General features: G+C 38.8%; 95 protein-coding genes and 1 riboswitch (2 of these 96 cut by a window edge). Of the genes, 46 read left to right on the forward strand and 49 right to left on the reverse strand.

The genetic code is table 11. The features are described from left to right. Positions 1-821 carry the 5' portion of an aldose 1-epimerase family protein gene (locus PGN18_RS10065; protein WP_335319361.1) on the reverse strand. 46 nt of this gene lie to the left of the window's left edge, so the window shows 821 of its 867 coding nt (coding positions 1-821); it begins with the start codon at positions 819-821; the stop codon falls past the left edge of the window. Positions 822-925: 104 nt separating this feature from the next. Beyond that, positions 926-2179, reverse strand: coding sequence for a peptidase T (pepT, locus tag PGN18_RS10070; protein ID WP_335319362.1), 1254 nt, complete (start codon positions 2177-2179; stop codon positions 926-928). Positions 2180-2236: 57 nt separating this feature from the next. Between pepT and PGN18_RS10075 the strand changes: the two genes are divergently transcribed. The 5 genes from PGN18_RS10075 to PGN18_RS10095 all read left to right on the forward strand — a co-directional run bounded on the left by PGN18_RS10075 (position 2237) and on the right by PGN18_RS10095 (position 7311). Further along, positions 2237-2962 (forward strand): hypothetical protein, encoded by a 726-nt coding sequence (locus PGN18_RS10075; protein ID WP_335319363.1) that lies wholly within the window; start codon positions 2237-2239, stop codon positions 2960-2962. A 19-nt stretch (positions 2963-2981) separates the two neighbouring features. Continuing rightward, the gene (locus PGN18_RS10080; protein ID WP_335319364.1) at positions 2982-4721 is read left to right on the forward strand and encodes a M14 family zinc carboxypeptidase; all 1740 of its coding nucleotides are present in this window, start codon (positions 2982-2984) and stop codon (positions 4719-4721) included. Between the two features lie 6 nt (positions 4722-4727). Continuing rightward, positions 4728-5342, forward strand: a complete 615-nt coding sequence (locus PGN18_RS10085) for a rhomboid family intramembrane serine protease (RefSeq protein WP_335319365.1) — start codon at positions 4728-4730, stop codon at positions 5340-5342. Between the two features lie 204 nt (positions 5343-5546). Then, entirely contained in the window at positions 5547-6566 is a 1020-nt protein-coding gene (locus tag PGN18_RS10090) for a pectinesterase family protein (protein WP_335319366.1), read from the forward strand. A gap of 4 nt (positions 6567-6570) precedes the next feature. Beyond that, complete coding sequence (locus PGN18_RS10095; protein WP_335319367.1) at positions 6571-7311, forward strand: rhamnogalacturonan acetylesterase; 741 nt, start codon at positions 6571-6573, stop codon at positions 7309-7311. A gap of 547 nt (positions 7312-7858) precedes the next feature. Here the strand turns inward: PGN18_RS10095 and PGN18_RS10100 are convergent. From PGN18_RS10100 to PGN18_RS10160, 13 genes are all read right to left on the reverse strand, one after another. Then, complete coding sequence (locus PGN18_RS10100; RefSeq protein WP_335319368.1) at positions 7859-9484, reverse strand: NADP-dependent glyceraldehyde-3-phosphate dehydrogenase; 1626 nt, start codon at positions 9482-9484, stop codon at positions 7859-7861. Positions 9485-9603: 119 nt separating this feature from the next. Continuing rightward, positions 9604-11049 (reverse strand): MFS transporter, encoded by a 1446-nt coding sequence (locus tag PGN18_RS10105; RefSeq protein ID WP_335319369.1) that lies wholly within the window; start codon positions 11047-11049, stop codon positions 9604-9606. A gap of 29 nt (positions 11050-11078) precedes the next feature. Continuing rightward, positions 11079-11741, reverse strand: a complete 663-nt coding sequence (locus tag PGN18_RS10110) for a bifunctional 4-hydroxy-2-oxoglutarate aldolase/2-dehydro-3-deoxy-phosphogluconate aldolase (RefSeq protein WP_335319370.1) — start codon at positions 11739-11741, stop codon at positions 11079-11081. Further along, the gene (locus tag PGN18_RS10115; protein ID WP_335319371.1) at positions 11738-12787 is read right to left on the reverse strand and encodes a sugar kinase; all 1050 of its coding nucleotides are present in this window, start codon (positions 12785-12787) and stop codon (positions 11738-11740) included. The genes PGN18_RS10110 and PGN18_RS10115 overlap by 4 nt, the downstream gene beginning before the upstream one ends. Positions 12788-12901: 114 nt before the next feature. After that, positions 12902-14302, reverse strand: a complete 1401-nt coding sequence (uxaC, locus tag PGN18_RS10120) for a glucuronate isomerase (protein WP_335319372.1) — start codon at positions 14300-14302, stop codon at positions 12902-12904. Positions 14303-14489: 187 nt separating this feature from the next. Further along, positions 14490-16136, reverse strand: a complete 1647-nt coding sequence (locus PGN18_RS10125) for a UxaA family hydrolase (protein ID WP_335319373.1) — start codon at positions 16134-16136, stop codon at positions 14490-14492. Position 16137: 1 nt separating this feature from the next. Then, on the reverse strand, positions 16138-17649 hold the full coding sequence (locus PGN18_RS10130; RefSeq protein WP_335319374.1) for a tagaturonate reductase: 1512 nt from the start codon (positions 17647-17649) through the stop codon (positions 16138-16140). Between the two features lie 43 nt (positions 17650-17692). Beyond that, entirely contained in the window at positions 17693-18724 is a 1032-nt protein-coding gene (gene pelA / locus PGN18_RS10135; protein ID WP_335319375.1) for a pectate lyase, read from the reverse strand. A 336-nt stretch (positions 18725-19060) separates the two neighbouring features. Then, positions 19061-20992, reverse strand: coding sequence for a glycoside hydrolase family 88 protein (locus PGN18_RS10140; protein ID WP_335319376.1), 1932 nt, complete (start codon positions 20990-20992; stop codon positions 19061-19063). Positions 20993-21000: 8 nt separating this feature from the next. Beyond that, entirely contained in the window at positions 21001-22674 is a 1674-nt protein-coding gene (locus PGN18_RS10145; protein ID WP_335319377.1) for a glycoside hydrolase family 28 protein, read from the reverse strand. Between the two features lie 158 nt (positions 22675-22832). After that, positions 22833-23789: a pectinesterase family protein gene (locus tag PGN18_RS10150; RefSeq protein WP_335319378.1), complete on the reverse strand. Its 957-nt coding sequence runs from the start codon at positions 23787-23789 to the stop codon at positions 22833-22835. 573 nt (positions 23790-24362) lie between these two features. Further along, entirely contained in the window at positions 24363-24614 is a 252-nt protein-coding gene (locus PGN18_RS10155; RefSeq protein WP_335319379.1) for a DUF6814 family protein, read from the reverse strand. A gap of 4 nt (positions 24615-24618) precedes the next feature. Next, the gene (locus PGN18_RS10160; protein WP_335319380.1) at positions 24619-26142 is read right to left on the reverse strand and encodes an MFS transporter; all 1524 of its coding nucleotides are present in this window, start codon (positions 26140-26142) and stop codon (positions 24619-24621) included. A 317-nt stretch (positions 26143-26459) separates the two neighbouring features. Here PGN18_RS10160 and PGN18_RS10165 point away from each other — a divergent pair, with 317 nt between their 5' ends. Beyond that, positions 26460-27185 (forward strand): bestrophin family protein, encoded by a 726-nt coding sequence (locus PGN18_RS10165; RefSeq protein ID WP_335319381.1) that lies wholly within the window; start codon positions 26460-26462, stop codon positions 27183-27185. A gap of 27 nt (positions 27186-27212) precedes the next feature. Here PGN18_RS10165 and PGN18_RS10170 read toward each other — a convergent pair whose 3' ends face one another. From PGN18_RS10170 to PGN18_RS10185, 4 genes are all read right to left on the reverse strand, one after another. Further along, on the reverse strand, positions 27213-27755 hold the full coding sequence (locus PGN18_RS10170) for a TlpA family protein disulfide reductase (RefSeq protein ID WP_335319382.1): 543 nt from the start codon (positions 27753-27755) through the stop codon (positions 27213-27215). 68 nt (positions 27756-27823) lie between these two features. Next, positions 27824-29110, reverse strand: coding sequence for a hypothetical protein (locus tag PGN18_RS10175; protein ID WP_335319383.1), 1287 nt, complete (start codon positions 29108-29110; stop codon positions 27824-27826). A gap of 154 nt (positions 29111-29264) precedes the next feature. Continuing rightward, on the reverse strand, positions 29265-29792 hold the full coding sequence (locus tag PGN18_RS10180; protein WP_335319384.1) for a hypothetical protein: 528 nt from the start codon (positions 29790-29792) through the stop codon (positions 29265-29267). After that, on the reverse strand, positions 29785-30342 hold the full coding sequence (locus tag PGN18_RS10185) for an RNA polymerase sigma factor (protein ID WP_335319385.1): 558 nt from the start codon (positions 30340-30342) through the stop codon (positions 29785-29787). Before PGN18_RS10185 ends, PGN18_RS10180 begins: the two co-directional genes overlap by 8 nt. 356 nt (positions 30343-30698) lie before the next feature. Here PGN18_RS10185 and PGN18_RS10190 point away from each other — a divergent pair, with 356 nt between their 5' ends. The 4 genes from PGN18_RS10190 (at position 30699) to aspS (ending at position 34207) form a co-directional block, all read left to right on the forward strand. After that, on the forward strand, positions 30699-31103 hold the full coding sequence (locus tag PGN18_RS10190) for a hypothetical protein (protein ID WP_335319386.1): 405 nt from the start codon (positions 30699-30701) through the stop codon (positions 31101-31103). A 369-nt stretch (positions 31104-31472) separates the two neighbouring features. Further along, positions 31473-31697 (forward strand): DUF2798 domain-containing protein, encoded by a 225-nt coding sequence (locus PGN18_RS10195; protein WP_335319387.1) that lies wholly within the window; start codon positions 31473-31475, stop codon positions 31695-31697. A gap of 31 nt (positions 31698-31728) precedes the next feature. Then, positions 31729-32298 (forward strand): Crp/Fnr family transcriptional regulator, encoded by a 570-nt coding sequence (locus tag PGN18_RS10200; protein ID WP_335319388.1) that lies wholly within the window; start codon positions 31729-31731, stop codon positions 32296-32298. A 163-nt stretch (positions 32299-32461) separates the two neighbouring features. Further along, positions 32462-34207 carry an aspartate--tRNA ligase gene (gene aspS / locus PGN18_RS10205; RefSeq protein WP_335319389.1) on the forward strand — a complete coding sequence of 582 codons (1746 nt, stop codon included), beginning with the start codon at positions 32462-32464 and terminating at the stop codon, positions 34205-34207. Between the two features lie 218 nt (positions 34208-34425). On the opposite strand, the gene PGN18_RS10210 is transcribed toward aspS, so the two are convergent. From PGN18_RS10210 to PGN18_RS10240, 7 genes are all read right to left on the reverse strand, one after another. Beyond that, the gene (locus tag PGN18_RS10210; RefSeq protein ID WP_335319390.1) at positions 34426-34863 is read right to left on the reverse strand and encodes a hypothetical protein; all 438 of its coding nucleotides are present in this window, start codon (positions 34861-34863) and stop codon (positions 34426-34428) included. Then, on the reverse strand, positions 34850-35227 hold the full coding sequence (locus PGN18_RS10215; RefSeq protein ID WP_335319391.1) for a phage holin family protein: 378 nt from the start codon (positions 35225-35227) through the stop codon (positions 34850-34852). Before PGN18_RS10215 ends, PGN18_RS10210 begins: the two co-directional genes overlap by 14 nt. 54 nt (positions 35228-35281) lie before the next feature. Beyond that, positions 35282-35548, reverse strand: coding sequence for a YtxH domain-containing protein (locus PGN18_RS10220; RefSeq protein WP_047800161.1), 267 nt, complete (start codon positions 35546-35548; stop codon positions 35282-35284). A gap of 72 nt (positions 35549-35620) precedes the next feature. After that, positions 35621-36670 (reverse strand): AI-2E family transporter, encoded by a 1050-nt coding sequence (locus tag PGN18_RS10225; protein WP_335319392.1) that lies wholly within the window; start codon positions 36668-36670, stop codon positions 35621-35623. Between the two features lie 64 nt (positions 36671-36734). Then, entirely contained in the window at positions 36735-38153 is a 1419-nt protein-coding gene (locus tag PGN18_RS10230; protein ID WP_335319393.1) for a sigma-54-dependent transcriptional regulator, read from the reverse strand. A gap of 147 nt (positions 38154-38300) precedes the next feature. After that, positions 38301-39080 carry an enoyl-CoA hydratase/isomerase family protein gene (locus PGN18_RS10235; protein WP_335319394.1) on the reverse strand — a complete coding sequence of 260 codons (780 nt, stop codon included), beginning with the start codon at positions 39078-39080 and terminating at the stop codon, positions 38301-38303. 3 nt (positions 39081-39083) lie between these two features. Next, positions 39084-39506, reverse strand: coding sequence for a cobalamin B12-binding domain-containing protein (locus tag PGN18_RS10240; protein WP_335319395.1), 423 nt, complete (start codon positions 39504-39506; stop codon positions 39084-39086). A 113-nt stretch (positions 39507-39619) separates the two neighbouring features. Here PGN18_RS10240 and PGN18_RS10245 point away from each other — a divergent pair, with 113 nt between their 5' ends. Then, complete coding sequence (locus tag PGN18_RS10245; protein ID WP_335319396.1) at positions 39620-41275, forward strand: glutamine--tRNA ligase/YqeY domain fusion protein; 1656 nt, start codon at positions 39620-39622, stop codon at positions 41273-41275. 253 nt (positions 41276-41528) lie between these two features. Here the strand turns inward: PGN18_RS10245 and PGN18_RS10250 are convergent, their stop codons facing one another. Next, positions 41529-42365, reverse strand: coding sequence for an N-acetylmuramoyl-L-alanine amidase (locus PGN18_RS10250; RefSeq protein WP_335319397.1), 837 nt, complete (start codon positions 42363-42365; stop codon positions 41529-41531). A 116-nt stretch (positions 42366-42481) separates the two neighbouring features. Between PGN18_RS10250 and PGN18_RS10255 the strand changes: the two genes are divergently transcribed. Then, positions 42482-44161 carry a dipeptidyl-peptidase 3 family protein gene (locus PGN18_RS10255; protein ID WP_335319398.1) on the forward strand — a complete coding sequence of 560 codons (1680 nt, stop codon included), beginning with the start codon at positions 42482-42484 and terminating at the stop codon, positions 44159-44161. A gap of 630 nt (positions 44162-44791) precedes the next feature. Next, the gene (locus PGN18_RS10260) at positions 44792-47233 is read left to right on the forward strand and encodes a TonB-dependent receptor (RefSeq protein WP_335319399.1); all 2442 of its coding nucleotides are present in this window, start codon (positions 44792-44794) and stop codon (positions 47231-47233) included. Positions 47234-47377: 144 nt separating this feature from the next. Here PGN18_RS10260 and PGN18_RS10265 read toward each other — a convergent pair whose 3' ends face one another. The 6 genes from PGN18_RS10265 to PGN18_RS10290 all read right to left on the reverse strand — a co-directional run bounded on the left by PGN18_RS10265 (position 47378) and on the right by PGN18_RS10290 (position 54385). Further along, positions 47378-47872, reverse strand: coding sequence for a GNAT family N-acetyltransferase (locus PGN18_RS10265; protein ID WP_335319400.1), 495 nt, complete (start codon positions 47870-47872; stop codon positions 47378-47380). After that, positions 47869-48429: a thiamine pyrophosphokinase gene (locus PGN18_RS10270; RefSeq protein ID WP_335319401.1), complete on the reverse strand. Its 561-nt coding sequence runs from the start codon at positions 48427-48429 to the stop codon at positions 47869-47871. The genes PGN18_RS10265 and PGN18_RS10270 overlap by 4 nt, the downstream gene beginning before the upstream one ends. 63 nt (positions 48430-48492) lie before the next feature. Continuing rightward, the gene (locus PGN18_RS10275; protein WP_335319402.1) at positions 48493-49785 is read right to left on the reverse strand and encodes a hypothetical protein; all 1293 of its coding nucleotides are present in this window, start codon (positions 49783-49785) and stop codon (positions 48493-48495) included. A 60-nt stretch (positions 49786-49845) separates the two neighbouring features. Beyond that, positions 49846-50490: a thiamine phosphate synthase gene (locus PGN18_RS10280; protein ID WP_335319403.1), complete on the reverse strand. Its 645-nt coding sequence runs from the start codon at positions 50488-50490 to the stop codon at positions 49846-49848. A gap of 82 nt (positions 50491-50572) precedes the next feature. Further along, on the reverse strand, positions 50573-53017 hold the full coding sequence (locus PGN18_RS10285) for a TonB-dependent receptor (protein ID WP_335319404.1): 2445 nt from the start codon (positions 53015-53017) through the stop codon (positions 50573-50575). Between the two features lie 837 nt (positions 53018-53854). After that, positions 53855-54385 carry an ATP-binding protein gene (locus PGN18_RS10290; RefSeq protein WP_335319405.1) on the reverse strand — a complete coding sequence of 177 codons (531 nt, stop codon included), beginning with the start codon at positions 54383-54385 and terminating at the stop codon, positions 53855-53857. 435 nt (positions 54386-54820) lie between these two features. Between PGN18_RS10290 and PGN18_RS10295 the strand changes: the two genes are divergently transcribed. Next, the gene (locus tag PGN18_RS10295) at positions 54821-55138 is read left to right on the forward strand and encodes a carboxypeptidase regulatory-like domain-containing protein (RefSeq protein ID WP_335319406.1); all 318 of its coding nucleotides are present in this window, start codon (positions 54821-54823) and stop codon (positions 55136-55138) included. A 206-nt stretch (positions 55139-55344) separates the two neighbouring features. Beyond that, complete coding sequence (carB, locus tag PGN18_RS10300) at positions 55345-58182, forward strand: carbamoyl-phosphate synthase large subunit (RefSeq protein WP_335319407.1); 2838 nt, start codon at positions 55345-55347, stop codon at positions 58180-58182. A gap of 234 nt (positions 58183-58416) precedes the next feature. On the opposite strand, the gene PGN18_RS10305 is transcribed toward carB, so the two are convergent. Both PGN18_RS10305 and PGN18_RS10310 read right to left on the reverse strand, forming a co-directional pair. After that, a complete protein-coding gene (locus PGN18_RS10305; protein ID WP_335319408.1) occupies positions 58417-59724 on the reverse strand; it encodes a M20/M25/M40 family metallo-hydrolase in 1308 nt (435 codons plus the stop codon). Positions 59725-59876: 152 nt separating this feature from the next. Further along, positions 59877-61001 carry a DUF4407 domain-containing protein gene (locus PGN18_RS10310; RefSeq protein WP_335319409.1) on the reverse strand — a complete coding sequence of 375 codons (1125 nt, stop codon included), beginning with the start codon at positions 60999-61001 and terminating at the stop codon, positions 59877-59879. 127 nt (positions 61002-61128) lie between these two features. On the opposite strand from PGN18_RS10310, the gene PGN18_RS10315 reads away from it, so the two are divergent. Beyond that, on the forward strand, positions 61129-61446 hold the full coding sequence (locus tag PGN18_RS10315; protein ID WP_215165554.1) for a rhodanese-like domain-containing protein: 318 nt from the start codon (positions 61129-61131) through the stop codon (positions 61444-61446). 228 nt (positions 61447-61674) lie between these two features. Next, entirely contained in the window at positions 61675-61872 is a 198-nt protein-coding gene (locus PGN18_RS10320) for a DUF6358 family protein (protein ID WP_090981088.1), read from the forward strand. Positions 61873-61998: 126 nt separating this feature from the next. Here the strand turns inward: PGN18_RS10320 and PGN18_RS10325 are convergent, their stop codons facing one another. Next, positions 61999-63030, reverse strand: a complete 1032-nt coding sequence (locus tag PGN18_RS10325) for a dipeptide epimerase (RefSeq protein WP_335319410.1) — start codon at positions 63028-63030, stop codon at positions 61999-62001. Between the two features lie 62 nt (positions 63031-63092). Between PGN18_RS10325 and PGN18_RS10330 the strand changes: the two genes are divergently transcribed. After that, positions 63093-64229, forward strand: a complete 1137-nt coding sequence (locus PGN18_RS10330) for a hypothetical protein (protein WP_335319411.1) — start codon at positions 63093-63095, stop codon at positions 64227-64229. A 162-nt stretch (positions 64230-64391) separates the two neighbouring features. Continuing rightward, positions 64392-65375 (forward strand): hypothetical protein, encoded by a 984-nt coding sequence (locus PGN18_RS10335; protein ID WP_335319412.1) that lies wholly within the window; start codon positions 64392-64394, stop codon positions 65373-65375. A gap of 244 nt (positions 65376-65619) precedes the next feature. On the opposite strand, the gene PGN18_RS10340 is transcribed toward PGN18_RS10335, so the two are convergent. From PGN18_RS10340 to PGN18_RS10350, 3 genes are read right to left on the reverse strand one after another with little or no spacing between them, the layout of a single operon-like run. After that, a complete protein-coding gene (locus PGN18_RS10340; protein WP_335319413.1) occupies positions 65620-67185 on the reverse strand; it encodes a DUF4957 domain-containing protein in 1566 nt (521 codons plus the stop codon). Between the two features lie 10 nt (positions 67186-67195). Continuing rightward, positions 67196-68992: a RagB/SusD family nutrient uptake outer membrane protein gene (locus tag PGN18_RS10345; RefSeq protein ID WP_335319414.1), complete on the reverse strand. Its 1797-nt coding sequence runs from the start codon at positions 68990-68992 to the stop codon at positions 67196-67198. A gap of 22 nt (positions 68993-69014) precedes the next feature. Beyond that, on the reverse strand, positions 69015-72197 hold the full coding sequence (locus PGN18_RS10350) for a SusC/RagA family TonB-linked outer membrane protein (protein ID WP_335319415.1): 3183 nt from the start codon (positions 72195-72197) through the stop codon (positions 69015-69017). A gap of 260 nt (positions 72198-72457) precedes the next feature. Between PGN18_RS10350 and PGN18_RS10355 the strand changes: the two genes are divergently transcribed. Further along, positions 72458-73474: a LacI family DNA-binding transcriptional regulator gene (locus tag PGN18_RS10355; protein ID WP_335319416.1), complete on the forward strand. Its 1017-nt coding sequence runs from the start codon at positions 72458-72460 to the stop codon at positions 73472-73474. Positions 73475-73660: 186 nt separating this feature from the next. Continuing rightward, a complete protein-coding gene (locus PGN18_RS10360; protein WP_335319417.1) occupies positions 73661-74845 on the forward strand; it encodes a class I SAM-dependent rRNA methyltransferase in 1185 nt (394 codons plus the stop codon). A gap of 107 nt (positions 74846-74952) precedes the next feature. Here PGN18_RS10360 and PGN18_RS10365 read toward each other — a convergent pair whose 3' ends face one another. The 4 genes from PGN18_RS10365 to PGN18_RS10380 form a co-directional block, all read right to left on the reverse strand. Next, positions 74953-75387 (reverse strand): carboxymuconolactone decarboxylase family protein, encoded by a 435-nt coding sequence (locus PGN18_RS10365; RefSeq protein ID WP_335319418.1) that lies wholly within the window; start codon positions 75385-75387, stop codon positions 74953-74955. 339 nt (positions 75388-75726) lie between these two features. Next, positions 75727-76296: a Crp/Fnr family transcriptional regulator gene (locus PGN18_RS10370; RefSeq protein WP_335319419.1), complete on the reverse strand. Its 570-nt coding sequence runs from the start codon at positions 76294-76296 to the stop codon at positions 75727-75729. A gap of 102 nt (positions 76297-76398) precedes the next feature. Continuing rightward, a complete protein-coding gene (locus PGN18_RS10375) occupies positions 76399-77172 on the reverse strand; it encodes a GLPGLI family protein (protein ID WP_335319420.1) in 774 nt (257 codons plus the stop codon). A 53-nt stretch (positions 77173-77225) separates the two neighbouring features. Next, positions 77226-80036, reverse strand: a complete 2811-nt coding sequence (locus PGN18_RS10380) for an outer membrane beta-barrel family protein (RefSeq protein WP_335319421.1) — start codon at positions 80034-80036, stop codon at positions 77226-77228. Positions 80037-80325: 289 nt separating this feature from the next. On the opposite strand from PGN18_RS10380, the gene PGN18_RS10385 reads away from it, so the two are divergent. Further along, the gene (locus PGN18_RS10385) at positions 80326-80964 is read left to right on the forward strand and encodes a GIN domain-containing protein (protein WP_335319422.1); all 639 of its coding nucleotides are present in this window, start codon (positions 80326-80328) and stop codon (positions 80962-80964) included. 126 nt (positions 80965-81090) lie between these two features. Here PGN18_RS10385 and amaB read toward each other — a convergent pair whose 3' ends face one another. Further along, a complete protein-coding gene (amaB, locus tag PGN18_RS10390) occupies positions 81091-82632 on the reverse strand; it encodes an L-piperidine-6-carboxylate dehydrogenase (protein WP_335319423.1) in 1542 nt (513 codons plus the stop codon). A 106-nt stretch (positions 82633-82738) separates the two neighbouring features. Here amaB and PGN18_RS10395 point away from each other — a divergent pair, with 106 nt between their 5' ends. Next, positions 82739-83617: a TraB/GumN family protein gene (locus PGN18_RS10395; protein ID WP_335319424.1), complete on the forward strand. Its 879-nt coding sequence runs from the start codon at positions 82739-82741 to the stop codon at positions 83615-83617. 78 nt (positions 83618-83695) lie between these two features. Next, positions 83696-86203, forward strand: a complete 2508-nt coding sequence (locus tag PGN18_RS10400) for a M1 family metallopeptidase (protein ID WP_335319425.1) — start codon at positions 83696-83698, stop codon at positions 86201-86203. Between the two features lie 54 nt (positions 86204-86257). Here the strand turns inward: PGN18_RS10400 and PGN18_RS10405 are convergent, their stop codons facing one another. Continuing rightward, positions 86258-87556 carry a leucine-rich repeat-containing protein kinase family protein gene (locus PGN18_RS10405; RefSeq protein WP_335319426.1) on the reverse strand — a complete coding sequence of 433 codons (1299 nt, stop codon included), beginning with the start codon at positions 87554-87556 and terminating at the stop codon, positions 86258-86260. Between the two features lie 49 nt (positions 87557-87605). Continuing rightward, complete coding sequence (gene abc-f, locus PGN18_RS10410) at positions 87606-89192, reverse strand: ribosomal protection-like ABC-F family protein (RefSeq protein ID WP_335319427.1); 1587 nt, start codon at positions 89190-89192, stop codon at positions 87606-87608. Positions 89193-89662: 470 nt separating this feature from the next. Continuing rightward, positions 89663-89751: riboswitch (TPP riboswitch) on the forward strand. 65 nt (positions 89752-89816) lie between these two features. Between abc-f and thiS the strand changes: the two genes are divergently transcribed. The 16 genes from thiS (at position 89817) to PGN18_RS10490 (ending at position 105546) form a co-directional block, all read left to right on the forward strand. Beyond that, on the forward strand, positions 89817-90020 hold the full coding sequence (gene thiS / locus PGN18_RS10415) for a sulfur carrier protein ThiS (protein ID WP_335319428.1): 204 nt from the start codon (positions 89817-89819) through the stop codon (positions 90018-90020). 141 nt (positions 90021-90161) lie between these two features. Then, complete coding sequence (gene thiC / locus PGN18_RS10420; protein ID WP_335319429.1) at positions 90162-92045, forward strand: phosphomethylpyrimidine synthase ThiC; 1884 nt, start codon at positions 90162-90164, stop codon at positions 92043-92045. A gap of 6 nt (positions 92046-92051) precedes the next feature. Next, positions 92052-92639: a thiamine phosphate synthase gene (locus tag PGN18_RS10425; protein ID WP_335319430.1), complete on the forward strand. Its 588-nt coding sequence runs from the start codon at positions 92052-92054 to the stop codon at positions 92637-92639. Between the two features lie 22 nt (positions 92640-92661). Continuing rightward, positions 92662-93297, forward strand: coding sequence for a thiamine phosphate synthase (locus PGN18_RS10430; RefSeq protein WP_335319431.1), 636 nt, complete (start codon positions 92662-92664; stop codon positions 93295-93297). A gap of 10 nt (positions 93298-93307) precedes the next feature. Further along, entirely contained in the window at positions 93308-94078 is a 771-nt protein-coding gene (locus tag PGN18_RS10435; protein ID WP_335319432.1) for a thiazole synthase, read from the forward strand. Next, positions 94065-95183, forward strand: a complete 1119-nt coding sequence (gene thiH / locus PGN18_RS10440; RefSeq protein WP_335319433.1) for a 2-iminoacetate synthase ThiH — start codon at positions 94065-94067, stop codon at positions 95181-95183. Before PGN18_RS10435 ends, thiH begins: the two co-directional genes overlap by 14 nt. Beyond that, positions 95180-96220: a HesA/MoeB/ThiF family protein gene (locus PGN18_RS10445; RefSeq protein ID WP_335319434.1), complete on the forward strand. Its 1041-nt coding sequence runs from the start codon at positions 95180-95182 to the stop codon at positions 96218-96220. The genes thiH and PGN18_RS10445 overlap by 4 nt, the downstream gene beginning before the upstream one ends. A gap of 457 nt (positions 96221-96677) precedes the next feature. Further along, positions 96678-96830: a hypothetical protein gene (locus PGN18_RS10450; RefSeq protein WP_335319435.1), complete on the forward strand. Its 153-nt coding sequence runs from the start codon at positions 96678-96680 to the stop codon at positions 96828-96830. A gap of 21 nt (positions 96831-96851) precedes the next feature. Next, positions 96852-97031 carry a hypothetical protein gene (locus tag PGN18_RS10455; protein WP_335319436.1) on the forward strand — a complete coding sequence of 60 codons (180 nt, stop codon included), beginning with the start codon at positions 96852-96854 and terminating at the stop codon, positions 97029-97031. Between the two features lie 121 nt (positions 97032-97152). Beyond that, positions 97153-97326: a class I lanthipeptide gene (locus PGN18_RS10460; protein WP_335319437.1), complete on the forward strand. Its 174-nt coding sequence runs from the start codon at positions 97153-97155 to the stop codon at positions 97324-97326. A gap of 136 nt (positions 97327-97462) precedes the next feature. Continuing rightward, positions 97463-97684 carry a class I lanthipeptide gene (locus PGN18_RS10465; protein ID WP_335319438.1) on the forward strand — a complete coding sequence of 74 codons (222 nt, stop codon included), beginning with the start codon at positions 97463-97465 and terminating at the stop codon, positions 97682-97684. Next, positions 97681-100095, forward strand: a complete 2415-nt coding sequence (locus tag PGN18_RS10470) for an outer membrane beta-barrel protein (protein ID WP_335319439.1) — start codon at positions 97681-97683, stop codon at positions 100093-100095. The genes PGN18_RS10465 and PGN18_RS10470 overlap by 4 nt, the downstream gene beginning before the upstream one ends. Before the next feature lie 2 nt (positions 100096-100097). Then, on the forward strand, positions 100098-101306 hold the full coding sequence (locus PGN18_RS10475; protein WP_335319440.1) for a lanthionine synthetase LanC family protein: 1209 nt from the start codon (positions 100098-100100) through the stop codon (positions 101304-101306). A gap of 3 nt (positions 101307-101309) precedes the next feature. Next, positions 101310-101678 carry a LytR/AlgR family response regulator transcription factor gene (locus tag PGN18_RS10480; protein ID WP_335319441.1) on the forward strand — a complete coding sequence of 123 codons (369 nt, stop codon included), beginning with the start codon at positions 101310-101312 and terminating at the stop codon, positions 101676-101678. Positions 101679-101690: 12 nt separating this feature from the next. Then, complete coding sequence (locus PGN18_RS10485; RefSeq protein ID WP_335319442.1) at positions 101691-104852, forward strand: lantibiotic dehydratase; 3162 nt, start codon at positions 101691-101693, stop codon at positions 104850-104852. 1 nt (position 104853) lies between these two features. Next, positions 104854-105546: a hypothetical protein gene (locus PGN18_RS10490; RefSeq protein ID WP_335319443.1), complete on the forward strand. Its 693-nt coding sequence runs from the start codon at positions 104854-104856 to the stop codon at positions 105544-105546. On the opposite strand, the gene PGN18_RS10495 is transcribed toward PGN18_RS10490, so the two are convergent. Next, a complete protein-coding gene (locus PGN18_RS10495) occupies positions 105543-106253 on the reverse strand; it encodes a LytR/AlgR family response regulator transcription factor (RefSeq protein WP_335319444.1) in 711 nt (236 codons plus the stop codon). The genes PGN18_RS10490 and PGN18_RS10495 overlap by 4 nt on opposite strands. A 32-nt stretch (positions 106254-106285) precedes the next feature. Beyond that, the gene (locus tag PGN18_RS10500; protein ID WP_335319445.1) at positions 106286-107401 is read right to left on the reverse strand and encodes a sensor histidine kinase; all 1116 of its coding nucleotides are present in this window, start codon (positions 107399-107401) and stop codon (positions 106286-106288) included. Positions 107402-107515: 114 nt separating this feature from the next. Between PGN18_RS10500 and PGN18_RS10505 the strand changes: the two genes are divergently transcribed. From PGN18_RS10505 to PGN18_RS10515, 3 genes are all read left to right on the forward strand, one after another. Beyond that, positions 107516-109720 (forward strand): peptidase domain-containing ABC transporter, encoded by a 2205-nt coding sequence (locus tag PGN18_RS10505; protein WP_335319446.1) that lies wholly within the window; start codon positions 107516-107518, stop codon positions 109718-109720. Between the two features lie 10 nt (positions 109721-109730). Continuing rightward, the gene (locus PGN18_RS10510; protein ID WP_335319447.1) at positions 109731-110711 is read left to right on the forward strand and encodes a hypothetical protein; all 981 of its coding nucleotides are present in this window, start codon (positions 109731-109733) and stop codon (positions 110709-110711) included. A gap of 380 nt (positions 110712-111091) precedes the next feature. After that, positions 111092-111643, forward strand: coding sequence for a hypothetical protein (locus PGN18_RS10515; RefSeq protein WP_335319448.1), 552 nt, complete (start codon positions 111092-111094; stop codon positions 111641-111643). An 86-nt stretch (positions 111644-111729) separates the two neighbouring features. Here the strand turns inward: PGN18_RS10515 and PGN18_RS10520 are convergent, their stop codons facing one another. Continuing rightward, positions 111730-112947 carry a hypothetical protein gene (locus PGN18_RS10520; protein ID WP_335319449.1) on the reverse strand — a complete coding sequence of 406 codons (1218 nt, stop codon included), beginning with the start codon at positions 112945-112947 and terminating at the stop codon, positions 111730-111732. A 367-nt stretch (positions 112948-113314) separates the two neighbouring features. On the opposite strand from PGN18_RS10520, the gene PGN18_RS10525 reads away from it, so the two are divergent. The 3 genes from PGN18_RS10525 to PGN18_RS10535 all read left to right on the forward strand — a co-directional run. Beyond that, positions 113315-113527, forward strand: coding sequence for a hypothetical protein (locus PGN18_RS10525; protein ID WP_335319450.1), 213 nt, complete (start codon positions 113315-113317; stop codon positions 113525-113527). Between the two features lie 111 nt (positions 113528-113638). Continuing rightward, complete coding sequence (locus PGN18_RS10530) at positions 113639-115306, forward strand: ATP-binding protein (protein WP_335319451.1); 1668 nt, start codon at positions 113639-113641, stop codon at positions 115304-115306. An 11-nt stretch (positions 115307-115317) separates the two neighbouring features. Beyond that, positions 115318-115343 carry the 5' portion of a response regulator gene (locus PGN18_RS10535; protein ID WP_335319452.1) on the forward strand. It continues 640 nt past the right edge of the window, so the window shows 26 of its 666 coding nt (coding positions 1-26); the start codon lies at positions 115318-115320; its stop codon lies off the right edge, out of view.

Raw genomic sequence — 115343 nt, forward strand, 5'->3', positions numbered from 1 at the left:
TCAAGTTTTATGATACCTTCTTTACTGGATAGCTCTTGATTGTGATTAACACCATCCGCAACCCCGCACCAAGGTTCCAAACACACAAATGGTGCATCGGGGGCAGCCCAAATCCCAAAAAATGGAAATTCTTCAAAATGGAAGTGCAAGCCGTTATCATTTTTGGTATTTAGTAAACTAATACAGTTGCTTTGCAGGTTTTTGAAAACCAGCGCATCATTATAGAAAAGATCGTGTGTAAGCTTCAGCTTATGTGCATTAAGCTCAATACTTTCAGTTTCGTTAGACACCAGACCGTCTTCCAATTTCCAGAAGGTTAATTTTTCATCTACATTAAAGGCAAGGTAGTAATCTTCGTAAGTGGTATCTGGCGTATTGGGAACCGCAAATGCCGGATGCGCACCAATAGAAAATAAAAGTTCGCTGGTACCGGTATTTTCCACCTCGTAAGTTAATTTCAACTTCCTATCTATCAATTGGTAACGCAGTTTCAGTTCGAAATAGAACGGATATACCTTTAAGGTGTCTGCGTTTTGGGTTAACGAAAAAACCCCCTCGAATTCACTTATCTTTTCAAAATTAAAGACATTATCTCTGGCAAAACCATGACGGGGTAATTCATAGTGATTACCCTGGTAAATAAAACCGTTGTTTTTTAATGAGCCAACAATAGGAAATAATACAGGGCTATGTTTTGCCCAATACTTTGGACTGGCATTCCATAAATACTCAAGCTTGGTTTCTTTACTAAATAAACCTTGAAGTTCTGCGCCTTTAGCCACCAGGCTAACTTTTATATAATCGTTTTCGAGAGTTATCATTACGAGTTAAAATTAGTAAAATTTGTGCTTCGATGTTATCTTTTTGAAATAAGGGAAAATCATTGGACTGAATTGACTCCAGACTCATGACTTTTGACTTCATACTAACCACGCTCCTCCCATATACACGCAATATTAATAATGGTTTGTACAGCCTTTTCCATATCCTGTACGCTAACCCATTCCTGCTTGCTATGAAAGGCATGTTCTCCGGCAAAAATATTGGGGCATGGTAAACCCATAAAGGAAAGTCGTGAGCCATCGGTTCCACCACGGATACTCTGCTGTTTTGGTACTACACCAGCTCGTTCAATTGCCTCAATGCCATATTGTACAATTTTAGGATGCTGATCTAAAACCTGTTTCATATTGCGGTATTGTGCTTTAATATCAAGCTTATAGCTGGACTTTGGATAGTTAGTCATTACTCTTTTAATGGTTTCTTCCAGAAACTGGCCATGCGCAGCTAATTTTTCATCTGTAAAATCCCTGATGATAAACTGTGCCTCAGCCTCTTCTACCTGTCCGTTTATACTTACCGGATGGATAAATCCTTCTTTTTGGTATGTAACTTCCGGTGTAAGGGTATCTTTTGGCAGCGAATCTATAATCTGGGCGATGATCTTAATCGCACTTTCCATCTTTCCTTTTGCAAAACCCGGATGCGTACTCACGCCAGAAATTTTAAGGGTAGCCCCATCTGCAGAAAAAGTTTCATCTTCAATAGACCCCAGTGTTTCCCCGTCAATGGTATAACCAAAATCTGCTCCTAGTTTCTTTAAATTAACTTTGTCTACCCCTCTACCGATCTCTTCATCAGGAGTGAAAAGGATTTTGATGGTTCCGTGTTTCACCTCCGGATTTTTCATTAAAAAAGCCGCTGCTTCCATAATTTCAGCTAATCCCGCCTTATTATCTGCCCCTAATAAAGTTGTTCCACTTGCGGTAATAATATCATTGCCAAGCTGCTGTTTGAGGTCTTTATGTTCTGCAAGTTTGATTACAATATGATGATCATCTGGCAGAATCAAGTCTTGTCCCTGATAATTATTATGAATAATCGGTCTAACATTTTCACCGCTGCAATCAGGTGAGGTATCCATGTGTGAACAAAAGAAAATCACAGGTAATTGCTTATCTGTATTTGACGGAATAGTACCATAAACATAGCCGTTATCATCTATTTCAACATCAGAAATGCCCATTTCTAACAACTCCTCAACCAATACTTTACCTAAGTTCTTTTGTTTTAGGGTCGAAGGGCAGGCAGGAGAGTTTGGATCAGATTGGGTATCAATTTTAACATATCTTATAAACCGCTGCTCAAGCGATTTGTTAAAGTTGGTGTATGTGTTCATAATTCAAAGGTAAAAGTTATAGATATCCGATAATCATCTTATTTTTGTAAAAAAGATATGATTTTTCATCCGTTCAGAGCTATCTACATTACCCTCCTGCTTATTTTTATTGGAAGTTTTTCTTTTGCACAATCCAACTATTTTAAAATGTCGTATGGTTTTGGCGGCGGGATGAATAAATCATATACCGATGTATATCAGGGAGATTATGGGAAAATCGTTTATGGTGTTTTTGATTACCACATAACCCCTTTCGTAACAATGGGATTGGAAGGGCAATACGGAAGGATTAAAGGAGGGATTGCGGTTAAAGATCCATCGGGCCGTTGGTTTGTCAATAAATACACCTCGCTTACAGCTAACCTAAAACTGATGTTGGGGGAATTGGTTAATTATAACCAGAGCGGATTGCTTTATAATATGAGGGGGCTATATCTTGGTATCGGCTTGGGAATAATAAATAATAACCTATCTAATATAGCAAGATATCCACCGAAGACATCCGTTTCCAACAATCAACGCTTTGGCGGGGAAGATAAAAGCATTAACGTATTAGTGCCGATAAATTTAGGTTTTAACTATTACATTAAAGATTCCTTTGGTTATATGAGGTATGTAATTAATGTTAATGCGCAATCTAACTTCACTTTTGGCGAAGGCTTAGATGGTTATAATGAGTCTAGGCTAACATCCAACAATACTTACCCTGATATGTACAATTCGATTACTGTAGGCTTCAGATATATGTTCGGAAGCGTTCGTTCCTATCATAAAACGCTATAAACTCTATTTTATTAATAGCATGAGAATATTATTATTAGTTTTTATACTTTCTTTTTCATTAACTGCGACGGCACAGCAATCGCCTTTCGAATTAAGTGGAAAAACAGCAACTACAACCTACACTGAAGCCATAGCTTATTACGAAAAACTGGATAAAAGCTATCCAGAAGCTAAACTGCTAACCTACGGGCGTACCGATTTTGGAAAGCCTTTACACTTATTGGTTATGTCGCGTGATCGGATTTTCGACCCTGTGCAGATCAGGAAGCAAAATAAACGGATTTTATTGATTAATAATGGCATTCACCCAGGCGAGCCAGAGGGTATAGATGCATCGATGATGCTGTCGCGCGACCTGCTTAAAACTGGTAAACTGCCAAAAGATGTAGTCATCTGCATCATTCCACTTTACAATATTGATGGCAGTTTTAACCGTAGTGGAACATCAAGGGCTAACCAGAACGGGCCAATTGCTTATGGTTTTAGGGGCAATAGCAAAAACCTTGATCTGAACCGCGATTTCATTAAAACAGACTCGAAAAATTCAGCCACATTTCAACTTATTTTTAACACCTGGCAGCCTGAGATATTTGTAGATACTCATACCAGCAATGGGGCCGATTATCAATATGTGATGACACTTATCCCAACACAGAAAGATAAGTTAAATCACATACTTTCTGGTTATTTAACCAAAACTTTGGTGCCTGATTTATATGCCCGAATGGCAAGATTAGGTTATCCGATGATCCCCTATGTAAACTCAATAGGTGAAACCCCAGAAACCGGGATAACAGGTTTTATTGAATCGCCACGTTACTCCACGGGTTATACCACGTTGCACAATACCATTGGTTTTATGCCCGAAACCCATATGTTAAAATCGTACGATTTACGCGTAGATGCTACTTACAAGCTTTTGCAAACCTTTATCCAGGTACTAGAAAGGGATTCCAAAATTATTGGGGCAAATAAGCGAAAGGCCGACGAGACTGTGGCTGCCCAAAAAGAATTCCCTTTAGCATGGAAACTGAATAAAAGTGAGGTTAATGACATCATTTTTAAGGGGTTTGAAGCAGGGCAAAGACCCAGCACCATAAGTGGCACTGATCGTTTATACTATGATCGTAACAAGCCTTACTCCAAAACCATTAAAGAATGGAATAAATATGAACCTGCACTATCTGTCCAAAAGCCCGTTGCCTACATCATTCCAAAAGCCTGGGATCGGGTAATTACGCTGCTTAAACTAAATCAGGTTAAGCTCAAAGAATTAAAAAGCGATCAGAAAATTGTTGTTGACAGCTATTATATCGGCGATTTTAAAACGGTGACGCGTCCATACGAAGGTCATTACCTGCACTCCGGTGTAACAGTCAATACTGTTCCGCAGCGACTGCAATATTATGCCGGAGACTATGTGGTTTATGTAAACCAACCTAGTAACCGGTATATTGTAGAAACTTTAGAACCCCAGGCTACAGATTCTTATTTCAACTGGAATTTTTTCGATTCTATTTTGGATATGAAAGAACACTACTCGGCCTATGTTTTTGAAGATACGGCCGCAGAACTGCTAAAAAACAACCCTAACTTAAAAAGTAAACTGGAAGCCAAAAAGTTGGCTGACCCCGAATTTGCAAAGAATGCTGCCGCACAACTTGATTTTGTGTATAAAAATTCTGATTATTACGAAAAAACACATAACAGATACCCGGTTGCACGTTTAGTTTCAGATGTAAAACTGGATTTAAAATAAGCCAAAATGGAATACTTCAACATAGCCCCCGTGGCTTCCGTAATTTTTGTTTTTACCATTATTACCAGTCTATACGCTTTCTATGATAACTCGATTTATGGGAAGTTTATGCTACATCCCTATAGCGTTTCAAAAGGGCAGAATGTGTATACTTTAATTACCAGCGGACTTATACATGCTGATTGGATGCACCTGTTTTTTAACATGTTTACCTTTTACGCTTTTGCTTTTGCACTTGAAAGTATGATGGGGAGCTGGCGCTTTGGATTGCTTTACTTGTTGGGTTTGGTGCTGAGCGATCTTCCAACGGTGATCAAACATAAAGATAACTTTAATTACAATAGCCTCGGTGCGTCAGGAGCAATCAGTGCAGTACTCTTTAGTTACATTTTGTATAACCCAATGTCTAAAATTTATATCATGTTTATCCCGATCGGGATCCCTGCCGTAGTTTTTGGCATTATATATTTAATTTATTGTGCTTATGCTTCCCGTAACTCAAGGGATCATATTAATCATGATGCACACTTTTTTGGTGCATTAACCGGATTGATTTTTACGATTATATTCGTGCCAGGCATTCTACAAAACTTTATTGCGATATTAACGGGTGGGAGGTAGTTGAGTTCGTCAAACTCAATTAGGACTAAATGGATTTTTGGGGTATCATCTAACATATGCTTGTTAAGCCATCTGCTCTTTAATGCTTTCATAACAACATTCTATAATCTTTATCGCTGGTCTGTCATCATGAGGAATAATTTAGTTATAATACAACCTCTTTTTTTGCAAAAATTTAGCTTAAAGAATTTTTTCTGTCAATTGATGAAATCAGTACTAACCCATGTCATTGCCAACCTCTTTCTTTACATCACCATTTGTTTAAGGGTTTACGCTCAGGATCCCAAATATCCATCAAGCATAACCGTTGCTCAGGATGGGAGTGCAAATTATAAAACCATACAGGAAGCCGTAAATTCAGTACGCGATTTAGGTGAGCAGGAAGTTAAAATTTATATTAAAAACGGCATTTATAAAGAAAAGTTGGTTATTCCATCGTGGAAAATCAAAATTGCCCTTATTGGAGAAAGTGCCGAAAACACCATTATCATTAATGATGATTATTCAGGTAAACCTAATCCAGCAGGTAACGACCAGTTTGGCAATAGGAAATTCAGCACTTACACCTCATTTACCGTACTGGTCCAGGGTAACGATGTTCATCTCGAAAATCTAACTATTATTAATTCTGCAGGCAGGGTTGGCCAAGCCGTTGCCTTGCATGTAGAAAGCGACCGTTTTATAGCAAAAAACTGCAGGTTTCTGGGTAACCAGGATACCCTTTATGCTGCGGTTGAAAATAGCAGACAATACTATCTAAACTGTTATATTGAAGGCACCACAGATTTTATTTTTGGTAGGGCTACAGTCATCTTTCAAAATTGTACCATCAAAAGTTTAAGCGATTCTTACATTACCGCTGCCTCAACTTCAGCACAACAAAAATTTGGATTTGTTTTTCTTAACTGCAAACTTATTGCAGATTCAACAGTAAGCAAAGTTTATTTGGGCAGGCCATGGCGACCTTATGCAAAAACAGTATTCATCAATTGCAACCTCGGTAAACACATTTTACCAGAAGGCTGGAATCCATGGAAAGGCGATTTGATGTTTCCAAATAAGGAATTAACTGCTTTTTACGCTGAATATAAAAATAATGGTGACGGCGCCTCCCCGAAAACGAGGTTACCCTGGGCAAAACAGCTCAGCCATAAAGAGGCAAAGAGTTACACGTTAAAGAATATACTTGGCGGAACAGATCATTGGAATCCGATTAAAAATTAATAAAATGAGAACAAACTTCTTTAGGATTTTTGCAGTAGGCGCTCTATCCATTTTATGCTCCTTTGTCCTCCAGCAAAAGAAAACAAAACTGTACATCATAGGCGATTCTACCGCCGCCAATAAAAAAGAAAATGCATACCCCGAAACGGGCTGGGGCATGGAGCTGCAATCTTATTTTAAAACCGATGTTACGGTTGATAACCGGGCGTTGAACGGCAGAAGTACCAAATCGTTCAGGGCTGAAAAGCATTGGGACCCGATATTGGCACAATTAAATCCTGGCGATTATGTTTTCATCGAATTTGGACATAACGATGAAAAAGTTGACAAACCTGCAGTCGGCGTTTCGTTGGCCGATTTTAAAACAAATTTAATTAACTACGTTAAAGAAACCAGAAGCAAAAACGCCTTTCCGGTTTTACTCACGCCGATCTCCCGCAGAAGTTTTAAAAATGGAATGCTAATAAATTCTCATGGAGATTATCCGAGCATTACCCATCAGGTGGCCGATTCACTTCAGGTGCCTTTAATTGATATGCTTGCAAAAACCAGAAGTTTATTGACCCACCTGGGAGATGAGCCATCCGTCAAATTATTCAACTATGTTGATTCGGGACATGTCAATTATCCGAAGGGCAAAAAGGACGATACACATTTAAGTCCGGAAGGTGCCAAACAGGTTGCTGGTTTGGTAGTGAAAGGGATTAGGGAGTTAAAATTGACCCTAGTGAAGCGTTTAAAGTAAAATTATTTGTCGTCCTAAACTAGTGAAGGATCTTTTTTAACACCTGGTACATGTAGAAATGTACACCTGGTAAACAGAGTGGGTATAAAATCACATTAATTGTCATCCTAAAGGATAATTTATTTTATAAAAATCATTAAGATTGACAAATATCCCTCGAGAGATCGTCATTCCCAACTTGATTGGGGATCTTAATGTAAACGTTTTAAGATCCCCGCATGCGCGAGAGTGACGACCGTACTAGTGGATTCTATAAATGGAAACGCAGTGAAGGATCTTTGAGTTAAACGGACTGACCTTTCCAATAATTAATCTTAAGAATAAGTTAATCTGGGTTCTGACTTTCATCGCTTGGGGATATTTACTGCGTTCAGAATGACAACCAAGAATATAAAACTGAAAAATCGTCATTGCGAGGAGGCTTTTTCTGCCGACGAAGCCTGCCGGCAACAGGCTGGCAATCTTACAACGATCGCTATTAGCTTACGCATAAAGATTACTTCGTCGTTCCTCCTCGCAATGACAATCTATGCTAGTAAACTAGCCACTAAAAAATATACTTCGTACTTAAAAAGTTCGAATCATCTCCTTTAACAATTTCGTTCAATAACTTTTTATTATCATCTGTAAATTTGGTTGCTACCAAAGAACGGATCGAAAATGAACGTAGTGCATCTACTACAGAAAGGGTTCCTTCAGCACTATCTTTGCGCCCTGTAAAAGGGAAAACATCCGGTCCGCGTTGGCATTGGCAATTGATATTTACCCTACTTACCTGGTTAACCAAAGGATCGATCAACGACGAGATTACCGCAGCGTTGTTACTGAAAATGCTTACCTGCTGGCCGTGTGGCGAATCAATTAAATACTCGATAGGCTCTTCCAGGTCATCAAATGGAACAACCGGAACAATTGGGCCAAACTGTTCTTCCCGATAGAGTTTCATATTTCCGTTTACCGGATAAACAATTGCCGGATAAACAAAAGTTTCTAAGGTTTGTCCACCATTTTTATTGATCACTTTAGCACCATGCGCAACGGCATCATCAATACATTCCTTTAAATACTCAGGTTTGTTCAGCTCAGGCAGTGGTGTAAGGTTTACGCCCTTTTCCCAAGGCATGCCAAATTGCAGTTTTTCTACTTCGGCCGATAAACGTTTCAAAAATTCCTGCGCCAAACTGCGGTGTACATAAACGATTTTAATGGCAGTACAACGTTGTCCGTTAAAAGAAAGCGAACCCAGTGCTGTTTCAGAAACTGCCAGATCAAGATCTGCGTCTTTAGTGATAATCGCTGCATTTTTTGCATCCAAACCTAAAATCGCTCTTAAACGGTTTACTTTAGGATGCAGTTTTTTCAGTTCGTTGGCCACCTTACTTGAACCAATTAAAGTAAGTACATTAATTTTACCCGATTTCATCAGACCCGGAACGATGGTATTTCCACGACCATAAATGGTATTCACAACACCTTTAGGGAAACTTGAACGGAAAGCCTCCAGTAAAGGATAGTGCAATAACGTACCGTGCTTAGGTGGTTTGAATAAAAGCGTATTGCCCATAATCAAAGCTGGGATCAGCGTAGTAAAAGTCTCGTTTAACGGATAGTTGAATGGCCCCATACAAAGTACTACCCCTAGCGGAGAACGGCGCACCTGGGCCACGATGCCCTGCTCTATTTCAAAACGGGATGACTGTCTGTCGATATCTTTCAATGCATCAATGGTGGCGTAGATGTATTCAACCGTACGGTCAAATTCTTTAACCGAATCGGCATAAGATTTTCCAATTTCCCACATAATTAATTTGGCAACAATTTCCTTTTGCTCAATCATTTTATGTGTAAAGTTTTCTACACAGCTAATGCGATCGGCTACACTCATGGTTGGCCACTGTCCGCGACCATTGTCATACGCCGCTACTGCTGCATCTAATGCTTCGGTCGACTCTTTCTCTGTACAAACAGGGAAACTACCAATGCGCTTTCGTTTTAAACCTTCAGGGGTTTTTATGCATACTGGAGAAAATACTTCATTAAAAGGCCCATTCCATGGCTTCATTTCTCCATTAGAAAGAAACTCTTTTTGATTGATTTCTTCCTTAAGCCTAAATTCATCTGGAATCTGGCTCTCTTCAACGAAAATACTTTCGAGGTTTAGCGTTGTACTCAATTTTATTGTTGTTAGGTTAAATTAATGTTAAATCCATAGTTTAAGTATAGATTAACGTTTTAAAAAAAGCATCAAAGATTTAGGCACAATAATATTGCCTAAATCTTTTAGGGATTGAATTATTTAACTTCTATTACTTTATATTTTGGAACAAGTGTCTTCATTACCATCCAGCCAACTAGGTAAGCCACCGCACAGAAAGAGAAAACGATAAAATAACCAGCTTCTTTACCTTGGAAACCCATAAAAGTCATCTGTGTATCACCTGCATAGGTAAATAGCACACCAGAACCTTTATTGATGAAAAATGACCCTACGCCTCCTGCCATGCCGCCAATTCCGGTTACAGTGGCGATAGCCTGGCGCGGGAACATATCACTTACGGTAGTGAATATATTGGCCGACCAAGCCTGGTGTGCGGCGCCCGCAATACCAATAATAATTACCGGCAACCAGTAGGTATAGTACCCTAAAGGTTGGGCCAATAACGCTAACAAAGGGAAAAAGGCAAAAATCAACATGGATTTCATCCTGCCATCGTAAGGATTCATATTTTTCTTGCCGATAAAATAAGATGGTAACCACCCCCCAATAATCGATAACAAGGTGATTACATATAATATAAATAATGGGAAAGCACTTTCTGTACCGCTCATTTTATAAATATCTTTCAGGTAGGCTGGCGACCAAAAAAGATAAAACCACCAAACACCATCGGTCATGAATTTACCAAACGCAAAGGCCCAGGTTTGTTTAAACTTAAGGCAATCAACAAAAGATAGTTTTTTTACAGGCGATGCTGCGGTAACCGTTTCGCTAACTTGATCGAGTGCTACAATATCCTGTTGGATATAAGCTAGCTCAGCCTTACTTACCCTTGAGTGGTTTTCTGGCTTTCCATAAAGTAAGATCCAGAAAAGCATCCAGATAAAACCTAAGGCTCCAATGATAATAAACGACATTTCCCAGCCATAAGCATCGGCAATGTAAGGAATGGTAACAGGGGCTGCCAAAGCACCAACTGTTGCACCTGCATTAAAAATACTGGTAGCAAATGCACGGTCTTTTTTAGGAAAATATTCGGCTGTAGCTTTGATCGCGGCAGGAAAGTTTCCTGCCTCACCCAATGCCAGTACAAAACGGGCAAAAATAAATAGTGAAAGGCTGGTTGAAAGAATTAATGTGGTATTACCAACCGTAGAGAGTGCCTGTTTTGCATCCGCAAAACTCATGGCCCATGTGCCGGTAATGATTCCAGAAGTAGCAATACCACAAAAAGCATGGATACAAGCACCTATTGACCAGATTCCAATTGCCCAAAGGAAACCTTTTTTAGTGTCCATCCAATCAACAAAACGTCCAGCTACCAGCATTGACCCGGCATAAAAAAGTGAAAATAATGCCGTAATGGTTCCATAGTCACTATCTGTCCAATGAAATTCGGGAACAAAATAATCTTTCCATGTAAGCGAGAGTACCTGTCGATCTAAATAATTAATGGTGGTTGCAACAAATAACAGTGCACATATCGTCCATCTGTATTTGCTCATTTTGGTTTGGCTCATTTCGGTTGTGTGTGGTTAGCTATTAATGGTTATTTGGTTTGCCTGATGAGTTCGAGCGCCAGTTTGGTGTTGCCGTAAAGCTCATCATAAAGCCCTTTGCTCATTACATCTTTACTAATTAATTTGCTGCCCATCCCAACGGCACAAACCCCGGCTTTGAACCAGGTTTTTAAGTTATCGGCATTAATTTCTACACCTCCTGTTGGCATAAATAACTGCCCGGCGAAAAGATCTTTAATTGATGAAATAAATTCAGGGCCTAAAATATTTGCCGGAAAAATTTTGATCAACATGGCTTTGTGTTCTTGTGCCACGCTGATTTCGGTTGGCGTCATACAACCTGGTACCCAAAGCATGCCAATTTTATTTGCAATTTCAGCAACTTCCGGATTAACGATCGGAGCCACAATAAAATCAGTCCCGGCTTCGATAAAGGCATTGGCATCCGCAGACGTTTTAATGGTTCCTATACCCAGATAAAGATCTGGCATTTCTGCATCACGGATTTCTTTTAACTTCTTAAAGTTCGACAATGCCGACTTACCACGATTAGTATATTCGAAAACACGAACACCAGCTTTATACAAGGTACGTAATATTTCTACACTACCTGATTCGCTATCCTGATAAAAAAGTGGTAACATGCCTTGCTCTAAAATGGCATCTAAAATTTTGTGCTTGTTGCTAATCATTGTATTATTCTTTTTTCAATATCGGCTACCGTACTGGTTGTAGCGTCACTTGGAATATATAATTTATCGTATGCTGCTGCTGTTGCAAAACTTATGGTTTCTTTAGTAGATAACTGGTTATAAAAGCCATAAATCAGGCCAGCCATAAAGCAATCTCCACTACCCACTTTATCTAAAATTTCATCAGACATATATTCTTCCGAAACTGTTAATTCTTTCTCCGTGTAAATGGCGGTATAATACCGTATCCCCTTTCCATGATCGAACCTGAAAGTATTGGCAACCGCTTTACATGCCGGAAACAAACTTAATATTTCTTTAGAGGTATCAGTTGCCTGTTGCAGTAACGTTTCCTTTGCATAACCTTCTGTTGATGTTAAATCTTTATGAAGTGCAGTACCCAACATTTTATTGGCGGCCCAAACATTACCCATAATCAGGGTACAATATTGAGCCAGTTCTGGCAAAATATCAATCGGTTCCTTTCCATATTTCCAAAGCTTTGCCCTGTAGTTCAGATCAAGTGAAATGGTAATATTTTTTGCACTTGCCGCTTTTAATGCTTCCAAACAAACATCGGCAATATGCTGATTAATGGCTGGGCATATAGCGCTGAAATGAAACCAGGCTACATCTTCAAAAACTTCGTCCCAGTTTATCTGTCCAACTTTTAAATCGGCATAGGCGGAATTGGCCCGGTCATAAATTACCCCTGCATTTTTAAGGTCTTTCCCTTTAGGCAAATAGTATAAACCCAAGCGTTCACCGTGGTAAACCATAGGTGTAGTATCAATATTGCGGACATTCAGGTAATCTACAATTTCGCGGGTGACTGAATTATCGGGCACAGCCGAAAGGTAGGCCGAAGGAACATTCCACAAGGCCAAGGCAGTGGCTACATTGAGCTCGGCACCTCCCACGTAAAATGGCAATTTATTTTCTTTTAACCATGCACCATCCATATCCGGACAGATGCGTAAAAGTATTTCACCAAAGCTTAAAACTTTTTTTCCTTTTTCTGATGAAGCAAATATTTGGGTACTCATTTTTGTATCTGATCGGCATATTTCATCCTGTTTTCGGCAACCGGATGAAAATCAAAGGAAAACGATTGAAATGATTTGATTTCAATAAAATGTCCCTCTAAAGCCTGATTTTGGTTAAAATTTAAAGTAATTTTTTGCGTTAAAATACGAAATATCCTGCACAATTTTGCCCACCCATTCCAAGTCGTTAGGCAATTCGCCATTCTCTATATCTTCTCCAAACAGGTTACAAACAATCCGTCTAAAGTACTCGTGACGTGGGAAAGAAAGGAAACTGCGCGAATCGGTAAGCATACCAACCATGCGGCTTAAAAGCCCCATGTTCGACAGTGCGTTTAACTGTTTGATCATACCATCTTTTTGATCTAAAAACCACCAGGCCGAACCAAACTGTACTTTACCTGCAACGGATCCATCGTTAAAATTACCAATCATGGCGGCAATTAATTCGTTATCGGCCGGATTGAGGTTGTAAATAATGGTTTTGGCCAATTTATCCTGATTATCCAGGCGGTTTAAGAATTTAGATAGCATACGTGCCTGGCTAAAATCGCCGATCGAATCCCAGCCGGTATCAGGCCCCAGTTGTCTTAACATACGGGCATTGTTATTACGCAAAGCACCAAGGTGATATTGTTGTACCCAACCCTTTTCATGATCCCATTCTGCGAAATAAACCAACATAGCCGATTTAAATTTCAGGTTTTCTTGATACGAAATATTTTGCTTACTGCGGATCTTATCAAAGGTTGCTGCGATTTCAGCATCAGTATAGTCCTCAGCATAAATCTGCTCTAAACCATGATCAGAAACCGAACAGCCATTTGCTGCAAAGTAATCATGACGGCTTTTTAAAGCATCAATATAATCCTGAAAACTGCTGATGGTTTTATCGGCAACACTTTCCAGTTTGTCGATATATTCATTTAAACCTTTAATATCATCACTATTCATGGCCTTATCCGGACGGAAAGCAGGCAACATTTTAAGGTTAACACCTTCTCTGGCCAACTGTTGATGAAAGTTCAGGCTATCTAAAGGATCGTCTGTAGTACAAACAGCCTCAACATTCATTTTGGCCAACAAACCACGAACTGAATATTCTGGCGTTTGCAGTTTGGCTGAACATTCGTCGAAAATTTTCTGTGCCGTTTTTCCCGATAATAACTCTTCTATTCCGAAATAGCGCTGAAGCTCTAAATGTGTCCAATGATATAGTGGATTTCGTAAAGTATAGGGAACGGTTTCGGCCCATTTTTCAAATTTTTCAAAATCAGATCCTATTCCAGTGATGTATTTTTCATCCACCCCATTGGCTCGCATTGCCCTCCATTTGTAATGATCGCCCGCAAGCCAAACCTGACTGATATTGGCAAATTGCGTATTATTGGCAATCTGCTCCGGAATAAGGTGATTATGGTAATCGATAATTGGCAATGATTTTGCAAAATTGTGATACAACTTTTCAGCAGTTTTGCTTTGTAAAAGAAAATTTTCGTCTAAAAAAGATTTCATGCTATGTAATTTGAGATAAGAGGTTTGAGATAATCAAATCACTTATCTATTCCTGTTTTATTTAGCCCCCGGTCTGTGTCTCCACAGACCAGAACTCAATTTGTATTTTATCTATTTATGTTCTGTGGGGATACAGACCACGGCGATTGGGCCAAAAGACTCAAGACTTCGGACTATTGACTCTAGACTATAAACTAACCCCTCTTTTCCATGGAATAAAATCATCCTGGTTAAGCAATACGGCCTTAGGAATTACTTCGCCACTGGCTGCTCTAATGCAATATTCCAGGATATCTTCGCCCATTTGTTCGATGGTTTTTTCGCCTTCGATAACCGGACCGCAGTTGATATCGATGATATCGCTCATGCGTTTCGTTAGCGCATTGTTGGTCGATACTTTAATGGTTGGACAAACCGGGTTTCCCGTTGGCGTACCTAAACCCGTAGTAAACAAAATTAAAGTTGCGCCTGATGCAGCCTTACCCGTAGTGGCCTCTACATCATTTCCAGGCGTACAAACCAGATTTAAACCAGGTTTTGTAGCAGGTTCGGTATAATCCAAAACATCTTCAACCGGCGATGTTCCACCTTTTTTGGCTGCTCCGGTACTTTTTATGGCATCGGTAATCAAACCATCTTTAATATTACCGGGTGACGGATTCATAAAAAATCCGGAACCTACATTTTCTGCCGATTGATTGTAAGCCGTCATTAACTGGATAAACTTACGCGCGGCAGTTTCATCTTTGGTCCGGTCGATTAATTGTTGTTCTGCACCGCAAAGCTCAGGAAACTCGGCAAGGAGCACAGTACCGCCCAGGGCCACCAATAAATCTGAGGTATAGCCTACAGCAGGGTTGGCGCTGATTCCACTAAAGCCATCGCTACCACCACATTTTACACCCAACACCAATTTGCTTAAGGGCGCAGGCTGACGCTCGATTTTATTGACTTCAGTTAAACCGATAAAGGTTTTACGGATGGCTTCTTTTACCAGCTGTTCTTCGCTCTGCGATTGTTGCTGCTCAAAAACAAATAAAGGTTTATCGAAATTAGGGTTACGTTGTTTCAGGTCTTCCATAAAATCATGCACCTGCAAATTCTGGCAGCCTAAGCTTAACACGGTCACACCAGCAACATTAGGATGATCGGCATAGGCAGCTAATAACTTGCTTAATACGGCAGCATCCTGACGGGTACCACCACAACCGCCCTGATGATTTAAAAATTTAATGCCATCAACGTTTTTAAACACACGGTCAGCAGATGGATTAGCCAAACCGATAGAATCCGGATCAGCTTCACCCAAAATTTCACCGTTTTTATAAGCCTCAACCAGTTGATGTGCATATGATTTATATTTATCCGTTACTGCATAACCCAACTCGTTGTGTAAAGCCTCACGGATTACATCCAGGTTTCTGTTCTCGCAGAAAACGGTCGGAATAAACAACCAATAATTTGCAGTACCCACGCGGCCATCGCTACGGATGTAACCGTTAAAAGTCCTGCCTTCAAACTTAGCCACATCTGGTGCCTGCCACTCATAACGGTACGGACGAAATTCGAAAGGATCAGAGGCATGTTTGGTATTTTCGGTGTCCATTAATCCACCTTTAAGAATGAAGTGCTGCGCTTTTCCAACTAACACGCCATACATCATAATGTGATCGCCCGGATTCATATCCTGCATAAAAAATTTATGCTTGGCCGGGATGTCATCCTGTAAAGTATATTCCTCTCCATCGTGGATAACAGTTTCGCCTTTTGCCAGGTTTTGCAGGGCAACCAATACATTATCGTTAGGATGGATTTTTAAAATTCGAGTAACCATTTTATTTTGTTGTTTCTGAATGCAAGTTACTTAAAGTTTCTTTTGCACCCTTGTTCTGTAATAAATCAACATAAGATTTTACGGCTGAGTTAAAGCCCTGGTAATCGTTCAGGTTTTTGTCCCAAAGCCGTATATCGCCAAGCGTATGATCTACAACAGTTTCAGGATCTTTCCAATATTCATATAACACTTCCGCAAATTCATCCTGTATCGGGTAGGTTTTTCCATTTGCGATGGCCTTGTAGGTTTCGCCATCTTTATTCACATTCATGAAAAGAATATAAGCGGCTACACCTAAAGCGGTAAGCTGTGGCACCTCATTCCTCAAAGCATAATATCTCCTGATGAGTGGCATATTACGCATCTGCATTTTTGAAGTGAAATTTAACGTAATGGCTTGCCATTGGTGTTCCAAAGATGGGTTGCTAAAACGGTCAACCACGCTCTCTGCAAATGCAATTGCTTCGTTGTAGGTAATATCTTCATTCACCACAGCAGGTGCAATTTCATCTTTCATTAGTTTCAATACATTGGCCGAGAAATCTTTATTCGCCATAGCCTCTTTTACCGTATTAAAGCCTGCTAAAATGGCCAAACCGCAGCTGATCGTATGTGTACCATTAAGCAGGCGAAGTTTTAGTTCTTTAAATTTATCAATGGAAGGAACAATGAAAATGCCTTTATCTGCTTTTGCGAAAGACAATACTTCCTTCACTTTTTCGCTTGATGATTCGATTGCCCAAAGCCTGAAAGGCTCGGCCATGATCATCAGCTCATCTTCGTAACCCAGTTCGCTTTGAATGGCTTTATGTGCTGCTTTCGGAAGTTTGCCTGGCACTATCCGATCAACCAGGGTTTTACAAAAATAATTGGCTGTTTTTAACCAGTTTTCGAAATCCCAGCCCAATTTATTCTGGATAGCCAGATCGAGCAAAATTTCTTTCAGTTTATCGGCATTATCGCTGATGAGCTCTGTAGGAACGATCACCATACCGCTTTCCTCTGATCCGTTAAAGGCTTTATATCGCTCATGCAAAAAAGCAAGCAGTTTGCCTGGGTAAGATTGTGGTGGATGATCAGTAATTTTATCTTCGCTTTTTACGATGCCCACTTCTGTGGTATTTGAAATTACGACCTGCATTTCGGGCTGGTGCGCTGCTTTTAAAATTTCGGTCCAATCTTGCGAAGCCGATAAAACGCGGCTTATCGAAGCATTGATGGAGTTTTCTTCTACGCTAACACCATCTTCAATGCCTTTTACACAAAGCGTGTATAAGTTATCCTGTTTCGAAAATGCGTCAGCACCGCCATTTGCTGTAGATTTAACAACCAGCACACGACCGTTAAAAATTCCTTTCTGGTTGGCTTTATCAATAAAATAATCGGGTAAACCGCGCAGTAAAACACCAGTACCAAACTGGATTACTTTCTCTGGTAATGCTAAAATTTCGGCCGTAGGTTTTATAACCTTTTCGCCGCTAATATTTTTTAAATTTTCTTTGCTTAAAATCATTGATAATATTTTTTATAATTCTTTCGGACGATTTATAGGCTATTTATTTTCCATTTGTGCTTAACCACTTCGGGTATTCTTTTTCAATTAGTTTTTGTCCCCAGTTTCCATACCAGGCATATCCATTCCGTCTTTCAGTACTTAAGTCCTCTAATTTTGTTTTAACGGTATTATCGCGATCGCCAAAAATCGGCGTATTTTTATCAAGGTCGTAAAAGCGTGCCCAGGCAATTGCCGTAGGATCTGCAACCAAAGCCGCAGTTGTAATATTGATTTTAGGGTTTTTAGGTCTATCAAAACGGTAGCCTATAATTTTATAGCTATCGAACCATTTTACTGCTGATGTTATGGCATTTTTTTCTGCAACGGAAGGATTTTTGATCCGCATTAAAAAGCGGACAATTCCAACCGATTCGCTGGTACTCAATGAGGCTGGCTCAAAAGCCCTGGCTTTTGCGGGCAACATCGAATCTTTATCATACTGTGCAGCCCAAATGCTTAACACACCCTTTTGTTTCACCTGTGTTTTTAAAATACAATTGATGCCTTTTGCAACCGCTTTTTGTGCTTTTTCGATATAAGCAGAATTCACTACTTCAAAATTGTTTGTTTGCGTAGCAACATCCTGTAATATGTTTAGCACATTGATCATGGCATCATCGTTATAAGTAATCTCCGATCGGTAGGAAGATTGATCAGGATAATATTGTGGCCAGCCACCATTGGCATATTGTGCCGATAAAATATAATCTAAGCCTTTTTCAGCAGCAGCCAAATAAGCTTTGTTCTGCGTTTTTTTATAGGCATTTACCAGGTAAATGACTTCTCTACTGGTCGCTTTATTATCGAAAGTGGCGTGTAAATTTTTAGTTGCCTTTATTTTTGCCAACAACTCTGGCGTTATCGCTGCGCCATAGTTAACCACACTTTTATCTTCTAGTTGCTTTGGCCACCCGCCATTGCCCAATTGGTAAACCAGCATTTTATCTGCTGTAGAATCAACAGATTGTTGTGCATAACACGGTAGCAATAAAGTGCTGCACATTAGGGTTAACCATAATTTTATTCTCATCATTCTGTTTGTTTCTTGGCACGTGTTCCCACAGGCCACTATCTTATTTTTATACTATGGTAGGTATTTGCCAAGGAGACACGGATTAACACCGAAGACTTTTCTTTATTTGCCACGGTTCGCGTCTCCACGAACCATCATTATCTGTGTTCATCCATTTCATCTGTGGTTAAAAAACCCTATTCCCCCCCGCGGCACTTGCTTGATCAATCAGTTTACCAAATCATTCTACTATAGGTTGGTGTCTCCACCGACCTAAACATGTTATTCGCCATGGTTCGTGTCTCCACGAACCACTATTTATCTGTGTTCATCCACTTTATCTGTGCTTAACAAACCCTATTTATTTCCAGGCACTTGTTTAATCAACCAGTTTACCAAATCATTCGTGGCTTTAAAATTTTCAAATTCAGTAGGCAATTTTCTGCCATCAATATATTCATTATAAAACCATGGATCACCAACCGCGAAAACTGTTCCTTTGCCATATTTAGCAGTGGCAACAATCACATCACCTTTATCTGTTAAGGCAGAAACAGCCGGATTTTTAGCTACAATAGTCGATATTTCTTTGATATATACTTTTTTAGCTGTCTTGAAAATAGCATTACCATCTGGGATTTTAATTGCACCTTGTTCGAAATTCGTACCCTGAACTTTATTGCGACTATCTTCGTTAAAATGGATGCCGAAGGTTTCGGGAAGAACATTAAATTTGGAGATTTCGCAATTGCCCACATCATTTAAAAGCAGTACCAAAATGCCGCCAGCCTTTACCCAGGTTACAATTTGCTTCGCATGATCAGCATTCATGTAATTGGGATTGGTCGTTTCTTTTTCAGTATCCGGATCTACAATAATGTAAATATTACTTCCTTTTAGGTTAACTGTTGTTGGCGCAGCTTTAAGCGTATTGGTTTTTACACCAGCATCATTAAATACTTTTCCGAATAAAGAGAATCCGTTGTTATCATCTTCTTCCCATAGGTAATGGAAGGGGATTTTATCTCCGGTAGGGCCAACCATATATTCATTGTTAAAAAAATTATCAACGGTAACGGTTAAACCTTTCCCGGGTTTTGGCAGCTGATCTATTTCCATTTCAGAAGCAGCGCAGATAAATGCGCCAACACCTTTTGGATCGTTGGTGATCACCTTTTCACTGATGTAATAATCAAAGCTACCATCACGGTATTTAGGCTTTCCGCCCAAACCAGATACAGAAACAGTTTTTGTAAGGTTTACCCTTTCATCACCTGCTTTTTCAATGAACTCTTTCTTTAAACCGCCATAGCCCTTATTTGCAGCGGCCATAAAAGATGGTGCTAACCAGCCTTTACGAACTCCTTTAGCCAAGGCATATACAAACATGCTGGAAGCCGAACTTTCCAGGTAATTCCCTTTACGGGTTGGCATATCCAAAATATCAAACCAAACGCCCGATTTTGGATCCTGGTATTGTAGCACTGCCGTTGCAGTACGGTTTAAAATGGTAATTAACTCTTTTCTTTGTAGATGATTGGAGGGAAAATTATCCAGCACATCTACCAGAGCCATCATATACCAGCCCATTGCCCTGGCCCAGAAATTTGGCGAACGCCCGGTGTTTTTATCGGCCCAATGCTCTGCTCTGCTTTCATCGTAACCATGATAAATTAATCCTGTTTTAGCATCGCGGGCATTTTTCTCCATCAGGATAAATTGCTTGGCAACATCATCGAAAGCAGCATCCTTTTTCATCAGCCTGGCATACTCTGCATAAAATGGTTCGGCCATGTACAATCCATCCAGCCACATTTGGTTTGGATAAATCTTTTTATGCCAAAAACCACCTTCCCTGGTGCGCGGTTGTTTTTGCAGTTGATCGTATAACTTATTTGCTGCCAACAGGTATTTTTGCTGCCCGGTAACTTTATACAAGAGCAATAATGAGCGACCGTTTTTAATGTTATCAATATTAAAATCATCTGGCTTATACGTGGCAATATTGCCTTCTTTATCCAGATAAGCATCCATCGAACTTTGGATGTACTTAAAATATTTTCCATCGCCGGTATTGCGCCAAACGGCAGCGGCACCTTCCAACACAACCCCCATATCGTAGGTCCATTTGGGGCCTTTGGCACCTTTTAACAGCGTAGTATCCTGAAACAGCTTTTCCATCGCAGTTAAGGTTAACTGTTCAGATAATTTCTTTTGGGCAAGCCCACTTTGTGTTAAAATAGAAAAACCAATAAGTGCTATTAGGTTATGTAAGATTGATTTCTTCATTGATGCTCTTATCTTGAAATTTCCAGTGCTTTTTTATCTACTTCAGTACCTAAAACAAAAGTTGTTTTGGCTTTAGAAACAGTTGTTCCGCTAATTTTTACAGCTCTTGTTTTTTCGCCAGCAACATCAAACAGCAATTTGCTGTTGTCAGGGTATTTTAAGTTGCTGATATTAATGTTCGATCCATTCTGGATCATCACCACCGGATTGGTATTTTCTGCAATGATATTGATGTTTTTTAGAAAAATTCCGGCAGCCTCAATAATTTCGATGCCATTTTTTGCTTTGATGGTTACGTTTTCCAGGTGGATATCTTTAATGTTCATTTCTGGTAAACCTCTAAAAAATATCGCCTTTTCGGCACCATTTGCTACTACATCTTTAATATAAAAATTTTTGAACTGTGGAGTAGCTTCGGTAACTGGAACGGTAACTGTTTTAATGACCTCTCGTTTTTCGCCAGCCAAAGGAACCGGATCAACCGCCGCATAATACATATCGAACAAAATGGCCTCACCTGGAATATCGATCATGTTGATGTTGTTGATGTAAATGTTTTCGACTACGCCACCACGACCACGGGTAGTTTTAAAGCGTAAGCCAATATCAGTGCCGATAAAAGAACAATCGTACACCCAGATATTTTTTGCCCCACCACTCATTTCACTGCCGATTACGAAACCGCCATGAGCGTGGTAAACCACGTTATTTCTGACGATAACATTTTCAGTTGGTATACCCCGTTTACGGCCCGCTTCATCACGACCAGATTTGATGCAAATCCCGTCATCTCCCACATCGAAAGTGCTACCTTCAATCAATACGTTTTTACACGATTCTAAATCAACACCATCTCCATTCTGTGCAAACCAAGGATTTTTCACCTGTAAGTTTCTTAAGGTTAAATCTTCACAAAGCAAAGGATGTAAATTCCACGCTGGCGAATTTTGAAAGGTAACACCTTCTAAAAGTATTTTTTTACAGCCCGTTAAAACCAATAAATTTGGACGGAGAAAATCCTTGATATCATCATAGTCTACTGCAGTTTTGCCCGCTTCAATAACACCGGCATTTTTGATATTAGAACCTTTAACAGTTTTTTCAGATGGATACCACATTTTTCCGTCGGCTTTAACAATGCCTCCGGATGCCACGAGTTTTTTCCATTGTGTTTCGGTAAGTTTATCCTTTTTAACCACACGCCATGCACCACCATTCCCGTCGATAATCCCTGTTCCGGTAATGGCGATATTTTCGAGGTTTACACCTGAAATTGGACTCTGGTTCCGCCATGCAGGCTGACCTTCCCAATTTCCCTGTACGAGTTTGTATTGGTTAAAATCGGCCGTAAACTGTAGAATGGCATCGCGTTTAAGGTGCAGATTTACATTGCTTTTTAATTCGATAGGACCGGTTAACCATAAACCCGATGGGATTAACACAACTCCTCCGCCTTTTTGACTAACGCTAGCGATGGTTTTATTAATGCTTTCTGTATTTAAGGTAATGCCATCACCCTTTGCGCCAAAACTTACAATGTTCGTTGTATCTTTTTTAAATTTAACCTGCTGAATAATGGGTAAACTTTGCTTTTGTTGCGCCATGGCAGAACTAACTGCTGATAAAGCTAAACATGCGAGAGCTACTTTAATGTGGCATAAACGACCAGAAATATGTTTCATTATTTGCGCTGTTAAATTATACTTGGTTATTGTAATAACAAGTGTACGTTGTTTACCGCTAAAATAGAAGAGAAATCTATGCAATCGTTGCCGGAAAATCAGGAAAAATGACCACTACAAACAGGCAGTTAAACACAGTATATCAAGCATTTAAACTTTTATTTCGCTTCCGGATTCCATCCATGGAAAACGTTTTCTAAAATATAGGTCTTATATTCTTCATCTGTTAATTGATGCGACCATTTTATCCTGCTTTTAGGGTCGGCACCCTTTCCCGTACTTTTATATTCAGCATAATAAGCTGTTTTCTCATTGCTTTCTTTGCCCCAGTTATTCCAGCCTTCGGGGCGGATCAATTCGGGCAGTTCACAATTGAGATAGGCCACTTTTGCATAAGGCCTCCAGGGGCGGCCCAAATAAAAACTATTGGCTGGCGCATCACCCTTAATTTTACATTTGTTGAGAATATAACCAAATTTTGTGGTATCAGCAGTTGACGCAGCCGTAATAAAACCTGCTTTTTTGCAAAAAATGGTACAGCTTTCGAACCAGGCCGTCGAGGCTCCGAAAATGAAATCAACCGTACCTTCAATATAGCAGTTTTTATAGTACTGGCGGTTGCTTGCCCCGTAAGTATAAAGTGTATCCTGAAAGCCCAAAAATCTGCAATTGGTAAAAATTAATTTGTCGCCACCCGCCCAAACGGCTACAGCTTGTCCCACAGGGCCAGATGAATTTTGGAAAGTGATGTTCTCTGCAGAAAAGCTTTCGCCATAGATGTAAAAGCTTGATGAACCAGATGTGCCTTTTTCTTCGCCGAAAATATTCTTTTTTCGGGCGTAGTCATCATAGGTTAAAATGGTTTCATTTAAACTTTCGCCAATAAATTTTACATTTCTTTTGGAGGCGGCCAATATTAATTTTTCTTTATAAATACCTTTTTTGATCAAGATTACGGTTGTTTTGTTCCTAAAATCAGGCACCGCATGGATAGCCTCCTGTACGGTTTTAAAATTTCCGCTTCCATCTGTAGCCACAATAAAATCGGGTTTAACATCAGCGGCATTTGCAACAAACGAAAATGCGAGCAGCAAGAATAAGGTGATGGCTTTCATATCAATTCGGTTAGACTAAAACTAAAATCGGCCGCGTAAAAGGATAAACTTCATTACGCAGCCGTATTCTAAAAATATATGATGAACAATTTTAAACATTAAAATGCACCGGAAAGAAGTTTTTTAAAAATTAAACATTGCAAACGATGTCGGGAACGATTGCATAGTATCAGGCTATCAAAAGCTTATTTTTTATAATCTAATCTGATGAAATATCATCATTCCGACGGTAATTTATTGAACAAAAATCAATATGAGTAATGCTTTTTCTTTACCGCCGGTCTTGCCTCGGCTCACCGCCGCCGAAGGGCTCTTTCTTTTTGGCATCAAAAAGAAACAAAACCGAGGCATTGCCTAGTTCATTAATACAAGTAAAAACAACAGACAACCATTAATAAAATGCCGCTCAAAATTTTTCTTTCAAAGCCAGTAGTATGGCTTGTTCATTGCAGCCCGAAAAATTTGTCAGGCCGGATTGAAGTTGAACGGAGATATGGTGCTATGGCCAAGCCGGATGGTAATGCTAAGCTATTAAATTTTAATTAATGACGACCTGTGAATAAGATAAGAGAACTATAATTCTTCAGAACTTTTTGGCAAATGTTCGTACTCACCTTTCCAGGCATAAAAGCCGAATATCATCAATCCCAAACTAATTGGGAGGAAAATGAACAGGATAATTGCCCACTGCAATATGGTATTGGTACGTTCAATATCCGTATGGGTCAAGCCTACTTTATCTATCGCCTGGATAAACAAAAATGTTATTGTTAATGGTCCCAAAACCATCCAAACCAAGCCTAAAAATTTCTTTAACGTTTTCATTTTATTAGTCGTTAATTTTTTCGTCTCTTTTATTTGATAAATAAATTGTGCCAATAACCAAACTTAGCGCCGCTATCCCTATCGGATACCAAAGACCGGATAAGGGTGTTGAAACTGAAAAACTTGCAATTAATGTAGCGATAAAGGGCACAAGTCCTCCAAAAACACCATTGCCGATATGGTAGGGCAACGACATAGAAGTATACCTGATTTTGGTAGGGAATAATTCAACCAGGAAAGTAGCTATTGGCCCATAAACCATGGTGACCAACAAAATTTGGAAGAAGATCAATCCAACAAATTTCCAGAATACAGGGGTTGGCAAAACTTTATCTTTTATGACTTCCTTGCCTAAAAGAATCCCTTTCGTAGCAGAAATGGTATCTGTTTGCATCCTATTAAAGGAAGCTCCATTTTTAAGGATTATTTTAGTAGAAACTGTTCGTAAACTATCAGTTAAATTTTCCATTAAAATAGTAGTTGCCGGAAATGGTGCAGCAGATAAAATATCAGCCTGTTCAATTTTGTTATAATCGGTATCATTTAAAAAGATTTGATAGATTGGCCGGTAAAATAGAATGCCCAAAAGCATACCGCTTAACATGATCCACTTACGTCCCACTTTATCACTCCAGGCACCAAAAACCACAAAAAAAGGAGTAGCAAAAGCGATTCCCCAGAGTAAAATATACCGCGAATCATTAAAATCCAGCTTACAGGTATTCTCCAAAAAAGATTGTGCATAAAATTGTCCGGTGTACCAGATTACGCCCTGGCCCATTGTGGCGCCAAACAATGCCAAGAGTACCATTTTAAAATTAGCCTTATTGTTAAAACTCTCTTTTAGTGGATTTTTGGAGATATTTCCTTCGGCCTTCAATTTAGAAAACAGGGGCGATTCGTGCATTTTCATGCGGATATAAATCGATACCAGAACCAGCACAATCGACAACAGGAAAGGGATTCTCCAACCCCAATTACCAAATGTTTCGGCACCCAGGATATTTTTCGTAATAACGATAATCCCTAAAGAAAGGAATAAACCCAAAGTTGCAGTAGTCTGGATCCAGCTGGTAAAAAAGCCGCGTTTGTTTTTTGGTGCATGCTCTGCAACATAGGTAGCTGCACCACCATACTCACCACCTAAAGCCAAACCCTGGATTAACCTTAAGATTAAAACCAAAATTGGCGCCGCATAACCAATGCTTTTGTATGATGGGATTAAACCGATAAAAAATGTCGATCCACCCATGAGCACCAAAGTGAGTAGAAAAGTATACTTACGACCAATTAAATCACCAAGCCTGCCAAAAACCAATGCGCCAAATGGACGAACAATAAAGCCCGCTGCAAAAATAGCCAGGGTGTTGATCAAAGCTGATGCACCTGCATCTTCTGGAAATAACTGATGACCAATGATCACCGCAAGGCTACCAAAAATGTAAAAATCATACCATTCAATCAACGTACCCAGAGAGGATGCACCGATTACTTTAAAAATATTATTCTTGGGTAAATTATCGCTCATAAATGTTCAGGAATATTTGGTTTACCAAGATAAACATTTGCACTCATAAATGGCAATCTGTAATGTTTGTCGCTTAATTAGTTACATCATCAAACATTTTGGCTTTAGTTTTGTAATTTCATCCAGAACTCATTCATTTCCGTCATATTATATGCTGTTAATACAAAATATCAGATTAAGTAGAATTTTAAGAAATACATGGCACATTGATCTGATCATGATTGCCTCTTGCACCGCAGCTTATTTTATACGCGCTTACTTAATTGCGCATCACTTTTCGATTCCATCCATTATTCCAACGGTTTTGGGTACAGCTATTGCTTTTTTTTATCGGTTTTAATAATAACCAGGCTTATGATAGATGGTGGGAAGCCCGAAAAGTATGGGGAGCCCTGGTAAATGATTCACGCTCCTATGCAAGAGCTTTAATTAATTATGTTGATGAGGATGAAGAAAGCGTAAAACGAATGGTTTACAGACATATTGCCTTTTTATATGCCTTAAAAGCCAGTTTGAGGGGAGCGGTAGATGAAATCTACACCAAATATTTAAACGAAGCAGATTTACAGGAGATAAAAAAACATAACAATAAGCATAACGCCCTTTTAAGTATCCAATCAAGGGATTTGCAGAAATTATCAAAATCAAATGCCATTGATGGCTTTCGTTTTATCGAAATAAATGAAATGCTTACCAGGTTTTCGGATTCAATGGGTATGAGCGAGCGTATTAAAAACACCATTTTTCCTACTACTTATTCTTACCTGACAAAGGTATTTATCTGGTTGTTTGTGGTTACATTTACCCTGGTAATCAGTCAGGATGCAGGGCCAGCAGCCATATTTTTAGGCTGGTTAATCGGTTTCGTATTTGTATCTACCCAGATTAATGGAATGAGCCTTGTTAACCCTTTTGAAAACAATTCGGCAGGTGTTCCGCTAAATCAAATTACCAGGACGATCGAGATCAATCTGTTGCAAATGTTAGAAGAAGAAGAGATTCCAGAGCCTGTTAAACCTATAAATGATGAATACGTTCTTTAAAATTCAGGTCTTCTTACAGCATTCCTGCTAATCGTTTAACACCGCTTTTAGTTTTTCTTCAAAAAGAGTCGATTTAGCTCTAAATTGTGGATCAGAAAAGGAAATATTGGCTGTGGCATAAATAATCTTTCCATCTTTTCCAACCAATACATTCGATGGAAAACCATGATTAATATTTAGTTTTCTGATCTCATCTTTATTTAACGATACAATTTCGTACTTGTAGCCGTTCCGTTTTTGAAATCGTTTGGCCCTGGCAGGGTTGTCATGGGTAATACCAATAAACCAAACACCCCTCTTACTATATTTATCCACCAACGTGTTTAATTCGGGCATTTCGGCTAGGCAAGGAGGGCATTTTTCGAACCAGAAGTTAATTACCACCACCTGGTTTTTTAAATTGATATTGGAAAATGGCTTTTTATTAATCGTTACACCACTAAAAGAAGGTAAATTTTTACCAATCAAATCTTCGAAAAAAGTTTCCTGCGTAGCCCATTTAACTGGCGCATCTTGAGCCAGTGATTTAAAAGAAAAAATATTTAACAGCATGATCAGGTAAATTTTCATCAGCGTTAAATATAAAAAAAGTCCTACCATTACGGCAGGACTTCAAAATTTGTTTGGTTTAGAAAATCTTATTTAAAGGTTATAGAGCCATATTCAGATTTAATGGATACGTTTGCGGCACCACCGCTACCGATTTTGCCCGTATATTTTTTAGTTTCATCATCCTTACTCACCAAACTTGATGTTACATTTGAACCATATTTAAAGCCGGCATATGAAGTAGAAACATTGAAATTACCACTATAACGGTCTGCAAAACCCAATCCAATGCTTGCGTATTCACCTCCGAAAGTGAAGTTTTTACAGGATGGAGTAATCTCATTTACATTTAAGCGGTTATAATCCATTTTGATAGTCGCGTCGCCATTCAACGTACCTAAAGTAACGTTTGAATATTCTGCGTTGACTGCAATTTTACCTGCTGACGCAATATTTAAATCGCCGTAAGCTTGTTTCACTACCGCATTGCCCTTTACCGTATTGATGTTTACTTTGGCATATTCGGCATTCAATAGCAAGTTGCCGCCTATAGTGCCAACCGTTAATCCTTTGCCATATTCTACTTTGATATCTGCAGATCTTCTGATGGTATTGATGTTTACGGCTACGTATTCAGCAACGAGTTCTAAAGTTCCTACAGCGCCAATAGTGACAGGCCCGTTATATTCGTGCTTAATTACCGCAGCATTTAAATCCTGAATATCACATTTCCCATACTGAACATTAATGTAGTTATTGGTATTGCTTAAGTTTCCTGCTATAAGATTGCCGTATTCGACTTTTAATGAGGTTGGACCTGCAAAATTACCCATTTCAACATTCCCATATTGTTGTAGCACGGTTAAAGGATTTACTGCTGGCATAAATACCGTATAATTTACCTTTACTTCCCTTCGCCAGGTAGTTACACCATTTTTTATCCCCCGCCCATAACGTCCGTTTCTATCGCCCATGTTGGTTTTGAAAGAAACCACATCTCCATTTTTAGTAGCATCTATACTCACACCATCAATTAATTTCTGTACATCACTATCTGAGTTAGCAAAGGCTTTAATGTCTACATCCACACGCACCTCTTTTTTATCCCAGGTTTTAATTACGATAGATCCGAACTGGTTATTCAAACTCACCTTATCATTTCTATCAACATTAAAACTCTTGCTGAATGATTTTGCACGTTCGGCATCTCCACCTGTTTGCCTGTAGGTAGAAGTGTTGACCATCGCAATCATTGATGATTTTTCTATATTACCTACAATTACTTTCTCTGATGAACTATTTACCACTGCTTCCTGCGCCCTGGTTTTTACGGCAATCAAAGCCCAAAAGGCTAAAAATATTTTTATTGTTTTCATGTTGTTAAATATTAAACACCTATACACTTAAAACCTGCCGGCTGGCTATAAGCTTTCGATGTAGTGAGCGTTTCCCTCTTAGTATCAAGTCGCGTGAATCGGGTATCAAGACTGATTCTGCTATTAATATAATTTCACTTTTGCTGTTTTCAGCTTAAATCTGGTTGACTCTTTTATAATCGTCAACCTGGTTAATGATCAATAATTGTTGTTTTAATAACTGCAATTGTATTTCGCGGTTTTTTACCATAGCCTTTACCACAAAAGTTTGGTTGGGTGAGGTTGGTAACTCTGCTTTTAATTTTTCGTAATCTTCATCGAGTTTTCTTAAATCAGCGGTAAATTTTTTATAAAGTTCTGGATTTGCAGAGGCAAAAATGGCCAAACTATCCCTCTTTTCGGTAATTAAACCAGTAAAATGGACTTCCTTTTTGGCATATGAAGCACTAACGTCGGCTATTTCTAAATCTTTGTTTGGTGCTTTCCCTACGTATAACCAGACTAAACCGAAAACGACCACTATAGCTGCCGCTGTACTCATCCATAAATACAGTTTTATCGGTTTTTTTTTCTTTTTTTCATCTAAACCCTGTTCAATTTTTGCCCAAAGTTCTGCCGATGGCTCCATGATATCGAAAGCTTTTCGGTTGTCTTTTACAAAGGTTTCTAATCTATTATTCATCTCTCATCCCTTTCATTTCTAAAATACTTTTTAACTTCTTTTTAGCCCTCATGTACTGTGTACGGCTGGTATTCTCGCTTATTTTTAAAATGTGAGCAATCTCTTCATGGTCATAACCCTCTAAAAGATATAAACTCAATACAACCCTGTAACCATCTGGCAATTGGGTAATGGCCTGCCTTATTTCTTCGGCCTGTAATTGCATTTCACTGTAATCAAAACTATCTTCATCAGGCACTTCCGATATTTCATCCGTACTCACAAACTCCATCTTGCGTTTACGCAGGTAATTGATGGATTTGTTGATCACGATCTGCTTTAACCAGAGCCCAAAGGTCGTCTCCTGCCTAAAATCAACAATCCTGGTAAATGCATCCAAAAATGCTTCCTGTAAAACATCTTCTGCCTCTTCCTCATAATTTAAAATGCGCAGCGCCACATTATACATTGCCTTTGCATACAGCTTGTACAAATCAAACTGTGCTGCGCGGCTGCCCTGCATGCATTTTTTTACGAGTTCCAGGTTTTTATCGATGTATACGGCTTCCAAAATTTCGAATATTCTGATAATAAGACATAAGGGATTTTAAAACGTTGCATCGAGGTAGAAAAAAATTTAAAATATCTTAATTTCATATTAACAATGAGGAAATATCTAAAACATAACCTTTGTTAATAAACCCGACAGCAGCGGATAGCCCGGAATGGAGTGTAACGAAATGAGGACTATAAGCGAATGGCGGGGCTACAGCGCCTATGAAATGTCGCCTTTCATTTCCAAAAAATAGAAATGTTTTTGAAGTATTAGGAAATGAAATATCCTTTGCTTTTTTGACATTTATGGAAAATCAGCTGCAAGTTCATCATAAATTTGAAATCCCTGATCCAAACCTTTAACTTCATGTTATGGAAACCGACTTAATCATTTCAGCAATAAACGAAATACACAAAAAAGCAGATCAGGCTTTAGAAAGTAAAGATTTTACCGCATATACAGCAATATTTACTGACGATTTGAGTTTTACACCCTTCGAAAAACCAACAATAAACAAACGTGATTTCACCATAGATTTAAAGAAATATTTCAGCGGGGCCAAAGCCATACAAACCAGCCATTACAGGATTAAATCTTCTGTTGAGCATGATATTTTTATCGAAAAAATTGCGCGTAAATCAGTTATTTTGAAACCAAATCTGCTTATTTTCTCAAAAAAACAGACCGTACAAACTGAAGAAATTTATCACTGGAAAAATGTTAAGGGAGAATGGAAGGTAATTGCCCTTGAAATTGTACTGGAAGAAAAATATTAAACTTGAGTTCTATTATTTTCATAGTATAAATAAATTCAGGCGTTATGCTGAATTTAGTTCAGCATCTTTCTTATAAAGTAAACCATGAAATGAATTACCTTCGGTGAACTCAATTAAAGTCGGTTTAATTCGTTGCTTTCCGCCGCGCTACAAGTCAGAGCGAGGATTAGAAAATAAAAACGTTTATAACACCTTAAGAACAGATTATTAATTGGACTCTCGTTTCTGCATTTTTTACCCCATAAGAAATCGTAAAACAGCAATATTAATTTGTCGTATTGTATAAATTTAAGCTCCCTTCATTTTTTGACCTACATCAAAGGTTAAGTTTTTTAATACCCACACCTTTGACATATTAAAATATTTAAAATGAAAAAAGAACATTTCAAACACATCAACACACTTTTTGTGGTTATCCCCATGACATTAATAATGGCATTTGTGGGTTTAATGCGGAACTATGGTTTTGGCGAAGATTGGTTCCTCAAATTCTTAAAGGCTTGGAGCGTTATGCTACCCGTAGCTTATTTTGCAGCCTTTATTATTATTCCCAATGCCCGGAAACTGGCAGAAAAGGTAACTTCTAAAACCTAAACATTGCTACATTTGGTTAAGACTAAGTTTAATGCGCGAAAAGCTATCTATTTATATCAGAGAAAAAATTATCATCAGCGATGAAGAGCTGGAGCAGGTATTGTCTTTTTTTAAGAGGATACAGGTAAAGAAAAACGAAATCCTGATCAGCCCTGGTGAAACAAGTCAGCGCATTTACTTTGTTGGAACAGGTTGCTTGCGGATTTTTTTTCTAACAGCAGGTGGTACCGAAGCTACAAGGCATTTTGCTTTCGAAAATCAGTTTGCAACAGCTTTGGTTAGTTTTATCACTAACGAAACTTCAAAGGAGTTTGTGCAGGCTGTAGAAGACACGATGCTATATTACATTTCTCAAAAAGATTTTTACCACCTGCTTCAAATTGTGCCCCAGTGGGAGAAACTTTACCGCCACTATCTGGAGTATGCCTACGTTACCAATACCAACAGACTGATGTCTTTTATTACGCTTGATGCCACAGCGCGTTACCGCCAGTTGCTTGCACAAAATCCGGGCATAGTGATGCGCATGCCAAACAAAATGGTGGCTTCTTACCTAAATATCTCACAAGAAACGCTGAGCAGATTAAAATCAAAGGCATAAAATTTAAGCTGTGATTTTTTTAAAATTGCCAATTATTATTCTTAGTGATCTTTTTGCCTTTGGTCAAAAAAAGGCAAATCGTTTATCGTAAATTTCGTTAAATCTTCTGCGCTCAACTTTAAAACAAAATCGGTATTTTTGCCGCTCAATTTAGATTATATATATGTTAAGAACAGTAACTTGTGGTGCATTAAACCTAAATAACTTAGGCGAAAGTGTTACGCTATGTGGTTGGGTACAAAAATCAAGAGATTTAGGCGGTATGACTTTTATCGACATCCGCGATCGTTATGGCATTACCCAGTTGGTTTTTAATATGGACGATAATCGTGAGCTTTGCGAAACGGCACGTACTTTAGGTCGCGAGTTTGTAATTAAAGCGGTTGGTACCGTTGTTGAAAGAAGCAACAAAAATCCAAAAATGGCTACCGGCGATGTGGAAATTAAAATTTCTGGCCTTGAGATCTTAAATGCTGCAAAATTACCGCCTTTCATGATCGATGATGAAACGGATGGTGGTGATGAGCTGCGTATGAAATACCGTTATTTGGATTTACGCCGTAACCCGGTGCGTAATAACCTCGTTTTACGTCATAAAATGGCACAATCGGTTCGCCGCTACTTAGATGCATTAGATTTTATTGAGGTAGAAACACCTGTATTAATCAAATCGACACCTGAAGGAGCAAGAGATTTTGTGGTGCCAAGCCGCATGAACGAAGGTGAGTTTTATGCCTTACCTCAATCGCCGCAAACCTTCAAACAATTGTTAATGGTATCGGGTTTTGACCGTTATTTTCAAATTGTGAAATGTTTCAGGGATGAAGATTTAAGGGCTGACCGTCAGCCGGAGTTTACGCAGATTGACTGCGAAATGTCGTTCATTGAGCAGGAGGATATCTTAAATACTTTCGAAGGGTTGATCCGTACTTTATTTAAAGAAGTGCGCAATTACGATTTACCGGAAGTACCCCGTATGCAATATGCAGATGCGATGCGTTTATATGGTTCTGATAAACCGGATACCCGTTTTGACATGCAGTTTGTCGAACTTAACCACCTGGTAAAAGGTAAGGGCTTTCCTGTTTTCGATAATGCCGAATTGGTGGTAGGTATCAATGCAAAGGGAGCAGCAGGCTATACACGCAAGCAATTGGATGAATTAACAGATTTTATCAAACGCCCACAAATTGGTGCAACAGGTTTGATTTATGCCCGTCATAATGATGATGGAACCATAAAATCTTCAGTAGATAAATTCTTCAATGAGGAAGATCTTAAACAATGGAGTGAGGCTTTCGCAACAGAAAAAGGCGATCTGTTGTTGGTTTTGGCTGGACCTACAGATAAAGTACGTAAACAGTTAAACGAACTTCGTTTAGAAATGGGCAGCCGTTTAGGTTTACGCGATAAAAATACCTTCTCTGCCCTTTGGGTATTGGATTTCCCGCTTTTAGAATGGGATGAAGAAACAGAACGCTACCATGCCATGCACCACCCGTTCACATCTCCAAAACCTGAAGATATTGCTTTACTGGATACCAATCCGGGTGAAGTACGCGCTAATGCTTATGATTTGGTAATCAATGGAACTGAAGTGGGTGGCGGATCTATCCGTATCCACGATCGTGCGTTACAGGCTTTAATGTTCAAACATTTAGGTTTCAGCGCAGAAGAAGCACAAAAGCAATTCGGTTTCTTAATGGATGCATTCGAATTTGGTGCACCTCCGCATGGCGGTATCGCCTTTGGATTTGATCGTTTAACCTCCATTTTTGCTGGTTTAGATTCTATCCGCGATGTGATTGCTTTCCCTAAAAACAATTCGGGAAGAGATGTCATGATTGATAGTCCAAGTACGATTGACGAGAAACAATTGAAAGAGTTGAAGATAAAGACGGATTTGTAAAATCAATCCGTCAAGTAGAATTTTTACAAGTATAAGTAGGACTTTTAATTGTCTCGTATATACTCCATGGTCAGCATCTTTTTAAATAAGATCTTTTCAGGATCAAAGTAAACAATCTATAAAAAAAGCCTCTAGATTTTTTAAATCCTGAGGCTTTCTTTTATTAAGGCAACTGGCATTTTGCTTACTAAAAAATCAATAGCAAATGAACCATTAAATTAATACGTTTCACTGTCTGGCGGGATGCCATAATCAATAAACTTCTTATCTTTTTTATCTTTCTTTTTGCCGAACCAACCTTTAACAGAATTAAAAATTGCGGATAAATGTTCTGCGTCGAGCGATTTACCAACCTTGCCCGATATCAAACCTACGGCTGCCTTAGTTAAAAAACCAGCTCCTCTGAAGAGTGTTTTATTCATTACCATTGGTAAAAGCAATGACATGGCTGTACCGCTGATATTTAGTTTTTCGTCTGCTTTGAAAATATTGTTAGGCGTAGCGTATTTTTTTATCAATGCACTAAGTGTAAATTGTTTAAAGAAAGTTTTAGTATCCGTTTTAAGCATATTTTGCTTAAGCGTATACTCAACCTTCAGTTCTAATTTTCTAGCCTGCAGGTCTTCTAAGTTACGGATGTCTTTATAACTTCTCATCTTCCTCCTTATCTGCAAGTTTATCAAAATATTTCCTGATTGCTATATTGATAATAGCTTTTTCAATGTATTTATCTTTTGTTAAATAAACAATGATGGCTAATAAAATATAAAACAGGGAAACACAGCCAAAGCCTCCTGCATAACTGCCTAAAAGGTCGGATACGTATAGTGCCAAAGTTACGGAGCCAAATAAAAAGGCCAAAATAAAGCAAACAATAACAGTGGTACTGGTAACCAGATCGGCAAAAATTTTTGATGCTTTTTCTACGATGTAAAGTCTGGTATATTCCACCCTGGCTTCCAAAAAACCCTTGGCGTCCTCTACCAGATCTTCAATACTTTTATCTTTATTCTCTTGCATAATTCAGATTGAGATTTAGCCGGGTAAAAACCCGGCTATGCAATATTTTATTTATTATGCGTGTTCTACGTCGTCGCTATATTCTTCTTCTACGCTTCTCAATTTAGTTTTAATCGAGTCTACTACTTTATCTTTTAGGCTAGCCAGATTATTAATTTCATCTGCAGCTTTATCTTTGATAGAATCGCCGAGATCTTTTAACGATTGGCTAAGTTTATCACGGGTTTCATCACCTTTATCTGGTGCGAATAAAATTCCTAGGGCTGCACCGGCAGCTAAACCAGCTAAAAGCGCAACTACAACTTTTGAGTTATCATTCATAATCAATTTATTTTAAGGGTTTAACAATGATGTACAATATAAAACTATTACATTATTTATTGTTAAGCTATATTATAACTCGCTATGCTCATTATTTGTTTTAATTCTTTCCAATCTTTCTGATGCAAGCGTACTGGTTTCGTAAATCTTAACCAATAATATAAAATAAGATAATAGTAGCGGACCAAAAACAAGGCCCAGTATTCCGAACAAAGGGATACCAATAATTACGCCAATTACAGTTATTATAGGATGAATATTACCAACTTTTTTTGCAATGATAAACCTAAGCACATTATCGATATTGATAATCACTACAAAACCAAAAATAAGCATGGCCCAGCCGGCAAAATTATTTCCGTTTGCAATCTGCAAAACCGCAGCAGGTACAAAAACAACAGGAGGCCCCAGAACAGGCACGAAAGAGATAAATGTTGTAATTACGCCCCAAAATATCGGGTCTTTATAACCCAATACATAAAAAGATAGGCTCACAAGTGAACCTTGAACAAGACAGATTAATCCCTGTCCTAATACATTTGCATAGGTAGTATTCCTCATTTCATCGCCAAAGCGAAGGGCATTCTGTTCTCTAAATGGTGCATATTTAATAAGTGAAAATTCGAATCTTTCACGCTCTATTAGCATAAAGTAGAGTAAAAAGTACATCACTAATAAGCTTAATACGATATTTACTGCACTTGATAATAAAGATGGAAAAAGATCGGTAGCCCAATTGCCTAAACGGTTTAATCCTTCCTGAATAAGATCCTGGTTAATTTTGAAGGGAATAAGGTGCTGTAATTTAATCAGCAAATTCCTGAAAAAAATCTCATTGTTTTTCAGTTCCGAAATCTTACTGATTACCATGCTGCTTAACGCATAAAAAGGCATTACAATAAGTATGATGGAAATGGCAATCAGAAAAATAGCGGTTACTCTTTTGTTCCATCCCTTATTTTCAGCCAGATGGATATAAGCTGGCCTCATAATCGTATATAATACCAAAGTACTTAAAATAGCACCGAAGATACTTTGCAGAGAATATGCAATTAATACCCCGAGCGCAATGATAATAACCAGGTTGATGTTATTACGTTGCTTATAAGAAAATACTGACATTTTTAGACAATAAGGTTATTCTTTAAATGCTAAAACAGCCAATTTTGTTTTCGCGGTTTAAAATTTATATTCCATCACCCATATCAATAAATTTGATTTTATTGTAAAGTGTTTTTCTGTCGATGTTTAAGATTTTTGCCGCCTTGGTTTTATTAAAATTAACGGCTTTTAACACTTCTAAAATAGTATGATATTCAGCTTCTTTGGCTGCATGCCGCAAATTAAGTGATTGACTATGGTTTGATGTTTGCGGAAAAAGTGCGGCTTTTTTTTCATTTAGTTTCTTCCTGTAGTCAGTCATCCCAAATTCCAATGGCAGAACACGGGTTTCTATCCAGTCGCCATCAGTTAATAAGGCAATACGTCTGATTACATTCTTCAGCTCGCGTACATTACCAGGCCAATGGTATGCCAATAAACATTTCTTCACTTCATCAGAAAAACCCCTGATTTCTTTATTCAGTTCTTGGTTTACAGTGGCCAAAAAATGCGCTGCAAAAATCAGGATATCATGGTCACGATCTTTCAATGCCGGTACATGTATTGAAAATTCATTAAAGCGGTGGTATAAATCTTCCCTGAATGTACCTTCTTGAATCGCTTCCTTTAAATTTTCATTTGTGGCTACAATAAGTCGCACATCCAGGTCAATCTCCTTCGTACTGCCAATCCGCTTTATTTTCCGCTCCTGTACCGCCCTAAGCAGGGTGGCCTGAATCTCGTACGACAAATTGCCAACCTCGTCAAGAAATAGTGTGCCGCCGTTGGCTTGTTCAAAGTGACCAATTTTGGTAAAAGTTGCTCCGGTAAATGCTCCTTTTTCATGTCCGAAAAATTCACTGGCGGCTAGATCTTTGGTTAAAGAGCCACAGTCCATAGCAATGAAATGCTGTTCACGACGAGCACTATTTAAATGAATGGTTTTAGCAACACATTCTTTTCCCGTTCCACTTTCCCCAGTTAAAATAACCGTATAATTTGTTGGCGCAATGAGCTCGATCTGTTTTAGCAATAATACAGAAGCAGCGCTCTCCCCATGTATATATGCTGGAGAATTAAGCACATTAGAAATAACATCGCAACCTTTGTCTTCTAAATGTTCGGACGATTTTAGCGTACCCTGCATTTCCAGGGCTTTATTGATGCTATTTAAAATTTCATCCGGATAAAGCGGCTTTACAATATAATCGTAAGCCCCAAGTTTGATCAGTTCTATAGCAAGCTTAATATCCGAATAGCCCGTAGTAATAATCACGCTGGTGTTTGGGTAGTTCTCTTTAATGTAAATTAAAATTTCTTTCCCATCTGTATCATCTAAACGATAATCACACAATACCAGATCGAACCGTTCCTTTTCAACCGCTTGTAAAACCTTTTTTCCACTTGTTACATTCGAAACTTCAAATCCTTTTTTGGCTAAAAATTTAGAGAGCAATAAGCCGATGCTAATTTCATCGTCAACAATGAGTATCTTCTTTTTCATGAGCAGCGTTGTTATCATCAAAACTCATATGCGTGGATAACATATGGCGTTAATAATTAAATAACATAATTACTCAAAAAAATTTACTTTGAAAAGGCTATGCAACATTTTTGTTATGTTAAATGTCAAATTAATATTACGCCATTACTACTTTCCTGAAAAATTTGGCTTTCTTTTTTCAACAAATGCGGTCACACCCTCTTTAAAATCAACCGTTTCGAAACATTTGCCAAATGCTTCAATTTCGGTAGCATAACCATCTTTATTATTTACAGCTGCGATCACAGCCTTAATTGCGGCTGAAACAGCCAAAGGTGCACGTTGCTTGATTACATTCAATAGTTCTTCAGCTTTGCTGATTAAGTCGGGTTGTGGAACCACATAATTTACAAGACCTATGTTTTCCGCTGCTGAAGCGGTAATCATATTTGCGGTTGTAATCATTTCTATCGCTTTACCTTTTCCAACCAATTGAGTAAGGCGCTGGGTACCTCCGTAACCAGGAATCAAACCTAAAGTAACCTCGGGCAAACCCAACTTTGCATGGTCTGAAGCGATGCGCATATGGCAGGCCATGGCCAATTCTAATCCTCCACCTAAAGCAAAGCCGTTAATTGCGGCAATAAACGGCTTAGAAGAATTTTCAATGGCATTGAAAACATTATCTTGACCGGCTTTTGCTAGATCTTCTCCCTGTTTACCACTATAATCAGAGAATTCTTTAATGTCGGCCCCTGCAACAAAAGCCTTTTCACCTGCACCGGTTAAAATAACACCTCTTACGTCATCGGTTTTACCTGCAAAAGCAATTACTTCGGCCAGTTCTGCCAAAGTATCTTTATTTAATGCATTTAGTGCCTTTTCGCGATTAATCGTAACATATAAAATGTTTTCTTTTAATTCTGAGATTAAATTTTGATATGCCATAACCTAAAAATTTCTATTTTCTGTTACCCAATGTTGAATATACTCTATGATGCTTGCCATTGTGGTACCCGGAGGAAATAGCTCCCCCACGCCCATATCTGCCAGTTTCAAACGGTCTGCTTCAGGGATAATCCCGCCACCTGTTAACAACACATCATCTAACTGTTTTTCTTTCATAAAATGAATAATTTTTGGAAAGACCGTCATGTGTGCGCCGGAAAGAATGGAAATCCCGATGGCATCAACATCCTCCTGAAGTGCGGTGTTCACCACCATTTCTGGTGTTTGGCGCAATCCGGTATAAATTACTTCCATGCCAGCGTCCCTTAAGGAAGTTGCGATTACTTTAGCCCCCCTGTCATGGCCATCTAATCCAACTTTAGCTACTAAAACGCGGATAGGCCGATTTAATACTTTGCTCATCATTCATATTAAGTTGATGTAAATGTATCGATTTTGGCTCTCAAATTAATCATTAACTAAAACAAGTAGAATTGCGCTAATCTTTTTACATTTGCATTCCTAATTTACAGGTTTTTATGAGTGAAGAAAAGTCATTGAACTTTATTGAAGAAATTGTTGAGAACGACTTAAATAGTGGTAAGTATGAAACTTTGGTTACGCGTTTTCCGCCTGAACCTAATGGTTATCTACACATCGGCCATGCAAAAGCAATATGCTTAAATTTCGGACTAACACAAAAATATGGTGGTTATACCAATCTTCGTTTTGACGATACCAATCCGGTTACCGAAAAAACAGAATATGTAAATAGTCAGCAAGAAGATATCAGGTGGTTGGGTTTTAACTGGAAAAATGAATTATATGCCTCAGATTATTTTGATGAGCTTTATGGTTTTGCCATTAAGCTGATTGAAAAAGGTTTGGCTTATGTTGATGAGAGCTCTGCAGATGAAATTGCGGCCTTAAAGGGTACGCCAACCGAACCCGGACAGGATAGCCCATATAGAAACCGCAGCATTGAAGAAAATTTAGACATTTTCACAAAAATGAAAAATGGAGAATTTCCTGATGGTGCTTATATTTTGAGAGCAAAAATCGATATGGCCAGTCCGAACATGTTAATGCGTGATCCGATTATCTATCGCATTAAACACGCCGAACATCACCGCACAGGCGATAAATGGTGTATTTACCCAATGTACGATTTTGCTCATGGACAAAGCGATAGTATTGAGCATATTACCCACTCCATTTGTACGTTAGAATATGTTTCTCACCGCGAATTATACGACTGGTTTATTGAAAAATTGGAGATTTTCCCTTCAAAACAATATGAATTTGCCCGTTTAAATCTGACCAGTACGGTAATGAGTAAACGTAAGCTGCTTCAACTGGTTAACGAAAACCTGGTGAATGGATGGGACGATCCGCGTATGCCAACCATTAGTGGTTTGCGCAGGAGAGGCTTTACGCCAAAAAGTATCCGCGAGTTTTGCGAACGTATCGGTATTGCTAAACGCGAAAACTTAATTGAACTTAGTTTATTGGAATTTTGTATCCGCGAAGATTTAAACAAAACGGCTAATCGCGTAATGGCAGTTTTAGACCCGATTAAACTGGTCATTACGAACTACGAAAAAGGAACAGAAAATTTAATCGGCGAAAATAATCCTGAAGCTGAAGACGGCGGCGGCACACGTGTGATCCCTTTTAGCAATGAGCTTTGGATAGAACGTGAAGATTTTATGGAAGTGCCGGCAAAAAAATGGTTCCGTTTGGCTCCTGGCGCAATGGTACGCTTAAAATTTGCCTATATTGTTAAATGCGAAGATTTTGTAAAGGATGAAAACGGAAACGTAACTGAAATTCATTGTACTTACATTCCAGAATCGAAAAGCGGAAGCGACACGAGTGGCATTAATGTTAAAGGAACCATCCATTGGGTGAGTGCTCCACATGCTAAAACAGCTGAAATCCGTTTATACGATCGTTTATTTACTTCAGAAACACCTGATGCTGAAGAAGGTGATTTTAAAGATTATTTAAACCCTGAAAGTTTAACAGTATTGCCAAACGCATATATTGAACCAGCATTAGCTGATGCAGATTTGGATAGCCGTTATCAGTTTATCCGTAAAGGTTATTTCTGTTTGGATAAAGATTCTACCGCCGATAAATTGGTTTTCAACAGAACGGTAACCCTAAAAGATACATTTAAGAAGCCAAATTAATTTTATTTTTTTACTGAAGATAGGCACAGAGGATCACAGTTAATGTGATTTGTCTGTGCTTTTTTTATTTAGTAGTTAATTAATCAATAGCTCATTGGTTGACCAACAAATACAGATCCCATCATGCGTTTTATACCTTGCATTTTTAACCGTACATAAAGAGAAATGCAAAGTAAACGAAGTGTGGAAAGAGGAGACTAAACTTCAGGCCTTCGTCCTCTAACTTTCTGACTTATTTACGCTATATGCTCCCTTAGTACTTCGTATAAAGGTTATATAATACTAAAATATCAACAGGAGTTAAAGTTTTTGTGATATCTGATTGTATAAAATGAATTTTGAAAGCTTCAATGGCAGCCGGCAGGTTAGCGGTATTGTAACCCATGTATTTGAGGGCTTTTTCTGTATCAAAGTCTGCAGGTGGATTTTTTAGAACCTCATCATACCAAAACCCAAAACCCTTATCAGCTAATTTCTTCCAGGGAAAATTTTTGGGGTCATTTTTACGACCTGGTGCAATATCTGCATGACCAATGAAATTCGCTGTTGGAATGTTATATGTTTTTTTTAGCGTTGCCAGCAATTTTATCAAACTGTTAATCTGCGCATCAGGCCATGGATCGGTTAAGCCATTATTATCCAGTTCAATGCCAATAGATGAAGAGTTGAGGTCGGTATCTTTTCCCCATTTACTCACCCCGGCATGATTTGCGCGTAAATAATCATTCACCATATGCACAACTTTACCATCTCTGCCAATTACATAATGTGCACTGGTACCGGCTTTGGTAGAGAAAAATGTTTTTATGGTTTGTGCTAAACTGTCTTGTGCCGTATGGTGAATCACCACAAAATTTGGTTTCCGTATGCCAAAATTTACAGAACCAATCCACTGCTGATTTGTTGGATTTAACGAATCATATAGTTGCCCGGCCGGAGGTACTGTTCCAATAATTTCAGCAAAACCTTTTGCCTTATCTTTGTAGATTTTTTCTGTTGCCGCATACCTGCTAGTGGTGCATGAGGCTAAAATCATGATCAAAGAAAAAGCAGTTAAGATAGGTGTTTTGTATAAATTGGAAAACAGCATGGGTATGTTGATTTTTAAAAAAATGAAGGTACAAAGTTATGTTAAACTTCGCCCAATGCATCAAACTTTATACAAAGCCTTTAAAATTTACTAATTTAGCAGACATATACTTTACTATGAAGAATTTATACAGATCAACCTTGATTTTATCAGCAATAGCCCTTTTAGCAAATATGTTATCGTCTTGTAACGGTAATAATAAATCTAATAATGATAAGGCTGTGGTAGTACAAAAAGATAGTCTTACTGATTATGTTGCACAAAGGTTGCCCATTTACGAAAGGGTAAAATTAACGACCAATATTAATGGACTTAGTGTTAATGACCGTAAAATTTTGCCTTTGTTGATTCAGGCGGCAGAAATTATGGATCAGCTTTATTGGAAACAAGTTTATCCACAAAGAGATAGCCTGCTGGCCACTATTAAAGATGAAAAAACTCGCGATTTTGTTAATATCAATTATGGTCCCTGGGACAGATTAAATAACGACAAGCCTTTTGTTGAAGGCGTAGGCCCGAAACCGGAAGGCGCATTCTTTTATCCGCACGGGATTACAAAGGAAGCCATAGAAAAATCAGAACTTAAAGATAAATTTGGTGCCTATTCTGTTGTTCAAAAAGACAGTACAGGCAAATTATCAACCGTACCTTACCACATTCTATTTGCTGCAGAATTACAAAAAGCAAGCTCCTTGTTAAAACAGGCTGCTTTGATTGCAGAAGATGCCGGTTTAAAAAAATACCTAAACTTAAGGGCCGATGCTTTGGTAACCGATAATTTTACCGCAAGTGATTATGCCTGGCTGGATATGAAAACCAATGGTTTAGACATCATTATTGGCCCGATTGAAAATTATGAAGATAAACTCTTTAATGCGCGTACCAGTTATGAAGCTTATGTTTTAATCAAAGATAAAGAGTGGAGTAAACGTTTGGCGAAGTATGTAAAAATGCTCCCCGAATTACAGAAAAATCTACCTGTCGCGGCAAAATACAAAACAGAAACCCCTGGAACCGACTCGGAGTTAAACGCATATGACGTTGTTTATTATGCCGGAGATTGTAATGCGGGATCTAAAACCATTGCTGTTAACCTTCCAAACGATGAAAAGATTCAACAGGAAAAAGGCACACGCCGTTCGCAGCTTAAAAATGCCATGCAGGCGAAATTTGATAAGATTCTGGTACCGATATCAAAAGAATTAATTGAAGCTGACCAACAGCAGTACATTAAGTTTGATGCCTTTTTTGCAAACGTAATGTTTCATGAAGTAGCACATGGTTTAGGCATTAAAAAAACCATCACCGGAAAAGGTTTCGTTCGTGAAGCATTAAAAGAGCAATACAGCTGGCTGGAAGAGGGCAAGGCTGATATCTTAGGTTTATATATGGTAACCGGCCTGCTTAAAAAAGGCGAATTGCAAGGTGATATTAAAGATTATTACACTACATTTATGGCTGGCATTTTACGTTCTGTTCGCTTTGGTGTTTCTGAAGCACATGGAAAAGCAAATATGCAATGCTTTAATTATTTCCAGGAAAAAGGTGCATTTGAACGTACAGCTAAAGGCACTTATAAAGTAAACTTTGAAAAGTTCGCATCAGCCATGAACGATTTAAGCGCATTCATCCTTACCCTTCAGGGTAACGGCGATAAAGCTGCGGTAGAAAAAGCACAGAAAGAGAAAGCAGTGATCCATCCCGAATTGCAAACAGGCCTTGACCGTTTGACCAAAAAGAATATCCCGGTTGATGTGGTTTTTGAACAAGGTGTGGATGTGTTGGGTGTGAAATAATTTTTTATAATCCAAAAATTTAAGGCCACAGTCCAGCAGGTATGTAACTCGTGGATTGTGGCCTTTTTTAATTTACCGGTTTTTTTTCCTTAGCGTAGGGTTACGATGAACTGGCAATTCGCTAATTGTTCTAATTGGTTATTGATAACCGCAAATCGACAACTGATTATTGGTTCCTGATTTGCCGAGTTCCTTAAGTGCAAACCGTCATCCTGAACTTGCTTCAGAATCTACCAATAAGCGTAGTTCTTTGAAAATAGGAGATATCTTTCTCTCTTTAAAAGATTCTGAAACAAGTTCAGAATGACGCAACGAAATAAAAATTTTTTATTTACGGGTTGCTGTAAATTTAGTTGACGCATAGCGTAAACTAAATTTAAATGGAGCTATTCTTCATTTTTTCAATCTCCAAACCTCAGTCACAGATTTTCACCGCAGTACGCTGAACTTCGGACTTTTTCAAAATCCCTGTAACCTTTTCAAAAAACGGTCGTCTTACCTCTAACAAAGTCATGGAAAGCTTTCGTTTCCCGAACTAAACTTTAAAATAAGCAAGCAATTAAATTGAAAGCGTATGCAAATGCGTTATAGGATTTTTCTTGCCCGATTTTTAAACATTAAACCAGACAAATGAAAAATTTATATAAAATAACGTTAATCTTAAGTCTTCTCTTTACTGCTACACAGGTATTTGCGCAAACAAATCCTAAACCGAACATCAGCGGAATAATTTTAGACGACGCTAAAAAACCTGCAGATTACGTTACCGTTGTACTTTTTAAAGCATCCGATTCGAGTATAATTAAAACAGCATTTACCGATGCAAACGGGATATTTTCTTTTAATGTTGCAGGCAGAGGGAGCTATTATTATAAAGCCAGTAACATGGGTTATAAAACCATCAAAAGTAAAACCATTGTTTTAACAGAAGACAATCAAAAAGCAGATTTTGGTACGGCACAGCTTATTGCAAGCACTCAAAACCTAAATGAAGTAAATGTAGCGGTAACCAAACCATTAATCGAGAGAAAAATGGATAAGATCGTGATGAATGTTTCCAATAGTGCGATTATGACTGGTTCTACGGCATTAGAAGTTTTGCAAAAAGCGCCAGGCGTAACGGTTGATCAGAACGATAAGATTTCGATGATGGGTAAACAGGGCGTATTGATTCAATTGGATGGCAAGCAAACTTATATGAGCAGCGCCGATGTGGCCAACCTCCTACGTAATATGCAGAGTTCAGACATTGAAAGCATTGAGTTGATTACCAATCCATCTTCCAAATACGACGCTTCAGGTAATTCAGGGATCATTAATATCAAAACCAAAAAGAATAAAAATGGCGGCACAAATGGTAGCTTAAATGGATCTTTAGGTTATGGTAAAAACCTAAGGGGAAATGCAGGCATAAACTTGAACCACCGAACACAGAAACTTAATCTCTTTGGTAATTATAATTATGGCAAATTTGAACGCGATAACCTAATCGCTATCGACCGGATTTCTAATGGCAACCCTGATACCTACTTTATGCAAGTGGGTGAGAGTAATCGAAAACAATATAATAATAACATCAAGGCTGGATTGGATTATTTTATTGATAAGAAAAACACCATTGGCATATTGGTTAACGGATATTTTAACCAAGGCACTGAAGCTTCTGCTAACAACACCTTAATTGGTCCGTCTTTTCAAAAGGTGGATTCGAGTTTGATAACCAATTCATTGCAGACAAACAAATACAACAACATTGCTTATAATTTAAATTATAAATCTGTTCTGGATACGGCGGGTTCAGAAATCTCGGCAGATGTAGATTATTCCAGATACAAAGGAAACGATGGCTCTGATTATGCAAACGATTATCGGCTTGACAATGGAAACAGGATCCGCCCAATCATCTACACCAGGAACAATACGCCTTCCATTATTGATATTAAAGCATTTAAAATTGATTATAATGTTTCGCTGACCAAAACGGTTAAACTTGAAGCGGGAATTAAAAGCAGCTGGGTAAAGACGGATAACGATCTTCAGGCAGAGAAGTATGTTAATAATGCTTGGAATAACGATACTAGAAGAAGCAATCAGTTTGTATACGATGAAAATGTAAATGCAGCGTATACCAATGTAAACAAACAATTTAAAAATACCAGTGTACAGATAGGCCTGAGGGTTGAGCAAACCGAGTCAAAAGGTAATCTGATTACCAAAAATACTGTTGTAGAGCGAAATTACTGGGATTTCTTCCCAACTTTATTCGTTCAGCAAAAGCTTTCCAAAAACAATCAGGTGGGTTTTTCTTATAGCAGAAGGATAGACCGTCCGAGTTATGACGCTTTAAACCCATTTATTTATTATTTAGATGAATTTACCTATAGCAAAGGGAATCCATTTTTAAATCCGCAGTATACACACAATTTTGAGCTGAGTTATACCCTGTTGCAAAAATACATGCTTTCAATAGGTTATAGCAGGATTAACGATGTAATTGCTGAAGTAATTTTGCCTGATGCAGCAAGCCAATCGTTATATCAAACCAATGCTAACATTGCCACCAATATCAGCTACAATGCCAATTTAAATGTACCGCTCCAGCTTACAAAATGGTGGCAGACCAATAATAACTTAAATGTTTTTTACCTTAGTTTCGAAGCGCCGGATCTGGCCGGGAGTGCTTTAAAAACCGGAAAAACGTCCTTCCAGTTTAAATCTCAGCAAACCTTTACCATTATGGACGGCTTTACTGCAGAGCTAAATGGCAGTTATGAATCGCCACTGGATTATGGAACGCTAAGTTTAAAAGCCCGTTATTATATTGATGCAGGTTTAAGCAAATCAATGTTCAACAAAAAAGCAAGTTTGAAGCTGGCTCTATCAGATGTATTTAATATGTCTGAAAATAATTTATCCAGTGCTTACCCCGGTTTAACCTACTCATTACATCAAAAAAATGAAACCCGCATCGGCCGGATCAGTTTTACCTATCGTTTTGGCAAAAATGAGATTAAACCTGCCCGTCGCCGCTCAACCGGTACAGAAGCAGAGCAGGGAAGAATGAAGAATTAGGTGTGATTTTACCCGTCGTTTCGACTATGCGTCCACCCTAAATTTATTGCTTTATATTTCAAGCCATACGTCATGCTGAATTTATTTCAGCATCTATTCTTAAGATCCTGAATCAAGTTCAGGATGACGATAATTGGATAATATTTAAAACTTAAATTCCATGATATAATCATCCATAAAATAACCCTCACCAATATCAAGTTTTACCGATTCTTTAATGGTGAAACCGCCTTTTAAGTAAAAATCTTTCGCCTTATTATGCTTGTTCACATTTAATTGCAAAGCCTTTCCTCCTGCATTTTTTACTTGATTAAAAACCTCATTGACTAAGATTTTTCCAACACCTTTACCATGTGCAGATGGCAGCACATAAAGCTTGTGCAGTTTGTAAATGCGTTCACCATGACCAATGATGGAATATCCTGCAAAGCCAATCTGATTTTCACCTTCTTCTGCAATCAGAAAAATATATCCTTCCATCAGTTGCTTCAACAGTTCTGCTTTGCTATACATTTTATCCAACATGTAATCAATCTGCGCCTGCCCAATAATATCAAGATAGGTGGAGGGCCAGGTTGCCGTAGCAATATCCCTGATGATTTCTATATCTGCTTCTTTTGCTTTTCTAAGGGTGATCATATGGGTTCGCTAATAAAAATCGGCTGTCCTGAAAAAGTAAATTCTACAAAACCATCCTTAACCACAACAAAAATTTCCTCTTCATTCTGCGCAAGGTTGGTTACTTCGAGATATCTATTGCCATGGATAAGAAATTCGCTTCCGGCAGGTTTCCAAACAGAGAATCCCGATTTTATAGGATAATGTTTTGCTCTTTCGGTGAATACCACAAGATTGATTTTATCTTCAAATCCAGCAAATTTCTCCAGATCAAATTTTCTTGTAATTACATTTACCGCAGGGTATTTCTCTTCGTACAGGTAATTGATGGCTACCATTAAAGCATCAACGGGTCCCTGAACAAGTTTTGTGTCTTCCTGTACATCCTGTCCATTCCCATTCACTAACACATCTACCTTCAAACCCAAAGAAAAAATTTTATCGTAATTTTCTCCGTTAACCAAAAGCGTAGGGCTCCATTCAAGTAGCTGCCCTAAAAATTCTTCGTTAAAATCGCCAAGCTCATCGATGTATAAAGCTGGCTCCTGTTTTTCTTTTACAATATGGTGTGAAGACATAATGCGAATATATAAATTTCGCTCTAAGTACAGTACAGGAAGAATCAGCCAAGCGTAAAATGATTAACGATTGTATGGATATTCACTTACCCAATGAAACCCCCTATTAATAAGCTTAAAATCTTTAAGGTCTTTACGCTTAAAATCAACCGATATGGAATCTTTCTCTTTTAAACCAGATAAAATTAGCCTGTCATTTCCCATAATAGTATAGTTTAAAACATATTTTGTAGAATCTTTATCGGTTGATTTGAGTATTAATTCTTTTTTCTTCTGATCAAAAACCGTAGTGAAATTAGTGGTGCTATCGTTCATCTTTTTTATCCGTGCATAACCCGAATAATTAATAATCATTTGTCTCCATCTCGTGCTATCGGTAGTTAAAGGCGCCAAGGTTTTACCTTTAACTTTCATGCTTTCAACATTGTAAATACCGTACATAAATGGCTTAGGTGCCGCACTACCATAAGTTTTTCTTTGTTCAAGCAATGATGATATCAAAAATACCATGGAAGCTGTGATGTACAGGTATTTTACGCCATAAGCTGTGAAATAAAGCCATCGCTTTTTAAAAGTTGGACGGTACATTTTCTCAAGCTGCTGACTTTCGTACTTAATAAAAAAGCGATATAGCTTTAAGAAATGAGGGGCCAGGATAAAAAGACACATCACCACCAATGCGGTAGAGAGCAGTTTTACAGGAACATCAAAAAAATAATTCATCGTCATTACGTGCACTGTTGCAGCCAAAGCTAGAAAGGCACCCACAACTACCGTTCTACGGAATAAAAGCATGATGGCAGAAACTTCAACAATGCCCATAAAAATATTGTAACCTTTAGAAAAACCGAGGAAGGTCCATGCAAGACCCATTGGCGATGCATTTCCGAAAGGCTGAAGCAACCTCATTAGAGAAGGATCAGGAAACTGGAGTTTGATTATTTTTATAGCACCATATAGTACCAGGGTAAAGGCCAAATAAAATCTTACCAGTACCACAAGCCAGTAATAAGCTGCGTTGTAACTTTTGCGTTTTCGATCTAGAACCGACCAAATGATACAACCAATTACCGATATCAAAAACATAAACAATAGCAATACCCAATCGTAGGAGGTATCGCCACTGCCATTGGTATAAATGGTAAAATCATAATGATAGTGTATAATGTGTTTAGAAAACCAGGGTATGAGATCATGTAATACCAAATTTGGTAACTGTAGTACACTTGAGAGGAACGTAAAGGCTCCATTGTTATTCAAGATGATGAAAAGAGATAAGAGGAGAAAAAAGAACCGGAAAGATATTTTTTTATAAATGCTCCACGGTACAGTATTTTGGATAGCGTTTTCAGACATATTTTAGTTTGGTTTTACCCAAAGCTAAAAATTATCCTATACCGTTCAAATTATAAAGTGTTAATTAACAGCGCTTTCTTTAACTGATGTGTAAAAATCCTGATAGGCTTCAATGAAATCATCAGCAAAATTAACGGCGCCAGAAACAGCTATGCCATAAATACCAGTCTGCATTAAAGCTTCTACATCGTAGGTTTTTATCCCACCTACAGCCAATACCGGAACGCTGATGGGCTGAGCTTTCAATGCTTTTACCACCTGCTGATAGCCCTCAAGCCCTAATTGTTCATAATTGTTGGGTTTGGTTTTAGTTTCTCCAAACGGACCATAACCTACATAATCAACACCCTCCTGGCTAAGCCTGATTAAATTTTCCACTGTATTTGCAGATCCTCCGAGGGTAATATCGTTGCCTACCAGTTTGCGCAAGGCAATAAAATCAGCATCCATATTTTCGATATGAAAACCTTGAATATCAGCCTTTCCATTTAAATGAATATGATTGGTAACGATTAAGGTAGTCCCCCAATCATCACAGATTTCAGCTATTACCTTAATATCTTGTAAGAGTTCTTCATCACTTTTGCTCAGGCAACGGTACTGGATCCATTTCGCACCAGCCTCACAGGCCAGTTGTACCTGTTCGATGTGGCTTAAATAAGGGATATCATGCGTGATGTACTGAAATTTCTCGATGTATTTCATGCTAGGCATTAATAAAAGTCAATAAGAGTTGACAACTTTCTAAGCAACTAGCTTATTAAAGTTGTCAACTCTGAATAACAGATTAAAATTTTAAATTCAAACTTAGCAAAAAGTTGGTGCCTGCCTGTGGATAAAAGAAGTTTTCGGTTATTCTGCTTCCGCCTGACTGATAGCCGTAGGTATAACCATTGCTTTCGTATCTTTTATCGAAAATATTGTTAACCAATAAACCAAGGTTAACATTTTTTACGCCTGCAAATTTAAAATCATAACCTAAACGGGCATTGCTTACCCAGTAACCGTTAATGGTTCTGTCATTATTCTGTGTATTATCCAGGTATTGCTTGCTTACATATTTACTTTGTAAGGCTACAGCAAAACCACTAATTGGTTTATAAACCAATTCACCAAAAAGCACGGCATTTGGAGAATAGGAGATATCGGTTAATTCATAGTTTGTAACCACTTGTCCGCCGTTATCATAATCATCATAATACTCTGTAAAGTTTTTGATTTTGTTCCTGCTTAGTGCGGCATTCGCGTTTAACACAAAATGAGAACTGATGGTATAAGCGCCATCTAACTCAATCCCTAAACGATAACTTCTGTCTACATTTTGACGGAAATTTCCACCCACATCATTTATTTTCCCGGTCACCACCAATTGGTTTTTATAAAACATACCATAGGCATTGGCACCTATATTAAATTGTTCGTTTTTAAATCGATAGCCCAATTCAATATCATTTAAACGCTCTGGTTTAGGGGTAATGCCCACGGCAGCATCTGTAAAATCATCACGGTTTGGTTCTTTATTGGCCACACTGAATGAAGCATAGATGTTGCTCTGTGGATTGATAAAATAGGTGGCACCAAATTTTGGGTTAAAGAAATTTAAGGTTTGGTTAATCGCCAGGGTATTCAATTTATTTTCTGTTCCGGCAATATCGTAATATACACGGCGGTATTGCAGATCGGCAAATAAACTCAAATCTTCAATAGGGCTATAATTTACTTTGCCATAAACATTAAAATCTGTTTTAAAACCTTCATTATTGTAATAATGCCGATCAATATTTCCATTTGAAGCATACTGTGCCCAAATTACCTGCCCAAAGTGTGCCCCTTTGTATTCATTATAGGCACCACCCAATGTAAAATTCAAATTCTTTTCTGGCACATAATTAAAGGCATAGGTAACGCCGTAGAAATCGTTATCTAACCAGCGGCGACGGATCAGATCTGTCGTTGTAACCGGTGTTCCTCCCGGAATAACAACCGGATCTAAACCATAATTTTTCAGTTTATCCTGTACCCTGTATTCTTCGTAATAACCTTCACCTTTAGTATAATGTAAGGCCCCGTTAAAAGAAAACTGATCAGAAAACTGTCTGGCATAGATTAACTGGTAATGGTTCTGTGTATAGTTGTCTGTTTGATTGTTATAAAGAAAACTATTATATCTTCTGCCCGAGTTTAGCAAATTTGCTGCATCTTCTGCACTTAATCCATTTCTATCAATATAAGCTTGCATGCCGGCCAAATCGTTTTCTAAACGCGATTGCGGGATTCCGTTCCACGATTGGTAGGTTTTTTCATTTCCAGCGAAAACATTTACACGCAGTAAGTCTTTAGCACCATGGTAAGCACCAGATAAAAAGTACGATTTTAATAAGGAAGACCCACGATCTACATAACCATCCGAGCTGATTCTTGATAAACGTCCATCAAAGCTAAATCGATTGTTAATCAAACCTGTTCCCACTTTTATGGTATTTTTCCAGGTATTGAAACTGCCGTAAGTATTATTCAGTTCAGCATAGGGCTCTGTTTCACTGGCAGTAGTTTGGATGTTTAAACTTGCACCAAATGCACCGGCACCATTGGTTGAGGTACCTACTCCTCGCTGGATCTGCACATTATCAACCGAAGAGGCAAAATCGGGCATGTTTACATAAAATGTTCCCTGGCTTTCGCTATCATTGATGGGAATGCCGTTAACCGTAACGTTAATCCGGCTATTATCGCTACCACGGATTCGGATACCCGTATAACCCACACCAGCCCCAGCATCGGAAGTAACAACTACACCTGGTGTATTTTGTAAAATAAATGGCAAATCCTGTCCGAAATTATTCTGTTGAATTTCTTCCTTACCAATATTCTTATAAGTAGTTGCCGATTTATCGGTTGCACGGGTTGCACGTACAATTACCTCATCAGCTAGAAAATTTTGTGGCGCTAAGCTAAAATCAGCAGTAGTATTTTGGTTAAGATCAACAGCTTTTTCGATTGTTTTATAACCTACATAACTTACCACAATGGTATATTTTCCGCTGGATAAGTTGGTAATGCTGTAATTCCCGCTAGCATCACTAATTACGGCTGTTTTTTGATTCCGCAATTTAACCGTAGCACCCGGAAGCGGCTGCTGGTTTTGGTCTGTTACTTTACCAGTAACCGAAATTTGTGCCGATACAAAGAAAGGCAACATTGCAACAAGCGCTGCAAAAAGTAAATTTTTCAATTTTATTGTTTTTAGTTAAACCAATCGGAAAAGGGGCATTGCCGATTTTCAGTTAAACTTCCATAACTCCAATCCCTACGCCGGCATTACCCGGATCAGGTGCATTTAAGGTTTAGGGTTTAGCGGCTTAGGGATTAAAGTTTTTGCAATATGCAGAAACTTTTACCTTCACCTTTTACCTCAAAATGGGTATGATCTCAGCCTGTTTTTGTGTCATTTAAACAAGGCACCCCTAATGATGAGGCAAATGTAGAAAATTTTAAGCAATTCGAATATTTTTTAATGTATTGGCGGTTTAATAGGCTAAAAATTAATAACACAATGCACGCCTGTGCGGGCGGGGAAATATCTGTTGTTATTAGGTTAGAAAATGAGCGGTTCTGTGTGCATGGCATTTTCAGTCCCGCTTTCCCTCCTGCCAATTTGAAGGAAATCGGCATCCGTTCCAATCGGGTTTAGGTGGCCAGGCAGGTACAGATATCAACGTTTAAACACCAAACGTTCCTACGGAACGAAACCACCAATTGTACATGGTTACCAACGAGGCGTCCCAATGGGACGGCATTTTTTTTTACATGAACCAAGATGGTTGGGTGTTAATTTATAAATGAGTGGCATTAATTTATAACACCGTTCGTCACAGCGGGACGATTCATCAGTAGAAAAAATGTTTATTTTTTTCGTTCCGTAGGAACGTTTCATATCAACAACCGTTGTTCAATAAACCCGACAGCAGCGAACACGAATCCCGATTTCTCATCCGGTGAAGTAAAGCGAATGGCGGGACTAAGGGCCGCCAAAAACTACTGACAATCGTTTCCAAAAAAGGCAAACCCTCTATTTACCCAAAAAAACATCGATGGCTTTAATGGCATTTGCAACTCGCTCTTCACCTAAACCTCCGATAACTTTATAATTGGCCTGGAGCGCCTGCAATTCTTTATGCCAAACCTCCATAAAATATCCGCGTTTTTCCGGAAAATCGCGCAGTGGATCATCCTGCCATGGCAAATCGATATCCATTAACAGGTACAGGTCGTATGGCCTTTTCGGTAATGTATCCAATACAACCTGAGGCGTTTCACCAAGCACTTCATCGCTCCATATCTTTACCGTAATAAAAGTGGTATCGCATATAATAAAATCACTTTCGGCGGTAACCAAAATTGCATCTTCCAGTGCTACCTGCCCATAAAACATATTCACTTCATCTTGCAGAGTATAGTCAGCAACCAGATTTTCACAGTAATAACGGGCATACTCCGGAACCCAAGAAACTTTATAATATTTGGCCAGCAACTGAGATATGGTAGATTTCCCTGTACTTTCAGGACCAACTACAGCAATCTTTTTGATATTTTTATTCACGATATGTCTTCTGGATATCTTCAAATGTAATAGAAAAAGCCTTAAAAGAAAAAATCCGGTTGAGGAGGGCTCCTCTAACCGGATAATAAACCAAACAAACTATTTATGAAGAAATCCTCATGGCGGGTAACTAATCCGCGGAGGAAGCTTTAGATCATTGTCTAAAGTATATACAAAACGTATATATGTTTCAGTTATTACAACATTGTTGCCAATAATTCGATCATCACAACTTCGTGACTTAATTCTGACCAACATCGTTGAAATAAGGAAATTGTTTTATGTCATTTAAGATTTATCACAAATATACATATTTTCATTTTACATTTATGTATAATTTATAGTACAAACTAAAAAATAGTGTTCAGTATTTAAAACTATTTGAACAAAATGCTGTTATTTATTTAAGACATTAAGCAACTAAAACGTTATATTATGAAAAAATTGTGTGTTGCATTATCATTGATAATTGTATTTGCTTTGGCTTCAATTGCGTTTACAAATGTTAGAATGGGTGGAATAATCGGAAAAATTACACCGTCAGACGCGGCCGCTACCGTATCACTTGTATCAACCAAAGACACGCTAAGTACACAAATTAATCAGGGCATTTTTACTTTTACAAACCTTAAAGAGGGTGTATATACTGTAGTGGTAAAAGCTAATGCACCATATAAAGATGCAGTTGTAGAAAGGGTGGCCGTTAAAGATAGCGCCACTACCGATTTAGGCGAAATTAAATTACAACAGTAACTTATTTTTCAAAAGAAAAAATCTAAAAAGAGTGCTTAGATAGTACTCTTTTTTATTTTAAAAAAAACGCCTCAAATCACATCCAAAGATGTATCTTTGCATCCCGACAGAACAGTTGGGATTTTCTTCTTGCAAGCATAAGACCTCTTGCTTCTTCACCTTCGGGTTCAAACACTTTAGAATTTTAATTATTTTTAAGCTTTATCATGCCTAAAGACACTTCCATCCGCTCAGTACTAATTATCGGATCTGGACCAATTATTATTGGCCAAGCCTGTGAGTTTGATTACTCAGGTTCGCAAGCGGCACTTTCTTTAAAAGAAGAAGGAATTACCGTTTCTATTATCAATTCTAATCCGGCTACTATTATGACGGATAAGGTTATTGGCGACCATGTTTACCTGCGTCCGTTAACCGTTGATTCAATAGAGGTTATTTTACAGGAGCATATCGACTCTGCAGATTTACCTAGAATTGATGCTGTACTTCCTACAATGGGAGGCCAAACCGCTCTAAATCTTTGTAAAGAAGCTGAAGAACGTGGTGTTTGGGAAAAATACGGCGTTAAGGTTGTAGGGGTTGATGTGGATGCTATCGAGAAAACGGAAAACCGTGAGGCTTTCCGCCAGTTAATGGTTGATATCGGTGTTGGTGTTGCTCAATCTAAAATTGCCAACTCATTCTTAGAAGGTAAAGAGGCAGCTCAGGAAATCGGATTTCCACTCGTAATTCGCCCATCATACACTTTAGGTGGTTCTGGCGGTGGTTTTGTGCATAGAAAAGAAGAATTCGACGCCGCATTAAAACGTGGTTTAGAAGCTTCTCCAACCCACGAAGTACTGGTAGAGAAGGCAGTTTTAGGCTGGAAAGAATACGAATTAGAGTTATTAAGAGATAGCAATGATAACGTAATTATCATCTGTTCGATCGAAAACTTCGATCCGATGGGTATCCACACCGGAGATTCAATTACAGTTGCTCCAGCAATGACGCTATCTGACCGTTGTTACCAGGATATGCGCAACCAGGCGATTAAAATGATGCGCGCCATCGGTAACTTCGCCGGCGGATGTAACGTTCAGTTTTCGGTTAACCCGGCAAACGATGAAATTATTGCCATCGAAATCAACCCACGTGTATCCCGTTCATCAGCATTGGCCAGTAAGGCAACTGGTTATCCCATTGCAAAAATTGCTGCTAAACTGGCTATCGGATATAACCTTGATGAAATTGAAAATCAAATTACCAAAACCACTTCAGCCTATTTCGAGCCTACTTTAGATTATGTCATTGTTAAAGTACCGCGTTGGAACTTTGATAAATTTAAAGGCGCTAATAAAGAGCTTGGCCTGCAAATGAAATCAGTAGGTGAGGTAATGGCAATCGGCCGTACTTTTATCGAAGCATTGCAAAAAGCCTGTCAGAGTTTAGAAATCAACCGTGCAGGTTTAGGTGCAGATGGCAGACAGGTACGTAATATTGAAGAGATTATGGACGGTTTGGAGCACGCTTCATGGAACCGTTTATTCTTAATAAAAGATGCTATGGCCATGGGTGTGCCACTGGAATCTATCCGTAAGGTAACCAAAATTGATAAATGGTTCTTAAATCAGATTCAGGAATTGGTATTGCTTGAAAATGAATTAAAAAGATATTCACTAAATAATATCCCTCAGGATTTCTTCGTGTCGCTTAAACAAAAAGGCTTCTCAGACATTCAGATCGCTTGGTTGCTAGGCAATGTTACAGAAGATGAGGTTTACGAGCGCCGTAGGGCTTTAGGTATAAAAAGGGTCTATAAAATGGTTGATACCTGCGCAGCAGAGTTCCCGGCCAAAACACCTTACTATTATTCTACTTTTGAAGAAGAGAATGAATCAAAACCTTCTGACAGGAAAAAAATAATTGTTTTAGGATCAGGTCCTAACCGTATCGGTCAGGGTATCGAATTCGATTATTCATGCGTACATGGTTTATTGGCGGCAAAAGAATCAGGTTTCGAAGCGGTTATGGTTAACTGTAACCCTGAAACGGTATCAACCGACTTTAACATGGCCGATAAATTATACTTCGAGCCAGTTTTCTGGGAACATGTTCGTGAAATTATTGACTTAGAGAAACCTGAAGGTGTAATTGTTCAGCTAGGTGGTCAAACCGCCTTGAAAATGGCTGAAAAATTGACCCAAAACGGTATCAAAATTATCGGAACATCTTTCGAAAATATGGACATTGCTGAAGACCGTGGCCGTTTCTCTGACCTATTAAAAGAATTAGATATTCCTTATCCAAAATATGGTGTTGCAGAAAATGCCGAAGAAGCCATTGTTGTCGCAAATGAGGTAGGCTATCCGGTATTGGTGCGTCCAAGTTATGTATTGGGCGGACAGGGTATGAGCATTGTGATTAATGATGAAGACCTTGAAAAAGCTGTGGTAAAACTGTTAGGCGATTTGCCTGGCAACCGCGTACTGATCGATCACTTTTTAGATAGGGCAGAAGAGGCAGAGTCTGATTCAATTTCTGACGGTGAGGATGTACACATTGTAGGTATGATGGAACACATTGAGCCTGCAGGTATCCACTCAGGAGATTCATTTGCGGTATTGCCTACATTCAGCTTATCAGAAAAGGTAACACAAGCCATGGAAGAATACTCTGTTAAAATTGCAAAAGCATTAGATGTACGTGGTTTGTTAAACATTCAGTTTGCCATTAAAGATGAGAAAGTTTATGTAATCGAAGCAAACCCCAGGGCATCACGTACGGTTCCTTTCATCGCAAAGGCTTACGATGTTCCATACATCAATATAGCGGCTAAAATTATGCTGGGTGTAGCCAAACTGAAAGATTTTACCATTGTGCGTAAACTTAAAGGTTATGCCATTAAAGAACCGGTTTTCTCTTACGAGAAATTCCCAGAGGTAACGAAAGAATTAGGTCCTGAAATGAAATCTACCGGTGAAGCGATCCGTTTTATCAAAGATTTAGAAGACCCTTACTTCCGCAAGCTTTACAAAGATAAATCGATGTATTTGAGCAAATAATCCCTTTACCGGATTTCAAAAATAGCAATGGCCAGTGATGATTTCACTGGCCATTTTTTGTAATATTGTATTAGGCAGCTCGTCATGCTGAATTTATTTTACAAGTAGTGCTAGTGTTTTAATTGCCTTGTAGCTACTGCGTGGTCAGCATCTTTTCTACTGTTAAGACCCTGAAATAAATTACCTTCGGTGAGCTCGCCAAGGCTCGGTTCAGGGTGACGATCGCATTATTATTTATTGCTTCAATTTTGGTATCCTTGTTGGTGTATCTGTACCATTTACAATACTGGTTGCACTTTTGGCTATCGCTTTAATGGTAGAGAGAATATTGTCCACATCTAAAGAACTATATTCATCTTTCACACTGTGGTACAGTTTATCGATATCTATTTTATCGGTACTGATGGTATGTGCCGGAACGCCTAAAGCCGCTAAAGCAGCATTATCGCTTCTATAGAATAAGTTCTGCTCTGGATAAGGATCAGGATGGAAGGTAAATTCAGTGCCAGCTAAGTTTTTCTGCAAAATCTTTCCAAAATCAGATCTTTCGTAACCGGTGATAAAGGCCGTATTTTTACCAAATTTCGAATCTTTGCCAATCATCTCGATGTTAAACATGGCTACCACATCATCAGGATTTAGTTTTGCAGAGAAATATTTTGCACCAAAACCGCCGATTTCTTCAGCAGTAAAAGCAACAAAGATTAAGGTCCGCTCATTGTTTTTCTGCGCTTTGTAATATTTAGCAAGCGCAATCATGGCTGTTGTACCTGAGGCATCGTCATCTGCACCATTGGCTATACTATCGCCCTCTACCGGTTTTAAGAAACCCAGGTGATCGTAATGACCAGAGAAAATTACCATTTCTTTCGCTTTCGATTTACCTGGAATAACCCCAGCCACATTGAATAAAGGCATTTTGGTGATCTTGTTTTTAAGCGTTGCAGAAAAATCTGTTGCGGCATCTTTACCTAAAACAAAAACCTGTACCACACCAGTTGTTTTTTTAATATCTTCTTCATCCACCGTTGTAGGTTTGCTAAAATGATCTTTATATCGGTTAAATAGATCAGCAAATTTACTGTCGACCAAAACAATCTGATTTTTATCAGCATTTAGCATTGTCCTAAATTGTGCTACAAACGGCTTTTCAGGATCTAATTTAACAACCGTAGTATTCGATTTATTAAGTATAATACCCTCGGTGGCAGCACCTGTAATCATTAAATTTCCTGGCGCAATTTCCTGTCCATCAATTTTAACGCTTGTAGTTAACGGGCTAACCTGGTATTTATAAAAAGTTTGTCGGAAAGTTTTTTCACCAGGTAAAGGCTGCAAACCAATTTTTTTAAATTCAGATTCGATAAAAGTAGCCGCTTTATCAATACCAGGCGTAAAAGTTGCACGTCCCTGCATGTCATCGGCACTTAAGGTTTTAATCAAGTGATCAGTGTATTCGCGGGTGATGATCTTATCAATGTTTTGCGCCTTTAGCTGCAAAGTTGCCATCCCTACCAGGGTAAAAAATATTATTTTCTTCATATCATATTTATAGAGGGGTGAATTTATGCTTTTTGACTGATAGTTTATGGTTTAATGGTTTGATAGTTCATGGTTGATGGTCATGACAGGCTTCCTCTCCCATACGCTATTATTCATCTTACATCATCCATATTCCATTATCCATCTTCCATCTACTCCCTGTCCCAATCGTATTTTTCCAGATCGCGATAGGCTTTGCCTTTTATGATTTCTTTCTTCTTTGATGATTCAGAATCAACCCTGGTGTCATGAACATTATCGGCTACCTCGAAATGAAAATCTTTATCTTTTTTAGAGTGGTAGATTGATACCTCATCACCATCTGCAATCGCATAGTCATAAGGTCCTCGTGCACTCATCAGTTTTACAAACACCGGTAAACACTCAAAAAAGATAAACAATAGCCCGATAAAGGTAACCGCAATTGCCGTATTGTTATCGCGCGTGCCGTCTACATTGAATTTAAGCTGCCCCAATGCCCAGTTGCGATCTGCAAAACCAGCAATATCCGATAAACTATCCAACTGTTTTTTGGTATACAACTTTTCAGTAAACAGTCCGTCAAAATGCTTGCGTTTATCAACAAAACTTTCTGATTTATTGATGTTGGCTTTCAGCGAATCCAATTCGGCCGTTCGCTGTGCAATTTCGGCTTCCTTGCGTTTCGCATATGGTCCATAACCCATTACACCAGATGTTTCGGTAGTTTTATTGCCAAAGATCTCGAAATTAAGTTTTTGCCTGTCGGCTTTAATTCCTTTTTCGAGCGAATCCCGGGTAGCCTTCTGCTGGTTCAACCTGCCAAATTCTACCTGATATTTTTTTTCAAAGGCTTTGTTCAGGGTATCGATTTTAGCACGCTGACCATTTAAATAACTTACTTTTAGGCGCTCTTTAATTTCTTTATCAAAAATTTTAAGTTCTATTGGCCTCGAAATAACCATGCCGATCATAATGGCCAATAAAATACGCGGTGTTGCCTGTAAGATTTGTTTATTGGTGCTGGCACTTTTATTAATGCTGGATACGATGTACCGATCCATATTAAAAATGGCTGCTCCCCATAAAAAGCCAAAAACGATGGCAAAAACTACGGCCAGATCATCTCCTTTAAACACAAAATACATGGCATAGCCTCCGGAAAGCGCTGCAAAAAGACCAGTGAAGAAAATGGTGGCACCAATGCCTGTATATTTATTTTGTTCTGAAGGATATTTTTCCAGTGTCGGGATATGAGCGCCAGAGCAAAACCAAAAGAAACGGTTTAGTTTGTCCATTTGTAACTATTTATAGTTAAACGCGTAAGGGTAATAGTTGTTACAGTTTCAGGCAAAATTTATGGCATTTTTTTGATGGGAACCCTAAAATTGATTTTCCTATATTTGCATAAATACATTTTATAAAATGAAAGAAATATCGGTACAAGAACTAAAAGAGAAAATCGATAACAAAGAAGATTTTCAATTAATTGATGTTCGTGAAACATTCGAATACGAGGTTTCCAATCTGGAAGGCGAGAATATCCCTTTGGGCGGAATTTTAATTGAGGCTGATAAGGTTGCGAAAGATAAACCGGTAATTATCCAGTGCCGCAGTGGAAAAAGAAGTGCTGCAGCGGTGATGCAGTTGGAGCAACAATACGGATTTGACAATCTTTATAACTTAAAAGGTGGTATTTTAGCCTGGCAAGAGGCTTTTGACCCGAATATGCCGGTTTATTAGAATAACCAGCATTCAATAACCAATTATCAAGAAAACAATGACCAATAACCAAATTCCAATGATCAATTGGAGAAGGGTTTTATAGCACAAACAACGATCAATTTTCAAACTTTATCCTTATAGGAACAAACCTTTTGAATATTTTCAGCTCAGGATGGTGTTTGAAAATTGATTATTGCTAATTGGTACTTTGCACATAAATTCTCGTAAAACTAAAATCCTCTATCTGTGGGAAAAAAATTTGCTTTAAATATTTTCTATAACCTAGCCATTATCCTATCTATCTTCGGACTGGTTTGGTGTTATAATAATCACAAGTATCTTCCTGCTGGTTTTTTGGTAGGCACAACGGCTTGTCTGTTCTATTTTAAGTATCAGCTTACCAAAGACATCAGAAAAAGCTTTAAAGAAAAAGACCAGAAGTAGTCATTTAATAATAAGGAGTGGATTTTGAATGAGTGAATGTTATAAATTATTCAAGATTCGTATACTAATTTCCCTCCACCTTCTATCATCCAATCCTTTTAACATTCGGGTCATTTCCAGACTGTCTTAAGGCAAAAGATCAGCATCAATACCTGCTAAGCCTAAACCTGGCAAATTACTTAAGATATACTTTCCGTTTTCGAAATCTGGGGGCGTAAATGGGTTATTCTTGGTAAGCCAAGGCCCATCCAAATCGGCCCAGTTACATAATGGAGCCAATGCCGCGGCCGCCAAGGTAGCGCAACTGGTTTCGCTCATACAACCGATCAGCACTTTCATCCCAAAAGATCGGGCTTTCAAAATCATCTGATGTCCTTCGTACATGCCACAACTTTTCATCAGTTTTACATTGATTCCATGATAAGCGCCCTTTAACTTATCCATGTCGGCTAAACGCTGTACAGCTTCATCAGCAAGTAATGGAATTGGGCTGCGTTCAGTTAACCAGGCATTCCCATCCAGGTTATTTTTATCCATTGGCTGCTCAATTAATACCACTCCCTGGTTATGCAACCAGTAAATTAAATCAATCGCCTTAATCTTATCTGCCCAGCCCTGGTTTGCATCTACATATAAGGGCACATTGGTCATGCTTCTGATCGTCTCGATAATTTCCTGATCGTTATCCCTTCCCAGTTTGACCTTAATTACCCTAAAATCTTCAGCATCTTTTAGTTTTTCGCGGATAACCTCAGGGGTATCAATACCAATAGTATAAGAAGTTACGGGCATTTTAGCCGGATCTGCACCATAAATTTCATAACAGGGTTTATTTAACAGTTTACCTTGAATATCATTAAGCGCAATATCGATAGCCGCTTTAATAGCTGGCTGGCCTTGAGCAAGACTATCCAAATAAGCGATAATTTCCTCGAAATCGAACGGAAATTGGATTTTGTCCCAATCTACAAGGTTCAGAAAAGCCGCTGCACTTTCATAACTCTCGCCCATATATGGCACCATAGATGCTTCGCCATAACCAATTACCCCTTTATGTTCTACTTTTAGCAACATCAAAGGCGTACTGGTACGCGTAAATTTAGCAATCGAAAAAGGATGTTTTAGTTCTAATTCAAATGGCCTGCAACTAATTTTCATAATCAATCGTCTACTTAGTATATGAGGTAATTACCTTTGTTTATTAACATAACGCCATCGCCATGAAAAACAGCTCAAGATTACGGTATTTTATCTATTTATCCTTAATAATTATTGCCGGATGTACTACAGGAAAAAATGCCCTGCAAAAAGGTGATTACGATTTATCGGTTGAAAAATCGGTAAGCAGGTTGCAAAACTCACCGAAAAACAGTGAAGCCATGCAGGTATTAAAAATGGCTTACGATTTAGCGTTAAAAGATCATTTAAGGAAAATTGAGGAGGCTAAAATGTCTAATGATCTATTCAGATGGGAATCGGTCATGTACGATTATCAGAAAATCAATCAACTGGCAGATAATATCAATAGCTGTCCAGCGTGTTTGGCAATTATTCCAAATCCTTCAAAATACATGAGCGAATTGGCCGAAAGCAAATTTAACGCTGCTGTCGCACGTTATAATTCTGGTTTGGGCTATCTGAACGAAAACAACCGTAAAGCAGCGAAAAAAGCCTATTATGAATTTGAGAAAGTGATCAATCTTCAACCCAATTATAAGGATGTAAAAGCTAAACTGGAAGATGCTTATTGGGCAGCAGTTACGAGGGTTGTGGTGAAACCGATTTTAATAAACAGCAACCTATACAAATTGAGCGGCGATTATTTCCAACAGCAGATTGATCAGTATATTGCGAAATACGCCAGAAACAAATTTGTGATTTTTTATGGTGAAGCGCAGGCTACAGAACAAAAAGTTGTACCCGATCAGGTATTGAGCTTAAACTTCGACGATTTTGTAGTGGGCCAAACTTATATAAAAGAAAGGGTTGAAAAATTAGAACGCGACAGTGTAGTGATTGGGGAAACACGCAATAAAAAACCAATTTACGGCACAGTGAAAGCAACGTTAAGTATTTTCGATAAAAATATTTCGTCGTCAGGATTATTGGATATGAGCATTACGGATTGGAAAACAAAAAAATTGGTTCACCAACAGAAATTTCCAGGAACTTATGTGTGGAGAGATAGCTGGGCAAGTTATAAAGGTGATGATAGGGCGCTTAGTAAACAACAATTAGCCATTACCAAAAGAAGGGAGCAATTACCGCCTCCGCCAACTGCACTGTTTTTAGAATTTACCAAACCCATTTACAACCAGCTGGTTGATGATATCAGTTATTATTACAATAATTACTAAACCTCACCCTGTTTAAGGAACTGCTTTATGCACTACCTGTGCCTCCCTCTCCTGCAGGAGAGGGGAAATGGTGGACAGTACTATACTACCGCCGTTAACAGGGTGAGGTAGTTGTAATCCCTGCGTTAAAATAAAACATCATTGCTTAGCACTAAAAATATAATGGCTAATATTGTAGTGATGAATACCGGCCTATACAATCCTTTCCAAAATTTCGATTTTTTATATAAAACCTGCTTTTTAAGCGGAAAAACATTTAACTCCCCTACAATTCAGGTGCCTTTGCTTCCAAAGTGGTTGCTGGATCAAGCGGGTCTAAGTGGTGAAGAGCAAATCCAATTTCTGGATGAAAGCATCCGTTCGTACAACACATTGGTTATTCCGGTAAATACTGAAATAAACGAGCAGTTTTTAAATCCTTTGGAAGATAAGATCGAGGAGGCCTTCGCACAAGGTTACGATGCTGTTTCTGCATTGCCAGAACTGGATCTTTTCAATTGGATCGGCAAGTTTTTATATGGCTTTGTATATATCGAAATGCATTCCGCACTACGCAAAGAAATGACTGCAGATGGTTTAAACATGTCGCAATCGCTGATGATGAAATTTGCCAACCTGAATTTCATGATGCAAAACCTCTATACCAGCCTGGAGTTTGAAGATTTTACGCCATGGTCTATTACTATAGTAAAACTGGAAAACGCAGAAACACCATTCAGTTTCCGTGATGAGATTAATACTTTAACCTTCTCTTTAAAAATGAAAGATTTTGGTATCATCGCTTGTTTACAGGATAACGGCACCAATAAACGCTATCATCAGGAGATCATTAATGAGATAAAAGGAAAAACCTTAACCGCCGAGCAATTTGAAGAATTGAGCGCCCGCTTTTATTATTCGGCTTATCTTTTTAATCGATTACCTGAATATACCTTTATGCCTGTGGAGGGTACCACATATATTGAAGCGATGCCTTTACGCGGCAATATGACCAAACCACTTTTTGATGTTTGGCAACATAAGATATATGCACAGGTATTGGAAAACTTCTGGAAACCCTGGGGCTATGTGGTATTCGAAATCATAAAAAACCCTGATGAGCCAATGAGTTTCTTCGAAAAACCCTATCTGCCGGCGGCGGGATAACTCAAGGCTACCACCCTAACCTTTAGCGCAGCGGAAGGTTACGCAGTAAACCTAGCCTAAGCGAGTCCACCGAAGGTAATTCATTTCAGGTTCTGTTTTTCAAAGAGATGATTACGGATTAAATTTTCATTATGGAACAGGTAGTTGAAGGGCCTCATCAAATTTTTAAAGGCCTTCCGACAGTCTCAATTTCACAAATTCGCGGCGAAATAATATGGTATAACTTCTTTTCAAAGAAGATCAATTAGTTTCTCCACCTAGGGTCGCCAATTCCGTTTATTTTTAAATCTTGCTGACTGATGGTAAAATTTCCTGTAGACGGTGATGCAAAACCAGGATTAAGGGTTGTAAGCGTTCCGGTATCGTATTTAGCGCCAGCAGTTGCACTACCAGAAATAAACGTTGGGGCAGCAAAGTAGTTGTTAGCTATAAAATTGGCCGCTACAATATTTGTAGAGACCTGATTGGTTAAAATACCTCCGGAATTGGCTACAATATTTTTCGAAAAGTAAATCTCATGTTTGGCCAGTCGAACATAAAATAACCTGTTAGAAGCACCATTGCTAATTCCGTTTAAGGTATTGGTAGCAACAGTAATGATTGCTATTTGGGTAGGGAAATTGGTTGAGCCCACCGGGTCCATCCTAATAAAATCTCTAGCTAAAACAGAGGCATAGACGGTATTGTTGGTGAAATTTAGTGTTTTGGCCAGGCCCGATCTAAAATCGATAAAATCTCCACCATTACATTCAATGTTATTAATGATATTTCCCTTAATGGTTACCGATTCGATGAGTGCTTTTATGTTTACATAGAAAAGCCCTTTAGTATAGTTTCTTACAACTGAATTTTCCAGCACAAAATTGCCATAAGCATTATCAGATGCTTCATCGTAGATAAAAGCCTGATTCCCATTTAGTGAACCGGTACCATCCAATACCACATCTTTAATCGTTAAACCTGCATTAGCTTTAAGTCTCAAAACCATACCGTTAATAATCGGTCTATCAGTTGGTTTGGTTCCCCTTATCGTAATTGATTTTGAGGCAATAACATCTGCATTAACGGTATAAGTTCCTGGTGCAAGCCCAAAAACCGCTCCGGTAGCGGCATTCGCGATCAGGGTGGCCAGGTTATCAGATGGGCTCACCAGTGTCGCACCTGTAAAATTATAAAGCGTGGTAAAAGTAGCCGTTCCCCTAACTTTTGTGCCGGCCAGTAATTTTGCGGAATAATCCGTTTCTCCAGTCAAGCCTGTTATGACGGCTTCTCCAGCGGCAATCTCTGCAGCAGTAACTGTATGGGTGATATTTCCAGGTGTTACAGTAATTGTTGTTGCTGTTTCGCCAGGTGTCCAGTTTAACACAACAGAAGTTGCTGTTAGTTTGGTTTGGTTTACCGTTTGAAAAATTTGTTCGGTATCTGTTTTTGCCATGGTAGTTACCCATTTAGAATCTGCAATAGCCGGTGCAACTCCTTTTACCCTAATTGCATATTGTGTATCACCTATTAATCCGGTAATGGTATAGGGTAATTGTGCAGTAGTAATACTGGCGATCGATTTTACTGGAGTTCCTGTAAAATCGGTATTGTCATATACCTCGATGGCATAAGAAGTGGCGTTTGGCACAGCATTCCAGGTTAATCTAATTCCAGTTTTATTGACTATGCTTGCGGTTAAACCCGGGCTGGAAAAAACCCGGTCCACCGCAAGTTTAGTAATTTCTTCCTGGTTATCTTTTTTACATGCTGATAAACAAACTGTCGCCAGGAGTAAGAAAGTGTATGTAGATCTATTAATCTTTTTCATAACCGCTGGTTTATAAGTTTAAAGGCTTATTGTTTAACATACCGTTAGATGAATCTAAAAATACCTGCCATATTGGCCAATATTGCTGGAGGTTAGGATCTTTTGTGTAAAGGGCATTCCAGTAAGAAACCGTTTCTCCTGTTGTAACCATAGTCCAGGCTTTGTTTGAAGTATAACCCAAAGCAAGGCCCTGCGCATCAGTATCTCCAAATTTTAACCCATAAATTTCTACAGTTTCACCATTGGCCGCTGTACGGTAATAAATTTTGGCAGGTAGGGCGGCATATTTGCCTTGTCTGCTTTCTAATTGCTGTAATTTCGTTTTGGCTTCAGCTAGTTTGGTACCCAGTAAATTCCAGCGGATCAGATCGCTTTTTCTCAACATTTCTCCTGTAAATTCCAATGCTCTTTCATTTACAATTGCATCAAAAAAAGCAGATTTAGACGCTGTGGCCGTAGCCATAAAAGCAGAAACTTTAGCGGGAGCTGTAGGGAAGGCCCTGTCTCTGATCATTTTTAGATATGGAGCCGCTGCTGCCGGTCCGTCAAGATCATTAATGGCTTCTGCAGCCATCAGCACAACATCGGCATAACGCATGTACATCCAGTTTAATCCATCATCATTGGTTGCAGTTACCCTTCTTTTCATCCATTCATAACGATATTTGCCAAAATACAAACGGCCAAGCGATGAAGGAACCTGTATTGCACCTTTTGTTCCATCGCCACCGTCCCACTCATAAGGCACTACTGTTACATCTCTACGCACGTCATCATTATCATACTCGTATAACATAATTGGGTTTGGTCCATCAGTTCCACCTTTATTCTGACCGGTGTACTGGTCTGTTTTAATGTGTCTTACACCCAAATCAAAAATTACACGGCCCCGGCCATCGCTAAATGGGATTTCCCACATCGATTCTAAACCTGCCGCGCCGCCTTCCTCATTCAATTTTCTAAAAACTTCTTCAAATCCAAGGAGCCTCAATTTGCCACTGTTAATAATCTCCATACACTCTTTTTTGGCAATGGCATACATTTTATCATGCGATAATTCAGGGTCTGAACTTAATTTTATTGTTCCATCCAGTCGTTGTGCGTAACCACCTGCGGCTAATGCCAGGCGCGCCCTTAAGCCCTTTGCAAAAGCCTTATTTACCCGCTCCACTTTCGCTGTTGTGGTGTTCTCGCCAGGCCAGGGCAGGTAACCTGCAGCTTCATTTAAATCGGCCAGTAATTGTTTGTAAATTACATCTCGATCACTTCTGGGCAGGTAAGCTGTCGCGCTACTGATCGGTTCAAAACGTGCAGGCACGTCGCCCCAGCCTTTTATCAGGTCGTTGTATATCACAGCCCTTAATGTTAAAATTTCACCCAGGATCTGTGCCATTGCAGGGTTACTTTCTATATTGCCATAAGCTCTAATACCCCTTATGGCCAGGTTGGCTCTTTCAATACCTTCATAAAATTTAGCCCATGCATTATCTGTAGTGTTCATTTGGCTATTGTTCACATTACAGTTGTAATTAGAGAGTTTGGCTTTGTCATCATCAACCGATTTTAAAGTATTGTATACTTCTGTATCATTGTTAAGCCCGTAGAACACTAAAAAACGGCCTCTGTATGAATTGGTTTCTCCGAACGATTGAAGTACACCAGCTATCGAGCCTTCAGCTAAACTTGGCGTAGAAAAAATCACAGACTCATCTAATGAAGATTTTGTTGGTGCATCTAACGTTTTTTTACAGCTACTAACCAGTGTTATTCCTGCAATTACCAATAACGAATATATAACTTTTTTCATTTTCTTGAAATTGAATGGTCTTCTAAAAATTAACGTTTAGTCCGAATAAGTACGATTTACTTCTTGGGTAAGCAGCGTAATCAACGCCTGGTGTAAGCGGAGTGTTCCGTCTGGTCGAAACCTCTGGATCGAAACCGGTATAATTGGTCCATAACCAAACGTTATAAGCAGAAGCATAAAACCTTAATTTCTTCATTTTTAACTTACGCGATATTTTTTCAGGCAGGGTATAACCTAGCGTAAGGGTCGATAACCTTAAAAATGAACCATCTTCCACAGCCCAATCGCTTAATACAAAAGTTCTGGTATATGGCGACCATAAAGTGGTGTTTGCATTCATGGCTGATAATTCTGCAGGATCATTACTAATTGTTCCGTCCGCTCTTAAATTTGTCCACCGCTGTCCGCTTTCCATAACTGAAATCATGTTTCTTGAAGCGTATTTGCTGGTAGAGGTATACTCGATTTTATTGGCATTATATACATCGTTACCATAACTCCAGTTAAAGAATGCACCAATATCAAAGTTGTAAATTCTCGAATTAAGCGAGAAACCACCGGTGTTTAATGGGTTGGTATTACCGATGATAGACCGGTCGGACAGATCAATTTTTCCATCTCCGGAAATGTCTTCAATTTTCATTGTGCCAGGGCGTACAGTACCTACAAATGAAGTAGCATCAACTACACCTGGCTTTAATGTCCATTTGCCGCTTGTGGCATTATAACCGGTAAAATCAGATACTTCGTATCTGCCGGCACTTTTATATCCGTAAATACGGCCAATGGACGCCCCCTCTTCTACCAGATAATCTACGCCAACTTCTGTTGATGCCCATCCCGAGGTACCATTAATGTTTTTAACAGAACCTAAAGAAATCACCTTGTTGCGGTTAAAGCTGATATTTGCATTGACTGTTAAGTCGAAATTCTTTTCTTTTATTGCTGTCCAGTTCAATGAAAATTCTAAACCTTTATTCTGTGTCTGGCCCAGGTTACGGTACTGTGCATCATAGCCTGTACCTCCAACAGGGAATAAGATCAAAAGGTCTTTTGTTTTATTTAAGTAGGCATCAATTGTACCTGTAACTTTAGAATCAAATAAAGCAAAATCCAGCCCGATGTTTCTGGTAATGGTAGTTTCCCATTTTAAATCGGGGTTTGCCATGATTTTCGATGCCGCCCAGTAGTTGTTGAAACCATTTATCCAGGTGGTGTTATAATTTTGGAACGATTGGGTAATTTGGCCTGAAGGAATATTGTTGTTACCTGCGGCGCCATAACTCCCCCTTAACTTTAGATCGGTTAACCAGGATTTTGTATCGTTCATGAATTCTTCCTGAGAGATTCTCCAGCCTGCAGAAACCGATGGAAAATAACCCCAGTGGTTTACGGCAGAGAATTTAGAGGAACCATCGGCCCTGAATGTTGCACTTAATAGATATTTGCCTTTATAATCGTAATTGGCTCTACCAAAAAATGAGAATAATTTATCATCTGGTAAAAAATTGTTATCTATTATTGAAGCTTTACCCTGCGTGGTTAATACCCTGGTTTGGTCGAATGTAAATGTTTTTGGAAAGCCACGAACTTCGGTAGTTAAGGTATTTTGCTCAGTTTTGATAAATTCCTGACCTAATAAAACATTCAGGTTATGGCTTTTTCCAAGGATTTTATTAAAGTTATAATTAAGTGTATTCGTATTCCTAAAACTATTTCTAATGGTATTCATGGAGTTGAGTACAGGAAGGTTCGGGTAATCGGCCAGGTTTTTTACATAGTAAGTTGTAATGCCGTAAAAGCGATCCTGATCATTCCTAAATCCATCGTAACCTACTTCAGACCGAAGTTTCAAATTATCAATGATTTCGTAAGTTGCTGCTGCATTAACGTTATAGGTTTTACGGTGCGCATATTGGTCATTATCAGAAATGGCTACCAAAGGGTTGTATAAATTAAATTCATCATTAGTATCTGTTGATGCTGTTAGTCCTGGTACTGGAAACGACGGATATAAGATGGCATACTTCAGCCTTGAATCTGCAGATGACTTTTCATTTTGCTCATTGGTCCCTCCGCCATTTGTTTTGGTATCAGCATAGCGAAACCCAAAATCCAATGTGAGTGCATCGTACAATTTATGATTCAGCTTGAAATTGATATTTTGTCTTTTAAAATCAGACATTTGCATAATGGCCTTATCGGTAACAAAGCTGTGGCTTAGGCTGTATTTGGTTTTGTCGCTTCCGCCGGTAATGCTTAAATTTTGGTTAAAAGTTGTTCCGGTACGTCCAAATGTCAGGTCCTGCCAGTTATTTTCAGCAATATTATCATATAGATCTCTATCCTGATAATTTCCGAAATATTGTGTGTAATCTGTTAATGAACCATCTAATAATGCGCGTTCGTATTGCCAGTGCACATAATCAGAAGCGGATAAAACGCCTAGTTTTTTAGCTAATTTTCTTGTTCCCCCAAAAACATTATAGGTAATATTGGTTTTCCCATCTTTACTGTTTTTGGTTGTAACCAGTATTACGCCATTGGCACCCCTTGAGCCATATATGGCTGTTGATGATGCATCTTTTAATACATCAATTGATTCGATATCTTGCGGAGCAATGTCGGCTATAGAGGTTACAGGAAAGCCATCAACAATGTAAAGTGGCGAGTTATCTCCTGTAATAGATCCACCTCCTCTTATCCTGACATTAATTTGTGCATCTGGCGAACCTTCTGAAGTTGAAATACTAAGGCCAGCTACACGGCCCTGTATGGCTTCAAGCGCAGAAGAAACAGGAGCAGCAGCAATTACATCAGCACCTATAGATGATACCGCACCGGTGAGGTCTTTCTTACGTACAGTTCCATAACCCACATTTACGGTAACTTCCTGTAAAGTATTGGCATCTTCCTCTAAAATTACATCCATTTTTGATTGGCTGCCCATGGGAACAGAACGGGTTTTATAACCGATGTAGGTAAATACCAAAACGGCATCTTTAGCAGGCGCCATTATTTTGTAAATACCATTGGCATCGGTCCTTGCACCTATCTTCGTATCTTTAACGGTTACACTAACGCCAACCAAAGATTGTCCTGTAGTTTTGTCCTTTACCATTCCGGTAACCTGCCTGGTTTGAGCATATGTTATGGAAGATCCAAAAAAAGAGAAAAATGCTAAAAAGAGTAGAACTCTGCTCATAATTTATTTATTTGATGTGATTTGGTTATTTAAGCTCCTGCAATCGCTTGCATGTAGAATATAATTCTATTTCAGAATGTTATAGTTATTTTATATTTGGTTACATTGGGTTAACAATTTTACAAACTAAAAAGCAATTGAAACCAGATTTAACTAAAAAAGTGTGCAAACGTTCCCAAAAACGTTAATTTAACGTTTATAATATCAGTGCACAAATCGCCCTTAAGAGATATTTTTTGTAACTTGTACGCAATACGAACATGAGATTTGAAACATCTACCATAAAAGATATTGCTAAAGCACTCGGGCTGTCAACTTCAACGGTTTCCAGAGCTTTAAGAGACCGTTACGAAATCAGTGAAGAGACTAAAAAACTGGTTTTGGCCTATGCCGAAAAGGTTAATTACCGTGCCAATCCCATTGCCCGCAGCTTAAAAGAACGCCGGAGTTATTCTATCGGCATTATTGTGAGTGAAATTGCCAATAATTTTTTTTCGCAGGTCATCAATGGTATCGAGTCAATCGCTTATGATAAGGATTATCATGTGATTATTTCTCAAAGCCACGAATCATACAAGCAGGAAAAACTAAACGTAGAGCACCTGGCATCGCGTTCTATTGATGGTTTGCTAATTGCGTTATCGTCTGAAACGCAGGATATTGATTATTTAAGGCAATTGTATGCTAAAGGTTTGCCTATTGTATTTTTTGATCGCGTGCCGGTTGATTTTGAAACTCATAAAGTAATTGCCAATAACTTTAAAGGCTCGTTTGATGCCACAGAACACCTGATCCTGTCAGGAAAAAGAACTATTGCGCATTTAACGAATTCCGAAAACCTTTCCATAACAAAAGAAAGGCTGGCAGGTTATACAGCCGCTTTAGCTAAATATCATATCGGATTTAGGCCCGAATTGGTGAAATATTGTCAACATGGAGGGATGCATAGCGCTGAACTGGAGCAAGCAGTGAAAGAACTGTTACCGCTTAAACCCGATGGGATTTTTATTTCAAGCGACCGCTTAACCACAGGTTGTATTATGGCGCTAAAGAAAACCAATCCTGAAGTGGCACATAAGCTAGCAATTGCAGGTTTTACCAATTCCAATCTGGTTGATTTATTTTCGCCATCCCTAACGTCAGTGAAGCAGCCAGCATTTGAAATGGGTCAGGTAGCTACCGAATTATTGATTTCAATGATTGAAGCTAAAAGGCCCGTAACCGAATTCGAAACCCGGATTTTGGATACAGAATTGGTCAATATGGCGAAGCGGTGAGTGACTGGCCATAAGCCGTTGGCGGTTAGCGTTTAACGCTATTCAAATAAGCACTCCTATTTAGCAGGCGTTCTGATTATGCGCCTCGTATGAACGCTTATCGCTAAGCGCCGAACACTACTTTCATAAATCTTACTTCCTCCATATTACATTTAACATTATCCCTCTTTTAATTACCTTTGCAGGATGGTAGAAATCATATTAAAAAAGGGCAAAGAGAAAGCGGCACTACAAAGGCACCCATGGGTATTTTCTGGAGCATTGGAAAAAGTAAAGGGAAAACCCAAAGATGGTGATGTGGTAAAAGTTTTTGCTTTCGATCATGAATTTCTAGCCTATGGATATTTCAACAGCAATTCGCGTGTTGCTGTCCGCCTTGTAGAATGGGACGAAACTCAGGCCATTGATCATGGCTGGTACCAGAACCGCTTGAAACAAGCCATTGCTTCGCGTCAGTTTATTTTAAACGAAGAGACCAATACTTGTCGTTTGGTTTTTAGTGAAGCCGATTTTCTGCCAGGCCTAATTGTTGACAAATACGCCGATTTTCTTTCTTTGCAGATTTTAAGCACTGGAATAGAGAAGGTAAAAACAGCAATTGTAGAAATTTTAAAAACTGAATTAAATCCAAAAGGAATATTTGATAAAAGTGATGCAACTGCACGTACCCACGAGGGTTTACCAATTGAGAATGGATTACTTTGGGGTGAAAATCCACCAGAATTTTTGGAGGTAAAGGAGAACGGAATTATTTATCATATTAACATTGCAGAGGGACAAAAATCAGGTTTTTACTGTGACCAACGTGATAACCGAAGTATTTTAGCGAGTTATACAAAAGGCAAAAAAGTTTTAGACTGTTTTAGCTATAGTGGAGGTTTTAGCCTGAATAGCTTAGCGAATGGCGCTGCAAGCGTTACCAGCGTAGATAGCTCAGGTTTAGCTGTTGAAACCCTGAAACAAAACATAGCCTTGAACCAATTTGATGGCGATAAAGTAACCGCCATCCAGTCGGACGTGAATAAACAACTCAGGGCTTTTAAAGAAGCTGGTGAATGGTTTGATGTGATTGTGCTTGATCCACCTAAATATGCACCATCACGTTCAGCCTTAGACCGTGCTGCGAGGGCATATAAAGATTTAAACCGTTTAGGTATGCTATTGCTAGAAAAGGGTGGTCTTTTGGCAACTTTCTCCTGCTCAGGTGCCGTTGATATCGAAACCTTTAAACAGATCATTGCCTGGGCAGCGCTTGATGCAGGGAAGGAAGTACAGATTATTAAACAATTCAGCCAACCGGAAGATCATCCGGTACGGATTTCCTTTCCTGAAGGGGAATACTTAAAAGGATTGTTGTTGAGGGTACTATAAGGTATACTGGCCGATCTATTTTAATCACCAAGACACGGCTGCCAAAGTTATTTTGAAATAACCAGATGTTACCGTGTCTTAGGAATAAATTGAAATTTAATACCTGATTATCCAACCATCACTTTAGCGGTAATGGCCAATCTGTTCCAGGCATTAATAGTCACTATTGCCATAATAATTTGCGCTAATTCCTGTTCATTAAAAAAGCTTGCCGCTTTTTGATAAGTGGCATCAGAAACATGGTGACTGATTAAGGTGACTTCTTCTGTTAAAGCTAAAACAGCTTCTTCTTGTGGTGTGAACAAGGTAGTTTCACGCCAGGCATTTAATAAATACAAACGTTGTTCGGTTTCACCTATTTTACGGGCATCAGTTGCATGCATGTTTAAGCAAAATGCACAGCCATTAATTTGCGATGCACGCATTTTAATCAATTCCAAAAGAATTGGATCCAGTTTGCTGGTTGATAAATATTTCTCTAAACCATACATGGCCTGGTAAGCTGCAGGTTCTACTTTTGGGATATCAATTCTATTTTCCATTTTATTTGTTTTTTGATTATGATGTAAAGTTCCACATCCTGACCCTGAAAAAACTTAATGTAGTTTAAGAAATGATTATTTAACCGCAAAGGACACCAAGGCTTTCGCAAAGTGCGCATAGGAGGGCTAAGAGTCTTCTTAGTTCGCCATTTAAATGTTACTGGAAAAATTGGTGCGATTCATTTCGACCGCAGAGAAGAAATCTATGGGTAATTCTTTAATAACAGAACGTACATATTTCTCCATTCCGATTTGCTCCGGTCGAAATGATGAAAATCAGTAAGCCCAGTCCTGCGTGCTTCGCGTTTCTTCCTCTGCGTACTTTGCGGTTAACAACGATTATTTCTTCGCCCTGATTTTACTTAAAAACTCAGGGGTAAAACCCAGGTAAGAGGCCAACATATACTGAGGCACGCGTTGTACAAACTCGGGAAATAAATGATTAAAATTGCGGTATCGCTCTTCCGCTGTTTGGCTATAAAGAAATTTGATCCTTCTCTGCGATGCCTGATGATTTTTTTGGAGGATCAATCTAAAATATCGTTCCAGCTTGGGTAATTTTTGGAACATTTCATCATAGCGATGATTTTCAATAGCGATCACTTCGGTTGCTTCGGCCGCCTGTATGTAAAATTCAGATTGCTCCTGAAAAAGAAAGCTGGTCAGATCAGTAATCCACCAGTTTTCTATGACAAATTGAATAGTCTGCTCAGCACCTTTTATATCAATGAAATATAGCCTTAAGCAGCCTTTCACAACAAAATAATTTGCCCTGCAGATTTGCCCTTGTTCTAATAAAAAGCCTTTCTTTTTAACAGATAGCGGTTGCAGAAACGGAGTAAGAATTTCTTGGTCATCCACACCCCAATCAATAAATTTTTTAATGTGCTGAAAAATTGCGCTACCCATTGCTAATTTATTTACCAGACAAAAATAATGATAACCATCACGATTTGGCTGAATTAAATTTTAGGCTTAGTTTGAAAGTATAAGCAAGAACCTTTAGGTCGCCTACATATCTGCGGCTTTTAAAATATCACTAGCATAATTGCCCCAGTCTTTTAAAGCACCTTTTAAAATGTCACTTAGTTGTTTTTTATCAACAGGCTTTCCTTTAGCGGGCGCTTTAAGCTTGTCATCAGCTATTTCTATATCCTTAACCGCAGTAGCGAACCAGGTAATATGTTCACGCGGTAGTGCTACACCCAGTATCATTCCCGGCAACCCATTAAAAGTTTCTGGCCCTCCTGATACAGGAATGCTTTCTGTGTAAAAAGCAACCACATAAATCGAATCCATTATTAAAGCGTTTGCCCTACGGCAATCGTAACCAGCAATGGTTCTAAACTCGTCCGTTATTTTCCAGTTGATCTTACGGACAGAATCTTTGACCAGGTAGGTTTCTTCGTAAACTGATTTTTGATTGATGCTCGTGCCCGACTTTAAATTTGTTAATATAATATTGTTCTGTTTGGCAGAAGCGAAATTGCTGGCCCAATTGTTATTAGTGCTTTCATCAGCTAGTGGATTAAAGAATGTGAGGTCATTTTTAAAAATAAGCTCACTTTTCAAAGTTTTAAACTGTGGGTTATTTTTTTGGTATTGTTCCAAGGCTTGGGCACTCCAAAAATTGTCAGGGTAACGTTTCGCCTGGTCTTTGAGCAAAGCATATATATTAATCTTTTTTTCAAATTCAATAATACCCTGGTTTACAAACCTGGCATTTTGTGCCATTGCATAATTTATAGTGCAAATAAGCATGAGTATAGCGTGTTTTAGTTTCATCTAAAATTTTTCAAAATATCTGTTTTAAACTATTTCTTTGATAGCAATGCAAATTATTTTTGAGGTGTTCCTCCACCCATTTTGTTAAAATCCCAAACTAAAGAGAACATAAAATATCGGCTGATATTATTGTAATTGGTTTGGGTAATCATATTTGAATAAGCAGATCGCCTGAAGCCCCGGTTTTGGTTAAACAGATCGTTTCCTCTGATGGTAAACTTCAAATCTTCTTTTTTAAAGAACGATTTTGTAATGGAAGCATTGATAATGACCTGTTCAAAACTGGTATCAAATGCCTGCGATTTAGGTGTATAGCTGTACTCTCCATCCGCCTGGAGTTTGATTTTCTTCGGTAAAGTGAAACTCATGCTTCCCCAGCCCTGTACGCCCCAGCCTTTATTAGATCGATCTTTTTGTAAAGAGGCTACCTGTGCATTGTAACTTGGACCAAAACTTAGAGAAATTTCACTTTTATCTTTATATCTGCTAATATCCAAAGTGGGGCTAAAACGGTTACTTACAATCTGATTTAATTCTACCTCGTTACTGAACTGACTTTTCACATAATTATAACTGGTATTACCCCCTGCATTCACACTTAAGCCAACTTCTGTATCAAATAAAAATTTCAGTTTTTTACTTATACTACTATAAATATTATAATTAACAGGGGTTTTATCTGAGAGATTCACTGACCTGGCAATTGTCTTTCCTGAACTATCGGTTTCTGTGTTGCTAACAATGGCTTTATTTACGAAGCCAAAATTACCACTGATGTATACTGATCGTTGGCTTAGCACTTTATAAGAATTATAGCTGGCACTAAAGCGATTATTAAATGATGGTGCAAGATCAGGGTTACCTAATGGTAGATACAGTGGATTATCATTTACTTTTACAGGTTGCAATTGATTCACTGTAGGTTGATTGGTGTTTCCATTATAGCTGATGCGTAAAGATTTTTGAGCAGAGAATTTATATAGGTAGCTGGCCTGTGGTAGCCAGTTAACAAAACTTCTTTGATAATGTTGACCGGAAAGCTGTTCCAGCTGATCAAAATTTACAGCGCTTACTTTACTCCCAAAACTAACGGTTGTTTTAGGCTTTTTATAATTAAGGATTGCTCCAGCCTGATTAATGTATTGCGTGGCTTTAAAATCATTGCTGAACTCTTTATCTAATACATCGTAATTCCCAGGTACCGATTGATTAAAAGATTTACGGTCAGAACGACTATCGTTAAGACTAAATCCATAATTTAAAACTAATGCCAACGATTTGCTTAATGGCTCATTATAAGTTACATTGGTATTTAAAACGGAATTATGTGTGTTGTTCGTTTTAAACTGATCGGTTACCTCACCTCCATTTTTTACACCTGCTTCATTAAAATACTTTACATCCGAATATAAAAATCCTTTACTATTGATCTGATTGATCATTTGACTAATGCTCACTGAAAAATTACGCCCCGGTTTTTTAAGCTTCTTGGTATAAAATGCAGAAATGTTAAAATTCTGCTCCTTACCATCATTGCTGTTCCTTTGATTATTACTATTTAACATCGTATTGTTGCCACGTAAACCCTCGCTATTTGAGTTAGAAGTATTGTCGCTGTTTTTAAGCATTCCATCAACTGATACCTTTAAATTACTTGTGGTATCTAACTTAATGGTATAAATAGCATCCAGTTTCTGCCTAAATACATTCCGGTCAGAGTTTTCATCGGTAGTAGTGTTAATGATTCCGTCTGGCAAATTGTTTTGGCTGATGGTATTTTTAGTGGTTTTAATACCTAAAGCGCCCAGCTTATAATTGGTATTAATGGTTTCCTTATCATTATTCCATTTATTATCATAATGTACGCCGCCGGTTATTGCCCTTGGTATACCCTCTCCATAATAATTACCACTTTCCAGTTCGTCTCCACTACCAAAGCTAAACCACATACTCCCGTCATCACCCATTTGCATGTTATCATTTCCTGTACCCAGTTTGTTATTGTCCTGCCAGCTTAGTCCTGTTGTACCATTATTTCCAGTTGTGCCATATACAGAAAACTTCTGTTTGGCTTTAAAGCGATTGAATAATACCTGTCCCTTATAAAAATCGTGAGTACCATAACCGGCATCAACTTTGCCGAAATAACCGCTTTTTTTGTCTTCTTTTAGTTTGATATTGATGGTTTGTGTTTTCTGTCCGTCGTCAACACCGGTAAAAGCTGCCTGATCGCTTGATTTTTCATAAAGTTGTACCTTATCTACCATATCTGCCCTTAAATTTTTGGTAACGAGGGTTGGGTCATCACCAAAAAACTCTTCACCGTCAACCAGTACTTTTGGTACAGTTTTACCCTGTGCAGTAATTTTTCCATTTTTATCTACCTGTATACCAGGCAGTTTTTTTAGCAGGTCTTCTACCTTATCATTCGGCTGGATGTTGTAACTTGAAGCATTGAATTCTGTCGTGTCACCCATAATCTTAATGGCTGCTTTTTCTCCCTTGATAATTACATCAGCAAGTATTTTGGCCATTCCGGTAAGATTAATCTTCCCATAATCTTTTACCTGGGTGGTAGAATCGAGGGTGAAATGATCCACGAAATCAGCATATTTCGGATAGGAAACCAATAAAATAAATCTACCGTTTTTAATTCCCGTAAGTTCGAATGTACCATTTTCTGCTGCGCGCGTAAATTTTACCAAAGTAGAGTCCTTTGCATTTAGAATCGCAATAGATGTTCCTGATAGAATTGTTGTTGAGGCGGTATCAATGGTTCGGCCTTTAATGGTATGAAGGCTTTGTGCTTTGGAATGCGTAATGATAAAAATGAAAAGACATAGCGAGAGCATCAAACGTTTCATAGACAGGATTTGGTTTTGTTTGCCGAATATAAACTAATGGATTAGTTATTCGAAATGATTTAACCTTTTTTAACATTAAAACCTAAATACAAGTTTATTTTGATCTTCGGTTTACTAACCAATCATTTTTCGTATAGGTTAATTCAGCGTTCGTCTATAAATAAAAGTGCATGGTATAATAGCCCATAACTGGCTGAAACGTTTTTACTATACCGCAGTCTTAATTACAAAACTACCTAATAATTAGGGATTTAAAATAAAAATTTATAAACATAAAAATATTAAGGTCATGAAAACTTCTATCAAAAATTTATTCGCAGCAGCATTGGTAATGATTACTTTAAGCAGCGCAACAGTTGTAGCAAATGCAACAGAAAATAATGCCAGTTATACTGCATTAACAAAAGTTAAAAACATCAGCAAAATTGTAGTGTCAGGAAACGTGAAACTGATCCTTGTTCAGGACGCCAAAGAAAGTGTTGAGGTATATGATCAATACTACACCAAAAATGCATTGGTGCAACAACAGGGGGAAGCGCTCAGAATCAGCTCTTTTGATAAAAATGCCTTAACCGTAATTGCTCACGTAAACAACTTGACTGCTATTGAAGCTTCAAATACCGCAAATGTAATTACAGCCGGAAATTTTAACCTGTTAAACCTAAGCGTTGTTTTAAATGATGAGGCAACGGCAGATATTAAATCCAATACCGTTAGTTTATCAACAAACGTTAAAGATGGTGCATCCTTAAAATTAGAAGGGACTACCCATTTACACCGAGCTATAATGGGTATAGCATCCAAAATCAATGTAGACGGTTTTACAGCTGAGGAGAGTAGTATCAGATTAACCGGGAAATCACTTTTAGCAAATAACAAGTCCCGTTATGATGACATACAGGTTTCTTTATTAGAAAAACTATTCTAACCCCATCATATATTTACTTTAAAGGCGCTAAATTTAAGTTTAGCGCCTTTTTGTTTTTATAAAGCTAGCTGGTCTGGATTTCAAATCCCGACCAACAAAATTTGAAATCCTGACCAACAAATTAAATCAAAGGTCAAATTTAATACCCTGTGCCAATGGCAACGTATTCGAATAATTGATGGTATTGGTTTGCCTGCGCATATAAGCTTTCCAGGCATCCGATCCACTTTCACGGCCGCCACCTGTCTCTTTCTCTCCGCCAAAAGCTCCACCTATTTCAGCGCCTGAAGTACCGATATTTACATTGGCTATACCACAATCAGAGCCATTAGCAGATAAAAACTGCTCTGCCTCTCTCAAATTCAAAGTCATAATAGCTGATGATAATCCTTGCGGAACAGCATTTTGTAAGGTAATGGCCTCGTCTAATGTTTTATATTTGATCAGGTATAAAATTGGAGCAAACGTTTCATGTTGAACAATTTTGAAGTCATTCTGAACCGCTGCAATGCATGGCTTTACGTAACATCCGCTGGTATATTCATTGCCAGATAAAACGCCGCCTTCTACCACAAAATTACCGCCTTCGGCCTTACATTTAGCTATAGAATCTAAATAGGCTACAACCGCATCGGTATCAATTAACGGACCTACGTGGTTATTTTGATCTAAGGGATCGCCAATACGCAACTGTTCATAAGCTTTAACCAGTTTCGCGGTAAAGGCATCATATACACTTTCATGGATAATTAACCTCCTGGTAGACGTGCAACGCTGGCCCGCTGTGCCAACCGCACCAAATACCGCACCGATTAAACTCATATCTAGATCGGCATGTTCTGATATAATAATGGCATTATTGCCCCCGAGTTCCAAGAGGCTTTTTCCTAACCTTGCGCCAACAGCAGCAGCTACTGCCTTGCCCATGCGTGTTGATCCGGTAGCAGAAATTAATGGAATTCTTCCATCGTTGGTCATGAGTTCGCCAATTTCCCGATCTCCCAGAACCAGACTGCATACGCCATCGGCTATATCATTATCCTTAAAAACCTTTGCTATAATATGTTGGCAGGCTATGGCGGTTAAAGGTGTTTTTTCTGATGGTTTCCAGATGCAAACGTTACCGCAAACCAAAGCCAGGGCTGCATTCCAACTCCATACGGCTACAGGAAAATTAAATGCAGAAATAATCCCTACAATACCCAGCGGATGCCATTGCTCATACATGCGGTGACTCGGGCGCTCGCTGTGCATGGTTAAACCATACAACTGCCTGGATAAACCTACTGCGAAATCACAGATATCGATCATTTCCTGTACTTCGCCCAGGCCTTCCTGTAAACTTTTTCCCATTTCATAAGAAACTAAAGTGCCCAGGGCATCTTTATTTTCACGTAATGCATCGCCAAATTGGCGCACCACTTCTCCTCTTTTTGGGGCCGGAACCGAACGCCAGGTTGTAAAAGCTTCTTGTGCTTTCATCACAACAGTATCGTAATCAGCTGCGCTGGCAACTTTAGCCGAAGCAATCAGCTTGCCATCCACAGGAGAATAGCTTTCCAATGTTTTTGCATTTGCGGCCCCGCCCCAATTACTTCCAATACTGTAGGCCGCATTTTCTGCCTCTACGCCTAATCTGTTTAAAATGGATTGAATATCTGTAGCCATATTTTTAACGATTTACACAAAAAAACAAAAAAATAAGGGAATGCAAACAACGTTTTGCCCTTAACTTTATCACAATTCTTAATATCTTGCGCTATACTACCATGCAATGAAAAACATCAAATTATTATTTATCGCCCTTTTATGCTTCGGGCTAGGCCTTAACGCGCAGACTAAAAAGGCGACCAATACCCTACTTTGGGAAGTATCTGGAAACGGATTAAAGAAACCATCTTATTTATTTGGAACACATCATTTTACAGATAAGCAGTTTGCAGATACCATGCATGTTTTACAGCAAAAATTAAAATCGGTTGATGGTGTAGTAGGGGAAATTGTAATGGATGGTACCTTGCAAGGGCGGATGGCCCCATTTTTAGTGATGAAAAATAATACGCTGGATAGTTTATTTACTCCGGCTGAATACAAAGAGGTAGACGATTATATCAAAGCCAGGAATCCGGCTGTAAACTTAAAACAATTAAACAAGTTTAAACCAGCAATGGTTGGTGTGCTGATGATGCTTCTTGATAACCCCGAAATGAGAAAACTGACCAATGGCATAGACGAAAGCTTTCAAAAATATGCCAAAGACAATGCTAAATCCATACATGGCTTAGAAACTGCCGAATATCAGGGGGCACTTTTGTTTGATGACGACCTGCAAAAACAGAAAAAAGCCTTGCTTAAATCGGTAAGAGAATCGGATAAAAATAAGCTAAAACTGCAAGAATTAACCGCCTATTACCTGGCGCAGGATATCGATAAATTAACCCAATTCTTCAAAACGCAGGATGAAGAAACCAAAGAGTTTATGACCGAGATGCTCAAAAACCGGAATCAACGCTGGTTAGATCAACTTCCTGCCCTGATGGAAAAAGAATCATTGTTTATCGCCGTTGGTGCCGGCCATTTAGTGGGTGAAGAGGGCCTGATAAAAGGACTACAAGATAAAGGTTATACCTTAAAACCAATAGGAACCAATTAGGTAAGGTAGAAAAGTGAATGGTAATTACCGCAATTCTTAATACCTTGCCATCAAGATACTGACTTATAAAAATCAAAAATGAATAAGAAAATTATTGCCTGCGGCGTATTATTAGCCGCTGTTTTTGCAACTAATCCGCTTTTGGCACAGGAACAAGCTGCGGGGAAATCAAACCTCAGCGTTTACCGCGTCACTCCAACTAAGATTAACGATCTGGTACATACCAAGCTAGATGTTTCATTTGATTACGCCAAACGCTATCTATACGGTAAAGCCTGGATAACCTTAAAACCTCATTTTTACACTACCGATTCCCTTACGCTTGATGCGCAAGGGATGGACATTAAAACGGTTGCGTTGGTTGGCGCCAAAGGAAATACCCCCCTAAAATACACCTACAATGACAATAAACTGTATATCAATTTAAACAAAAAGTATGCTAATACCGAAAAATATACGGTATACATTGCTTATACGGCTAAACCCGATGAATTGAAAGTTAAAGGGAGTGCGGCTATAACCGATGCTAAAGGTTTATATTTTATCAATCCTGATGGTACTGATAAAAATAAGCCAACACAGATCTGGACACAGGGCGAAACTGAATCTTCATCGGCCTGGTTTCCAACCATTGATAAACCTGACCAGAAAACAACCCAGGAAATTTCGATGACGGTAAAATCGAAATACACCACCCTGTCAAACGGAAAAATGGTGGGCCAAAAAAACAACGCCGACGGAACAAGAACCGATACCTGGAAAATGGATTTACCGCATTCACCATACTTGTTTATGATGGCTATAGGTGAATTTAAAATCACCAAAGACAATTATAAAGGTAAAGAAGTAAGCTATTACCTGGAGCCTAAATATGCACCTTACGCGAAACAGATTTTTGGTAAAACGCCTGATATGATCCAGTTTTATAGCAATTTATTGGGTGTAGATTATCCATGGAATAAATATGCGCAGGTGGTAGCCAGAGATTATGTTTCCGGAGCGATGGAAAATACGACAGCTACCTTACATGGAGAACAAGTGCAAAAAACAGACAGGGAGCTGTTGGACGGAACCGAAGAAGGTACCATAGCACATGAGCTTTTCCACCAGTGGTTTGGCGATTATGTGACGGCTGAGTCGTGGTCTAATTTAACCATGAACGAATCTTTCGCCACCTTTGGCGAGATCATCTGGCATGGACGTGATGCCGGCAGGGATGCGGAAGATAAATCGCGTTACGAAAAATTACAATCTTATCTCGGTTCCACTAAAAAAGGCGAAAGCCCGGTTTTGGCCCGCTTTTATTATAACGATAAAGAAGATATGTTTGATAATATCAGTTATGCTAAAGGATCGGTCATTCTTTACGCCTTAAAAAACCAAATGGGCGATGAAGCTTTCTATAAATCGCTTAACCGTTACCTGACTACCAATGCCTTTAAAAATGGCGAAACACACCAATTGCGTTTAGCCATGGAAGATGTTACCGGAAAAGATTGGAGCCCTTATTTTAATCAGTGGTATTACCAAGGTGGTCATCCGATTTTAAGTATCGATTATGGCTATGAAAACGGCAAGGCAACCATTAAAATTAAACAAACACAAGATACCAGTGTGCAAACCTTTACATTGCCGATTAAACTGGATATTTATGCCGGCGGTAAAAAAATCAGGAAAGAAATTCTGATCAATAGCCGTGAGCAGAATTTTAGTTTTGAAGTGGGTGCTAAACCAGATTTAATCGATTTTGATGTAGATAAAATCTTAGTCGGCGAAACCAACGACAATAAAACGGCCGAAAACTATTATTTCCAATATAAAAATGCGCCAAGTTATGCCAATAGAATTGAAGCCTTACAATTTATTATGCAGAGCAAAGCCAATAGCGGTCAAATGGTGTTATTGGAAGGCTTAAAAGATAAATCGGCAGATTTACGTGCATTAAGTATTGCTGGCATTAATTTAGAAGATGCCCAGATTAAAGCAGCAGCTTTACCAATTTTACTTCAGATGGCCAAAACAGATAAAAATACCGAAGCAAGATCAGCAGCCATTGTGAAATTGGCTGAAACCGGAGACCAGACCTATAAAGCATTAATATTGGAAAGCTTAAAAGATAGATCATACAAAGTAATTGCTGCCGGTGTTGATGGCTTGGCTAAACTGGCACCGCAGGAAACGATGTCGGCCATAGCAGGGTTGGATGAAGATACGAGAGCACATATAGCCCCATCAATCGCAACCCTATACATCAGCGATCCAAAAGATGACTATCAGGCATTTTATGATAATATCATGCTCACAGGCGATCGGGATAACGTGTTTGGTGTAGTTGGTCAGTATTTTCAGTATTTAAGAGCCAATACCAACCCGGCAGTTACCGAGCAGGGTATAAAGAATATTGGTAACGCCATTGAAAGATTAAAATTGCAGCCTTATTTAAATAAACAACTTGCCGGTGCTTATACTGCAACTGCACAGGGCAAAGCGAAACAGGCTGATGCTGCAAGCGGAGAAGCAAAAGCAAAATTGAACAAGCAGGCCGAGTTATTTAAAAAAGGTGCTGCCGATTTAAGCAAGGAATAAAGATCAGGCATTCGTCATCTGAAAGCTCGGATGACGAATGCTAGTTAAAACCAATTAAATTTCACCCAAGGCCTTTACTAACTCCTTAAAACCAGGCCTATCTAAAGGTATTGAAACAAAACAGGCATCTCGGAGTTTGCTGATGGCCTTATAAATTTCCTCACTTACCGATTCGTCTTTCAAAGAAAGTAAATCATCGAGTAAGTATCCATAAGCACTAACTTCTATTCTTTCAAGTGCATCTGCAGTATCAGCTGTTTTATCGTAAAAGCTTGCGGCACCAAAATCGCCGAACAAAGTATGGCCCTCAATGTCAATCAAAATATTGTGTGCATATAAATCACCATGCATAATACCCGCTTCATGCAGTTGTGTCGCTAAGGAAGCAATAGTTTTAGCAATACCTAAAATCTGCTGTTCGGAAAGTTTTCTTTCAGAAGGAAAAACATCTCTGGTACAACTTTCTAAACTCGGTGGAAGTCCCAGATTATAAAAATGCAGTGGAATCAGGTCCATCACCAATCCTTTTTTATCTTCCGGATGTTGGGCAATCTGACCAATTAAATTAACCAGACCAGGATGATAACCTGCAGCGATATAAGCTGTCATTTCATCTTCCGGTAAGCCGTCGCTTGTTACATCGCCCTTAAAAATTTTAACCGCCACCTCTTGGGTTTCCCCGCCAATGGTTCTGTTGGCCTTAGAAATCAGGCCCGAAGCCCCTTCCCCCAGCAAATGGCTAATTTCTAAATCATGCCAGTTAATCAACGAAAGTTCTTCAATAGCCGGTGTCTTACTAAAGTTATTCCCGGAAAATGCAATCCACGATAGTTTCGGCATTTTGGTAATCCATTTGGGTAATTCATGGAGTGTATTGGCTGCTATCCTTAACAATCCCAAATTTTGGCAATTACTCAATTCTTCGGGCAGGACTGATAAACGGTTACCTGATAACATCAGCTTTTGCATTCTGGTACATAAACCAATTTCTTTAGGTAATTCGGCAATGTTGTTGTTGGTCAAAATCAGCCAGCGGAGATTAGGATTCAGTGATTTAGCAGGCACGGATGTGATCTGATTGGATTTAAAACCCACAATATCCAGCAAAGGACAATCGGCTAATTGATCGGGCAAAACTGTAAAAAGGTTTTCTGAACAGAAGAAAATCTTAAGTTTCTTTAAACGTCCAAAATCTGCTGGCAAAGTGCTCAACCTATTACAAGAAAGATCCAATACCTCCAATGTGTCGGCCAAATCGAATATTTCTGTCGGGAATTCAGTTAAATTTTCGGAAAGTTTTAACGATACCGATCCTTTAAGTTTTCCGCTTTGTAGTGCTAACAGGCTTTGCATGGTGTACTGGGTTTAAAATCGGAGACGAAGATAAGGCTATATATTTACTTTAAAGATGAATGGCATGTTCTACCTGTATATCGTCAAGAAAATATTCATCGTGCGATATAACCAGAAGCGTTCCCTGGTATTCGTTAATGGCTGCAGTTAAAATTTCTATATTCTGGATATCGAGGTTATTGGTTGGTTCATCCAATATAATCAGATCAGGCGATTGGTTGCTAATGGTTAATGAACAGAGGATTAGCCGCATTTTTTCACCCCCACTTAAGGCCGAACAGGGCTTATCCCAGTCGGTTTTACCAAACAAAAACCGGTTTAAACGGATTTTTACTTCGTGCTCGTGCAATGCGCCCAGGTTGTACTTTTGGGCCTGTTCATAAATCGTCAGTTGATTATTGATCAAAGCGTAATCCTGATCTATGTACATTGTACTAACACCTGCTCGGTTCAAATCCCCTTTTGACGGCTGCAGCTGACCTAAAATAAGTTTAATCAAAGTAGTTTTACCTGAACCATTTGGCCCTTTTATAGCATAACGCTCACCACTAAAAACCTGAAAGCTGACAGGCGCTTTCCAAATCAACTTATCCCGAAAGGCAAAGTTGATCTCTTTAGCCTCCACAATACTTTTACCGTGGTGCAGCGTAGCATGATTAAAACCAATTTTCATTTTATCTGTATCAGGCAACGCAGACCGAAGCTGACCTAATTCAGCAGAAATATGTCCAAGTTTTATACTATGCACATGCTTTAATTTTGCCGTACTTTTTTCTGCATTGTTTCTCAACGTATTCATTGAAATAGTTGGCAATCCGGCTTTTTCTTGTTTTTTCTTCCCCCTGGCGTCAAGCTTCTGTTGTCGCTCAAGCGACGCTGACGCTACCTCTTTGGCCTTACGCACTGCTTTTTCTTTCGCTTTTAAATCATTATTCAAAGCCTCACGTTCAACTTCCTTCTGTGCAACATAGAAATCGTAATTTCCCCCATACAGGGTTATTCCATGCTGACTTAATTCACCTATTTTTTCTATGCTGTTTAATAAGGTACGATCATGACTAACCATAACCAGCGTAGCCCTGGTTGATCGGATATAATCGTATAACTTCTCTCTGCCTTCCAGATCTAAATGATTGGTCGGTTCATCAAGCAATACAATATCGGGACGGTGGATGGCAATGCCCGCTAAAAATACACTTGTTTTTTGTCCACCGCTTAAGCTTTCCATTTTTTGGTTAATGTTTAAATTTTCCAATCGCCAATGGCTTAAAGCTTCCACACAGCGTTCTTCAATGGTCCAGTCGTCATTAAGCATAGCCATATTTTCGTCAGTTACTTCCCCATTGAGTATTTGGTTTAGCGCCTTAAGTTTATCTTCAACATGAAGTGCCTGCGCAACAGTAAATTCATTAAACTGGCCAAAAAGCTGCGGCACAAAATAAGGCACAGATTCGGTTTTAACATGTCCGGTACTTGGTAGGAGTTCTCCTGCCAAAATTCTTAAAAGTGTTGATTTTCCTGTTCCATTATGGCCAATAAGTGCAACCTTTTCATATTTGTTGATGGTAAGATTTAAATTTGAAAACAATAAATCGCCATTAGCATGGCTAAAGCCTACCCCTTGTAGATTAAGCATAAATTTCTTTTTTATTGGTAAATAATTGCAGCAACGGAAACGCGATGCCGCTTATCTATTTTTTGAAAAGAAATGAATCTTACATGTATCGGGTGCTTTGATGATGAAACAAAGGTAAAGATTTTTTGCGTTTTGCGAAAGGCGATCAGCGTAGCGGGGGGAAATTAGTCCAACGCTATAGTCTGAAATCCTGAGTATTGGTAAACGCATATCGTCCTTGCGAGAAGACTTTTTCTGCCGACGAAGTCTACCTGCTGCAGTCAGGCAATCTTAAAACGATCGCTACCAGCTTGCGCATTAAGTTTGCGTCCTGGAAATCGGGACAGGCTGTTCCTCGCAGTTACAACCTTAATGAATAGAGTCAATATTCTTTACTGAGTTCAGAATGACAAATATGTTATTAAGAAAAAACTATCAATTTTATCTATATCAATTTTATTTGCATTAAAAATTTAATCGCATATATTTACAAAAAACTTTAGGGGTGCCTACGTGCTGAGAAATACCCTTTGAACCTGATGCAGTTAGTACTGCCGAAGGGAAAAGTGAAAGCAATCTAATCATTGCTGTCTTTTCGATCTCCATTTTGGGGCAATCTCTATAGTTTTTCCAATTTTTTCAAATATGGAAGTCACTATAAACAATCAAAACTACCAACTTAAAGAATCATGTTCTATCGAACAGATGCTTACTGATGTCATGTCAACGGAAACAAATGGTCTGGCCATAGCGGTTAACCAAACCATCATTTCGAAGTCTGTTTGGAACACATACGTACTAAATCCCGGCGATCAGATTATACTTATTAAAGCCACTCAAGGGGGGTAAATAGAAATGAGGGAATTTTGAATGATGGAATGGGGATACTTACACTCAAAATTCATCAAATCACTCATTACTTCATTCTCTCATTCAATCAATCATTCCTTCATTTCTCCTTCACTCCTTCAATCCTTCAAACATTTCACAATGAAAACAGAAAAAACACCCAATCAGGAAGCCATCAGCCGCAGTCCTTTTCCAGCCTCACGCAAAATATTTGTGCCCGGCAAAATTCATGATATCCGGGTGGCCATGCGCGAAATTAGTTTAACGGAAACCAAAATCCACAATGGCTTTGGTTTAACCGAGCCAAATCCACCGGTAACGGTTTACGATACCAGTGGCCCTTATACTGATCCCGATGCCGATATCGACGTACGGAAAGGACTTCCGCGATTAAGGGAACAATGGATTAGAGGTAGGCTTGATGTCGAAGAACTTCCTCAATTATCTTCTGTTTACGGGCAACAAAGCCTAGCTGATGAAAAACTGGATGCTTTACGCTTTAATTTTATCAAAAAACCCTACAAGGCGAAAACTGGCGCCAATGTATCGCAGATGCATTATGCCAAAAAGGGGATCATTACAGCCGAAATGGAATACATTGCCATTAGAGAAAATCAACAGATCGAACTGCTGAATACGCAATTGGGCGAACAGCATGAGGTAATGAATCACCAGCATCAGGGCAATAGTTTTGGCGCCAATACCCCAAGAGGATATATTACACCTGAATTTGTTCGGGATGAAGTAGCCGCCGGACGTGCGGTAATACCCTGTAACATCAACCATCCTGAACTCGAACCGATGATTATCGGTCGCAATTTCCTTGTTAAAATCAATGCCAATATTGGTAATTCGGCAGTTACTTCCACTATTGAAGAAGAGGTGGAAAAAGCAGTTTGGGCCTGCCGTTGGGGTGCAGATACGATTATGGATCTTTCAACAGGAAAAAATATTCACGAAACCCGTGAATGGATTATCCGCAATTCGCCAGTGCCCATTGGTACTGTCCCCATTTATCAGGCCCTTGAAAAAGTAAACGGAAAAGCGGAAGACCTCACCTGGGAAATTTTCCGCGATACTTTAATTGAGCAGGCCGAACAGGGGGTTGATTATTTTACCATCCACGCAGGTGTACTGCTCCGTTATGTGCCTTTAACAGCCAAAAGAATTACCGGAATTGTTTCGCGTGGAGGATCCATTATGGCCAAATGGTGCCTGGCCCACCATAAAGAAAATTTCCTTTATACGCATTTTGAGGAGATCTGCGAAATTATGAAAGCTTATGACGTAGCTTTCTCCTTAGGTGATGGTTTGAGGCCAGGCTGTATTGCTGATGCCAACGATGCCGCACAGTTTTCGGAACTCGAAACGCTTGGCGAACTGACTAAAATTGCCTGGAAACATGATATACAGACCATTATTGAAGGTCCTGGCCATGTGCCCATGCACCTGATTAAAGCCAATATGGAAAAACAGCTGGAACATTGTGCAGAAGCGCCCTTTTATACCTTAGGACCACTAACAACTGATATTGCACCGGGTTACGATCACATTACTTCGGCTATTGGTGCTGCCATGATCGGTTGGTACGGAACCGCCATGCTCTGTTACGTGACCCCTAAAGAACATTTGGGCCTGCCAAATAAAAAGGACGTTAAAGATGGTGTAATTACTTATAAAATTGCTGCCCATGCTGCCGATCTGGCCAAAGGACACCCTGGTGCGCAATACCGCGACAATGCTTTAAGCAAGGCCAGGTTCGAGTTTAGATGGGAAGACCAGTTTAATCTCTCGCTTGATCCGGATACAGCAAAAGAATTTCATGATGAAACCCTACCGGCAGATGGCGCAAAGATTGCCCATTTCTGCTCCATGTGCGGACCGAATTTCTGCTCCATGAAAATTACCCAGGATGTACGCGAATATGCTGCACAACAGGGTGTAGAAGCAAACGAAGCTTTGGCGAAGGGCATGCAGGAAAAATCGAAAGAGTTTACCGAAAAAGGAAGTGAAATTTATTCATAAACCATTATGGAACTGATTGTCATCGCCAAGCCGACCTTCTTTAAAGAAGAATGCGATCTCGTTAACCAGCTATTCGAAGCCGGTTTAAGCATTTTCCATTTGCGGAAACCAGCTGAAGACGAGGCTGCGCACCGTAAATTTATGGATGGTATTTTACCCGAATACCATCCACGCATTGCCTTACATCATTTCCATGAGCTGGCCGACAATTATAATATGAAAAGGATCCACCATACTGAAAGTTTTAGAAAAGAAAGTAATAATGGAGAAAGTCAAGCCAATAAGATTTTAAGCACTTCTCTTCACCAACTGGAAGATCTGCAACTGATTCATCAATATGATTATAGTTTCTTTGGACCCGTATTCAATAGCTTTTCCAAACCTGGTTATAAAGGCATAATTCCATCCAACTTCCTGCTGGAAAAACAGCAGACAGCACCTAAAGTCATTGCCCTTGGCGGCATCGGTTTAGCCGAAATCGACCTGGCTAAAAAGATGAATTTCGATGGTGTTGCGCTATTGGGCAGCATCTGGAACGATCCTTTACAGGCACTCACTATTTTTAAAAAAGCCCAGGCCAAATGCCAGGCTTAACCATAAAACTTACCTAAACCAAATGATAGAGCCCTTACAGTATATCTCACAAGCACCTAAAACAGGTACCCATATTGATGCCATTGAAGCGGTATTGCAAGCCGGTGGAAAATGGATCCAGTTGCGCATCAAACACCGGGCCGAAGCCGAGATCCTGCCTTTCGCAAAGGCAGCACAGGCCTTATGCGAAAGTTATGGTGCCAAACTGATCATCAATGATTACCCACAACTGGCAAAAGCCGTCAATAGTTATGGCGTGCATTTAGGTCTGCAGGATATGCCTATTCACGAAGCCAGAAAAATTATCGGCAAACATCAAATCATTGGCGGTACCGCAAATACTTTTGAACATATACAGCAAAGGGTAGCGGAGGGAGCAGATTACATCGGCCTTGGCCCTTTCCGGTTTACGCAAACCAAAGAAAATCTAAGTCCTATTGTGGACCTAGCAGGCTACCAAAAGTTAATGGAAAAAGTGAAAAAAGCTGGATTTAGCATTCCCATTATCGCCATTGGCGGTATTGAAGCAGACGATATTCCTGCTATACTTAAAACCGGAATTTACGGAATTGCCATCTCGGCAGCACTCACTAACCAAATCCAAATTTCGTCAGTATTAGCAGAAATCAATAGTAAATTTATCATGCAATTGCTTTAAAACCATAGATATGTTAACCATAGCAGATCAAACTTTCAGCTCGCGACTCTTTACGGGCACCGGAAAATTTTCTTCGGCAAGAGAAATGGAAAACGCCTTAATCGCCTCGGCCTCCGAACTTGTTACGGTAGCCCTTAAACGCGTTGATTTAAAAGGCAAAGACGACGACATTCTCCAGCACCTTAAACATCCTCATATTAACTTATTACCCAATACTTCAGGAGTGCGTAATGCTAAAGAGGCCGTTTTTGCCGCTCAATTGGCCCGGGAAGCCTTGGAAACCAACTGGATCAAGCTGGAAATCCATCCAGATCCCAAATACCTCATGCCCGATCCGATTGAAACTTTAAAAGCAACGGAAGAACTGGTTAAACTTGGCTTTGTGGTATTACCTTACATTCATGCCGATCCTGTTTTATGCAAACGCTTAGAAGATGTGGGCACCGCAGCAGTAATGCCATTAGGATCGCCTATCGGCAGTAATAAAGGTTTAAGAACCATCGATTTTCTAGAGATTATCATTAGCCAGAGCAGGGTACCTGTAATTATCGATGCGGGCATCGGCGCACCATCTGACGCGGCTAAAGCCATGGAAATAGGAGCCGATGCCGTTTTGGTGAATACGGCAATTGCTATTGCCAAAAACCCGACTGATATGGCCATCGCATTTAAACTGGCAGTAGAAGCAGGTAGAATGGCCTTCAAATCTAAACTGGGCAGCCAGCAACATTATGCTACGGCAAGTAGCCCACTAACCTCATTTTTGGATGAACAGTTTTAACAAAATATTCGAGTTTTACAACTGGGATGATACGAAAGCCAGTATTTACGACAAAACAGCTGCCGACGTAGAAAACGCTTTAAATAATCAGCAGCGAACGCTGGAAGATTTTAAAGCATTGATCTCTCCAGCCGCATTGCCCTATCTCGAAGATATGGCACAGATCAGTCAGCGTTTAACCTTAGATCGCTTTGGCCGGGTAATCCAAATGTATATTCCGCTTTACCTTTCCAATGAGTGTAATAATATCTGTACCTACTGCGGCTTTAGTCACGATAATAAAGTGCGGCGTAGAACACTCAGCCCCATGGAAATTATGCAGGAAGTGGCCGTAATTAAGGGTATGGGCTACGATCATGTACTGCTGGTAACAGGTGAAGCTAACCAAACGGTACACACCGATTATTTTAAAAAAGTATTGGATCTCATCAGTCCGCATTTTGCCCATATTTCGATGGAAGTACAACCTTTGGATGTAGCCGATTATGAAACACTCATTCCTCATGGTTTAAATACCGTATTGGTTTACCAGGAAACCTACCACCAGGACGATTACCGCAAACACCACCCGAAAGGTAAAAAAGCCAACTTTTTATACCGCTTGGAAACCCCCGACCGCCTGGGGCAGGCTGGGATCCATAAAATGGGACTTGGCGTACTCATCGGACTGGAAGACTGGAGAACGGACTCATTTTTTACGGCCCTACATCTATCCTACCTTGAAAAACAGTATTGGCAAAGTAAATTCAGTATCTCCTTTCCAAGGTTGCGCCCATTTAGTGGTGGTTTGGAACCTAAAGTAGTGATGAATGATAAGGAATTGGTACAGCTGATCTGTGCGTACCGCTTATTGAACAGCGAGGTAGAGCTATCTATCTCTACACGTGAAACAGAGACCTTTAGAAACCATATCATTAAATTGGGGATCACGGCCATTAGTGCGGGTTCTAAAACCAATCCGGGTGGTTACGAAGTAGCACCTCAATCGCTTGAACAGTTCGAAATATCCGACGAACGTTCGGCCCGGGAAATTGCGGCAATGATCAGAAAACAGGGTTACGAACCGATTTGGAAAGATTGGGACAGGAGTTTAATCAGCAAATGATGCTAGTAAAAGAAGAACTGAACCGCTACAATAGGCAGATGATTTTGCCTGAATTAGGTTTAAAAGGACAGGAAAAGTTAAAAGCCGCCAAAGTATTGATTATCGGTGCGGGTGGCCTGGGTTGCCCTATATTACAATACTTAACCGCAGCAGGAGTGGGCAAAATAGGTATTGTAGATGATGATGTAGTGGAGTTAAGCAACCTGCACCGGCAGATTTTATATAACCATAACGATATTGGCCAGGCAAAAGCAAAGGTAGCGGCTACGAAACTTGCATTGCTTAATCCACACGTGATTTTTACGGCCTATAACGAACGCCTTGCTGCAGAAAATGCAATATCAATCTGCCAGGAATATGATCTGGTGATGGATTGTTCTGATAATTTTAACACGCGGTACCTGGTGAACGATACCTGTGTAAGCTTAGGCAAAACCTTGGTATTCGGCTCCATCCTGGCTTTTGAAGGACAAGTTGCGGTGTTCAATCATCAAGGTGGCGCTAATTACAGAGACCTTTACCCGGCACCGCCAGAAGAAAGCATGACCTGTGCCACGGGCGGAGTGATCGGTATTTTGCCTGGCATCATCGGTCTTTACATGACCAACGAAATTATTAAACTGATCTGCAGCATAGGTGATACATTATCAGGCAAATTAATGACTATCGATGCCTTAACAAACAAGGTATCCGTATTTAAAATTGCTTCCGAAAAACAAACAACTATAATTAAATCCGAAAAGAAGGCAATTAAAGAAATTGATCAAGCAACTTTAGATCAATGGCTATCGGCTAACGAAGATGAAGTTTTCCTGATTGATGTACGTGAAGATTACGAACATGAAGAAAACAATATTGGTGGCGTAAATATATCCTTATACGAATTGAAAGATTCGCTCAATACTATTCCTAAAAACAAAAAGGTGGTATGTTATTGCCAAACGGGGCAAAGGAGTACAATGGCCTTGCATGTGCTGGAAAAAGTGTATGAGGGGGAGGTTTACAGCTTACGAAGAGGACTGTCAGCCTATCGTTAACTTCAGGCTTTATCAAGCTTTCTTTGTCATTTTATAAATACCTAACCTACTGATTGAAAGCTTTGCATTTTATCGCCTCTCTAATAATATCTATCTTCCTTTCTTCAATCAAAGAAAAAGCGTAAACAAAGCGCACGATGTCAATTTTTTGGCAAGTGAATTACTGATTCTTCCGTTCCTGTTGTTGTAAAAAAAACAATTAGTACTAAGTGCATCCAGGCTAGCATTCTATTTACATGAGCTTAAACAACGGGAATTGAAACCCTGAATTTATACTCCCAAAGCTCAAACGGGTATCACGATATATCCCGTATGATAATAAAGTCAAATCCAGCTAATAATTAATGTGTGATAGATCTCTGATTTGGTCATGAAAACCTATCATTTGGTCGAATATATTCTATGGATTAAAATCAAAAGTGAATGTTTGTATCATAAACAACAAACAAAAACTATTATGAAACACAACCTAAACAATACTGAGGAACTAGAATTGAAAAGAGAAATCATCACATGTGAAAATATTAAATGTGGCATAGCTAACAAAGACAATACAGTTTTAGGTGACACACTAACAATGACCAGTACCATGACAGGTTTCGCAATTTAAAAACAAAAAAAATTATCCATTATGAAAAAATATGAATTTAACCCGGAAAGTAATGAAGAAGATTTTCGCCCCTTTATGGATGATGAGTTAGGAATGATCTTGGGTGGAGGGGGCGAAGAACAATTTCTTCACTATTTAAAAGAAGAACACCGTAACCATTTCGATCAGAACGACGGCAGTTTTCAAAAGTTTAATCACTGACTGCGCTGGCCCCGTAGTTAGGCATTAATAAACCCAGCATAATATACTCATACCGGTTAGAGCAATTAAATGGGAAAACAACTTAATCAAAATCAATTAAATCATTTAAAAATTAAACATCATGAAAAAAGTTAATTTATCAGAAAAAGTACAATTAGACAAAGAAATCATTTCAAAATTGAGCGAAGATCAATTAAAAGAAATTGAAGGTGGAAACGCAGCTGAATTATCTTGCTGGTCAGATTCTTGCAAAAATAACACTAAAGCTTCTGTTGAAGATGAAGTAGGTGGCTAAAAGCCTTTAAAGAGTGTGCCGCTTAGACCCGGCGCACTCTTTTATTAATCAAAATCGGTCCTCATACTGCTAGTTACCCCAACGTACTGGGGTATTGACATAAGCGATAAGATTTAAATCATATTAATCTCTTAACATGAATGAGGTAAAGTTATCAAATAAACCTCAATTAGAAAAAGAAATTATTGCAGAACTAAGTGAAAATCAATTAAAAGAGATTCAAGGGGGTAATGCAATAGCGTGTTCTTGTTTTGCAGATTCCTGTAAAGGCGCCATTAAAGTAGAACAGAACGACATTTGGCGATTAACTGGCCCTACCTATCTATTTATAAACTACCCAATATCATCTGCACTATGAAAAAGAGAAAAAACCCCTACGTCCCGTATCTAAAGCTCCTAATTTTTTTAATACTATCAGGCATTAATTTCGCATATGCTCAGGGAAAAGTAAAAGGAAGAGTTGTAGACGACAAGAAAAAGGGTATTCCCTATTCTAGTGTTGCACTATGGAATGCCGGGCAGAGTGCACTGGTAAAAGGTGCTATTACCGATCTGGAAGGATTATTTAGCATTGAAGCCAAACCTGGCGAATACACGCTCATATTAAGCAATATGGGCTTTATTAAGTCGACAAAAAAAGTCGTGATTACCACCGGTAATGATTTGGAGTTGGGCGAAATTATACTGAATACCGACGTGCAGAACCTGCAGGAAGTTAAAATTGTGGGGAACAAATCATTTATACAGCAAAAAACAGATAGGATTATATTAAATGTTGGGGAAAGTGTGCTTGCAGCGGGCAATGATGCTTATAGCATTATTGGCATGGCACCTTCCGTGCAGATGGTCAATGGCAACATCTCCATGGAAGGAAAATCAAATGTATTGATTATTCTTGATGGAAAAAAAATACCTAATGCAACCTTATCCAACATTTTAAGTTCTATACCCGGCGATCAGATTGACCGTATAGAACTGATTACGAATCCATCATCAAGATATGATGCAAATGCAAGTGGAGGTGTAATTGAAATTTACACTAAAAGAAGCAAAAAAATAGGCTGGACAGCCAACACGGGCGGTAACCTTACCCAGGGCTACCGGTTTGGGGGTGGTGCAAACGCCGGCCTAAGAATTGGTGCGCCTAAATACGATTTTACATTGAACGGCAGTTATGGAAAACGTGGCCATATCGAAAAAGGCTACGACAACAGGATACTGTTCCAGGGCATAAACCGTGTTGGTGATTTTAGCCAAACGGTAGATATTTCTGATGGTGCTTCAGCTGACGGAAGTATTAACGCAAGCTTAAATTATTATATTAATAAAAAGAATACCATTGGTGCTGATTATACTTTCGTAAAAGCACACATGTATGGAAAAGGCGATGTAAATGCGCTGATCAATCAACCAGGCAATTCGAGCAGGGTTAATACTTTCAATGACCTAGATCTGAAAGTAGATTTTGCCAATTACGATGTATTCTACAAACTCGATTTAGACACCATAGGCTCCAACCTGTTGGTAACAGCCAACTATACCAATTACATCAGTAACCAGAACCAACAGTTTAACCAGGATAAATTTAATAATGGCGCTACAGCTCCCGAGCTTTCATTATTCAGGAACAGGGCATCGTCCAATTACGATATTTACACCAGTTCATTAGATTACACACAAAATATTAATCCAGCATTGAAACTGGAAAGTGGTTTAAAATATACCTACACCAGCAATAACAGTAACCAAAACCCAGCTAATTTTATCAATAACCAATGGCAGGAAACGGGTAGTATCTTTAATAACCTGGGTTATAAGGAACAAATTCCTGCGGCTTATCTTAACCTGAATTACGAAGTAGGCAAATTTAATTTTCAGGCAGGCTTAAGGGGCGAATACACGCAATACAAAGTGGTAATGGGCTTAGACTCTAATTATTTTAATCTGTTTCCCAATATCAGGGCAGATTATAAGGTGACTAAAAATTACACCACATCATTAGCCTATGCAAAAACCATTAACCGCCCATCATACGACGACCTGATTCCATACGAGCTTTACATTGATAACTACACCCTTACCAGGGGAAATGCACTGCTTAGGCCAGAATATCAGCATGCTTTTACATGGTCTAACTTATACCAAAAATATAGTCTCCGTTTCGGATACACTCAAACAGAAAATGCAATTATGAGCACCGTTTTGTACGATCAGAACTCTTTAAAATTCATAAAAACAAAAGCAAATTTCCTAAAAAACCATTTGGTAAGTGCCAGTTTAGGGTTTCCCATCAAGTTTGCTCCCTGGTGGAATACCAACAACCGCCTATCAGGCTATTACCAGAACATCCGTTTCCCGGATCCGGTAGCAAATGCCAATACTATGATCAGAGAGAAATATTATTTTACCATTAGCACAAACCATACTTTTAAAATTTCGCCAACCATTTCAGCGGAGTTGTCTGCTTCATACGAATCACCAACCATTTCAGGTATTTACGATTACGAAGGCTATTCGAATGTGACAGCGGGAATAAGGAAGAAAATATTTAATAACCAGGGTTTTATCAAGTTGGATATAAGTGATATTTTTTACAAGAACAACCAGCTCCTATCGACCAATATTGTTCCCTTAATAACAGAAAGCATACACCGTGTAGATACACGAAGAGCAAGAATTGCCTTTGGCTATAATTTTGGTAAGGTTAGCAAAGACAGACGTGTACAAACAAATGGCAATAGCGATGAGCTGGGAAGGTTAAAACTATAATTATGGAAGCTGTTTCAAAGAACTTAGGAAAAATTAATACACAAATGCTGTTGCCAGAAATTATTGACCTGGTAAATAAACATGCCCTTGATGCCCTACCTAATTTTGGTGTGGGGCATGGTAAAGGCGGGGCCGTCCTGTTAAACTGCCTGTATGCACGTTATACAAAAAACGAAATTTATTACGCCGCCGCCGAGCAGTTTCTGGAAGCGGCCTTCGATGACCTTAATCCGTCAAAGTATAAATCTACACTTACCTCAAACTATTACCTCGATATTGCAGAATTTGGCAGTCTCCTGATCTATCTGGAAAGGGAAGGTCATATAGAAGAAGACTATACTTCTTTTAAGCGGCAGATTGATGATTTACTGGCTGAAAGGGTTAAAGAAAATATTGCAGAACGCAACTTTGGGATGTCTAAAGGTGCCATAGGGATTGGTTTTTACCTCATCAACAGGGCGTCATCATCAACTGTTGCCCACAAAGCGCTATTGCAGATCATTAATGCACTCGACGAGCTAAAAGAAGGTGATAAGGAAAGCGGCTACTGCTGGACTACACATTATTTTTGCGAGCCCAGGGTTTATACCGGTTTGGCACATGGAAGCGCAATGGTGATTAACTTTTTATCTTCAGTAAGTGAAGCAGGTATTGAATCCGAAAAATGTGCTGAATTAATGCGTCATGGTTTAAAATTCTTGTTGCAGAAACGCATGGACAGTCAATCGTTTACCTCTGTTTTTCCATTGTGGATCAAAGAACCCGAAAAAATAATTAACCATTGCCTGGTTTATGGCGATATCGGTACGAGCTATGCCATTATCAGGGCGGCCCAAATTTTAAAGGAGGAAAATTACCTGGCAGAAGGCATACTGATTGCACTCCAAACCATTAGAAGAAAAACAAAAGAAGAAACCTTTTTACACGATGCCTCCATTAAGTATGGTGTATGTTCGCCCTGCTTAATTTATAGCAGAATTTACGAACTTACCGGAATTGAAGATTTTAAAAAGGCTTCGGCGTATTGGGAGGCGCAGATCCCTTTGTATGCTACCGGGCAGAATAAATATTTAGGCTTTAAATCCTTTTTCTTTGGCGAGTACGATAATGCACAGCTCGACTTAAACTTCGGCTTGATCGGCATTGCCTTAACCATTATGCAATGCACTTCAGATCTTTATAAGATTAATCAATTCACCTGGCTCCATTAATCAATGAAATTTAACTGCATTATATTAGATGACGAACCACTTGCCCAGGAGCAGGTAGAAGCATATATTTCGCAATGCGATGAGCTTGTTTTATTGGGAAAAGTAAGCAGTATGCAGGGTTTAGAACGCCTTTTGAACATACATAAGGCCGATATTTTATTTTTAGACATCAAATTTAGAGGGGGCGATATTAATCAGATTGCAAAACTCAAGATAAAAGACTATATTATAATCGTTATTACGGCGCTCTCTCACAAACATTTAGATGAGTATAATTTAAAGTTTGCCCGGGACATCTTGTTTAAACCATTTTCTCTTGAGAGTTTTAAAGAAAGCCTTAATAAAGTGATTCCGTTTAAAGCGGTAAAATAAAAAATTCAAACTATGGGAAACTACATCAAGCCTTTTGATTTCTACTTAATGCGCCTTCCTGCCAAAAGCATAAACGCCATTTTGGCTTTAAACGATATAGAAAACCGAAGTACGCTCATTCAGGAAATATACCGTCGATACCAATCCAGAGAACTACAGGATGCCATTTACCTGGCCAGTCCCGAATTGCATACAGAAGTGATAAAATGGCTTGATGGTCCTGCTGATGCCATAGATGATAAACTCCTGGTTACGCTTTATAAATACCTGCTAAGAATGGGTACCAGGGCAACCCCTTACGGTTTGTTTTCAGGCTATAATACCGGTAAGGTTACTGAAAGCGGCAGTAAAATTACATTAAAAACGCCCGAAAGCCGCTTAACCAAATACACCCGTTTGGATATGAACTACATTTCGGAACTGGTGAGGTCACTACTGAAAGATGATCAAATCAAAGCCAAACTGATCTTTAAAGTAAATAACAGTTTGTATAAAATAGGTGGTATTTACCGGTATTTTGAATATAAACTCATCAATAAAAAACGTCATTACTATGTAGTGGCCATCAAACATTCCAGATACATTCAATGTCTGATCGAGAAAGCCAGTGCCGGTGCATGCTATCAGTTTTTACTTGACGAGTTAACCCTGCTGGATCTTAAGGTTGATGAGGCTAAAAGTTACCTTGATAGTGTAATAGATGCGCAGATATTGGTATCGGAACTTGAACCAACAGTTACAGGAGATGAGTTTTATAAAAAACTTATCCATACCCTTAAAAGCAGTCATCCGGATCATTCCAGCATTTCGGCGCTTACCGCCATTGAAGATCACCTGCTCCAGCCGAAAGATTTTGTTAAAACCTGTAAGCAGGTCAATGACATTATTAAAGAAAATTTCCCCTTATCACATGCAAAGGATTTGGTTCAAACCGACCTTCATATTGGAATGGACCATAACAACATTAATATTCAGGTAATGGATATTCTTGCTGATGAAATGCAATCGCTCTCTGTTTTAAGTGAGAACAAAACGCCTGTAAGGATCAAAAATTTTATTAAAAAATTTATCGAACGGTATGAAGATCAAGAAGTGGAACTTCTGGAAGCACTTGATAATGACGCCGGAGTTGGTTATGATAAAGCCGGAACCGGTAACAATAACCATGCGCCATTAATTGATGATCTAGTACTTAGCGGTACCGCTTCTCCAAAAAATATCAGCTGGAACAATTACAGGGAACTGGTTTTTAATAAGTTCTTAGAAAGTAGCAAGAACCATGGCAGCCCAGTGCTTTTAACTGATAACGATTTAAAGGGGATCGGTAAAAAAGATCACCAGCAAATTCCTTCAACTTTTTACGCCATCGGTAACTTCGTGACCAAAAATACCCAAAGCCTGGATAATGGTCATTTTAAATTTAACCTTACCGCCTGTTGTGGTCCTTCTGCATTGCCACTGCTGGCCCGCTTTGCACAAAACGATAACTTTTTAGCCCAAAAACTAAAAGAATGCGCAAACCTTGAAGAGCAAGACCTGAACGAAGCCGTAATAGCCGAAATTGTACATTTACCCGATTCGAGGGTGGGCAATATTTTACAGCGCCCACAGCTAAGGGGATACGAGATCCCCTTTTTGGGCACTTCCTCCCTACCAAATGATAAGCAGATCCCGGTTTCAGACCTGATGATTTCGGTTAGCAACAATGAAATTAAACTCCGTTCGAAACGACTTAATAAAACTGTGATTCCACGCCTCTCTTCGGCACACAACTATAATAACGGAATAGCCGCATATAAATTTTTATGCGATCTGCAGCACCAATATGGGGCTTACAACATCACCTGGGACTGGGGGATTTTAAATGATCAACCTTATTTGCCCAGAGTAGAATATAAACATTTCGTTTTGAGCCGTGCCAGATGGAAAATGACACCAGATGTATATGATGAAGCCAGGGCCATTAACACACCGCAGCAACTTAACCTTTTCCTCGCCAAGTATAAACTGCCAACTAAAGTAGTTTCGATAGAGGGCGACCGTGAACTGTTGATCGATTTTAACAGTGTTTTAGGACTGGAGCTGCTTACACAAAACCTAAAAAAAAACACCGTAATATTATATGAGTTTCTGCACGAAGATGATCATGCGTTAATAATAGATGATGCCGGTGAAACCTTTATCAATGAAGTGATCATTCCTTTTCGTAAAGAAGGACCTGCGGAAAAACAGGTGAAAAATTTAGAAGTGAATGCACATCACCTGCAACGCAAATTTAACTTGGGCTCTGAGTGGACTTATGTTAAAATATACTGCGGTTCTAAATGGGCAGAGAAAATTTTAACAGATTATATGCTGCCCTTGGTAAATACTTTAACCAATAAAGGCTTGATCGAAAAATGGTTTTTCTTAAGATACCACGATCCTGAAGGCCATCTAAGGATCCGCTTCTTACATCCTGTAAAGCCCGAAATAATGGCCAATATTATTAGCAGGATAAATGAAGGTTTAAAGCAACTGGTTGAGGACCGGATTATACATAATATCCAGTACGACACCTATAAACAGGAAATTGAACGTTACGGTACGCATACGATGATCTTCAGCGAGTCGGTATTTTATTATGATAGCAAGGCCATTATCAATTTCCTGAATCTGATAGAGGGAGATGAAGGCGAATATTACCGCTGGTTGTTTGCGGCCCGCAGCATTGATATTTTAATGGGAGATTTCGGCCTGGATAACGAACAAAAACTAAAACTTACCACCAGGATGCAACAGGCTTTCTTGAACGAGTTTGGGGGAACTGCCAAACTTACTTTGCAGCTTAACAATAAATACCGGGCCATTAGCAAAGTACTCAATGGCTTTTTAAACGGAGATGACGATACTGAAGAGGTAGCACATGCCGTTAATCTTTTCAAAATCCGATCAACAGAAAACATAATCGCTTATGATGCGATAAGAACAGAATATGCCTTGCAATATCCTGATCGTAACCTTGATGCTGAGCTGGCAGAAATCCTTCCGAGTTATATTCACATGTCGCTGAACAGGATTTTTGTAACCAAACAGCGCACGCATGAACTCGTTATTTATCATTACCTGACCAAATATTACCAGGGCATCATAGCCAGGAACAAACAAAAAACACTAACCACTAGCTTGTATTAATATGGATAAGATAGAACACGTTTACAGTGCAGAAATTAAAGAAATTGTGGGTGAACCTCCAAAATGGCTGCTTAAATCTGGTGGCGGGAGTCTGCTCTTACTTTTGTTATTGTTGGTGGCATTGTCAGCATTTACCCATTATCCTGATAAAAAGGCTGTGATGGTTAAGATTTACCGTGAGCAAAATGCGGTTGTACTTTTAAAAAGTTTAAATATTCACCAGTTTTTAAAAGCATCAGGAGCTACAGCAAAAAAGGGGGAAGTTATTGCACTGGCCTATCGTGGCGGGAGTAAGCAAATCATCACCGCTCCCTTTACTGGCAAATTGTTTTATGATGATGCTGCTTTAACTGAAACCGGTAAAAAAGATACTGTGGCTATGTTTGTGCCATCCAAAGGAGGCTTTAAGTTTAAGGGACAAATCAGTTCTGAATATGCCCGCTTGTTAAATGACTCAAAAAACACCGTCTTTAAAATAATACCCAATAATCAGTTGGGTGATGACCTCGAATTATATGGCAAACTCACCACCCTCGGCCCCTTAAAAGCCAATAACATGTTTAATTTTACCGGAACGATAGTGCCTGCATCAGGAAGTCTACTTGATCAGAATTATGTAGCTATTTTAAATCTGGATGCCCAGCTTACTTTGATTCTAGACAATAAAACCATTCTTTCGCGTATACTGTATTAATCGTTCTTTAAGCCAAAGCGTTCAAAAATCAGATCTTTATATTGCTTGCCAATGGGCAGTTTATCACTTACATCATGCAGTTCAGCCATGTTACCGCTAATAAACTTTAAACTGTTGATGTTGATGATATACGATTTTTGTATTCGGATAAACTGACTCTCCGGAAGTTGGTCTTCAACCCGTTTCATCGTGAGGTGTGTAATAATACTTCGGTCTTTTAAAACCACTTTAATATAATCCTTCATTGCCTCAATGTAGCAGATTTCATCAAAAAGTACGCGGTGCAGTTTGTGACCATCTTTAACAAAAAGGTATTTAGACTGATCGGTGCTGGGTTTATTGTTTTTCTGCTGGCTCATGGTTAAACACTTGTTTACCGCCTTAAAAAAACGTTCGAAAGAGAAGGGTTTAACAATATAGTCAACTGCATCGAGTTCAAAACCTTCTACAGCATAATTGGCATAAGCTGTAATAAAGATTACATAGGGACGGTACTGCAACATTTTAATCAGTTCAATTCCGTTTACCTCTGGCATATGGATATCAGAGAAAAGTACATCAATCTGTTCTCGTTGTAGTAGCTCTATCGCTTCAAAAACGTGTTTGCAGCTACCTGCAAGCTCAAGGAACGGGATTTTTGATATATACTCTTCCAGAGTTTCACGAGCAAGGGGCTCGTCATCAATAATTAAGCATTTAAGCGTCATAGATTTGTTTGGATAGGGATGAAAAAGTTTGGCTATTTAAGGTTTAATTTTAATGTTACTGCATATTCGTTTAATTCGTTCTTAATAATCAATTCGTGCTCGTTCGGATAATGAATCAAGAGCCTTTTTTTAATATTGGCAATACCTAGTCCTCCAAATTTTGTTTTTGCAAGCCTATGGGTACAACTGTTGGCCACTTCAAAATAAAGCTGCTCCCCTAAAATCTTAATCTTGATGCGTATCCAAGCTGATTCTATGCTGGCATCTGGTCCGTGCTTAAAAGCATTTTCTATAAAGGGGAATATAATTAGCGGTACAATGCGCAACGGTTTTTCAGGCTTATCAATGTCCAGGTCAATCTTTACTTCATCTCCATATCTGATACTTTCCAACTCAAGGTAATCCCTGATAAATTCAATTTCGCGCGATAATAATACCACAGGATCGTTCGATTCATAAAGGGTATAACGCATTAAGCCCGCCAAATGAAGAACCATTGGTCCTGTCTGCTCATCTTTCTTATTTACCATACGATAAATATTATTTAGCGTATTAAACAGAAAATGGGGATTGATCTGTGCCTTTAAAAAATTGATTTCCAGGTTCAGGTTGTCGCGCTCCAGGGCAATACGTTTGTTACTCTGCGCCACGATTGATTTCATTAGTTTAATACTGAGTGGCGGGAAAAGGAGGTATAAAAAATCCAGAAAATAAAAAAGAAACATTTTAACCGAGAAAATCCCGAAAAAGCCGCTTTTAACCACAAAATCGGCATACAGCGTCAATTTTGAATCTGCAGAAAGGTTTGCTTTTAAATATAAACATACCAAAAATGTAAGTGTTGCCCACCATAAGTAGCTCAACACTACAAGTAAAACGGTAGCCAAAAACTTCCCTTTAAACAGATACCTATCAAGTATAAAATACGAGCCTACATAAAAAATACTGATAACCGCAACAAGGTCTTTGCCCACCAAAAACCAACCCATGGTTTTATCGAATTTACTATAACCCCGATAATACATATAAGCGAGCAAAACCCATAAGAGCAGATGTAAAGCAATCCTGATGGGGGTTGTATATTTAATGTCCCATTCTAACTCTTGAACCCGCTTGAAATTCCCTTTGGCAGAATGTATAATATTCAATTTTGTAGCATTTAAAAGTGATTTCGTCGAAAAAAACTTGAGAGATAAATATATATTTTTTCTTTTGATAAATAAGAAGGTTTTAGACTTTCCTATAATTAAATATTTACAAGAATGAAGTTACAGCTCGCAAATTTTCCGCATTATAAACAACACGATGTGATGGATTGTGGCCCAACCTGCCTACAGATCATTACCAAGTTTTATGGCAAGTTTTTCTCCATCCAAAAAATCCGCACACTGAGCCAGATCGGTAAAACGGGCGTATCGCTTCTGGGGATCAGCAAAGCGGCCGAGAAAATAGGCATTCAATCTGTTGGTGGCAACATTACCTTTGAAAAGCTCGAAAAACGTGGACAGCTCCCTTGCATTATCCACTGGCGTAAAAACCATTTTGTAGTGGTGTATAAAATTACCAAAAAGAAAGTATACATTTCCGATCCTGCCAGCGGCCTGCATGCCTACACACATGATGAATTTCTTAATAATTGGGCATATACTTCCATTAACCAAAAAGCGGCAGGTATAGCCTTACTATTAAGCCCAACGCCCGATTTTTACCTCACCGAAGAAGATATTACCGAGAAGCGCGGCAGTATGGGCGTATTGCTTAAACATGTTTTTCACTATAAAAAACTTTTGAAACAACTGGCTGCCGGTTTGTTGGCAGGGGCTGTAATACAACTCATATTTCCTTTTTTCACAAAAGCCCTGGTAGATGTCGGGGTAAAAGGAGACGATGTCCATTTTATCTATATTCTACTTTTTGGTCAGTTATTAATGACGCTTGGACAAACTTCAGTAGAACTGTTGCGCGGCTGGATATTACTCCACATCACAGCAAGGGTTAACCTGTCTATTTTATCCAACTTCTTGAACAAACTATTAAATCTTCCATTGTCTTTTTTCGACACCAAATTAAACAGTGATATTTTACAACGCATCGAGGATCATAAGAGAATTGAATCTCTGCTAACCGGCAGCACGCTGAATACGTTGTTTATGATGATAGCTTTTTTGGTTTTTAGCGTGGTATTATTTATCTACAACCCCACTATATGTGTGGTATTTATTATTGGCAGTGCCGTTTATTTTGCCTGGATCTACATTTTTATGGAGAAGAGGAAAAAACTCGATTTCAAGCGTTTCGAGCTGCAGGCCCAAAATAGGGCAAAAACCCTACAGGTAGTAAATGGTATTCACGAAATTAAAATAAACGACTGCGGCACCAAAAAAATATGGGAGTGGGAAGGTATACAGGCCAAGCTCTTCCGTTTAAATGTGAGTACACTTTCGCTAAGTCAGTACCAACAGGTAGGCGCTACTTTTATCAATCAGTCTAAAAATATCCTGATTCTCTTTTTGGCCACCCGCCTGGTAATCGATAAGCAGGTAAGCCTGGGCGATATGATGGCTATCCAGTTCATCATCGGGCAGATGAATGCCCCGATTGTACAGCTGGCATCTTTCTTACAGTCCTATCAGGATGCTCAAATCAGTATGGATCGTTTGGAGCAGATCCAGCATCTGGAAGATGAAGAATCACCAACTAAAAATTATACCTATAAAATGCCTCCCGGAAGGAGCATACAAATTAAAAACATGAGTTTTATTTATCCAGGAGCAGGTAATAAGCCGGTTTTAAACAACCTTGATTTTACCATCCCGGGTGGTAAAACCACAGCCATAGTGGGAAGTAGCGGAAGTGGTAAAACCACCATTTTAAAACTGTTGCAAAGAATATCAGAACCAACATCGGGCGAAATTTATGTAGATAACCTGCCTTTCAGCATGATCAGTCCGAAATTTTGGCGCCAGCACTGTGGTGTGGTGATGCAGGAAGGTTTTATCTTTTCCGATACCATTGCCAACAACATTGCCCTGAATGAAGAATTTACTGATCCGGCAGAAATGGACCGTGCCATCCACATCGCCAATATAGAGCAGTATATAAAAAGTCAGCCACTGGGTATTTATACCAAAATCGGGGAAGATGGAAAAGGTTTAAGTGGCGGACAAAGGCAAAGGGTACTGATTGCCCGGATGGTGTACAGAAATCCCGAATATATTTTTTTGGATGAGGCTACCAGTTCACTGGATTCATCAAACGAAAAGACAATTATGGAACGTCTTTATCAATTTTTCGAAGGAAAAACCGTGCTCATTGTGGCGCACCGCTTAAGTACCGTTAAAAATGCGGATAACATTTTAGTGCTGGATAACGGTAATGTGGTGGAGCAGGGCGACCATAATGTTTTGGTGGCCAAGCGCGGTTATTATTACGAATTGATCAAAAATCAGCTTGAATTAGGAAATTAATCAATAAGCCATGAAAACAGCAATAACTTCATTTATCGAAACTTTAAAGTTAAGCGACCACTATAAAACTGCCGATAAGTTTGCCAAGCCACAGCGGGGTGTGTTCAGTATTCTTTTAAATGCGGAAGCAGCAAAAAAAATGGGGGATGAAATGAATAACCGCATTTCGGAAGTAACAGACACCTATTTTAATGCCGTGGTGCTGTGCAGAAAAAATAAAATTAACGAAGCACTTACTGTATTACACCATGGTGATACCGCTTTCGAAAACTTTGAAGATGAACCAAAATCTTTAATCAGGCTTTTTAAACTATCAGCGTGGGCCAATTACCATTATAAAGCCGGGCAGTTTAATCAAGGGATTGATTTATTAGTTTCCGGTTTATCTTTAAGTGCCAAACTAGAGGCTGAAGGTTACGAGGTATTGCAGTTTAGGCGTATAGAACAATTGCAGAATGTTTCCCGCATTTTGTTTAGCAGTAAAAAACATCTTGAAGGTTTTACTTTGATACGCTCCATATTTCGTTTTATCATTGGCGGTAATACCGATGGATTATATGTAAAAGACTGGAACCATCAAAAATTTACGCAGATAAGGCAAATGATGGAAAACACCCTTGATTCAGTATTTCTACAATTGGCTATTTTAAACAGTTCAAATCAAGAAAAATCATTTGATGATTTATTTTATTACGATTTCTTTTTTAAGGAATTATTGGAAACCATGGAGGCCGATACCTATAACCGCAGCATTCTATATAACTGGATGTATGTAAAAGCCTCTTATTTTAAGGAAGGACCAGAGGCTTTTTTAAACAACATCAGTATCTTTTTAAAAGACGAAGAAATTTCGCCTGATTATCATAAATTAAAGGAGAACCTGCTGCTACAAAGTATCCAGGTATTGGAAAAATACGAATGTGAAGATTTCAAAAAGATGCAGGAAAGTGTCTACCTATACCTTAACAATTTACAGCTTGTTGCTGTATAAAATTTAATGTTTCTTTTTAAATCTCTGGTTTTTCCAAAGGCGGCTGTTTAACATCGTCCTTTAATCTGCTTGCACCAAAGCCACATAATGTTATAAAAATAGCAGCGTACAGCAACCAAGTCAAATGGGTTTGCAGGTACCTGTTATTGGAAATGCATTTTGCTAAAATTATACCGTTAAATTATTCCTGCAATATCCATTTCAAATCCCTGCCCGGATGAAAAGCATCTTCAGCTTTCTTATTCACCTATTACCTTACCTGCGATTGTTTTAGATTAACTGGATAATTGTTTGAGGACAGCTAACCCACTCCAAACCCAAAAACGGCTCAATCTTTGCTCCTACCGAGGCTTAAATTTAGTAAGGAAACCATTTAGATCATGAACAAATTACCAGCACTATCCCTAAAGCCATTGGCCGCAATTTTAATCCCGTTTACCCTTTTCTGCTCGGCCTGCTCCGAAACCCCTGAACGTTTCTTCGACATCGCCATCCTTAACACCAATATGATTAACGATTTTGCCAGTGCCGATCTGGCCCGTCATATTGAAGATGAAACGAAAGAATATCCCGATATCCCATCCAGTAAAAAGAAAGGCGACGAAGCAGCAGTTAGCCTCAATAACAAAATATTATACCTCGAACAATCGCTCGAAAAAGTGAAAAAACTTTCAGACTCAGGAGAAGAAGAAAAAGAAATTAAAGGCCTCTCCCAGCAGTTATATGAACTGGTTATTCCTGTTTATAAAAATGAATACCTGGCTTACGCCAAACTCTGCGACAGTAAAGGCAGTCGGGCAGCCAAAGATGAAATGATTAAAAATATCGATGAAAAATATGGAGCACGTTTTGAGCAAAACTTTAATGCCTTAATGGAAAAAGGTAAAACCTATGCTCGGGAACACAATATCCAGGTAAACTGGGGAAAATAAAACTCATATATGGTTTAATTCAGGTTTGAATATTTGAATTAAACCATTATCAACTTCCAAAACCTCCCGGCCAACTTCGGCTCACGCTACGCACCAGTAGCCTGCAACTCATTGCCAAGAAGCGCTGTTGTTTCTTCTTCCTCAGTATCTGGTTCTTTCACAAAGGGTTTAACTTTTTTCTCCAGCTTACTTGCTCCATAACCACACAGGCTTATAAAAAAAGCAGCACATATAAACCATACCAGCCGGGTAAGTATATACCTGTAATTAGATGTGTACCTGGTTAAAATCGTACTGGTAAGTGGTTTTAATACTCTTTGTAAATCTTGAGGATAAGCACCGCTATCAGTAAAAAACTCATGATCCTTTCCATGTCCTTTATACCATACTTTGCCAATCGAATATTTTGTCAGCGTATCAGGTAAATTTATTTTTCTTTGACGCGTTAAGGTTTGAACGTTTAACGGAATTATTGATGCACCAACATTTTGTTTTCCGTCCTTAATAGGTTCATAGTGATCTTCATCCCAGTACATAAATTTTTCATCTGGTTCTGGCCTCCTGATTTTTGTCCTAAGTTCCCAATAAGCAAAAGATGCAGTACCAATAAAGAGTAAAAGGATGCAGGAGATAGTGATGTAATTAGGAGAGAAGATACGGACATATTTTGTTTCAAGGGGATCTACTTTAGTTTTCTTTTCTTCTTGCCCTTCTATATCAATAAGTTGACTGGAAACTCCTATACCAGTCGTTTCAACTATGGGTTCCTTTACTTTTTCAATTATGCCGGTCTGTTTATTTTCTACCTCGCCTTTATTTATTTTTTCATTTTCAGGATTCTGACTACTATCATTGTTTCCACCTGTTATCTCGGTAAGTGTTTCATCAATTTCAACATCAGGTGTATCGACAACTTTTACTATATCTGATGTCTTATCTTTATAAAAACTTGTGTAATAAGATGTACTTGGTCTAGGTTGAAAATCTATTAACCATGCCAAAAGCTCAGCATACCTAACCCCATAATTCGGCACACCTCCTTTTAAAATTTTTGGCATTTGTTTAAATTTTTCTGCTAAAGAATTCTCAAGAACAGTAAGATATCCCTTTTCCTTATCTACTCCTTTGAAAAATTGTTTGAAGATCTCGTCATCTTTAGCATTACGTTCTCTTTCTCGATAAATGATTAAACATTCTTCCCGTACATTTCCAGGAGTTGGATCCAATAAATTTGACGAAAGACTGCCTTCTATCTTTTTCTTTTGATAGGCATCCAGTACAACTTTTCTATATTCTTCGGGCATTTTTTAAAAATTTAGTCGTAAAAATAAGACGGAATTTCCGGAATTTTTACGGTTAACCGGAATTCTAACGGAATGACAGGAACGAACGGAATCTTTTGATAACTAGCAATTTGAAGCCCCCATATTTGTATCGTTGATCGGCACAGGCGGCGATTCATTATCAAAGCTAAATAAAAAACTGATTAATAAAAACGAGTAGAAATCGCGGTAGTCAATAGCCGGTTTGGGAAGCAGTTATTAACTCCCGCGACAGACACTCAAACACTTCCCAAAAATTTCAGAAGGCCTTCTGATGACCATTCGCAGCATCCCCCACGCACGGGGCGTGGGGAACTGCTAGTACATCAACTTTTAAATTTTTGACAAGATGTTTTTACCTCTTTTTATTGCCATATTACTTGGCTTGGCAACGCCTACAACTACAAATAACAATTGCGGCCACAACGGTGGTACAGTAACAACTAATAATAGTACCCCTAGTAATCCGGGAGACCCACCGTCGACAGATCCTGGTAATGATGGTACTGGTGATCATGGTGGAGATAACGGACACCTTCCTCCTCCAAAAATCAATGATTAATAGCATTCAAAAAGGGCGACATTATTGTCGCCTTTTTTGTTTAAGCACTTTAGAAGATTTAATAGAGAGATAATCATGATTATTTCCTAATTTAGGATAAAACCAAAAACTTTGAAAACTTACTACTTAACTTCTCTCTTATTATTATTTCTCTTTTCATGTTCACAAAATAAGGCGAAGAAAGAGAAAGTTGTTATCAATCCCTATTATGATCAGGCATTTGAGTTCCTAGAAAAAAAGATCCCAGATAGTGCATTTCGATATTTTAACAAAGCCAAAGATCTTTTTTCGCAGCAAAAAGATAGCTTAGGAATCGCAAAATGTTTGATCAACATGGCTATGATTTCTATTGATAAGGGAGATTATTTTGGTGGACAGGAAATCTCACTTGAAGCATTGGCTTATTTTAACTTAAATGAAAAAAAGCAGTTTGTGTATCTGGAATCTAATTATCATGAACTTGCCTTGGCATCCTCTCTTTTAAAAGATTATAAACAGGCCATAATCTTTTATAATCAATCATTAAAGTATGCACAGGATAGCCTTAGCGTGTTAACAACAAGGAATAATCTAGCAAATGCATATAGCAACCAAAAAGAATATTCAAAATCACAAGCCATTTATGAGCAGATTTTACAGAAGAAAATCATCAGCCCCAGAAACTACGCGATGACATTAACCAATATGGCATCTTCAAAATGGGAACAGGATGAAAAATATAATGCTGCACCAGAATTATTAAGAGCACTACAAATTAGAAAGAAAGAAAATGACAAATGGGGCTTAAATTCAAGTTATGCCAACCTTGCAGATTTCTATGTAAAAAGTGATCTAGATTCAGCGCTCTTCTATGCAATCAAAATGTATCATACTGCGCAGGTAATAGAAAGCCCTGATGATCAGTTAAGTGCATTACAAATGCTTATAAAACTAAGTCCTGCTAAAGAAACTAAAGGTTTTTTTAGTATCTATGAAAAATTAAATGACAGTCTGCAAACCGCGCGTAGCGCCGCCAAAAACCAATTTGCCCTGATCCGCTATGAAACCGAAAAAAGCAAAGCAGACTATCTTAAATCTCAAGCTGAAAATCTACGAAAAAATAAAGACATTATCCTAAGAAATATAGGTATTTCGGCGCTTTTAACCTGCCTGATACTTGGTTTTATATTTTATCGGAAAAGGCGGAATGAATTAAGAAAGGAAAAAGAATTAGAGGTCAAAAAGACTGAACTCAAATATGTTAAGAAGGTTCATGATGAGGTTGCTAACAAGATATACCAGATGATGACTGAAGTTGAAAATGATCCGCAAATGGACAGAATTGAGGTTGCAGATCAACTTGAAATTGTCTATAACATATCAAGAAATATTTTATACCAAAATACGAACATTAACATTAAGGAAAGTTTCTTTAGAGATGTTAATAAAATGTTATATGCTTATTCGTCAGACAAGATTGAAGTAGTAGTAAAGGGAAGTGATGAAAAACTTTGGGAGAAGGTTGAGGAAAGTACCAAGTATGAGGTTTATTATATTCTGCAAAACCTGATGACCAATATGTCCAAACACAGTGGTGCAGATTATGTAAGTATTGAATTTGCCCAAAAAAACAGCGTAATATCAATTATGTATTTTGATAATGGAAAGGGTATGCAGGGGGCTCTTAAAAAGAACGGTTTAACCAATACGGAAAACCGTATAGAAAATATTTCAGGTAGCATTACTTTTGACACCAAGCCTGATGCAGGACTTGAAATTAAACTCTCGTTTCCAATATAAAATATATATCTATGTTCAAAAAGGTATTAATAGCCGA

This window comes from Pedobacter terrae, from assembly GCF_036946585.1.
GTDB lineage: Bacteria > Bacteroidota > Bacteroidia > Sphingobacteriales > Sphingobacteriaceae > Pedobacter > Pedobacter terrae_C.

Coding starts and splice junctions, on each gene's coding strand:
- pepT (WP_335319362.1), bottom strand. CDS start 2,179: ATGAACACATACACCAACTTTAACAAATCGCTTGAGCAGCGGTTTATA.
- PGN18_RS10075 (WP_335319363.1), top strand. CDS start 2,237: ATGATTTTTCATCCGTTCAGAGCTATCTACATTACCCTCCTGCTTATT.
- PGN18_RS10080 (WP_335319364.1), top strand. CDS start 2,982: ATGAGAATATTATTATTAGTTTTTATACTTTCTTTTTCATTAACTGCG.
- PGN18_RS10085 (WP_335319365.1), top strand. CDS start 4,728: ATGGAATACTTCAACATAGCCCCCGTGGCTTCCGTAATTTTTGTTTTT.
- PGN18_RS10090 (WP_335319366.1), top strand. CDS start 5,547: ATGAAATCAGTACTAACCCATGTCATTGCCAACCTCTTTCTTTACATC.
- PGN18_RS10095 (WP_335319367.1), top strand. CDS start 6,571: ATGAGAACAAACTTCTTTAGGATTTTTGCAGTAGGCGCTCTATCCATT.
- PGN18_RS10105 (WP_335319369.1), bottom strand. CDS start 11,049: ATGAGCCAAACCAAAATGAGCAAATACAGATGGACGATATGTGCACTG.
- PGN18_RS10110 (WP_335319370.1), bottom strand. CDS start 11,741: ATGATTAGCAACAAGCACAAAATTTTAGATGCCATTTTAGAGCAAGGC.
- PGN18_RS10115 (WP_335319371.1), bottom strand. CDS start 12,787: ATGAGTACCCAAATATTTGCTTCATCAGAAAAAGGAAAAAAAGTTTTA.
- uxaC (WP_335319372.1), bottom strand. CDS start 14,302: ATGAAATCTTTTTTAGACGAAAATTTTCTTTTACAAAGCAAAACTGCT.
- PGN18_RS10125 (WP_335319373.1), bottom strand. CDS start 16,136: ATGGTTACTCGAATTTTAAAAATCCATCCTAACGATAATGTATTGGTT.
- PGN18_RS10130 (WP_335319374.1), bottom strand. CDS start 17,649: ATGATTTTAAGCAAAGAAAATTTAAAAAATATTAGCGGCGAAAAGGTT.
- pelA (WP_335319375.1), bottom strand. CDS start 18,724: ATGATGAGAATAAAATTATGGTTAACCCTAATGTGCAGCACTTTATTG.
- PGN18_RS10140 (WP_335319376.1), bottom strand. CDS start 20,992: ATGAAGAAATCAATCTTACATAACCTAATAGCACTTATTGGTTTTTCT.
- PGN18_RS10145 (WP_335319377.1), bottom strand. CDS start 22,674: ATGAAACATATTTCTGGTCGTTTATGCCACATTAAAGTAGCTCTCGCA.
- PGN18_RS10150 (WP_335319378.1), bottom strand. CDS start 23,789: ATGAAAGCCATCACCTTATTCTTGCTGCTCGCATTTTCGTTTGTTGCA.
- PGN18_RS10155 (WP_335319379.1), bottom strand. CDS start 24,614: ATGAAAACGTTAAAGAAATTTTTAGGCTTGGTTTGGATGGTTTTGGGA.
- PGN18_RS10160 (WP_335319380.1), bottom strand. CDS start 26,142: ATGAGCGATAATTTACCCAAGAATAATATTTTTAAAGTAATCGGTGCA.
- PGN18_RS10170 (WP_335319382.1), bottom strand. CDS start 27,755: ATGAAAATTTACCTGATCATGCTGTTAAATATTTTTTCTTTTAAATCA.
- PGN18_RS10175 (WP_335319383.1), bottom strand. CDS start 29,110: ATGAAAACAATAAAAATATTTTTAGCCTTTTGGGCTTTGATTGCCGTA.
- PGN18_RS10180 (WP_335319384.1), bottom strand. CDS start 29,792: ATGAATAATAGATTAGAAACCTTTGTAAAAGACAACCGAAAAGCTTTC.
- PGN18_RS10190 (WP_335319386.1), top strand. CDS start 30,699: ATGGAAACCGACTTAATCATTTCAGCAATAAACGAAATACACAAAAAA.
- PGN18_RS10195 (WP_335319387.1), top strand. CDS start 31,473: ATGAAAAAAGAACATTTCAAACACATCAACACACTTTTTGTGGTTATC.
- PGN18_RS10200 (WP_335319388.1), top strand. CDS start 31,729: ATGCGCGAAAAGCTATCTATTTATATCAGAGAAAAAATTATCATCAGC.
- aspS (WP_335319389.1), top strand. CDS start 32,462: ATGTTAAGAACAGTAACTTGTGGTGCATTAAACCTAAATAACTTAGGC.
- PGN18_RS10210 (WP_335319390.1), bottom strand. CDS start 34,863: ATGAGAAGTTATAAAGACATCCGTAACTTAGAAGACCTGCAGGCTAGA.
- PGN18_RS10215 (WP_335319391.1), bottom strand. CDS start 35,227: ATGCAAGAGAATAAAGATAAAAGTATTGAAGATCTGGTAGAGGACGCC.
- PGN18_RS10220 (WP_047800161.1), bottom strand. CDS start 35,548: ATGAATGATAACTCAAAAGTTGTAGTTGCGCTTTTAGCTGGTTTAGCT.
- PGN18_RS10225 (WP_335319392.1), bottom strand. CDS start 36,670: ATGTCAGTATTTTCTTATAAGCAACGTAATAACATCAACCTGGTTATT.
- PGN18_RS10230 (WP_335319393.1), bottom strand. CDS start 38,153: ATGAAAAAGAAGATACTCATTGTTGACGATGAAATTAGCATCGGCTTA.
- PGN18_RS10235 (WP_335319394.1), bottom strand. CDS start 39,080: ATGGCATATCAAAATTTAATCTCAGAATTAAAAGAAAACATTTTATAT.
- PGN18_RS10240 (WP_335319395.1), bottom strand. CDS start 39,506: ATGATGAGCAAAGTATTAAATCGGCCTATCCGCGTTTTAGTAGCTAAA.
- PGN18_RS10245 (WP_335319396.1), top strand. CDS start 39,620: ATGAGTGAAGAAAAGTCATTGAACTTTATTGAAGAAATTGTTGAGAAC.
- PGN18_RS10250 (WP_335319397.1), bottom strand. CDS start 42,365: ATGCTGTTTTCCAATTTATACAAAACACCTATCTTAACTGCTTTTTCT.
- PGN18_RS10255 (WP_335319398.1), top strand. CDS start 42,482: ATGAAGAATTTATACAGATCAACCTTGATTTTATCAGCAATAGCCCTT.
- PGN18_RS10260 (WP_335319399.1), top strand. CDS start 44,792: ATGAAAAATTTATATAAAATAACGTTAATCTTAAGTCTTCTCTTTACT.
- PGN18_RS10265 (WP_335319400.1), bottom strand. CDS start 47,872: ATGATCACCCTTAGAAAAGCAAAAGAAGCAGATATAGAAATCATCAGG.
- PGN18_RS10270 (WP_335319401.1), bottom strand. CDS start 48,429: ATGTCTTCACACCATATTGTAAAAGAAAAACAGGAGCCAGCTTTATAC.
- PGN18_RS10275 (WP_335319402.1), bottom strand. CDS start 49,785: ATGTCTGAAAACGCTATCCAAAATACTGTACCGTGGAGCATTTATAAA.
- PGN18_RS10280 (WP_335319403.1), bottom strand. CDS start 50,490: ATGAAATACATCGAGAAATTTCAGTACATCACGCATGATATCCCTTAT.
- PGN18_RS10295 (WP_335319406.1), top strand. CDS start 54,821: ATGAAAAAATTGTGTGTTGCATTATCATTGATAATTGTATTTGCTTTG.
- carB (WP_335319407.1), top strand. CDS start 55,345: ATGCCTAAAGACACTTCCATCCGCTCAGTACTAATTATCGGATCTGGA.
- PGN18_RS10305 (WP_335319408.1), bottom strand. CDS start 59,724: ATGAAGAAAATAATATTTTTTACCCTGGTAGGGATGGCAACTTTGCAG.
- PGN18_RS10310 (WP_335319409.1), bottom strand. CDS start 61,001: ATGGACAAACTAAACCGTTTCTTTTGGTTTTGCTCTGGCGCTCATATC.
- PGN18_RS10315 (WP_215165554.1), top strand. CDS start 61,129: ATGAAAGAAATATCGGTACAAGAACTAAAAGAGAAAATCGATAACAAA.
- PGN18_RS10325 (WP_335319410.1), bottom strand. CDS start 63,030: ATGAAAATTAGTTGCAGGCCATTTGAATTAGAACTAAAACATCCTTTT.
- PGN18_RS10330 (WP_335319411.1), top strand. CDS start 63,093: ATGAAAAACAGCTCAAGATTACGGTATTTTATCTATTTATCCTTAATA.
- PGN18_RS10335 (WP_335319412.1), top strand. CDS start 64,392: ATGGCTAATATTGTAGTGATGAATACCGGCCTATACAATCCTTTCCAA.
- PGN18_RS10340 (WP_335319413.1), bottom strand. CDS start 67,185: ATGAAAAAGATTAATAGATCTACATACACTTTCTTACTCCTGGCGACA.
- PGN18_RS10345 (WP_335319414.1), bottom strand. CDS start 68,992: ATGAAAAAAGTTATATATTCGTTATTGGTAATTGCAGGAATAACACTG.
- PGN18_RS10350 (WP_335319415.1), bottom strand. CDS start 72,197: ATGAGCAGAGTTCTACTCTTTTTAGCATTTTTCTCTTTTTTTGGATCT.
- PGN18_RS10355 (WP_335319416.1), top strand. CDS start 72,458: ATGAGATTTGAAACATCTACCATAAAAGATATTGCTAAAGCACTCGGG.
- PGN18_RS10360 (WP_335319417.1), top strand. CDS start 73,661: ATGGTAGAAATCATATTAAAAAAGGGCAAAGAGAAAGCGGCACTACAA.
- PGN18_RS10365 (WP_335319418.1), bottom strand. CDS start 75,387: ATGGAAAATAGAATTGATATCCCAAAAGTAGAACCTGCAGCTTACCAG.
- PGN18_RS10370 (WP_335319419.1), bottom strand. CDS start 76,296: ATGGGTAGCGCAATTTTTCAGCACATTAAAAAATTTATTGATTGGGGT.
- PGN18_RS10375 (WP_335319420.1), bottom strand. CDS start 77,172: ATGAAACTAAAACACGCTATACTCATGCTTATTTGCACTATAAATTAT.
- PGN18_RS10380 (WP_335319421.1), bottom strand. CDS start 80,036: ATGAAACGTTTGATGCTCTCGCTATGTCTTTTCATTTTTATCATTACG.
- PGN18_RS10385 (WP_335319422.1), top strand. CDS start 80,326: ATGAAAACTTCTATCAAAAATTTATTCGCAGCAGCATTGGTAATGATT.
- amaB (WP_335319423.1), bottom strand. CDS start 82,632: ATGGCTACAGATATTCAATCCATTTTAAACAGATTAGGCGTAGAGGCA.
- PGN18_RS10395 (WP_335319424.1), top strand. CDS start 82,739: ATGAAAAACATCAAATTATTATTTATCGCCCTTTTATGCTTCGGGCTA.
- PGN18_RS10400 (WP_335319425.1), top strand. CDS start 83,696: ATGAATAAGAAAATTATTGCCTGCGGCGTATTATTAGCCGCTGTTTTT.
- PGN18_RS10405 (WP_335319426.1), bottom strand. CDS start 87,556: ATGCAAAGCCTGTTAGCACTACAAAGCGGAAAACTTAAAGGATCGGTA.
- abc-f (WP_335319427.1), bottom strand. CDS start 89,192: ATGCTTAATCTACAAGGGGTAGGCTTTAGCCATGCTAATGGCGATTTA.
- thiS (WP_335319428.1), top strand. CDS start 89,817: ATGGAAGTCACTATAAACAATCAAAACTACCAACTTAAAGAATCATGT.
- thiC (WP_335319429.1), top strand. CDS start 90,162: ATGAAAACAGAAAAAACACCCAATCAGGAAGCCATCAGCCGCAGTCCT.
- PGN18_RS10425 (WP_335319430.1), top strand. CDS start 92,052: ATGGAACTGATTGTCATCGCCAAGCCGACCTTCTTTAAAGAAGAATGC.
- PGN18_RS10430 (WP_335319431.1), top strand. CDS start 92,662: ATGATAGAGCCCTTACAGTATATCTCACAAGCACCTAAAACAGGTACC.
- PGN18_RS10435 (WP_335319432.1), top strand. CDS start 93,308: ATGTTAACCATAGCAGATCAAACTTTCAGCTCGCGACTCTTTACGGGC.
- thiH (WP_335319433.1), top strand. CDS start 94,065: ATGAACAGTTTTAACAAAATATTCGAGTTTTACAACTGGGATGATACG.
- PGN18_RS10445 (WP_335319434.1), top strand. CDS start 95,180: ATGATGCTAGTAAAAGAAGAACTGAACCGCTACAATAGGCAGATGATT.
- PGN18_RS10450 (WP_335319435.1), top strand. CDS start 96,678: ATGAAACACAACCTAAACAATACTGAGGAACTAGAATTGAAAAGAGAA.
- PGN18_RS10455 (WP_335319436.1), top strand. CDS start 96,852: ATGAAAAAATATGAATTTAACCCGGAAAGTAATGAAGAAGATTTTCGC.
- PGN18_RS10460 (WP_335319437.1), top strand. CDS start 97,153: ATGAAAAAAGTTAATTTATCAGAAAAAGTACAATTAGACAAAGAAATC.
- PGN18_RS10465 (WP_335319438.1), top strand. CDS start 97,463: ATGAATGAGGTAAAGTTATCAAATAAACCTCAATTAGAAAAAGAAATT.
- PGN18_RS10470 (WP_335319439.1), top strand. CDS start 97,681: ATGAAAAAGAGAAAAAACCCCTACGTCCCGTATCTAAAGCTCCTAATT.
- PGN18_RS10475 (WP_335319440.1), top strand. CDS start 100,098: ATGGAAGCTGTTTCAAAGAACTTAGGAAAAATTAATACACAAATGCTG.
- PGN18_RS10480 (WP_335319441.1), top strand. CDS start 101,310: ATGAAATTTAACTGCATTATATTAGATGACGAACCACTTGCCCAGGAG.
- PGN18_RS10485 (WP_335319442.1), top strand. CDS start 101,691: ATGGGAAACTACATCAAGCCTTTTGATTTCTACTTAATGCGCCTTCCT.
- PGN18_RS10490 (WP_335319443.1), top strand. CDS start 104,854: ATGGATAAGATAGAACACGTTTACAGTGCAGAAATTAAAGAAATTGTG.
- PGN18_RS10495 (WP_335319444.1), bottom strand. CDS start 106,253: ATGACGCTTAAATGCTTAATTATTGATGACGAGCCCCTTGCTCGTGAA.
- PGN18_RS10505 (WP_335319446.1), top strand. CDS start 107,516: ATGAAGTTACAGCTCGCAAATTTTCCGCATTATAAACAACACGATGTG.
- PGN18_RS10510 (WP_335319447.1), top strand. CDS start 109,731: ATGAAAACAGCAATAACTTCATTTATCGAAACTTTAAAGTTAAGCGAC.
- PGN18_RS10515 (WP_335319448.1), top strand. CDS start 111,092: ATGAACAAATTACCAGCACTATCCCTAAAGCCATTGGCCGCAATTTTA.
- PGN18_RS10520 (WP_335319449.1), bottom strand. CDS start 112,947: ATGCCCGAAGAATATAGAAAAGTTGTACTGGATGCCTATCAAAAGAAA.
- PGN18_RS10525 (WP_335319450.1), top strand. CDS start 113,315: ATGTTTTTACCTCTTTTTATTGCCATATTACTTGGCTTGGCAACGCCT.